Annotated in this window: 116 protein-coding genes, 4 tRNA genes, 1 pseudogene and 1 riboswitch (2 of these 122 cut by a window edge); of the genes and pseudogenes, 96 read left to right on the top strand and 25 right to left on the bottom strand. The window is 72.2% G+C overall.

The genetic code is table 11. From position 1 onward, the window contains the following. A protein-coding gene (locus ACQP26_RS27100; protein ID WP_269703980.1) for an MFS transporter crosses the window boundary here: on the bottom strand, window positions 1–600 show its 5' portion. The gene continues 591 nt to the left of window position 1, outside the view; 600 of the gene's 1,191 nt are visible here — the first part of the coding sequence; its start codon is at window positions 598–600; the stop codon falls past the left edge of the window. Continuing rightward, window positions 597–1,442, bottom strand: coding sequence for a DUF6065 family protein (locus ACQP26_RS27095; protein ID WP_281579726.1), 846 nt, complete (start codon window positions 1,440–1,442; stop codon window positions 597–599). The genes ACQP26_RS27100 and ACQP26_RS27095 overlap by 4 nt, the downstream gene beginning before the upstream one ends. A 193-nt stretch (window positions 1,443–1,635) precedes the next feature. Here ACQP26_RS27095 and ACQP26_RS27090 point away from each other — a divergent pair, with 193 nt between their 5' ends. Then, window positions 1,636–2,895, top strand: a complete 1,260-nt coding sequence (locus ACQP26_RS27090) for an MFS transporter (protein ID WP_433494315.1) — start codon at window positions 1,636–1,638, stop codon at window positions 2,893–2,895. A 4-nt stretch (window positions 2,896–2,899) separates the two neighbouring features. On the opposite strand, the gene ACQP26_RS27085 is transcribed toward ACQP26_RS27090, so the two are convergent. From ACQP26_RS27085 to ACQP26_RS27070, 4 genes are all read right to left on the bottom strand, one after another. Further along, window positions 2,900–3,415: a hypothetical protein gene (locus ACQP26_RS27085; protein WP_433494314.1), complete on the bottom strand. Its 516-nt coding sequence runs from the start codon at window positions 3,413–3,415 to the stop codon at window positions 2,900–2,902. Further along, window positions 3,396–3,902 carry a SigE family RNA polymerase sigma factor gene (locus tag ACQP26_RS27080; RefSeq protein WP_269703984.1) on the bottom strand — a complete coding sequence of 169 codons (507 nt, stop codon included), beginning with the start codon at window positions 3,900–3,902 and terminating at the stop codon, window positions 3,396–3,398. The genes ACQP26_RS27085 and ACQP26_RS27080 overlap by 20 nt, the downstream gene beginning before the upstream one ends. A gap of 63 nt (window positions 3,903–3,965) precedes the next feature. After that, window positions 3,966–5,393, bottom strand: a complete 1,428-nt coding sequence (locus ACQP26_RS27075) for an MFS transporter (RefSeq protein ID WP_433494313.1) — start codon at window positions 5,391–5,393, stop codon at window positions 3,966–3,968. A gap of 177 nt (window positions 5,394–5,570) precedes the next feature. Beyond that, a complete protein-coding gene (locus ACQP26_RS27070) occupies window positions 5,571–6,065 on the bottom strand; it encodes a YajQ family cyclic di-GMP-binding protein (protein ID WP_013473720.1) in 495 nt (164 codons plus the stop codon). Between the two features lie 147 nt (window positions 6,066–6,212). On the opposite strand from ACQP26_RS27070, the gene ACQP26_RS27065 reads away from it, so the two are divergent. From ACQP26_RS27065 to truA, 59 genes are all read left to right on the top strand, one after another. Beyond that, window positions 6,213–6,296: transfer RNA gene (locus tag ACQP26_RS27065), tRNA-Tyr, on the top strand. 260 nt (window positions 6,297–6,556) lie between these two features. After that, window positions 6,557–6,730, top strand: a complete 174-nt coding sequence (locus ACQP26_RS27060) for a hypothetical protein (RefSeq protein ID WP_433494312.1) — start codon at window positions 6,557–6,559, stop codon at window positions 6,728–6,730. Window positions 6,731–6,781: 51 nt separating this feature from the next. Then, window positions 6,782–7,255, top strand: a complete 474-nt coding sequence (locus tag ACQP26_RS27055; protein ID WP_433494311.1) for a S1 RNA-binding domain-containing protein — start codon at window positions 6,782–6,784, stop codon at window positions 7,253–7,255. Window positions 7,256–8,089: 834 nt separating this feature from the next. Further along, the gene (locus tag ACQP26_RS27050) at window positions 8,090–10,618 is read left to right on the top strand and encodes a putative bifunctional diguanylate cyclase/phosphodiesterase (protein ID WP_269703989.1); all 2,529 of its coding nucleotides are present in this window, start codon (window positions 8,090–8,092) and stop codon (window positions 10,616–10,618) included. Window positions 10,619–10,713: 95 nt separating this feature from the next. After that, window positions 10,714–10,786 (top strand) — tRNA-Thr (locus tag ACQP26_RS27045). Window positions 10,787–10,811: 25 nt separating this feature from the next. Beyond that, window positions 10,812–10,884: transfer RNA gene (locus ACQP26_RS27040), tRNA-Met, on the top strand. A gap of 129 nt (window positions 10,885–11,013) precedes the next feature. Beyond that, a complete protein-coding gene (rpmG, locus tag ACQP26_RS27035; protein ID WP_013288652.1) occupies window positions 11,014–11,181 on the top strand; it encodes a 50S ribosomal protein L33 in 168 nt (55 codons plus the stop codon). A gap of 119 nt (window positions 11,182–11,300) precedes the next feature. Next, the gene (locus tag ACQP26_RS27030; RefSeq protein ID WP_281579730.1) at window positions 11,301–11,747 is read left to right on the top strand and encodes a MaoC family dehydratase N-terminal domain-containing protein; all 447 of its coding nucleotides are present in this window, start codon (window positions 11,301–11,303) and stop codon (window positions 11,745–11,747) included. 4 nt (window positions 11,748–11,751) lie between these two features. Next, window positions 11,752–12,144, top strand: a complete 393-nt coding sequence (locus tag ACQP26_RS27025; RefSeq protein ID WP_269703991.1) for a MaoC family dehydratase — start codon at window positions 11,752–11,754, stop codon at window positions 12,142–12,144. Between the two features lie 127 nt (window positions 12,145–12,271). Beyond that, window positions 12,272–12,344 (top strand) — tRNA-Trp (locus ACQP26_RS27020). A 214-nt stretch (window positions 12,345–12,558) separates the two neighbouring features. Continuing rightward, complete coding sequence (secE, locus tag ACQP26_RS27015; protein ID WP_269703992.1) at window positions 12,559–12,966, top strand: preprotein translocase subunit SecE; 408 nt, start codon at window positions 12,559–12,561, stop codon at window positions 12,964–12,966. Window positions 12,967–13,001: 35 nt separating this feature from the next. Further along, a complete protein-coding gene (gene nusG / locus ACQP26_RS27010) occupies window positions 13,002–13,724 on the top strand; it encodes a transcription termination/antitermination protein NusG (RefSeq protein WP_194801430.1) in 723 nt (240 codons plus the stop codon). A 187-nt stretch (window positions 13,725–13,911) separates the two neighbouring features. Beyond that, window positions 13,912–14,343: a 50S ribosomal protein L11 gene (rplK, locus tag ACQP26_RS27005; protein ID WP_013288647.1), complete on the top strand. Its 432-nt coding sequence runs from the start codon at window positions 13,912–13,914 to the stop codon at window positions 14,341–14,343. An 83-nt stretch (window positions 14,344–14,426) separates the two neighbouring features. Further along, window positions 14,427–15,143 carry a 50S ribosomal protein L1 gene (gene rplA, locus ACQP26_RS27000; protein WP_269703993.1) on the top strand — a complete coding sequence of 239 codons (717 nt, stop codon included), beginning with the start codon at window positions 14,427–14,429 and terminating at the stop codon, window positions 15,141–15,143. A gap of 82 nt (window positions 15,144–15,225) precedes the next feature. After that, entirely contained in the window at window positions 15,226–16,101 is an 876-nt protein-coding gene (locus ACQP26_RS26995; protein WP_433494310.1) for an ABC transporter ATP-binding protein, read from the top strand. Further along, the gene (locus ACQP26_RS26990) at window positions 16,098–16,787 is read left to right on the top strand and encodes a hypothetical protein (protein WP_433494309.1); all 690 of its coding nucleotides are present in this window, start codon (window positions 16,098–16,100) and stop codon (window positions 16,785–16,787) included. Before ACQP26_RS26995 ends, ACQP26_RS26990 begins: the two co-directional genes overlap by 4 nt. A 316-nt stretch (window positions 16,788–17,103) precedes the next feature. Then, window positions 17,104–17,652 (top strand): 50S ribosomal protein L10, encoded by a 549-nt coding sequence (gene rplJ / locus ACQP26_RS26985; protein WP_269703996.1) that lies wholly within the window; start codon window positions 17,104–17,106, stop codon window positions 17,650–17,652. Between the two features lie 54 nt (window positions 17,653–17,706). Further along, the gene (gene rplL / locus ACQP26_RS26980; protein ID WP_269703998.1) at window positions 17,707–18,096 is read left to right on the top strand and encodes a 50S ribosomal protein L7/L12; all 390 of its coding nucleotides are present in this window, start codon (window positions 17,707–17,709) and stop codon (window positions 18,094–18,096) included. Between the two features lie 574 nt (window positions 18,097–18,670). Next, complete coding sequence (locus ACQP26_RS26975) at window positions 18,671–22,102, top strand: DNA-directed RNA polymerase subunit beta (RefSeq protein WP_073828954.1); 3,432 nt, start codon at window positions 18,671–18,673, stop codon at window positions 22,100–22,102. Between the two features lie 80 nt (window positions 22,103–22,182). Then, on the top strand, window positions 22,183–26,070 hold the full coding sequence (locus ACQP26_RS26970; protein WP_269704000.1) for a DNA-directed RNA polymerase subunit beta': 3,888 nt from the start codon (window positions 22,183–22,185) through the stop codon (window positions 26,068–26,070). A 96-nt stretch (window positions 26,071–26,166) separates the two neighbouring features. Beyond that, window positions 26,167–26,535, top strand: coding sequence for a hypothetical protein (locus ACQP26_RS26965; protein WP_269704001.1), 369 nt, complete (start codon window positions 26,167–26,169; stop codon window positions 26,533–26,535). A gap of 347 nt (window positions 26,536–26,882) precedes the next feature. Further along, a complete protein-coding gene (locus ACQP26_RS26960) occupies window positions 26,883–27,254 on the top strand; it encodes a hypothetical protein (RefSeq protein WP_269706991.1) in 372 nt (123 codons plus the stop codon). Between the two features lie 502 nt (window positions 27,255–27,756). Then, window positions 27,757–28,131, top strand: a complete 375-nt coding sequence (gene rpsL, locus ACQP26_RS26955) for a 30S ribosomal protein S12 (RefSeq protein WP_007465318.1) — start codon at window positions 27,757–27,759, stop codon at window positions 28,129–28,131. Between the two features lies 1 nt (window position 28,132). Continuing rightward, the gene (rpsG, locus tag ACQP26_RS26950; protein WP_013288637.1) at window positions 28,133–28,603 is read left to right on the top strand and encodes a 30S ribosomal protein S7; all 471 of its coding nucleotides are present in this window, start codon (window positions 28,133–28,135) and stop codon (window positions 28,601–28,603) included. A gap of 75 nt (window positions 28,604–28,678) precedes the next feature. Beyond that, on the top strand, window positions 28,679–30,775 hold the full coding sequence (fusA, locus tag ACQP26_RS26945) for an elongation factor G (protein ID WP_269704002.1): 2,097 nt from the start codon (window positions 28,679–28,681) through the stop codon (window positions 30,773–30,775). A gap of 222 nt (window positions 30,776–30,997) precedes the next feature. Then, window positions 30,998–32,191 (top strand): elongation factor Tu, encoded by a 1,194-nt coding sequence (gene tuf / locus ACQP26_RS26940; RefSeq protein ID WP_269704003.1) that lies wholly within the window; start codon window positions 30,998–31,000, stop codon window positions 32,189–32,191. A gap of 356 nt (window positions 32,192–32,547) precedes the next feature. Next, entirely contained in the window at window positions 32,548–32,856 is a 309-nt protein-coding gene (rpsJ, locus tag ACQP26_RS26935; RefSeq protein ID WP_007073037.1) for a 30S ribosomal protein S10, read from the top strand. Window positions 32,857–32,867: 11 nt separating this feature from the next. Then, complete coding sequence (gene rplC / locus ACQP26_RS26930) at window positions 32,868–33,533, top strand: 50S ribosomal protein L3 (protein ID WP_073828947.1); 666 nt, start codon at window positions 32,868–32,870, stop codon at window positions 33,531–33,533. Next, window positions 33,530–34,195 carry a 50S ribosomal protein L4 gene (gene rplD / locus ACQP26_RS26925; protein WP_174536579.1) on the top strand — a complete coding sequence of 222 codons (666 nt, stop codon included), beginning with the start codon at window positions 33,530–33,532 and terminating at the stop codon, window positions 34,193–34,195. Before rplC ends, rplD begins: the two co-directional genes overlap by 4 nt. After that, window positions 34,192–34,494 carry a 50S ribosomal protein L23 gene (gene rplW, locus ACQP26_RS26920; RefSeq protein WP_013288632.1) on the top strand — a complete coding sequence of 101 codons (303 nt, stop codon included), beginning with the start codon at window positions 34,192–34,194 and terminating at the stop codon, window positions 34,492–34,494. The genes rplD and rplW overlap by 4 nt, the downstream gene beginning before the upstream one ends. Window positions 34,495–34,506: 12 nt before the next feature. Continuing rightward, complete coding sequence (gene rplB, locus ACQP26_RS26915) at window positions 34,507–35,346, top strand: 50S ribosomal protein L2 (protein WP_013288631.1); 840 nt, start codon at window positions 34,507–34,509, stop codon at window positions 35,344–35,346. Window positions 35,347–35,358: 12 nt separating this feature from the next. Next, on the top strand, window positions 35,359–35,640 hold the full coding sequence (gene rpsS / locus ACQP26_RS26910) for a 30S ribosomal protein S19 (RefSeq protein ID WP_007073032.1): 282 nt from the start codon (window positions 35,359–35,361) through the stop codon (window positions 35,638–35,640). 40 nt (window positions 35,641–35,680) lie between these two features. Continuing rightward, window positions 35,681–36,130, top strand: coding sequence for a 50S ribosomal protein L22 (gene rplV / locus ACQP26_RS26905; protein ID WP_018784552.1), 450 nt, complete (start codon window positions 35,681–35,683; stop codon window positions 36,128–36,130). Beyond that, complete coding sequence (gene rpsC / locus ACQP26_RS26900) at window positions 36,130–37,002, top strand: 30S ribosomal protein S3 (protein WP_194801424.1); 873 nt, start codon at window positions 36,130–36,132, stop codon at window positions 37,000–37,002. Before rplV ends, rpsC begins: the two co-directional genes overlap by 1 nt. Before the next feature lie 3 nt (window positions 37,003–37,005). Then, on the top strand, window positions 37,006–37,431 hold the full coding sequence (gene rplP / locus ACQP26_RS26895) for a 50S ribosomal protein L16 (RefSeq protein ID WP_007465292.1): 426 nt from the start codon (window positions 37,006–37,008) through the stop codon (window positions 37,429–37,431). Beyond that, window positions 37,431–37,667: a 50S ribosomal protein L29 gene (gene rpmC / locus ACQP26_RS26890; RefSeq protein ID WP_013288628.1), complete on the top strand. Its 237-nt coding sequence runs from the start codon at window positions 37,431–37,433 to the stop codon at window positions 37,665–37,667. The genes rplP and rpmC overlap by 1 nt, the downstream gene beginning before the upstream one ends. After that, window positions 37,664–37,939, top strand: a complete 276-nt coding sequence (gene rpsQ, locus ACQP26_RS26885; RefSeq protein ID WP_013288627.1) for a 30S ribosomal protein S17 — start codon at window positions 37,664–37,666, stop codon at window positions 37,937–37,939. The genes rpmC and rpsQ overlap by 4 nt, the downstream gene beginning before the upstream one ends. 98 nt (window positions 37,940–38,037) lie before the next feature. After that, the gene (gene rplN, locus ACQP26_RS26880) at window positions 38,038–38,406 is read left to right on the top strand and encodes a 50S ribosomal protein L14 (protein ID WP_007073026.1); all 369 of its coding nucleotides are present in this window, start codon (window positions 38,038–38,040) and stop codon (window positions 38,404–38,406) included. Further along, window positions 38,403–38,723, top strand: a complete 321-nt coding sequence (rplX, locus tag ACQP26_RS26875; protein ID WP_013288626.1) for a 50S ribosomal protein L24 — start codon at window positions 38,403–38,405, stop codon at window positions 38,721–38,723. Before rplN ends, rplX begins: the two co-directional genes overlap by 4 nt. Further along, a complete protein-coding gene (rplE, locus tag ACQP26_RS26870; protein ID WP_018784556.1) occupies window positions 38,723–39,292 on the top strand; it encodes a 50S ribosomal protein L5 in 570 nt (189 codons plus the stop codon). The genes rplX and rplE overlap by 1 nt, the downstream gene beginning before the upstream one ends. Before the next feature lies 1 nt (window position 39,293). Further along, the gene (locus tag ACQP26_RS26865; protein WP_007073023.1) at window positions 39,294–39,479 is read left to right on the top strand and encodes a type Z 30S ribosomal protein S14; all 186 of its coding nucleotides are present in this window, start codon (window positions 39,294–39,296) and stop codon (window positions 39,477–39,479) included. 98 nt (window positions 39,480–39,577) lie between these two features. After that, window positions 39,578–39,985 (top strand): 30S ribosomal protein S8, encoded by a 408-nt coding sequence (gene rpsH, locus ACQP26_RS26860; RefSeq protein ID WP_013288624.1) that lies wholly within the window; start codon window positions 39,578–39,580, stop codon window positions 39,983–39,985. Window positions 39,986–40,001: 16 nt separating this feature from the next. Beyond that, a complete protein-coding gene (gene rplF / locus ACQP26_RS26855; RefSeq protein WP_018784558.1) occupies window positions 40,002–40,544 on the top strand; it encodes a 50S ribosomal protein L6 in 543 nt (180 codons plus the stop codon). Next, window positions 40,541–40,930, top strand: coding sequence for a 50S ribosomal protein L18 (gene rplR, locus ACQP26_RS26850; protein WP_030501605.1), 390 nt, complete (start codon window positions 40,541–40,543; stop codon window positions 40,928–40,930). Before rplF ends, rplR begins: the two co-directional genes overlap by 4 nt. Before the next feature lie 33 nt (window positions 40,931–40,963). Further along, entirely contained in the window at window positions 40,964–41,578 is a 615-nt protein-coding gene (gene rpsE, locus ACQP26_RS26845) for a 30S ribosomal protein S5 (RefSeq protein ID WP_013288621.1), read from the top strand. Continuing rightward, entirely contained in the window at window positions 41,578–41,760 is a 183-nt protein-coding gene (gene rpmD / locus ACQP26_RS26840) for a 50S ribosomal protein L30 (protein WP_013473693.1), read from the top strand. Before rpsE ends, rpmD begins: the two co-directional genes overlap by 1 nt. Then, window positions 41,760–42,203, top strand: a complete 444-nt coding sequence (gene rplO, locus ACQP26_RS26835; RefSeq protein ID WP_018784561.1) for a 50S ribosomal protein L15 — start codon at window positions 41,760–41,762, stop codon at window positions 42,201–42,203. The genes rpmD and rplO overlap by 1 nt, the downstream gene beginning before the upstream one ends. 239 nt (window positions 42,204–42,442) lie before the next feature. Then, window positions 42,443–43,771, top strand: coding sequence for a preprotein translocase subunit SecY (gene secY, locus ACQP26_RS26830; RefSeq protein WP_073828939.1), 1,329 nt, complete (start codon window positions 42,443–42,445; stop codon window positions 43,769–43,771). Continuing rightward, on the top strand, window positions 43,772–44,425 hold the full coding sequence (locus tag ACQP26_RS26825) for an adenylate kinase (protein WP_269704004.1): 654 nt from the start codon (window positions 43,772–43,774) through the stop codon (window positions 44,423–44,425). A 96-nt stretch (window positions 44,426–44,521) separates the two neighbouring features. Next, window positions 44,522–45,376 carry a type I methionyl aminopeptidase gene (gene map / locus ACQP26_RS26820; protein ID WP_269704005.1) on the top strand — a complete coding sequence of 285 codons (855 nt, stop codon included), beginning with the start codon at window positions 44,522–44,524 and terminating at the stop codon, window positions 45,374–45,376. An 89-nt stretch (window positions 45,377–45,465) separates the two neighbouring features. Then, entirely contained in the window at window positions 45,466–45,990 is a 525-nt protein-coding gene (locus ACQP26_RS26815) for a DUF1707 SHOCT-like domain-containing protein (protein ID WP_269706992.1), read from the top strand. A 232-nt stretch (window positions 45,991–46,222) separates the two neighbouring features. Then, window positions 46,223–46,444 carry a translation initiation factor IF-1 gene (infA, locus tag ACQP26_RS26810; RefSeq protein WP_007073013.1) on the top strand — a complete coding sequence of 74 codons (222 nt, stop codon included), beginning with the start codon at window positions 46,223–46,225 and terminating at the stop codon, window positions 46,442–46,444. Window positions 46,445–46,536: 92 nt separating this feature from the next. Then, window positions 46,537–46,650, top strand: a complete 114-nt coding sequence (rpmJ, locus tag ACQP26_RS26805) for a 50S ribosomal protein L36 (protein ID WP_012184307.1) — start codon at window positions 46,537–46,539, stop codon at window positions 46,648–46,650. A 208-nt stretch (window positions 46,651–46,858) separates the two neighbouring features. Next, a complete protein-coding gene (gene rpsM / locus ACQP26_RS26800; RefSeq protein ID WP_013288614.1) occupies window positions 46,859–47,239 on the top strand; it encodes a 30S ribosomal protein S13 in 381 nt (126 codons plus the stop codon). 18 nt (window positions 47,240–47,257) lie between these two features. After that, window positions 47,258–47,665 carry a 30S ribosomal protein S11 gene (gene rpsK, locus ACQP26_RS26795; protein WP_013288613.1) on the top strand — a complete coding sequence of 136 codons (408 nt, stop codon included), beginning with the start codon at window positions 47,258–47,260 and terminating at the stop codon, window positions 47,663–47,665. A gap of 14 nt (window positions 47,666–47,679) precedes the next feature. Continuing rightward, the gene (gene rpsD, locus ACQP26_RS26790) at window positions 47,680–48,306 is read left to right on the top strand and encodes a 30S ribosomal protein S4 (RefSeq protein WP_018784565.1); all 627 of its coding nucleotides are present in this window, start codon (window positions 47,680–47,682) and stop codon (window positions 48,304–48,306) included. Window positions 48,307–48,401: 95 nt separating this feature from the next. Continuing rightward, on the top strand, window positions 48,402–49,424 hold the full coding sequence (locus ACQP26_RS26785) for a DNA-directed RNA polymerase subunit alpha (RefSeq protein ID WP_007073009.1): 1,023 nt from the start codon (window positions 48,402–48,404) through the stop codon (window positions 49,422–49,424). 34 nt (window positions 49,425–49,458) lie between these two features. Then, window positions 49,459–50,019, top strand: a complete 561-nt coding sequence (gene rplQ, locus ACQP26_RS26780; RefSeq protein ID WP_269704006.1) for a 50S ribosomal protein L17 — start codon at window positions 49,459–49,461, stop codon at window positions 50,017–50,019. Between the two features lie 70 nt (window positions 50,020–50,089). Next, window positions 50,090–50,923 (top strand): tRNA pseudouridine(38-40) synthase TruA, encoded by an 834-nt coding sequence (gene truA, locus ACQP26_RS26775; protein ID WP_433494308.1) that lies wholly within the window; start codon window positions 50,090–50,092, stop codon window positions 50,921–50,923. A 7-nt stretch (window positions 50,924–50,930) separates the two neighbouring features. On the opposite strand, the gene ACQP26_RS26770 is transcribed toward truA, so the two are convergent. Further along, entirely contained in the window at window positions 50,931–52,139 is a 1,209-nt protein-coding gene (locus tag ACQP26_RS26770) for a hypothetical protein (RefSeq protein WP_433494307.1), read from the bottom strand. A gap of 125 nt (window positions 52,140–52,264) precedes the next feature. On the opposite strand from ACQP26_RS26770, the gene ACQP26_RS26765 reads away from it, so the two are divergent. Genes ACQP26_RS26765 through ACQP26_RS26750 form a run of 4 tightly spaced genes read left to right on the top strand, consistent with a single transcriptional unit; the run spans window position 52,265 to window position 56,378 of the window. Continuing rightward, window positions 52,265–52,870: a class I SAM-dependent methyltransferase gene (locus ACQP26_RS26765; RefSeq protein WP_433494306.1), complete on the top strand. Its 606-nt coding sequence runs from the start codon at window positions 52,265–52,267 to the stop codon at window positions 52,868–52,870. Between the two features lie 41 nt (window positions 52,871–52,911). After that, a complete protein-coding gene (locus ACQP26_RS26760) occupies window positions 52,912–54,591 on the top strand; it encodes an ABC-F family ATP-binding cassette domain-containing protein (RefSeq protein WP_433494305.1) in 1,680 nt (559 codons plus the stop codon). Continuing rightward, complete coding sequence (locus ACQP26_RS26755; RefSeq protein ID WP_433494304.1) at window positions 54,588–55,394, top strand: nucleotidyltransferase family protein; 807 nt, start codon at window positions 54,588–54,590, stop codon at window positions 55,392–55,394. Before ACQP26_RS26760 ends, ACQP26_RS26755 begins: the two co-directional genes overlap by 4 nt. A gap of 21 nt (window positions 55,395–55,415) precedes the next feature. Beyond that, window positions 55,416–56,378 (top strand): aldo/keto reductase, encoded by a 963-nt coding sequence (locus tag ACQP26_RS26750; RefSeq protein ID WP_433494303.1) that lies wholly within the window; start codon window positions 55,416–55,418, stop codon window positions 56,376–56,378. Between the two features lie 1,026 nt (window positions 56,379–57,404). Here the strand turns inward: ACQP26_RS26750 and ACQP26_RS26745 are convergent. Continuing rightward, window positions 57,405–58,316 carry a DUF559 domain-containing protein gene (locus tag ACQP26_RS26745; RefSeq protein ID WP_433494302.1) on the bottom strand — a complete coding sequence of 304 codons (912 nt, stop codon included), beginning with the start codon at window positions 58,314–58,316 and terminating at the stop codon, window positions 57,405–57,407. 118 nt (window positions 58,317–58,434) lie between these two features. Continuing rightward, window positions 58,435–58,546: riboswitch (TPP riboswitch) on the top strand. Here ACQP26_RS26745 and thiE point away from each other — a divergent pair. The 7 genes from thiE to thiC all read left to right on the top strand — a co-directional run bounded on the left by thiE (window position 58,541) and on the right by thiC (window position 64,457). Beyond that, window positions 58,541–59,167, top strand: coding sequence for a thiamine phosphate synthase (gene thiE, locus ACQP26_RS26740; RefSeq protein ID WP_433494301.1), 627 nt, complete (start codon window positions 58,541–58,543; stop codon window positions 59,165–59,167). (Overlaps the previous riboswitch by 6 nt.) After that, window positions 59,161–60,291, top strand: coding sequence for a glycine oxidase ThiO (thiO, locus tag ACQP26_RS26735; protein WP_433494300.1), 1,131 nt, complete (start codon window positions 59,161–59,163; stop codon window positions 60,289–60,291). The genes thiE and thiO overlap by 7 nt, the downstream gene beginning before the upstream one ends. Beyond that, window positions 60,282–60,482: a sulfur carrier protein ThiS gene (gene thiS / locus ACQP26_RS26730; protein WP_281579740.1), complete on the top strand. Its 201-nt coding sequence runs from the start codon at window positions 60,282–60,284 to the stop codon at window positions 60,480–60,482. The genes thiO and thiS overlap by 10 nt, the downstream gene beginning before the upstream one ends. A 4-nt stretch (window positions 60,483–60,486) precedes the next feature. Continuing rightward, the gene (locus ACQP26_RS26725; RefSeq protein ID WP_433494299.1) at window positions 60,487–61,260 is read left to right on the top strand and encodes a thiazole synthase; all 774 of its coding nucleotides are present in this window, start codon (window positions 60,487–60,489) and stop codon (window positions 61,258–61,260) included. A gap of 62 nt (window positions 61,261–61,322) precedes the next feature. Beyond that, window positions 61,323–61,988 carry a thiamine phosphate synthase gene (locus tag ACQP26_RS26720; protein WP_433496206.1) on the top strand — a complete coding sequence of 222 codons (666 nt, stop codon included), beginning with the start codon at window positions 61,323–61,325 and terminating at the stop codon, window positions 61,986–61,988. 79 nt (window positions 61,989–62,067) lie between these two features. After that, the gene (thiD, locus tag ACQP26_RS26715; protein WP_433494298.1) at window positions 62,068–62,856 is read left to right on the top strand and encodes a bifunctional hydroxymethylpyrimidine kinase/phosphomethylpyrimidine kinase; all 789 of its coding nucleotides are present in this window, start codon (window positions 62,068–62,070) and stop codon (window positions 62,854–62,856) included. A gap of 17 nt (window positions 62,857–62,873) precedes the next feature. After that, entirely contained in the window at window positions 62,874–64,457 is a 1,584-nt protein-coding gene (gene thiC, locus ACQP26_RS26710; RefSeq protein ID WP_433494297.1) for a phosphomethylpyrimidine synthase ThiC, read from the top strand. A gap of 42 nt (window positions 64,458–64,499) precedes the next feature. On the opposite strand, the gene ACQP26_RS26705 is transcribed toward thiC, so the two are convergent. The 4 genes from ACQP26_RS26705 to ACQP26_RS26690 all read right to left on the bottom strand — a co-directional run bounded on the left by ACQP26_RS26705 (window position 64,500) and on the right by ACQP26_RS26690 (window position 69,274). Continuing rightward, window positions 64,500–67,160, bottom strand: coding sequence for a hypothetical protein (locus tag ACQP26_RS26705; protein WP_433494296.1), 2,661 nt, complete (start codon window positions 67,158–67,160; stop codon window positions 64,500–64,502). 74 nt (window positions 67,161–67,234) lie between these two features. Next, window positions 67,235–67,543 carry a cupin gene (locus ACQP26_RS26700; RefSeq protein ID WP_269704024.1) on the bottom strand — a complete coding sequence of 103 codons (309 nt, stop codon included), beginning with the start codon at window positions 67,541–67,543 and terminating at the stop codon, window positions 67,235–67,237. After that, window positions 67,540–68,490, bottom strand: a complete 951-nt coding sequence (locus ACQP26_RS26695) for an LLM class F420-dependent oxidoreductase (RefSeq protein ID WP_433494295.1) — start codon at window positions 68,488–68,490, stop codon at window positions 67,540–67,542. The genes ACQP26_RS26700 and ACQP26_RS26695 overlap by 4 nt, the downstream gene beginning before the upstream one ends. 1 nt (window position 68,491) lies before the next feature. Then, a complete protein-coding gene (locus ACQP26_RS26690) occupies window positions 68,492–69,274 on the bottom strand; it encodes an ABC transporter ATP-binding protein (RefSeq protein WP_269704026.1) in 783 nt (260 codons plus the stop codon). 288 nt (window positions 69,275–69,562) lie between these two features. On the opposite strand from ACQP26_RS26690, the gene ACQP26_RS26685 reads away from it, so the two are divergent. Both ACQP26_RS26685 and ACQP26_RS26680 read left to right on the top strand, forming a co-directional pair. Next, window positions 69,563–70,591 carry an ABC transporter substrate-binding protein gene (locus ACQP26_RS26685; RefSeq protein WP_269704027.1) on the top strand — a complete coding sequence of 343 codons (1,029 nt, stop codon included), beginning with the start codon at window positions 69,563–69,565 and terminating at the stop codon, window positions 70,589–70,591. Between the two features lie 103 nt (window positions 70,592–70,694). After that, on the top strand, window positions 70,695–71,525 hold the full coding sequence (locus ACQP26_RS26680; protein WP_433494294.1) for an ABC transporter permease: 831 nt from the start codon (window positions 70,695–70,697) through the stop codon (window positions 71,523–71,525). 161 nt (window positions 71,526–71,686) lie between these two features. Here the strand turns inward: ACQP26_RS26680 and ACQP26_RS26675 are convergent, their stop codons facing one another. Beyond that, entirely contained in the window at window positions 71,687–72,868 is a 1,182-nt protein-coding gene (locus ACQP26_RS26675) for an ABC transporter substrate-binding protein (RefSeq protein WP_269704028.1), read from the bottom strand. Between the two features lie 447 nt (window positions 72,869–73,315). Between ACQP26_RS26675 and ACQP26_RS26670 the strand changes: the two are divergent. The 4 genes and pseudogenes from ACQP26_RS26670 (at window position 73,316) to ACQP26_RS26655 (ending at window position 77,767) form a co-directional block, all read left to right on the top strand. After that, window positions 73,316–76,341 (top strand): annotated as a pseudogene (locus ACQP26_RS26670) (sensor histidine kinase). After that, window positions 76,338–76,745 (top strand): roadblock/LC7 domain-containing protein, encoded by a 408-nt coding sequence (locus ACQP26_RS26665; RefSeq protein WP_013288588.1) that lies wholly within the window; start codon window positions 76,338–76,340, stop codon window positions 76,743–76,745. Before ACQP26_RS26670 ends, ACQP26_RS26665 begins: the two are co-directional and overlap by 4 nt. A gap of 61 nt (window positions 76,746–76,806) precedes the next feature. After that, the gene (locus ACQP26_RS26660) at window positions 76,807–77,169 is read left to right on the top strand and encodes a DUF742 domain-containing protein (RefSeq protein ID WP_030501578.1); all 363 of its coding nucleotides are present in this window, start codon (window positions 76,807–76,809) and stop codon (window positions 77,167–77,169) included. After that, complete coding sequence (locus ACQP26_RS26655) at window positions 77,150–77,767, top strand: GTP-binding protein (protein WP_269704030.1); 618 nt, start codon at window positions 77,150–77,152, stop codon at window positions 77,765–77,767. The genes ACQP26_RS26660 and ACQP26_RS26655 overlap by 20 nt, the downstream gene beginning before the upstream one ends. 11 nt (window positions 77,768–77,778) lie before the next feature. Here ACQP26_RS26655 and ACQP26_RS26650 read toward each other — a convergent pair whose 3' ends face one another. From ACQP26_RS26650 to ACQP26_RS26630, 5 genes are all read right to left on the bottom strand, one after another. Continuing rightward, entirely contained in the window at window positions 77,779–78,867 is a 1,089-nt protein-coding gene (locus ACQP26_RS26650) for a uroporphyrinogen-III synthase (protein WP_269704031.1), read from the bottom strand. Continuing rightward, on the bottom strand, window positions 78,867–79,214 hold the full coding sequence (nirD, locus tag ACQP26_RS26645; RefSeq protein ID WP_269704032.1) for a nitrite reductase small subunit NirD: 348 nt from the start codon (window positions 79,212–79,214) through the stop codon (window positions 78,867–78,869). Before nirD ends, ACQP26_RS26650 begins: the two co-directional genes overlap by 1 nt. Further along, window positions 79,211–81,739, bottom strand: a complete 2,529-nt coding sequence (nirB, locus tag ACQP26_RS26640; RefSeq protein WP_433494293.1) for a nitrite reductase large subunit NirB — start codon at window positions 81,737–81,739, stop codon at window positions 79,211–79,213. The genes nirD and nirB overlap by 4 nt, the downstream gene beginning before the upstream one ends. Window positions 81,740–81,815: 76 nt before the next feature. Further along, window positions 81,816–83,288, bottom strand: coding sequence for an FAD-dependent oxidoreductase (locus tag ACQP26_RS26635; protein WP_433494292.1), 1,473 nt, complete (start codon window positions 83,286–83,288; stop codon window positions 81,816–81,818). After that, window positions 83,285–85,306 (bottom strand): molybdopterin oxidoreductase family protein, encoded by a 2,022-nt coding sequence (locus tag ACQP26_RS26630; protein ID WP_433496205.1) that lies wholly within the window; start codon window positions 85,304–85,306, stop codon window positions 83,285–83,287. The genes ACQP26_RS26635 and ACQP26_RS26630 overlap by 4 nt, the downstream gene beginning before the upstream one ends. A gap of 236 nt (window positions 85,307–85,542) precedes the next feature. Between ACQP26_RS26630 and ACQP26_RS26625 the strand changes: the two genes are divergently transcribed. The 7 genes from ACQP26_RS26625 (at window position 85,543) to glmM (ending at window position 90,952) form a co-directional block, all read left to right on the top strand. Then, entirely contained in the window at window positions 85,543–86,238 is a 696-nt protein-coding gene (locus ACQP26_RS26625) for a class I SAM-dependent methyltransferase (RefSeq protein ID WP_433494291.1), read from the top strand. A gap of 72 nt (window positions 86,239–86,310) precedes the next feature. After that, window positions 86,311–86,568, top strand: a complete 258-nt coding sequence (locus tag ACQP26_RS26620; RefSeq protein ID WP_181726592.1) for a DUF6364 family protein — start codon at window positions 86,311–86,313, stop codon at window positions 86,566–86,568. Beyond that, window positions 86,558–86,851, top strand: coding sequence for a type II toxin-antitoxin system PemK/MazF family toxin (locus ACQP26_RS26615; RefSeq protein ID WP_187693959.1), 294 nt, complete (start codon window positions 86,558–86,560; stop codon window positions 86,849–86,851). Before ACQP26_RS26620 ends, ACQP26_RS26615 begins: the two co-directional genes overlap by 11 nt. A gap of 122 nt (window positions 86,852–86,973) precedes the next feature. Then, entirely contained in the window at window positions 86,974–88,341 is a 1,368-nt protein-coding gene (locus tag ACQP26_RS26610; protein ID WP_433494290.1) for an MFS transporter, read from the top strand. 209 nt (window positions 88,342–88,550) lie between these two features. Continuing rightward, window positions 88,551–88,994: a 50S ribosomal protein L13 gene (gene rplM, locus ACQP26_RS26605; RefSeq protein WP_013288574.1), complete on the top strand. Its 444-nt coding sequence runs from the start codon at window positions 88,551–88,553 to the stop codon at window positions 88,992–88,994. A 20-nt stretch (window positions 88,995–89,014) separates the two neighbouring features. Beyond that, window positions 89,015–89,479 carry a 30S ribosomal protein S9 gene (gene rpsI, locus ACQP26_RS26600; protein ID WP_018784602.1) on the top strand — a complete coding sequence of 155 codons (465 nt, stop codon included), beginning with the start codon at window positions 89,015–89,017 and terminating at the stop codon, window positions 89,477–89,479. A gap of 117 nt (window positions 89,480–89,596) precedes the next feature. Beyond that, the gene (gene glmM / locus ACQP26_RS26595) at window positions 89,597–90,952 is read left to right on the top strand and encodes a phosphoglucosamine mutase (protein WP_073828911.1); all 1,356 of its coding nucleotides are present in this window, start codon (window positions 89,597–89,599) and stop codon (window positions 90,950–90,952) included. A 56-nt stretch (window positions 90,953–91,008) separates the two neighbouring features. Here glmM and ACQP26_RS26590 read toward each other — a convergent pair whose 3' ends face one another. Genes ACQP26_RS26590 through ACQP26_RS26580 form a run of 3 tightly spaced genes read right to left on the bottom strand, consistent with a single transcriptional unit; the run spans window position 91,009 to window position 94,302 of the window. Then, window positions 91,009–92,115 (bottom strand): threonine aldolase family protein, encoded by a 1,107-nt coding sequence (locus ACQP26_RS26590; protein ID WP_433494289.1) that lies wholly within the window; start codon window positions 92,113–92,115, stop codon window positions 91,009–91,011. Then, window positions 92,112–93,299 (bottom strand): pyridoxal phosphate-dependent aminotransferase, encoded by a 1,188-nt coding sequence (locus ACQP26_RS26585; RefSeq protein ID WP_281579750.1) that lies wholly within the window; start codon window positions 93,297–93,299, stop codon window positions 92,112–92,114. Before ACQP26_RS26585 ends, ACQP26_RS26590 begins: the two co-directional genes overlap by 4 nt. Before the next feature lie 31 nt (window positions 93,300–93,330). Then, a complete protein-coding gene (locus ACQP26_RS26580; protein WP_433494288.1) occupies window positions 93,331–94,302 on the bottom strand; it encodes an MmpS family transport accessory protein in 972 nt (323 codons plus the stop codon). Window positions 94,303–94,576: 274 nt separating this feature from the next. Between ACQP26_RS26580 and glmS the strand changes: the two genes are divergently transcribed. Further along, window positions 94,577–96,490, top strand: a complete 1,914-nt coding sequence (glmS, locus tag ACQP26_RS26575) for a glutamine--fructose-6-phosphate transaminase (isomerizing) (protein ID WP_269704041.1) — start codon at window positions 94,577–94,579, stop codon at window positions 96,488–96,490. Window positions 96,491–96,555: 65 nt separating this feature from the next. Here glmS and ACQP26_RS26570 read toward each other — a convergent pair whose 3' ends face one another. Both ACQP26_RS26570 and ACQP26_RS26565 read right to left on the bottom strand, forming a co-directional pair. Continuing rightward, window positions 96,556–98,178, bottom strand: a complete 1,623-nt coding sequence (locus ACQP26_RS26570; RefSeq protein ID WP_433494287.1) for an alpha/beta hydrolase — start codon at window positions 98,176–98,178, stop codon at window positions 96,556–96,558. Continuing rightward, a complete protein-coding gene (locus tag ACQP26_RS26565; RefSeq protein ID WP_433494286.1) occupies window positions 98,175–98,477 on the bottom strand; it encodes a type VII secretion target in 303 nt (100 codons plus the stop codon). The genes ACQP26_RS26570 and ACQP26_RS26565 overlap by 4 nt, the downstream gene beginning before the upstream one ends. A 217-nt stretch (window positions 98,478–98,694) precedes the next feature. On the opposite strand from ACQP26_RS26565, the gene ACQP26_RS26560 reads away from it, so the two are divergent. The 4 genes from ACQP26_RS26560 (at window position 98,695) to tsaE (ending at window position 102,928) form a co-directional block, all read left to right on the top strand. Then, window positions 98,695–100,164, top strand: a complete 1,470-nt coding sequence (locus ACQP26_RS26560) for an NAD(P)H-hydrate dehydratase (RefSeq protein WP_433494285.1) — start codon at window positions 98,695–98,697, stop codon at window positions 100,162–100,164. Window positions 100,165–100,248: 84 nt separating this feature from the next. Beyond that, on the top strand, window positions 100,249–101,367 hold the full coding sequence (alr, locus tag ACQP26_RS26555; protein WP_433494284.1) for an alanine racemase: 1,119 nt from the start codon (window positions 100,249–100,251) through the stop codon (window positions 101,365–101,367). Next, window positions 101,364–102,449, top strand: a complete 1,086-nt coding sequence (locus ACQP26_RS26550; RefSeq protein ID WP_433494283.1) for an alpha/beta fold hydrolase — start codon at window positions 101,364–101,366, stop codon at window positions 102,447–102,449. Before alr ends, ACQP26_RS26550 begins: the two co-directional genes overlap by 4 nt. Continuing rightward, complete coding sequence (gene tsaE / locus ACQP26_RS26545) at window positions 102,446–102,928, top strand: tRNA (adenosine(37)-N6)-threonylcarbamoyltransferase complex ATPase subunit type 1 TsaE (RefSeq protein ID WP_433494282.1); 483 nt, start codon at window positions 102,446–102,448, stop codon at window positions 102,926–102,928. The genes ACQP26_RS26550 and tsaE overlap by 4 nt, the downstream gene beginning before the upstream one ends. Window position 102,929: 1 nt before the next feature. On the opposite strand, the gene ACQP26_RS26540 is transcribed toward tsaE, so the two are convergent. Then, on the bottom strand, window positions 102,930–104,312 hold the full coding sequence (locus ACQP26_RS26540) for a lipase family protein (RefSeq protein ID WP_433494281.1): 1,383 nt from the start codon (window positions 104,310–104,312) through the stop codon (window positions 102,930–102,932). Between the two features lie 182 nt (window positions 104,313–104,494). Here ACQP26_RS26540 and ung point away from each other — a divergent pair, with 182 nt between their 5' ends. Further along, window positions 104,495–105,193: a uracil-DNA glycosylase gene (ung, locus tag ACQP26_RS26535; RefSeq protein ID WP_194801536.1), complete on the top strand. Its 699-nt coding sequence runs from the start codon at window positions 104,495–104,497 to the stop codon at window positions 105,191–105,193. Here the strand turns inward: ung and ACQP26_RS26530 are convergent. Beyond that, window positions 105,182–105,910 carry a helix-turn-helix domain-containing protein gene (locus ACQP26_RS26530; RefSeq protein WP_433494280.1) on the bottom strand — a complete coding sequence of 243 codons (729 nt, stop codon included), beginning with the start codon at window positions 105,908–105,910 and terminating at the stop codon, window positions 105,182–105,184. The genes ung and ACQP26_RS26530 overlap by 12 nt on opposite strands. Window positions 105,911–106,081: 171 nt before the next feature. On the opposite strand from ACQP26_RS26530, the gene tsaB reads away from it, so the two are divergent. The 6 genes from tsaB to ACQP26_RS26500 form a co-directional block, all read left to right on the top strand. After that, a complete protein-coding gene (gene tsaB, locus ACQP26_RS26525; RefSeq protein WP_433494279.1) occupies window positions 106,082–106,759 on the top strand; it encodes a tRNA (adenosine(37)-N6)-threonylcarbamoyltransferase complex dimerization subunit type 1 TsaB in 678 nt (225 codons plus the stop codon). Further along, on the top strand, window positions 106,756–107,199 hold the full coding sequence (gene rimI, locus ACQP26_RS26520; protein WP_433494278.1) for a ribosomal protein S18-alanine N-acetyltransferase: 444 nt from the start codon (window positions 106,756–106,758) through the stop codon (window positions 107,197–107,199). Before tsaB ends, rimI begins: the two co-directional genes overlap by 4 nt. Window positions 107,200–107,204: 5 nt before the next feature. Continuing rightward, complete coding sequence (tsaD, locus tag ACQP26_RS26515; RefSeq protein WP_433494277.1) at window positions 107,205–108,251, top strand: tRNA (adenosine(37)-N6)-threonylcarbamoyltransferase complex transferase subunit TsaD; 1,047 nt, start codon at window positions 107,205–107,207, stop codon at window positions 108,249–108,251. Between the two features lie 17 nt (window positions 108,252–108,268). Next, the gene (locus tag ACQP26_RS26510; protein WP_269704054.1) at window positions 108,269–108,523 is read left to right on the top strand and encodes a hypothetical protein; all 255 of its coding nucleotides are present in this window, start codon (window positions 108,269–108,271) and stop codon (window positions 108,521–108,523) included. 70 nt (window positions 108,524–108,593) lie between these two features. After that, entirely contained in the window at window positions 108,594–110,300 is a 1,707-nt protein-coding gene (locus tag ACQP26_RS26505) for an ABC transporter ATP-binding protein (protein ID WP_433494276.1), read from the top strand. After that, a protein-coding gene (locus tag ACQP26_RS26500) for an ABC transporter ATP-binding protein (protein ID WP_433494275.1) crosses the window boundary here: on the top strand, window positions 110,297–111,561 show its 5' portion. It continues 496 nt past the right edge of the window; 1,265 of the gene's 1,761 nt are visible here — the first part of the coding sequence; it begins with the start codon at window positions 110,297–110,299; the stop codon falls past the right edge of the window. Before ACQP26_RS26505 ends, ACQP26_RS26500 begins: the two co-directional genes overlap by 4 nt.

Genomic DNA, 111,561 nt, shown 5'->3' with positions numbered 1-111,561 from the left:
CCGGTGCTCCTGCCGGCGCACCGGCAGGCCGGCGAGAACCACCGCCGCGAGCAGGAACGAGACCAGGTCGATCACGAGCGCCAACCGGGGGCCGAGCGCCACCGTCACGGCGGCCCCGGCGAGCAGACCGACGACCTGGCCGCTCTGGTTGGCGAAGGCGGAGAGTCCGAACAGCGGCAGCCGCAAGGACGGCTCCACCGCCTCGGCCGTGATCGCCACATGCACGCTCGCGTACGCGGCCCGGATCGCGCCGAGCAGCCCGGCCGCCACGATCGCCGGCACCGGCTCGGGCACCGCAGCCGGTACGGCGATGAGCGCCGCACCGGCCAGCGAGAGCCCGACCAGCATGGTGCGCCGGGCCGGTACGTCCAGCCAGCCGCTGAACACCGTCGCGACGAGCAGGGCGGGCACCGTGCGGGCGGCGTACACGGCCGCCGGACCGAGGACCGAGTCGGTCTGGTCGTACGCGAGCAGCAGCAGGGCCGCCAGCCCGACGAAGTCACCCAGCTCGGAGACGCCCCGGGCGACGAGCAGCCGGGCCGCGACCGGATGCCGGAACAGTGCCCGGTAGCCGGGGGCGGGCGTCGTGGTGTCGGTCATCGATCCGACGGGTCCGTCTCCTCGACGCCGACCGGTTCGTAGTCGGCCCGCTCACGTCGCCGGCGGGCCTGCTCCCGCCGGTAGCTGCCGCGGATCTGCGGATCCTGCCGCCGGCGGCGCAGCGCCACGAGGTCCTCCCACAGGTCGTCCGGCCACTCCGCGATGCCCTGCCCGGTGACGAGTTCGGCCTGCCGCGCCGCCGCGAGCGTCGAACGGTGCACCGGCTGGACGCACATCAGGGGAATGTTCCGGTAGAGCCGGACCACATGGCCCGGCTCGGTCAGGCGCAGGATGGTCGGCAGGAACGACGTGTACCAGTCGGTCTCCACCACGCCCTCGTAGAGCTGGAGCCCGCGCTGCGCCGGCCAGTTCGGCACCCCGCGCGCCAGCAGGCACCAGCCGGGGGAGGTGCGGGCCACCACCCCGGTCACCATCTCGATCGTGTGCGGAGCGCGCGGGTCGGCGTCGATGAAGGGCATGGTGCCGCCGTAGCGGTCGAAGATGTCCAGGCCGTCCCGGAACCGCTCCGGCAGGTCCGCCAGCTGCGCCGGCGCCTGCGGCAACGTGCCGTCGTACCCGCCGGCCAGCGACCGCCAGCCGGCCGGCTCGTTCTCCTGGAGCAGACTCCACTCGGTGTCGTGGCCGTCCCAGCGCAGCGCCACGTCCGCGGGCGGATAGACGTACCACCCGAGACCGGAGCCGGCAGCCACCGGTGGGCACTGCTGGACCGCACGCACCGGCAGTGAACCTCGGAGGGTGGCGGACGCGGGCTCGGCGGGCCGGGCGTCGCCGTAGAGCGAGTAGATCTCGACCCGTAGCGGCGCGACAGCCATGCCGCTCATCCGACCTCCGATCATGGCGGCGGCCGACCCGCCGTAGGCATGGACTCCGTTCGATCACCGAACCTACTCGTTTCCGACGGGTAAGGCAGCCCCGCACCGGCAGGCCGATGTGACCGACTCGACCACCGTCCCCCGCAGTAGGGGCGTTAGGGTCGAAGGCTGACTCACTCGTTACTTCCCGGAGGTGCACACCGTGGCCGCACTGCGCCAGTACCAGGGCGTCTGGCGGATCCCCGGCGCGCCGATGCTGCTGGTCCTCGGCATCATCGGCCGGCTCGGGATCGGCATGACCCCGCTGGCGCTGCTGCTCGTCGTCGAGCAGGTCACCGGCCGGTACTCCCTGGCCGCCGTCGCCGGCGGCATCTACGCGCTCTCCGGTGCCGCGCTCAGCCCCGTCGCCGGCCGGATCGCCGACCGGGTCGGACCCGCCCCCGTCCTACTGGCCACCGCGCTCGCCCACCCGCTAGCCCTGATCGGGCTGCTCGTCGCCACCCGCTCCGACAGCGGCAACCTCGGGCTGATCTACCTGGCCGCGGGCGTCGCCGGCGCCACGTACCCGCCGCTCACCGCCGCGATCCGGGGCGCGTGGAACGACCTCACCGCTCCCGCCACCGGCCGGGCGCACCTGCGCAACACCGCGCTCGCCGCCGAGACCACCCTCTTCGAGGTCGTGTTCGTGATCGGCCCGCTGCTGGTGGCCGCCTTCGTGCTGTTCGCCGACGCCTCCGCCGCGCTCGTCGGCGCCGCGGTGGTCACGCTGGTCGGCACCGGCACGGTCGCGCTCGGCCGGGTCATGCGCGGCTGGCGCCCGCACGCCCGCGAGCACCACGCCCGGGGCCTCGGCCCGCTGCGGCTCGGCGGCTTCCCCGCGCTGCTGCTCTGCGTGGCGAGCCTCGGCATCGCGTTCGGCGCCTCCGGTGTCATCGTCCCGGCCTTCGCCGGCAACTCCGGCGCCGCCGACCCGGAGAGCCTCGCCGGTGTGCTGCTCGCCGTCTGGGGCATCGGCAGCGCCATCGGTGGTTTCTGGTTCGGCGTACGCAAGCCCGCCGCCAACATGACCCGCCAGTTCGCCTGGCTGCTCGGCACCGTCGCCGCCAGCTTCGCCGTCTTCGCGGTGATGCCCGGCCCGGCCGCGCTCGGTGTCGCGCTGGTGCTCGGCGGCGCGGCCATCGCCCCCGCGCTCACCCTGGAGAACACGCTCGTCGGGCGGATCACCCCGGCCGGCATGCTGAACGAGGCGTACACCTGGGTGGTGACCATGTCGGTGGCGGCGAGCGCCGCCGGCGGGTCGATCGCCGGCCTGATCATCGACCACGCCGGCGGCGTCTCCTGGGCGTTCGTCTTCGCCGGGGTGGCGGTCGCCGTCGGGGCCGCGGTCGCCGCGCTGCCGGGCGGCCCGATCACCCGGGCCGAGGCCACAGCGGTACGCGCCGAGCAGTCGCTCGTCGCCTGACCGCTCACCCGCCGACGGTCACCACCCGCTCCACCCCGGGCAGCTTCTCCACGGCGGCCCGGATCGGCGCCGGGTCCTCGCCGTCCGCCAGCAGCACCGACAGGACGACCCGTCCGTCGGCGTTCGGCCGGGTGGCGGCAGTGGTGCCGCGGCAGCGCAGCCCGGTGTCCCCGCGCGCCTGCCCGATCCGGTAGTCGACCTCGTCGAGCTGCGGCGCGGCGGCGCCGGGCCGGAAGACGACGTCCAGCCGTACCGGAGGGTCGGCCTGGCACGCGGTCGACGCCGCGGCGGACGGGGTGGCCGTGCCGCTCGCGGCCGGCCTCGGCGCCGCGGGTCCGGACAGCGTCGCCATGGTCGCGGCGCCGCCGGTGACGGTCACCGCGGCCACCCCCGCCAGGACCGCGGCCCGGCGCCGGCTCCGGGCGCGCCCCCGTGCGCGCACCTCGGCCGCCGAGCGCAGCCGCAGCCCGGTCATGTCCTGCTCCAACTCCCGCAGGGCCTCACCAATGCGTGCCGACATCGACTTCCTCCTTGTCGTCGGTCAGTAGGACGGCGAGCGCGGCACGGCCCCGCGACAGGTACGACTTGACCGTCCCCTCCGGCATCCCGGTGGTCCGGGCGATCTCCGCCACCGGCAGGTCGTGGAGGTGGTGCAGGACGACGACCAGCCGCTGTGCGTCGGGCAGCCGGCGTAACGCCGTCAGCAACGCGACCCGGTCCGGGTTGGGCCCGGGATCCGGCGCCTGCCGGCCCAGCCGGGCCCGCGCGGCGAACCAGCGCCGCAGGCCGCGCCACCGGTTCGCGGTCAGTCGCCAGGCCACCGTCCGGACCCAGCCCTCCGGATCGTCGTACGCCCCGACTGTCGACCACCGCTGCCAGGCCCGCGCGTACGCCTCCTGCGTCACGTCCTGGGCCTCGGCCAGGTCGCCGCAGAGGGCGTAGACGTGGTGCACGACCCGCCGCGCGGTCGCCGTGTAGAAGGCGTCGAAGTCCTCGGGGCCGTCCATGCCCACCTCCCGTGTCCGCTCACCACACGACACCCCGATACGGGTCCGGCGGTTGCACGCGGATCAGGTCGCTCCGGGTCGTACCCGATCCGGCGCGTCCACCCGGGCGGGCGGGTCGTGCGGTCCGGGCTGGTCGTGCGGGCCCGCCGACCCGGATCGCTCTGTGTTCCGCGCTCCAGGGCTGGGGCGTGCGGCGGCCAGCGCGGCGACCAGACCCAGCGCGAGGATCGTCACCGCGCACGCCAGGAGCGTGGGACGTGCCCCGAGCAGCGCGGTCGCCGGACCGCCGAGCATCGTGCCCAGCGGCACCGCCAGCACGCTGACCGCCCCGTTTGCCGACAGCACGCGGGGGAGGTCCACGGTGCCGGCGCGGCGCTGGAACAACGCCGTCGCGGTCGGCTGGTAGGGCGCCCAGACCAGGCCGGCGAGCGCGAACGCGGGCAGCGACAGGACGACCGGCGCGCCCAGGCCGAGCGGGAGCAGCGCGGCGCCGAACAGCGCGACGATGCCGGCGAGCGTGGTCCGCAGCGGCCATCCGCGCAGGTGGCCGGTGAGCAGCCCGCCGAGCAGCGAGCCGACGCCGAACGCGGTGTAGTAGGCCGCGAGCGTCCCGGCGGAGGCGCGCAGGTCGTCGGTGACGTGCACCGGCATGGCCACGTAGAACGGTCCGAAGAGGAAGAAGAACGCGAAGGTCAGCGACAGCAGGCCGAGCAGCGACCGGTCCCGCGCGATGATCCGGAATCCCGACGTACGCGACGGTCCGGCCGTCGGGTTCTCGCGGCGGTCTCCGCCCTCGCGTTCTCCGTCCTCGTGGTCGTCTCCGGCGCGGCGGTCTCCGGCGTGGTGGCAGACGGCGCCTTCACGGCGGACGGCGCCCTCATTGCGGACCGCCGGCGCGACGAGGCGGTAGCTTGCGGCCAGCACGGCGAAGCTGGCGGCGTCGATCGCGATCACCCACACCGCGCCCACCCAGGCGATGAGCAGGCCGGCCAGCGGCGGACCGACGATCGTCGCGGCCTGGCCGAAGACCCCGAGCAGCGCGTTCGCGGCCAGGTGGTGCCGCTGCGGCAGCAGCTCGGCCACGAGCGTGAACCGGCCGGCCGACCCCCACGGGTGCAGCAGCGAGGACACCGCGAGCAGGGCGACGTAGAGACCGACGTCCAGCACGCCGGCGAGGTGGGCGACGGGGATCGCCCCCAACGCGGCGGCCCGCACGGTCGCGTCCCAGCCGGCGAGTTGCGCTCCGCTCCGTCCACCCAGCCACCGGCCGAGCAGCACCGTGCCGGCCGCACCCGGCAGCGTGTACGCGGCCACCGCGAACGCGGTCCAGGTGCCGCGCTGCCCGTCGGGTGCGAGTTGCAGGGCCAGCCAGGTCACCGCGACAAGGGCGAGCCCGTCACCGATAGCGGAGGTCGCGAGCCCGGGCAGCAGCCGGCGCAGCACCGGTTGGCCGAACACCGGGCGATAGGGGCGGAGCATCGCGGGGGTCATGGCTCCCACCCGACCGCACGCCCGGCCCGTACCCCAAGGAAGTTGCCTGACGGCAGAAGGACCCGCAGCTGCTCGAGGCGGAGATGCAGGCGCGCGTTTCGGTCCCTGCCGGATGCCTGATGCCCGCACCGTGGCAGGTGACCGGCTCGGTCACCTGCCACGGTGCGGTCGTCGTGCCTACCGGTAGTTGGTGAACTGGAGCGCCAGCCCGAAGTCCTCGCCCTTGAGCAGCGCGATGACGGCCTGGAGATCGTCCTTCTTCTTACCGGTGACGCGGAGCTGGTCGCCCTGGATCTGCGCCTGCACGCCCTTCGGGCCCTCGTCGCGGATCTTCTTGCTGATCGCCTTGGCCTTGTCCGAGTCGATGCCCTGCACCACCTTGGCGTCGATCTTGAAGATCTTGCCCGACTGCCGGGGCTCGCCGGCGTCCAGCGACTTCAGCGAGATGTTCCGCTTGACCAGCTTCTCCTTGAAGACGTCCAGGGCGGCCCGGACCCGCTCCTCGGTCTCCGCCTGGAGGCTGATCGCCTCCTCGCCCGACCAGGAGATCTCCGCGCCGGTGCCGCGGAAGTCGAACCGCGTCGAGAGCTCCTTCTCCGACTGGCGGACGGCGTTGTCGACCTCCTGCCGGTCGACCTTGCTCACGATGTCGAACGACGGGTTCGCTGCCATGCTCATGCTCCTGCTGTCCGGCGGTCTGTCCTGGTCCGTCCCGCGCTGACCAGCGTGGGACCTCCTGACGGTACCCGGTTGCGGCGGTGCCGGGGTCAACCGCTATCCTTGCTTCCGCTGCCGCGTTGCGACGCGGTGGGGTGCCCTGGCGGGTTGCCCGAGCGGCCAATGGGAGCGGACTGTAAATCCGTCGCGAAAGCTACAGAGGTTCGAATCCTCTACCCGCCACCAGGTGCAGATGCGGCCCTTGACCAGCAGTAATGCTGATCGAGGGCCGTTGTCGTTTGTCTGGCCTGGTTCGGCTGAGTCCAGCCGTCGACGACTGGTTGTGGGCAGGTCGATCTTGCAGGCTGAGGGCTCTTCGGCGTTGGTGAACGCTTGGGGTTCGTGGCCTGAAGGACCAGGGGCCAGGAGCCGTGCGTGTAGCGCCGGGGGCAAGCCGGTTCCGGGGTTGGACTGCGGCAGTCGGAAGCCCTGACCGTCGATGAGGCATGACCGGCTCGGATTCCGTACCGCCTGGCGGTGATCGTGTCGCCGGCGTCCCACCGACCGAGGTCACCCGGCGCCTGGGCCACGGTGTCGCCGTCCTGCTTCGCGTCTACGCCAACTGCATCGACGGAGGAGACGACACGATGAACGACAAGATCGGTGATGCGCTCGGGTGACGGGGGTTGGAGTTTATGAGGCGGAGGGACGACGACAGCGTGCGACTGAGCATGGAAACGCTTGAGCGTGGACAGGTGGCCACAGGTGTGGTGGTCGAGATCAAGAACTTCGGGGTCTTCGTGGACATCGGCGGTGTCATCGGCATCGTGAACTGCCCGGAGCTGACCTGGAAGCACTTCGATCACCTGACCGATGTCGTGGGCCTGGGGGACCGGCTCAACGTGATGGTGCTGGACGTCGACCTCGACCGCGAGCGGGTGTCGTTGTCGCTCAAGGCGTTGCAGCCCGACCCGATGGCTGAGTTCGCGCGGGTGCATCTCGGAGCCGTCCTGCGCGGTGAGGTGACCCGTATCGTGCCGTTCGGTGTCTTCGTCGCAGTGGGGGATGGCATCCAAGGGCTGGTTCACGAGTCCGCCCTCGACGGCATCCCTGAAGTCGGTGACGAACTGTCGGTGAAGGTCGTCGACATCAACCTTGTCCACCGGCGGGTCCGGCTCCTGCCGAGCGGGCAGGAACCGTCGTGAAACCTCGGGCACCGAGGCGGGGGCGTCTGCCGTGGGCGTGGGCAGACGGTGGGCGATCGAGCGTCAGCGGGCGGACTGTCATTGAGAGACACCAGCTCACGCGGCTTGCTCCACGCAAGATCCCGGACGCCCTGTAGACCCAGATCGCCGACCTCGGTGTCGAGCGGTTACTCGCGCGGAGACGGATCCGCCGGGCACCGGGGATCCCTGACTGATGATTGACTCGGTTCGCGTGACGTGAAACCTTGTCTCAGGCATCGATGATGGTAGAGGCTGTCCCGGGAGTGGGCGGCCGAGGCGGGCGAGTTCGTCCGCGACGGCCGCGAGAGAGCGGCGTCGAGTCCTGATGGGGGAATCAGGCGATACGTGAGGTATACGACTGAAGTCGCTGTGCGCGCCTTCCGTGGCGGCCTCAGGGCTGATCGTGACCTCGTACTGGGCCGGAGGGCCGGGGGCGGGATGACGAACGGATGATTCCTCTGTTCAGCGCCCCCGGGTGCCGCGCGCACGCCTTTTGTGCGTGCGCGCCGTGTGGCACGATCGTGGAACCTCCAGCATCTCTGAAATTCTCTCGACGGGAGCAATCATGTCTGGTCGAAGGTTGGGCCGGCTGCTTGGCTCGCTTCTCGTGCTCGCCGCGCTCGTGGGCGCCGCCGGCGGTGTCGACTTCGGTATCGATACAGGGGTGCGCACTGCGGACTTCGTGTGGCAGTGACGGGGTAACCGGGTTTCCCGGCCCGCACGCATTCGGCTCGGTCGGTCGGCGCGCCTCGTGCCGGCTGACCGAGAGGTCGCTTCGGTGACGAGGCGACGCGTCCAACCCGGAGGAGCGGGATGACCGGTCGCGACCCGTCCCGGCGGCGTTCGTCGGAGGACGCCTGGATCATCACGGCTCCGTTGGCGTTGATCGCGGTCGCCTGCACGGTGGTGACCGGTCTGGTCGCCGACGACCCGATCGGCAAGTGGCCGCAGGCGGCACTTCTGCTCGTCCTGATGATCCTGGCCGGCCTGCCGCTGCTGAGTCTGGTCGTCCGTCGGCAGTCCGTCGGCGTCACGCTCACCGAGCTGCCCCTCGTGCTGGCGCTGTTCTTCCTGCCCCCGCTGACCGTGGTGCTCATCTACACGCTCGCCACGCTCGTGACGCACATCCGGCACCGGTTCTCGGCGCCGAAGGTCTGGTTCAACGTCGCCCGGGCCGCAGCCGGCACCTCCCTCGCGGTGCTGCTCCTCCAGGCGATGCCGCCGATGACCACGGTGGGCCCGCGCACCTGGCTCAGCATCTTTGCGGCCGTCAGCGCGGTCATGCTGGTCAGCATCGCGAGCGTGATGGCGGTGCACGTCCTGCTGCACGGATGGCAGACCGGGCGGGGCGTGATCCGCAGCGCGGGGACCGCGTTGCTCACCGCGGCGATCAACGTGTCCGTCGGCCTCATCGTGCTGATCCTGGTCCGCAGCACCTGGTGGTCCCTGCTCCTGCTCGCCGTGCTCGGCACGGGGCTGGCGTTCGTCTACCGCTCGTACGCGCTGTTCTTCCGCCAGCACCGCACGCTCACCGACCTGTACGAGCTGACCCGCGCGGTAGTGGAGAGCGGCCAGAGCGGGACGCTCGCCGACGCCCTGCTGGGCCGGGCGCGAGCGTTGATGCAGGCCGAGTACGCCACGCTGTGGCTGCCGGCGCAGGGCCGGCACCCGGAGACGCTCCTCACCGCCCGGGTCGACGACTCCGGTCTGCTGGACGTGGCGCCGACGCCGAACCGGCTGCGGGAGAAGGTGCGGGACAGCCGGCGGACGGTGGCGGTCGGCCACGGCGTCACGACCGACGGCGAGTTCCGGGCCGAGCTGGCGGAGCGCCGGGTCAAGGACGCGGTGGTCGTGCCGCTGCGATCAGGTCCGGTGGTGATCGGCACCCTTGAGGTGGCGAACCGCCTGGGCGACGGCAACCACTTCACCTCCGCCGACATCGCGCTCCTGGAGACGGTGGCGGCGCACGCCGCGGTCGCTCTGGAGAACTCGCGCCTGGTGGACCGGCTGCGGCACGACGCCGACCACGACGCGCTGACGAAGCTGCCCAACCGGCGGCGGCTGACCGCCGCGGTGGCCGAGGCGGTGAAGATCGGCGCGCCGGGTGAGGTGGTCGCGTTGCTGCTCTTCGACGTCGACCGGCTCCGCCAGGTCAACGAGTCGCTGGGCCACGCCGCCGGGGACAAGGTGCTCGTCGAGGTGGCCGAGCGGCTGCGCGCCTGCGCGCCCTCCTCGGCGCTCGTCGGCCGGGCCGGTGGTGACGAGTTCCTGGTGACGCTCCGGTTGGAGAGCACCGAGGCGGCCCTGGAACTGGCGGCCCAGCTCCGGGAGCAGATCCGCGACGAGATGGTCTTCGACGCGCTCACCGTGGACGTGGACACGGTGGTCGGCGTGGCCGTCCACCCGGATCACGGCAGCGACGCGGTGGCGCTGCTGCAACGCGTCGACCTGGCCGCCACCGCGGCCAAGTCGGTGCCGGGCAGCGTGCAGCTCTACAGCCCCGCGCTGGAGTCGCGGTCGCTGCGCCGGCTCGGTCTCGCCGGCGACCTGCAACGGGCGCTGGACGACGGCGAGCTGGAGGTCTACTTCCAGCCCAAGGTGACGCTGCGGGACCGGCGCCTGGTGGGCGTGGAGGGCCTGGCCCGATGGGAGCACCCGGCGCACGGCACCGTCGCGCCGGACGACTTCGTCGCGGTGGCCGAGCACACCGGCCAGCTCGGCCGGCTTACCGAGTTCGTGCTCCGGGAGAGCCTGCGGCGCAGCCGCGACTGGAGCCACGGCGAACAGCCGCTGTCCGTCGCGGTCAACCTCGCCGCGCGTACGCTCACCGACCAGCACTTCCCGGCACTGGTACGCGATCTGCTGGCCGAGTACGGCGTACCGCCGCAGCGGTTGACCCTGGAGGTCACCGAGGCGGGCGTCCTGGACGGCACCGAACGTCCCATCCCCACCCTGCGCAGCCTCCGTGACCTCGGTGTCCGCCTCTCGGTGGACGACTTCGGCACCGGTAACTCGTCCCTGGCGCAACTGCGCCGGCTGCCGGTGCACGAGGTGAAGGTGGACCGGTCGTTCGTGCAGGGCATGGCGACCGATCCGGGCGACCTGGCGATCGTCAACGCGGTGGTGACGCTCTCCCAGCAGTTCGGCCTGGCCGTGGTGGCGGAGGGTGTGGAGAGCGAGCTGACGCTGGAGCTGCTCCAGGACATCGGCTGTGAGATCGGCCAGGGCTTCCTGTTCAGCCGCCCTCTGCCGTACGAAAGGCTGGAGGCCTGGTTCGGTGCCCAGGTCGACCCGGAGACGGTCGTCGCGGGGGAGCTGCCGCGCCTGCGAGTGGTGCCCTGACCAGGGCGGACACGCACCTGGGGGATCCGATTTCACCTCCGCGACGCGGTCGTGTACTGTTTCCCCTGCGCGACACCCCCGGGGTGATCGGGCAGGCCCCCTTAGCTCAGTCGGCAGAGCGTCTCCATGGTAAGGAGAAGGTCTACGGTTCGATTCCGTAAGGGGGCTCAGAGGGTCCGGCTGGACCCGCCACGGCGGTGTAGCTCAGATGGCAGAGCAAGCGGCTCATAATCGCTGTGTCGCCGGTTCAAGTCCGGCCACCGCTACTCTCGTCCTCCGGGCCCAGCCCGGTGGCCGGTGGGATGGGCGCCACAGGCGCCCACTTTGCATGTCCGCGTCGTCAGCGCGTACGCTGACACGCCGTAGTTATCCGTGAGCGAGGAAGGCACTCCGCCGTGGCGAAGGCGACCGATGTCCGGCCGAAGATCACTTTGGCGTGTGTGGAGTGCAAGGAGCGCAACTACATCACGCGCAAGAACCGTCGTAACGACCCGGACCGCATCGAGCTGAAGAAGTTCTGCCCCCGGGACGGCAAGCACACCGTCCACCGCGAGACCCGCTGATCGCGGCCGGCGCAGCCGGCTCGCAGCAGCTTCTCGAACGCCGATCCACCTGACGGGTGGCCTCCGGGCCGCCCGACCGGGCGGATCGGCGTTCGTGTTCTGCGTGTAGGTTCGGCGGCATGTCCCTGGACCCGTCCTTCGTCGGCCGGACGTACCCGCCGACCGCCCCCTACCACGTGGGCCGAGAAAAGATCCGCGAGTTCGCCACCGCCGTCGGCGCGACCGATCCGGCCCACCACGACCCGGAGGCGGCCCGGGCGCTCGGCCACCCCGACGTGGTGGCGCCGCCGACGTTCCCGGTGGTCGTCACGATGGCGGCGAACCGGCAGATCGTCGAGGACCCGGCGCTCGGCGTCGACTACAGCCGCGTGGTGCACGGCGACCAGCGGTTCGCGTACACCCGGCCGGTGGTGGCCGGGGACGAGCTGGTGTGTGTGAACACCATCGAGGAGGTCACCACCCGGGGCGGGCACGGTTTCCTGACCACCCGCACGGATGTGAGCACCGTGGACGGTGAACCGGTGGTCGCCGTCTGGTCCAAGATCGTCGTACGCGGGGAGGCCTGAGGACATGGAGCTGCCCACCCAGACGTACCGGGTGACCCGCGCGGACCTGGTCCGCTACGCGGGCGCCTCGGGCGACTTCAACCGGATCCACTGGAACGACCGCACCGCCACCGCCGTCGGGCTGCCGGGCGTCATCGCCCACGGCATGTTCACCATGGCCCTGGTCGGCCGCGCGGTGGCCGGCTGGGCCGGCGCGCCGGACGCGGTGGTCGACTTCGGCGTCCGGTTCACCCGCCCAGTGGTCGTCCCGGACACCGACGAGGGCACCGAGATCGAGGTGTCGGCGGTGGTCAAGGAGGTCACCGATGCGGGCCTGACCAGGCTCGACATCACCGCCACCTGCCAGGGTGAGAAGGTGCTGTCACAGGCTCGGGCACTGATCCGTACGACGCGCTGAGGGTCCGCCCGACGCGCGAGGGGCGGACCGGTTGGGAAAGTCGCACGACTACCCGTACACTGGTCCGCCGTGGGGCAAGTGACCCCCGCTCGGCACAGCGTGTCCGGGTGGAGGTGAGTTGCCGCACAGGGGTGTAGCTCAATTGGCAGAGCAGCGGTCTCCAAAACCGCAGGCTGCAGGTTCAAGTCCTGTCACCCCTGCGCCTCAGGCCTGACCGTTCCGTGGGTCGCGCCACCCTCACCGGTGGCGTCCGGCCCGTGGTGGTGGCACCGGTGGGGTGGTTCCGAGGCGTTCGGGCCCTCCCGGCCGGTCCGCCGGCCGCGGCCCGTCGCGGGACGGTTGGTCCGGCCGGCGTGACCAACACGCCGCGCACGCCGCCCGGCGTGCGACCCCATATCCCGCACGGAGGGCGAAGTGGCCAAGAGCAAGCGCCGCGGCGAGGACGACGGCGACGAGCGTCTGAACGACGACGCGACCGTCGACGGCGTGGCCGACGACGACGTGGCCGACGACGACGCCACCGACGCGGACGAGCCGGTCGCCCGGGGTGGCACCGCGACCCGTAAGCGGGCGCAGGCCGAGCCGGCCGAGGGCCGGAAGACCCGTAAGGACACCGAGCGGATCGGGCTGTTCGCCCGCATCGCGCGGTTCTTCCGCGAGGTCGTGGCAGAGCTGCGTAAGGTCATCTGGCCGACCCGCAAGGAGCTGCTGACCTACACGGCCGTGGTGGTCACCTTCGTCGCGGTGATGCTGGCGATCGTGGCCGGCCTGGACTACGGCTTCGCCAAGGCGGTGCTGTGGGTCTTCGGCGAGTCCAGCTGACCTGCGGACAGCGATACTGACGGAAGTGAGCGAGCGTGCCTGAGTACGACGAGACCGCCGGAACCCCGGACGATCAGTCCACGGTGGCGACGGCGGCCAACAACGAGTCGGTCGAGGCCGCCAGCGAGCCGGAGTTCCCGACCACCGAGCCGGCCCCGGACGAGGACTTCGACCCGGTCGCCGAGCTGCGCCAGAAGCTGCGCTACGCGCCCGGCGACTGGTACGTGGTGCACTCGTACGCCGGCTACGAGAACAAGGTCAAGACCAACCTCGAGACCCGGATCACCTCCCTCGACATGGAGGACTTCATCTACCAGGTCGAGGTGCCGACCCGGGAAGAGGTCGAGGTCAAGAACGGCAAGCGGTCGCAGATCCAGGCGAAGGTCTTCCCGGGCTACATCCTGGTCCGGATGGAGCTGACCGCCGAGTCCTACTCCTGCGTCCGGAACACCCCGGGTGTCACCGGCTTCGTGGGCGCGACAGACCGGGCCGACCGGCCGGCGCCGCTGAGCCTCGACGAGGTGCTCAAGTGGCTGGCCCCGGCGGTCGAGACCGAGCAGAAGAAGGCCAAGCCCGAGGTCAAGGTCCTCGACTTCGAGGTCGGCGACTCGGTCACCGTCACCGACGGCGCGTTCGCGTCGCTGCCGGCGACGATCAGCGAGATCAACGCCGACCAGCAGAAGCTCAAGGTGCTGGTGTCGATCTTCGGCCGGGAGACGCCGGTCGAGCTGAACTTCAACCAGGTCGCCAAGATCTGACGTACGTCGGCACCGGCGGCCCACCCTTTCCGGGGTGGCCGCCGGTGCGCCGTTCCGCCATCCGCCGACCTCGGCGCGGGGGGTGGCCGACGGCTGCGCTACCCTAGAACGTCGGCTGTCCGCACCGTGCTGACCGTGCGCGCCCGCGGACCGGCGAGAATCCCAGTTCCAAGCCCCAGGAAGAGACATGCCTCCGAAGAAGAAGCTCGTCAAGACGTTCACGCTTCAGCTGCCGGCGGGCCAGGCCACCCCGGCGCCGCCGGTCGGCCCCGCGCTCGGCCAGCACGGCGTGAACATCATGGAGTTCTGCAAGTCCTACAACGCGCAGACCGAGTCCCAGCGGGGCGACATCGTCCCCGCCGAGATCAGCGTCTACGAGGACCGCACGTTCACCTTCGTGCTGAAGACCCCGCCCGCCGCCCGGCTGCTGATCAAGGCCGCCGGTGTGCAGAAGGGCTCGGGCGTCCCGCACAAGGAGAAGGTCGGCTCGGTCACCCGCGCCCAGCTGCGTGAGATCGCCGAGAAGAAGATGGCTGACCTCAACGCCAACGACATCGACCAGGCCGAGAAGATCATCGCCGGCACCGCCCGGTCGATGGGCCTGACCGTCGCCGACTGATCTCGGCACCCGCTCCACCCGATCTGTTCGTGGGAGGGCCGCGAGTGACGCGTGCCCGCCAGAGACCACAGGAGTCACCAGAAATGCAGCGCAGCAAGAGCTACCGCAAGGCCGCGGACGTCATCGACCGGTCGAAGCTCTACACCCCGGTCGAGGCCGTCAAGCTGGCCAAGGAGACCACCAACGTCAAGTTCGACGCCACGGTCGAGGTCGCCATGCGCCTCGGCGTCGACCCCCGCAAGGCGGACCAGATGGTCCGCGGCACGGTCAACCTGCCGCACGGCACCGGTAAGACCGCCCGCGTGATCGTCTTCGCCGCCGGCGCGAAGGCCGAGGAGGCCGTCGCCGCGGGTGCGGACGAGGTGGGCACCGACGAGCTCGTCGCCCGTATCCAGGGCGGTTGGCTGGACTTCGACGCGGCGATCGCCACGCCCGACCAGATGGCCAAGATCGGCCGGATCGCGCGGATCCTGGGCCCGCGCGGTCTGATGCCGAACCCGAAGACGGGCACCGTGACGATGGACGTCACCAAGGCCGTCGCGGACATCAAGGGCGGCAAGATCACCTTCCGGGTGGACAAGCACTCCAACCTGCACCTGATCATCGGCAAGGCCTCCTTCTCGGAGACCCAGCTGGTGGACAACTACGCCGCGGTGCTGGACGAGGTGCTGCGGGCCAAGCCGTCCGCGGCCAAGGGCACCTACCTCAAGAAGGTCACCCTCACCACCACCATGGGCCCGGGCGTCCCGGTCGACCCGAAGGTCGTGAAGAACTTCCAGGAGGCCTCGGCCGAGGGCTGAGCACGCGTACTCCCGATCGGGGCCCCGCCACCACGCTGTGGCGGGGCCCCGTTCGTGCGTCCGGTGTGGCACTCTCGGGCTCATGCGGCTCGACGGCGTCTGGCTCCGCTACCACAGGCACGGCCCGTGGGTGCTGCGGCAGGTCGACGTCGCGATCGGCCCGGGTGAGGCGGCTGTGGTGCTCGGCCGCAACGGTTCCGGCAAGTCCACGTTGCTCCAGCTCGCAGCCGGGGTGCTGCGCCCGAGCCGGGGCCGGGTCGCCGACCGCCCGCCGGTCGTCGGCTGGGTGCCGGAGCGCTTCCCCGCCGACCAGCCGTTCACCGTCGGGGCCTACCTGTCCGGGATGGGCCGCGTCGCCGGCCTGTCCGGCCCCGCCGCCGACCGGGCGGTGCGCCACTGGGTGGAGCGACTGGGCCTGACCCGCTTCCACGACGTGCGCCTGCCTCGGCTGTCGAAGGGCACCGCGCAGAAGGTCGGCCTGGCGCAGGCGCTGCTGCGCCCGCCCGGCCTGCTGGTGCTCGACGAGCCCTGGGAGGGCCTGGACGCCACCGCCCGCGAGTCGGTCCCCGAGATCATCGGCGAGGTGCTCGCCGACGGCGGCGCCGTGCTGGTCAGCGACCACCGGGGTGAGACGGTCCGGCTCCCGGGCGCCCGGCACCTGTCGGTCACCGACGGCACGGTGACCGAGGAGGCGTCGTCGGGCGGCGCGGCCGTCGCCGTGGTCGAGCTGGCGGTGCCGGCCGCCGCGCTGGCCGCCACCGTCGCCCGCCTCCGCACCGACGGCCACCAGATCCTTCGGGTACGCGAACACGCCGTCCCGCCTCCGGCCACGCACCCGGTGCCGGCCTCCGCCGGCCCGTCGAGCACCGGCGGGCCGGGCGGCGCGTCCGCCGCTGGTTCCCCGGACCGGGCCGGGGAGTCCGGCCGACCCGGGCCGGCGCCGGAGGTGGCCCGGTGATCGCGTTGGTCCGGCTGCGGCTGACCGGCTTCGTGCGTACCGGCCGGGCGCTGGCACCGGTCCTGGCCGGCCTGCTCGTCCTCGGCGTGCTCTACGGCGGTGGCCGGGCCCGGCCGGCGGAGGCCTACGGCGTCTCCGCCGTGGTGCTGTTCCCGGTGCTGGCCTGGCAGACGAAGATCCTGCTGGACGTGGAACCCGACGTGCAGCGCCGGATGGCCCGGGTGGTGGTCGGGCCGGCCCGGGAACGGGCGGCCGGGCTGCTCGCGGCAATGGTGGCGGGGCTCGCCGTGGTGCTCGTCGCGCTGGTGCTGCCGTGGCCGCTCGGTGGGGTGAGCGCCGCCGCCGGGCCGGGGGAGCGGCCGGTCCTCGTCGGGGTGGCGCTCGGGCTCTGGGCACACCTGCTCGCTCTGCCGGCGGCGGTGGCGCTCGGCGCGCTGGCGAGCCGGGCCGTGACCCGCAGCGCCGGCTACGGGGTGGCCGTGCTGGTCACCGGCGCGGTCGGGGTCGTGGTGCTCGGGCTCTCCGGCTCGATCGCGCCGTGGCTGGTCCCGCCGGTGATGGCGACCGCGCGGGCGGTTACCGGGCCGGTCGCGGCCGGCGCCGGTGTGCTCCTCACCGGCTGGGCGGTGGCCTGGACGGCGGTGGCGCTGAGCGGCTACGCCTGGGCGCGTCGCACCCGGGCGTGAGCCGGGGTGACCGGGAGCACGTCGGGCGATTTGGTGCTGCGGCGCGCGTCGCGTAACCTGGTGCGGTAGTTCCACCCAAAGACCGCTGGTCACCGTGCTCCGGCACGGTCGAAGGTCCCGCGACGACGGGCGACCCGCGCAGGGCGGTAAGCGAAACTCGGTGTCACGCACGGTCCGCCGACTGTGCTCGTGTCCCCGGCCCTCGCCCCGTGCGCCCTGCGCCGGGGCTTTTTCGTTGTCGTGACGCCTCCGCCGCCGTCGTCGAGCCCTGGCTCGCCGCCGGCGTACCAGCTCCGAGTAACGAGAGAGGAGGGACATGGCGGACAAGCCGATCCGGGCCGACAAGGCCACGGCCGTCGCCGAGCTGACCGAGAGCTTCCGCAACGCGGGAGCGACCGTGCTGACCGAGTACCGCGGGCTCACGGTCTCCCAGCTCACCCAGCTGCGGCGCTCGCTCGGCAAGGAGACCAGCTACACGGTCGCGAAGAACACGCTTGCCAAGCGTGCCGCGTCCGATGCGGGCATCTCCGGCCTCGACGAGCTGTTCTCCGGTCCTACCGCGCTGACTTTCGTTTCGGGCGACGTCGTCGAGGCGGCGAAGGGGCTTCGCGACTTCGCGAAGGCCAACCCGAAGCTCGTCATCAAGGGCGGTGTCTTCGAGGGCAAGGCCATTTCCGCGGCCGAGGTCACGAAGCTCGCCGACCTGGAGTCCCGTGAGGTGCTGCTGGCCAAGCTGGCCGGCGCCATGAAGGGCAACCTGAGCAAGGCCGCGGCCCTGTTCCAGGCTCCGCTCTCCAAGGCCGCCCGCGCGGCGGCCGCCCTGGCGGACAAGAAGCGCGAGCAGGAGGGCGCCGAGGCGGCCTGAGGCCCTCCCGGCGCACCACGTTCTTAGTTTTCATTGCGAGAAAGGACGCCAGACATGGCGAAGCTCAGCACCGACGAGCTGCTCGACGCGTTCAAGGAGATGACGCTGATCGAGCTCTCCGAGTTCGTGAAGCAGTTCGAGGAGACCTTCGAGGTCACCGCCGCCGCTCCGGTCGCCGTGGCCGCGGGTGCCCCGGCCGCCGGCGGTGCCGCCGCCCCGGCCGAGGAGGAGAAGGACGAGTTCGACGTCATCCTCGAGGCTGACGGTGGCAAGAAGATCCAGGTCATCAAGGTCGTGCGCGAGCTGACCGGCCTGGGCCTCAAGGAGGCCAAGGACCTGGTCGAGGCCGCGCCGAAGGCCGTCCTGGAGAAGGCCAACAAGGAGACCGCCGAGAAGGCCAAGGCCAAGCTCGAGGGTGAGGGCGCCAAGGTCACCATGAAGTGACCTTGCTCCACCTGACGCGCGTCCGGCTCACGTGAGCCGGGGCACACCGCGTCGCGGCGGGCGGTGATCCGGGAGACCGGGTCACCGCCCGCCGTGTTGGTGTCCCCGCCGGCGGGACGGCGTGAGCAGGGCGTACAGCGGCCTCTCATCGGCCGGTCAGCGACGTCTGTCGGTAGCCCGTCGGTGGGAAAGACACCCCGAGCGGTAACCGGGCCTTGACGCGGCACCGGCCTGCCAGGCACGCTGAACATCAGCAAGACCTTCCGCGCTTGCAACGGCCGCCTCTCGGGTAAGGGCAACGGCAGCACCACGCCGCGGCTCCCGAGCGGACCGGCAGGAGCGTCGCGTTCCGAGCGGCCCGGTCGACCCGGTTTTCCGAGGTCCCAGGGCTTGTTCCGCGACGACCTGCGGGGTGGGCTGGACAGCGGTTAGCCTCTCGGCTACACTGCTAGTTTGCGCTGCCTTCCGACTTGACCCCTGCTCGGAAATGTCCGATTGTGGATATTTCTGGTGGGGTCATTGGAGTGCACGCGTACCAGCCGTTCTGCAGCACCGGTCCTCGGAAGGACGCATCTTGGCAGCTTCCCGCCCTGCGAAGACCAGTCGTACGTCGAGCGCATTCGCGCCCCGCCGAGTTTCTTTCGGTCGGATCACCGAACACCTCGAGGTCCCCAACCTCCTCGCCATCCAGAACGAGTCCTTCGACTGGCTCGTCGGCAACGAGGCTTGGCAGGGCCGGTCGGCGGACGACCCGCACGCACGCTCGGGTCTCGCGGAGATCCTCGACGAGATCAGTCCCATTGAGGACTTCTCCGGCACCATGTCGCTCTCCTTCTCGGCTCCGCGCTTCGACGAGGTCAAGGCCTCGATCGAGGAGTGCAAGGAGAAGGACCTGACCTACTGCGCGCCGCTGTTCGTGACCGCGGAGTTCACCAACAACACCACTGGCGAGATCAAGAGCCAGACGGTGTTCATGGGTGACTTCCCGATGATGACGCCGAAGGGCACCTTCATCATCAACGGCACCGAGCGCGTCGTGGTCAGCCAGCTCGTCCGCTCGCCGGGCGTGTACTTCGACAAGCAGCCGGACAAGACCTCCGACCGCGACCTCTCCAGCGTCAAGGTCATCCCGAGCCGGGGTGCCTGGCTGGAGTTCGACATCGACAAGCGCGACACGGTCGGCGTTCGCATCGACCGCAAGCGCCGCCAGGCCGTCACCGTCCTGCTCAAGGCCATCGGGTGGTCCGCCGAGCGCATCCGTGAGAAGTTCGGCTGGTCCGAGCTCATGATGACCACGCTCGAGAAGGACCACATCGCCGGCCAGGACGAGGCCCTGCTCGACATCTACCGGAAGCTCCGCCCTGGCGAGCCGCCGACCCGTGAGAACGCCCAGACCCTGCTCGACAACCTCTTCTTCAACCCGAAGCGGTACGACGTCGCCAAGGTCGGGCGCTACAAGTTCAACAAGAAGCTCGAGCTGGACGTGCCGATCACCACCGGCACGCTCACCGAGGACGACATCGTCGCCACCGTGGAGTACCTCTGCCGGCTGCACGCCGGTGAGGAGGGCTACGAGGCCGACGACATCGACCACTTCGGCAACCGTCGCCTGCGTACCGTGGGCGAGCTGATCCAGAACCAGGTCCGGGTGGGTCTCTCCCGGATGGAGCGGGTCGTCCGCGAGCGGATGACCACCCAGGACGTCGAGGCGATCACGCCGCAGACCCTGATCAACATCCGCCCGGTGGTGGCGGCGATCAAGGAGTTCTTCGGTACGTCGCAGCTGTCCCAGTTCATGGACCAGACCAACCCGCTGGCGGGTCTGACCCACCGGCGCCGGCTGAGCGCGCTCGGCCCGGGTGGTCTGTCCCGTGAGCGGGCCGGCTTCGAGGTCCGGGACGTGCACCCGTCCCACTACGGCCGGATGTGCCCGATCGAGACGCCGGAAGGCCCGAACATCGGCCTGATCGGCGCGCTGTCCACGTTCGCCCGGGTCAACCCGTTCGGCTTCATCGAGACGCCGTACCGGAAGGTCATCGACGGCCGGGTCACCGACCAGATCGACTACCTGACCGCGGACGAGGAGGACCGGTTCGTCAAGGCGCAGGCCAACGCCCCGCTGAAGTCGGACGGCACCTTCGCCGAGGACCGCGTCCTGGTCCGCCGTAAGGGCGGCGAGACCGAGGACGTCCCGCCGGGCGCCGTGGACTACATGGACGTGTCGCCGCGGCAGATGACCTCGGTCGCCACCGCGATGATCCCGTTCCTCGAGCACGACGACGCGAACCGCGCGCTCATGGGCGCGAACATGCAGCGTCAGGCGGTGCCGCTGGTCAAGGCCGAGGCCCCGCTGGTCGGTACGGGCATGGAGTACCGCGCCGCGGTGGACGCCGGTGACGTGGTCGTCGCCGAGGTCGGCGGTGTGGTCGAGGACCTGTGCGCGGACTACATCACCGTTCACCAGGACGACGGCCACCGCCGTACGTACCTGCTGCACAAGTTCCGCCGCTCCAACGCCGGCTCCTGCGTCAACCAGAAGCCGGTCGTCTTCGAGGGCGACCGTGTCGAGGCCGGCCAGGTCATCGCCGACGGTCCGTGCACCGACGAGGGCGAGATGGCGCTCGGGCGCAACCTGCTCGTGGCGTTCATGTGCTGGGAGGGCCACAACTACGAGGACGCGATCATCCTGTCGCAGCGCCTCGTGCAGCAGGACGTGCTCACCTCGATCCACATCGAGGAGCACGAGGTCGACGCCCGGGACACCAAGCTGGGCCCGGAGGAGATCACCCGCGACATCCCGAACGTCAGCGAGGAGATGCTCGCCGACCTCGACGAGCGCGGCATCATCCGGATCGGCGCCGAGGTCGTCCCCGGCGACATCCTGGTCGGCAAGGTCACGCCGAAGGGCGAGACCGAGCTGACCCCCGAGGAGCGGCTGCTCCGCGCGATCTTCGGTGAGAAGGCGCGCGAGGTTCGTGACACCTCGCTGAAGGTGCCGCACGGCGAGACCGGCACGGTCATCGGTGTGCGTACCTTCTCCCGCGAGGACGGCGACGAGCTGCCCCCGGGCGTCAACGAGCTGGTGCGGGTCTACGTGGCCCAGAAGCGCAAGATCCAGGACGGTGACAAGCTCGCGGGCCGCCACGGCAACAAGGGCGTCATCTCCAAGATCCTGCCGATCGAGGACATGCCGTTCCTGGAGGACGGCACCCCGGTCGACATCGTGCTGAACCCGCTCGGTGTGCCGTCCCGGATGAACATCGGCCAGGTCCTGGAGACCCACCTCGGGTGGGTGGCCAAGACCGGCTGGAGCGTGGACGGCGACGACGAGGAGTGGAAGCGTCAGCTCCGTTCGATCGAGGCGCACGAGTCCGAGCCGGACACCAACGTGGCCACTCCGGTCTTCGACGGTGCCCGCGAGGAGGAGATCTCCGGTCTGCTCGCGTCGACCCTGCCCAACCGGGACGGCAAGCAGCTGATCGGTCGCACGGGTAAGGCGCAGCTGTTCGACGGTCGCTCCGGCGAGCCGCTGCCGGACCCGATCGCGGTCGGCTACGTCTACATCCTGAAGCTCAACCACCTGGTCGACGACAAGATCCACGCCCGGTCGACCGGCCCGTACTCGATGATCACGCAGCAGCCGCTGGGTGGTAAGGCGCAGTTCGGTGGCCAGCGCTTCGGTGAGATGGAGTGCTGGGCCATGCAGGCGTACGGCGCCGCCTACGCCCTGCAGGAGCTGCTGACCATCAAGTCCGACGACGTCCTGGGCCGGGTCAAGGTCTACGAGGCGATCGTCAAGGGCGAGAACATCCCCGAGCCGGGCATCCCGGAGTCGTTCAAGGTGCTGCTCAAGGAGCTGCAGTCGCTGTGCCTCAACGTCGAGGTGCTCTCCAGCGACGGTGTGGCCCTGGAGATGCGCGAGACCGACGACGAGGTGTTCCGGGCGGCGGAGGAGCTGGGCATCGACCTGTCCCGGCGCGAGCCGAGCTCGGTCGAAGAGGTCTGAGGTGGTGATCCGGGGCAGGGTCACCCTGCCCCGGATCCCACTCGTTAGCTAGCAGTACAGACGACGACATAGGGGACATAGTGCTCGACGTCAACTTCTTCGACGAGCTGCGCATCGGCCTCGCCACCGCTGACGACATCCGTCAGTGGTCCCACGGCGAGGTCAAGAAGCCCGAGACCATCAACTACCGCACCCTCAAGCCGGAGAAGGACGGGCTCTTCTGCGAGAAGATCTTCGGTCCGCAGCGGGACTGGGAGTGCTACTGCGGTAAGTACAAGCGGGTCCGCTTCAAGGGCATCATCTGCGAGCGCTGCGGCGTCGAGGTGACCCGCTCCAAGGTTCGCCGGGAGCGGATGGGTCACATCGAGCTGGCCGCTCCGGTGACCCACATCTGGTACTTCAAGGGCGTGCCGAGCCGGCTGGGCTACCTGCTGGACCTCGCCCCGAAGGACCTCGAGAAGATCATCTACTTCGCCTCGTACGTCGTGACGAGCGTGGACGCCGAAGCGCGTCACCGCGACCTCTCGACCATCGAGAACGAGATCCTGGCCGAGAAGCGGCAGGCCGAGAACAGCCGCGACTCGGAGATCGAGAAGCGGGCCGCCAAGCTGGAGGCCGACCTGGCCGAGCTGGAGGCCGAGGGCGCGAAGGCGGACGTCCGGCGCAAGGTCAAGGAGGGCGGAGAGCGCGAGATGCGCCAGATCCGCGACCGGGCCCAGCGCGAGATCGACCGCCTCGACGAGGTCCTCGACACCTTCCGCAAGCTGGAGCCGAAGCAGCTGGTCACCGACGAGCTGCTCTACCGCGAGCTGCGCGACCGCTTCGGTGAGTACTTCACCGGCAGCATGGGCGCCGAGGCGATCAAGGCCCTGGTCCAGAACATGGACCTGGAGGCCGAGGCCGAGAACCTCCGCGAGACCATCCGCTCCGGCAAGGGCCAGCGGAAGATCCGGGCGCTCAAGCGGCTGAAGGTCGTCGCGGCGTTCCAGAACACCCGCAACTCGCCGCTCGGCATGGTGCTGGACTGCGTCCCGGTCATCCCGCCGGACCTGCGCCCGATGGTGCAGCTCGACGGTGGCCGCTTCGCGACCTCCGACCTGAACGACCTGTACCGGCGTGTGATCAACCGGAACAACCGCCTCAAGCGGCTGATCGACCTCGGCGCGCCCGAGATCATCGTCAACAACGAGAAGCGGATGCTCCAGGAGGCCGTCGACGCGCTGTTCGACAACGGCCGTCGCGGTCGTCCGGTCACCGGCCCGGGTAACCGGCCGCTGAAGTCGCTGTCCGACATGCTCAAGGGCAAGCAGGGCCGGTTCCGCCAGAATCTGCTGGGCAAGCGCGTCGACTACTCCGGCCGTTCGGTCATCGTGGTCGGCCCGAAGCTCAAGCTGCACCAGTGCGGCCTGCCCAAGCAGATGGCGCTGGAGCTGTTCAAGCCGTTCGTGATGAAGCGGCTGGTCGACCTCAACCACGCGCAGAACATCAAGTCCGCCAAGCGGATGGTCGAGCGGCAGCGGCCGGTCGTGTGGGACGTGCTGGAAGAGGTAATCGGCGAGCACCCGGTTCTGCTGAACCGCGCGCCGACCCTGCACCGTCTGGGCATCCAGGCCTTCGAGCCGCAGCTGGTCGAGGGCAAGGCCATCCAGATCCACCCGCTGGTCTGCACCGCGTTCAACGCCGACTTCGACGGTGACCAGATGGCGGTCCACGTGCCGCTGTCCGCCGAGGCCCAGGCCGAGGCGCGGATCCTGATGCTGTCGTCGAACAACATCCTCAAGCCGGCCGACGGCAAGCCGGTCACCATGCCCACCCAGGACATGGTCATCGGTCTCTACCACCTGACCCACCTCACTCCGGGCGGCAAGGGCGAGGGCCGGGTGTTCAGCTCGGACGCCGAGGCGCGGATGGCGTACGACAACGGCGAGCTGCACCTGCAGGCTCCGGTCCGGATCCGGCTGCGTGACGTGGTCGGTGTGGACAACGGCGCCGGCGCCGAGCCCTGGACCCCCGCCGAGGGCTGGACCGAGGGCGAGCCGGTGACGGTGGAGACCACGCTGGGCCGGGTCCTGTTCAACGAGACGCTGCCCCCGGGCTACCGCTTCGTGAACTACGAGATCCGCAAGGGCCAGCTCTCCGCGATCGTCAACGACCTCGCCGAGCGGTTCCCGAAGGTGGCCCTGGCGGCCACCCTGGACGGGCTCAAGGAGGCCGGCTTCCACTGGGCCACCTGGTCCGGCGTCACCATCGGCATGGAGGACGTCATCGCTCCGCCGCGCAAGCGGGAGATCCTGGAGCGGTACGAGAAGGAAGCCGACCGGATCGACAAGCAGTACCAGCGTGGTCTGATGACCGCCGAGGAGCGTCGCGGCGAGCTCATCGAGATCTGGACCAAGGCGACCAACGAGGTCGCCAAGGAGATGGACACCGCGCTGCCGCAGGAGAACCCGCTGTGGAAGATGATCAACTCGGGTGCCCGCGGTAACCTGCTCCAGCTCCGGCAGATCGCGGCGATCCGTGGTCTGGTGGCCAACCCGAAGGGCGAGATCATCCCGCGGCCGATCAAGGCCTCGTACCGGGAGGGTCTGTCCGTGCTGGAGTACTTCATCTCCACGCACGGTGCCCGCAAGGGTCTCGCGGACACCGCCCTGCGTACCGCCGACTCGGGTTACCTGACCCGGCGTCTGGTGGACGTCTCGCAGGACGTCATCATCCGCGAGGAGGACTGCGGCACCGACCGTGCCATCCCGATGCAGATCGGCGAGCGGATCGACGGCAAGCTGGTCGTGCACGAGCACGCCGAGACCAGCGTGCACGCCCGGACGCTGGCCGACGACATCAAGGGGCCGGACGGCACCGTGGTGGCCCACCGCGGCCAGGACGTCAACTCCATCCTGGTCGACGCGATCGTCGCCGCCGGGACCGAGACGGTGCGGGTGCGCAGCGTGCTCACCTGCGAGTCGAAGCTGGGCGTCTGCGGTGCGTGCTACGGCCGCTCGCTGCCGACCGGCAAGACCGTGGACGTCGGCGAGGCGGTCGGCATCATCGCCGCCCAGTCGATCGGTGAGCCGGGTACGCAGCTGACGATGCGTACCTTCCACACCGGTGGTGTCGCGGGTGAGGACATCACCCAGGGTCTGCCCCGTGTCCAGGAGATCTTCGAGGCCCGGGTGCCGAAGGGTAAGGCGCCCATCGCCGACACCCCGGGTCGCATCCGGATCGAGGACGGCGAGCGGTCCCGCAAGATCGTGGTCATCCCGGACGACGGCAGCGACGAGATCGTCTACGACAAGATCTCGAAGCGGGTCCGGCTCCGGGCGCACGACGGCGACCACGTCGAGGTCGGCGAGAAGCTCACCGAGGGCACCATCGACCCGCACGAGCTGCTGCGCATCCTCGGCCCGCGCGCGGTCCAGGTCCACCTGACCCAGGAGGTCCAGGAGGTCTACCGCTCGCAGGGTGTGCTCATCCACGACAAGCACATCGAGATCATCATCCGCCAGATGCTCAAGCGGGTGACGGTGATCGACTCCGGCTCGACCGAGTTCCTGCCGGGTGTGCTGGTCGACCGGGCGCTGTTCGAGTCGGAGAACCGCCGGCTCGTCGGCGAGGGTGGCGAGCCCGCCGCCGGTCGCCCGGTGCTGATGGGTATCACCAAGGCCTCGCTGGCCACTGACTCCTGGCTGTCGGCGGCCTCCTTCCAGGAGACCACCCGGGTGCTGACGGACGCGGCGATCCACGCCCGCAGCGACTCGCTGATCGGCCTCAAGGAGAACGTGATCATCGGTAAGCTCATCCCGGCCGGTACGGGCATCAGCAAGTACCGCAACGTCCGGGTCGAGCCGACCGAGGAGGCGAAGGCCAAGGTCTACTCGATGACCGGCTACCCGGAGACCGACTACGGCTTCGGGCCGGCCAGCGGCCAGGCGGTTCCGCTGGACGACTTCGACTTCGGGTCGTACCGCTAAGCAGTAGGGAACGACGAGGCCCCCGGCATCCGCCGGGGGCCTCGTCGCGTCCGGAGTGCCGGGACCGGGGGAGCGGATCCGGGGCATGATGGAGGCATGACGACCGTGCCCGGGCAGGCGCCCGTCGTGCCGCAGGCGTACCGCCATCCGCACGACCCGGAGCCGGTCCGCTCCACCAAGGCCCGTGCCGTCTTCGCGCTCGGCCTGATCGGCGCGCTCACCGGTCTGTTCCTCGGCGGGGCGGTGCCGGCCACGATCGCGCTCGTGCTGGCCCGGCAGGCCCGCCGCGAGGCGTACGCGTCGGGTGGATATCTCACCGGCGCGGACTGGCTGCGCCGCGGCGAGCAGCTGGCGCGGACCGGACTGGTGCTGACGGCGACCGCGCTGGTCGCGGCGGTGGTGATCGGCGTGGTACGGCACGCGGACGCCTCGTTCGGCCACGACTTCGCGCCGAACTTCGACTGACCCGGTGGGGGAGCGGGCCCGCGCCCGCACACCCCGCGGTGATCGGCGACGGTAGCCTGGCCGGTGTCCGCCACGCGGCGGGCGCGTGTGGACAGGAGGACCCCGTGACGGAACCGGCCGCGCCGGGAGGCGAACCGCCCCGCCCCGGGCCGTACCCGCCGGGTCCCGCGTCCGCGCCGGTGCTTCACCCGGCGTACGGGGCGTACCCGGGGAATCCGCCCGCCCACGGCGGCGGATGGCCGGCACCGGGGAGCGCGCCCGGCCACGGCGGCTGGGGTCCGCACGGCGGGCCGGGGCTCCCGCCGCCGCCGGCCGAGGCGCCGCGGCCGCCGAGGCGGGTCGACGCGGTGCCGGGTACGCCGTTCGGCGTGGTCCACCTCGACGTGCCGCCGGTCACCTCGGGTCTGGCCATCGGGTCGCTCGTCGCCGGCATCGCCGCGATCGGGGTGTCGCTGCTGGTGGTGTGCGTCGGTCTGGCCGCCCGGAACTACGGCGGCGCCTGGGCGGCGGGCGCGTTCACGGTGCTCGGCGCGCTGATCGGCATCGGCGCGGTGGTGGCCGGGCTGCTGGCCCGGCGGCAGATCCGGCGGCAGGCGCCGCCACCGGCGGTCCGGTTCACCGGTGCCCGCCTGGCCGTGGCGGGCATCTCCTGCGGCGCGGCCGGCCTGCTGTTCGGCCTGATCGGGCTCGCCCTGGCCCTCGTGGTGCAGATCACGTGACGGCACCGCTGCGACGTCTGTGGCCGGTGACCTGGCTTGGGGTGTTTGTCCGGGTGCCCGAACGCCGGGCGGTCTCGGGGCCGCCGGGTCGCACGGCGGACGAGCCGGTACACTTGTCACTGTAGGTGCCCATCGTTGGCGCATCGGCGACCCGGAGACCGGGCGGCGGACCGCGGAGCGGTCCCTCCCCGACCCATCCGTTTTGACCGGCGCGGCTGTGGTAGGTACTCTTTCCCCTTGTGCCCGGGCCCGCCCGGGCAATGCGTGCGTGCGCTGGAACCGGTAAGCCGGTGATCGCGCGGTCGCACCACCAAGACCAGAACATCCGGTACGACGCGTCAGCGGCCGGCACCGGAACCGTGACTCGGGCGACACGCCCGACCGCGGGTGCTGGGGTGCCGTCAGGCGGCCCTGGTTGGAATGTAAGAGAGCCGCCCATCCGGGACGGCTGGAGCAGACGGCGCGGTCGCCTCGCAGCGGCCGAAGGGAGCGGAGAAACCCGGTGCCCACCATTCAGCAGTTGGTCCGAAAGGGCCGTCAGGCCAAGACGACCAAGACCAAGACCCCGGCGCTCAAGGGGTCTCCCCAGCGGCGCGGCGTGTGCACCCGCGTGTACACCACCACCCCGAAGAAGCCGAACTCGGCGCTGCGCAAGGTCGCTCGTGTCAAGCTCAGCAGCCAGATCGAGGTGACCGCCTACATCCCGGGCGTCGGCCACAACCTGCAGGAGCACTCGATCGTGCTCGTCCGCGGCGGTCGTGTGAAGGACCTGCCGGGCGTGCGGTACAAGATCGTGCGCGGCTCGCTGGACACCCAGGGTGTCCGCAACCGCAAGCAGGCTCGCAGCCGTTACGGCGCGAAGAAGGAGAAGAGCTGACATGCCGCGTAAGGGACCCGCTCCGCGGAAGCCGCTGGTCGCTGACCCGGTGTACAACTCGCCGCTGGTCACCCAGCTGGTGAACAAGATCCTGCTGCGCGGCAAGCGTCAGCTCGCCGAGCGCATCGTGTACGCCGCCCTGGAGGGCTGCCGCGAGAAGTCCGGCACCGACCCCGTCGTCACGCTCAAGCGCGCGATGGACAACGTCAAGCCGACCCTCGAGGTGCGCAGCCGCCGTGTCGGTGGCGCCACCTACCAGGTTCCGGTCGAGGTCCGGCCGTCCCGCGCGACCACCCTCGGTCTGCGCTGGCTGGTGACCTACTCCCGCGCCCGGCGCGAGAAGACCATGGTCGAGCGGCTGATGAACGAGCTGCTGGACGCGAGCAACGGCCTCGGTGCCGCCGTCAAGCGGCGCGAGGACACGCACAAGATGGCCGAGTCGAACAAGGCCTTCGCGCACTACCGCTGGTAACACCTGAGGTTCCGGCGCCCGCCGGCGCCGGAACCGCCACCAGTTGTGTCGAGACGACGATAAGTAGGGATTGAAGTGGCCGCCGCAGACGCGCTCGCCAACGTACGCAACATCGGCATCATGGCCCACATCGATGCCGGTAAGACCACTACCACCGAGCGAATCCTGTTCTACACCGGCATCACGTACAAGATCGGTGAGGTCCACGAGGGCGCCGCCGTCATGGACTGGATGGAGCAGGAGCAGGAGCGCGGTATCACCATCACTTCCGCCGCCACCAAGTGCGAGTGGAAGGGCCACACGATCCAGATCATCGACACGCCCGGCCACGTCGACTTCACGGTCGAGGTGGAGCGGTCGCTGCGCGTGCTGGACGGTGCGGTCGCGGTCTACGACGGCGTGGCCGGCGTGGAGCCCCAGACGGAGAACGTCTGGCGGCAGGCGGACAAGTACAACGTCCCCCGGATGTGCTTCGTCAACAAGCTCGACCGGACCGGCGCCGACTTCTTCCGCTGCGTGCAGATGATGATCGACCGGCTCAACGCCACCCCGCTGGTCCTCCAGATCCCGATCGGCGCCGAGTCCGACTTCATCGGCGTGGTCGACCTGGTCGAGATGCGCGCGCTCACCTGGCGCGGCGAGACCCAGAAGGGTGAGGACTACGCGGTCGAGGAGATCCCGGCCGACCTCGCCGACTCCGCCGCGGAGTGGCGCGAGAAGCTGATGGAGACCCTCGCCGACGTCGACGACTCGGTGATGGAGAAGTACCTCGAGGGCGAGGAGATCTCGGCCGACGAGATCAAGGCCGCCATCCGCCGGGCCACCATCGCCGGCAAGGCCAACCCGGTCCTCACCGGTACCGCCTTCAAGAACAAGGGCATCCAGCCGATGCTGGACGCGGTCGTCGCGTACCTGCCCTCGCCGCTGGACATCCCGGCGATCGAGGGTACGGCCACCGACGGCGAGACCCCGCTGCAGCGGAAGCCCTCGGTCTCCGAGCCGTTCTCCGGCCTGGCCTTCAAGATCCAGACCGACAAGCACCTCGGCAAGCTGACGTACGTCCGGATCTACTCCGGCACGCTCGAGTCCGGTTCTCAGGTGATCAACTCCACCAAGGACCGCAAGGAGCGGATCGGCAAGATCTACCAGATGCACGCCAACAAGCGGGAGGAGCGCAGCTCCGCCCAGGCCGGCGACATCATCGCGGTGCAGGGTCTGAAGCAGACCACCACCGGTGACACCCTGTGCGACCCGGCGAACCCGGTCATCCTGGAGTCGATGACCTTCCCGGAGCCGGTCATCGAGGTGGCCATCGAGCCGAAGACCAAGGCCGACCAGGAGAAGCTCAGCACCGCCATCCAGCGGCTGGCCGAGGAGGACCCGACCTTCCGCGTCAAGCTGGACGACCAGACCGGTCAGACGGTCATCTCCGGCATGGGCGAGCTGCACCTGGACATCCTGGTCGACCGGATGCGCCGCGAGTTCAACGTCGAGGCGAACATCGGTAAGCCGCAGGTGGCGTACCGCGAGACCATCCGCCGCAAGGTGGAGAAGGTCGAGTACACCCACAAGAAGCAGACCGGTGGTTCCGGCCAGTACGCCCGCGTGATCATCAGCGTGGAGCCGCTGCCGCTCGGTAACGACGCACCGACCTACGAGTTCGCCAACGCCGTGACCGGTGGCCGCATCCCCCGGGAGTTCATCCCCTCGGTGGACGCGGGTGCGCAGGACGCCATGCAGTACGGCATCCTCGCCGGCTTCCCCCTGGTGGGCGTCAAGCTCACCCTGGTGGACGGCCAGTACCACGAGGTCGACTCGTCGGAAATGGCGTTCAAGATCGCCGGCTCGATGGCGATGAAGGAGGCGGCCCGCAAGGCCGACCCCGCTCTCCTTGAGCCGATGATGGCCGTTGAAGTCACCACTCCGGAGGAGAACATGGGTGACGTCATCGGCGACCTCAACTCCCGGCGTGGCATCATCCAGGCGATGGAGGAGCGCAGCGGCGCTCGCGTCGTCCGGGCCCTGGTGCCGCTGTCGGAGATGTTCGGCTACGTCGGCGACCTGCGGTCGAAGACCCAGGGCCGGGCTAGCTACAGCATGCAGTTCGACTCCTACGCCGAGGTTCCGGCCTCGGTGGCCAAGGAGATCATCGCCAAGTCGACGGGTGAGTGACACTCACCCTCGGCTGATCCGATGACGCGAGGGCGGTCGCGGGAGGGTTCTCCCGCCCGCGGCCACCTCGATCGGATTGCGTGAGACCGGGCCTGTAGGCTTCATCGCCGCAGAACCCACAAAAGCTCTCCGGCCTTCCGGCCGGAAAGGCTGTCGACAGAGTCCTAAGCGCCGCACGGCGCGCCGGGCGAACGAACCAAGAAAGTCCACAGGAGGACACCAGTGGCGAAGGCGAAGTTCGAGCGGACTAAGCCGCACGTCAACATCGGCACCATTGGTCACATCGACCACGGTAAGACGACGCTGACGGCGGCCATCACCAAGGTCCTGCACGACCAGTACCCGGACCTGAACCCGTACACGCCGTTCGACGAGATCGACAAGGCGCCGGAGGAGAAGGCCCGCGGCATCACGATCTCCATCGCGCACGTCGAGTACCAGACCGAGGCGCGTCACTACGCGCACGTCGACTGCCCCGGTCACGCCGACTACATCAAGAACATGATCACCGGTGCCGCGCAGATGGACGGCGCGATCCTGGTGGTGGCGGCGACCGACGGCCCGATGCCGCAGACCCGCGAGCACGTGCTGCTGGCCCGTCAGGTCGGTGTGCCGTACATCGTCGTGGCGCTCAACAAGAGCGACATGGTCGACGACGAGGAGCTCCTGGAGCTCGTCGAGCTCGAGGTCCGTGAGCTGCTCTCCTCGCAGGAGTACCCGGGTGACGACCTGCCGGTCGTCCGGGTCTCGGCGCTGAAGGCCCTCGAGGGCGACCCGGAGTGGACCGGGAAGCTCATGGACCTGATGAACGCCGTGGACACCGCGATCCCGCAGCCGGAGCGCGAGACCGAGAAGCCGTTCCTCATGCCCATCGAGGACGTCTTCACCATCACCGGTCGCGGCACCGTGGTCACCGGTCGCGCCGAGCGCGGCATCCTCAAGCCGAACGAGGAGGTGGAGATCGTCGGCATCCGCGAGAAGTCGATGAAGACCACCTGCACCGGCATCGAGATGTTCCGCAAGCTGCTCGACGAGGCCCGCGCGGGCGAGAACGTCGGTCTGCTGCTGCGCGGCATCAAGCGCGAGGACGTCGAGCGCGGCATGGTCGTCATCAAGCCGGGCACCACGACCCCGCACACGGAGTTCGAGGCGACGGTCTACATCCTCTCCAAGGAGGAGGGCGGCCGGCACACCCCGTTCTTCCAGAACTACCGCCCGCAGTTCTACTTCCGGACCACGGACGTCACCGGCGTCGTCACGCTGCCCGAGGGCACCGAGATGGTCATGCCGGGCGACAACACCTCGATGACGGTGAAGCTGATCCAGCCCATCGCCATGGAGGAGAACCTGAAGTTCGCGATCCGCGAGGGTGGTCGTACGGTCGGCGCGGGTCGCGTCACCAAGATCATCAAGTGAGCTGGGTAACCCCGATTAGCGTCGCCGCCGGTCGTGCGGCATACTAGTCAGGTTGCGTAACGACAGTCGGTCGCCTGCGTCCGGTTAACGCTGGACCTCCGGGAGTCAGACTGTCTCGCGTAGGGTGGTTGATCGCCATCGGCGGTCAACCACCCTCGCGCGGCGTCCAGGTCGCGGTTCCCCGCGATCGGCGCCATGACCCACCGCGTGGTCAGAGAATCGCTCCGGAGTCCCGGGGCGGAGCCTGGCCCACGGGCGCGACACGCCCGACCGCGGGGGTCGGCGGAAGTGGGCCTGTGCCAGCCGGCACAGGCGCCCGCAACACAGCGGCATCGAGAGAAGGAACAGAAGCCACCATGGCGGGACAGAAGATCCGCATCCGGCTCAAGGCCTATGACCACGAGGTCGTCGACTCCTCGGCTCGGAAGATCGTCGAGACGGTGACGCGTACCGGGGCGCAGGTCGCTGGCCCGGTGCCGCTGCCCACGGAGATCAACCGTTTCTGCGTCATCCGCTCGCCGCACAAGTACAAGGACTCGCGCGAGCACTTCGAGATGCGTACGCACAAGCGTCTGATCGACATCATCGACCCGACCCCGAAGACGGTCGACTCGCTCATGCGCCTCGACCTGCCGGCTGGCGTCGACATCGAGATCAAGCTGTAGGGACCGGACAAATGGACAGGCAAGTCAAGGGGATCCTGGGCGCCAAGCTCGGCATGACCCAGGTCTGGGACAACAACAAGGTTGTGCCCGTGACCGTGGTTCAGGCCGGCCCGTGCGTCGTGAGCCAGGTTCGTAGCGCCGACAAGGACGGCTACTCCGCGGTCCAGCTGGCGTACGGGGTCATCGACCCGCGCAAGGTCAAGAAGCCGGTCGCCGGGCACTACGCCAAGGCGGACGTCGCGCCGCGCCGGCACATCGTCGAGCTGCGCACCTCCGACGCCGCGGACTACGCGCCGGGCCAGGAGGTCACGGTCGAGGAGTTCCCGGCCGGCGCCGTGATCGACGTGACCGGCAAGACCAAGGGCAAGGGCTACGCCGGCCCGATGAAGCGGCACGGCTTCCACGGTCTGCGTGCCAGCCACGGTGTCGAGCGCAAGCACCGCTCGCCCGGCTCGATCGGCGCCTGCGCGACCCCGGGTCGCGTCTTCAAGGGCACCCGGATGGCGGGCCGGATGGGTGGCGTGCGCTACACCGTCCAGAACCTGACCGTCCAGGCGGTCGACACCGAGAACAACCTCCTGCTCGTCCGCGGCGCCATTCCCGGCCCGAAGGGCGCGCTGGTCCTGGTCCGTACCGCGGCCAAGGCGAAGGTGAAGAAGGGCGGTGCGGCCAAGTGACCACCGTTGACGTGATCAACGTCGAAGGCGCCAAGAGCGGCTCCGTGGAGCTGCCGGCCGACATCTTCGACGCGCAGGCCAACATCGCCCTGATGCACCAGGTCGTGGTGGCCCAGCTCGCGGCGGCCCGCCAGGGCACGCACAAGACGAAGACCCGCGGCGAGGTCTCCGGTGGAGGCAAGAAGCCGTACAAGCAGAAGGGCACCGGTCGTGCCCGTCAGGGCTCGACCCGCGCGCCGCAGTTCGCCGGCGGTGGCGTGGTCCACGGCCCGCAGCCGCGCGACTACAGCCAGCGCACCCCCAAGAAGATGAAGGCTGCCGCTCTGCGTGGCGCCCTCTCGGACCGGGCCCGCGCCGGCCAGGTGCACGTCGTCGAGGCGTTCGTCTCCGGCGAGAAGCCGTCCACCAAGGCGGCCCTCGCCACGCTGACCAAGCTGACCCAGGCCCGTCGGGTCCTGGTCGTGCTGAGCAGCACCGACGAGCTGAACTGGGTGTCGCTGCGGAACCTGCGCAACGCGCGGGACAGCCGGGTGCACCTGATCGAGGCCGGCCAGCTCAACACCTACGACGTGCTGGTGGCCGACGACGTGGTCTTCACCAAGGAGGCCCTGGACGAGTTCCTGGGCGTTCCCGCCGAGACCACCGAGGAGGATGGCAAGTGAGCACGATCGCCGATCCGCGTGACGTCATCGTCGCGCCGGTCGTCTCGGAGAAGAGCTACAGCGAGCTGAACCGCAACTGGTACACCTTCCTGGTGCACCCGGACGCCAACAAGACCGAGATCAAGATCGCTATCCAGCAGATCTTCAACGTCCGCGTCCTGACGGTCAACACGCTCAACCGCGAGGGCAAGCGCAAGCGGACCCGTACCGGGTTCGGCAAGCGCAAGGACACCAAGCGCGCGATGGTGAAGCTGGCTGACGGTGACCGTATCGAGGCCTTCGGCGGCCCGGTCAGCTGAGGGGTGTAGACAATGGCTATCCGTAAGTACAAGCCGACGACGCCGGGCCGGCGTGGCTCGAGCGTTGCCGACTTCGCCGAGATCACCCGGTCGACGCCGGAGAAGTCGCTGCTGGCTCCGCTGCCGAAGAAGGGCGGACGCAACGCCCACGGCCGGATCACCACGCGGCACCACGGTGGCGGTCACAAGCGCCAGTACCGTCTGATCGACTTCAAGCGGGTCGACAAGGACGGCGTGCCGGCGAAGGTCGCCCACATCGAGTACGACCCGAACCGCACCGCGCGCATCGCGCTGCTGCACTACGCCGACGGCGAGAAGCGCTACATCATCGCGCCGAAGGACCTGAAGCAGGGCGACCGCGTCGAGTCCGGTCCGGGCGCCGACATCAAGCCGGGCAACAACCTGCCGCTGCGCAACATCCCGGTCGGTACCACCATCCACAACGTGGAGCTGCGTCCGGGCGGCGGGGCCAAGCTGGCCCGCTCGGCCGGCGTCGGCATCCAGCTGCTCGGCCGTGAGGGCGCGTACGCGACCCTCCGCATGCCGTCCGGTGAGATCCGGCGCGTGGACGTGCGCTGCCGCGCCAGCATCGGCGAGATCGGCAACGCCGACCAGTCGAACATCAACTGGGGTAAGGCCGGCCGTATGCGGTGGAAGGGCAAGCGCCCGACCGTCCGTGGTGTCGCGATGAACCCGGTCGACCACCCGCACGGTGGTGGTGAGGGTAAGACCTCCGGTGGTCGCCACCCGGTCAACCCGCAGGGTAAGCCCGAGGGCCGCACCCGTCGTAAGGGCCAGCCGAGCGACCGGCTGATCGTCCGCCGCCGCTACGCCACGCGTAAGCGCGGCTGAGGGAGATAAGACATGCCTCGCAGCCTGAAGAAGGGCCCGTTCGTCGACGACCACCTGCTCAAGAAGGTGGAGACGCAGAACGACAAGGGCTCGAAGAACGTCATCAAGACCTGGTCGCGCCGCTCGACGATCATCCCGGAGATGCTGGGTCACACGATCGCCGTGCACGACGGACGTAAGCACGTCCCGGTCTTCGTGACCGAGGCCATGGTCGGGCACAAGCTCGGCGAGTTCGCGCTGACCCGCACGTTCAAGGGTCACGAGAAGGACGACCGGAAGAGCCGCCGGCGCTGACGCCGCGGGCATACGGATAGAGGAACAAGGGGTTACAGCGATGCCAGGAAAGGGCGACGCTCCGGTGCTTCCGGGCGCGCGGGCGGTTGCGCGGCACGTGCGCATCTCGCCGATGAAGGCGCGCCGGGTGGTCAACCTCGTCCGCGGCCTGCCCGCGAAGGAGGCGCTCACGGTGCTGCAGTTCGCGCCGCAGGCTGCGAGCGAGCAGGTGTACAAGGTGCTCGCGAGCGCGATCGCCAACGCGGAGAACAACGAGCGGCTGGACCCCGACGCGCTGCTCGTCAGCGAGGCGTTCGTCGACGAGGGCCCGACCATGAAGCGGTTCCGGCCGCGGGCGCAGGGCCGGGCGTACCGGATCCGCAAGCGCACGTGCCACATCACCGTGGCGGTCGAGGCGGTGGCGCCGGCCGCGCCGAAGAAGTCGGCGAAGAAGGCCGCTCCGGCCAAGCCGGCCGCTGAGGAGCAGAGCACGACGGAGGGTGCCGAGTAATGGGTCAGAAGGTTCACCCGACCGGGTTCCGGCTCGGCATCTCGACCGACTGGAAGTCCCGCTGGTTCGCGGACAAGCTCTACAAGGACTACATCGGCGAGGACGTCAAGATCCGCCGCATGATGTCCAAGGGCCTCGAGCGCGCCGGCATCTCCAAGGTCGACATCGAGCGCACCCGGGACCGGGTCCGCGTCGACATCCACACCGCCCGGCCGGGCATCGTCATCGGCCGTAAGGGTGCGGAGGCCGACCGGATCCGCGGCGAGCTGGAGAAGCTCACCGGCAAGCAGGTCCAGCTGAACATCATCGAGGTGAAGAACCCCGAGTCGGACGCGCAGCTGGTCGCCCAGGGCGTCGCCGAGCAGCTGTCCAGCCGGGTCAGCTTCCGTCGGGCCATGCGCAAGGCGATGCAGTCCGCCATGAAGAACCCCGCCTGCAAGGGCATCCGGGTTCAGGTCTCGGGCCGTCTGGGCGGCGCCGAGATGAGCCGGACCGAGTTCTACCGCGAGGGCCGGGTTCCGCTGCACACGCTGCGGGCCAACATCGAGTACGGCTTCTTCGAGGCCCGTACCACCTTCGGCCGGATCGGCGTGAAGGTCTGGATCTACAAGGGCGACGCCGTCCCGGGCCGCGAGGCCCCGGCCGAGGCCGCCCCGTCGCGCGGCCCGCGCCGTGACCGTGGCGACCGGCCGGACCGGCCGCGCCGTGGCCGCTCGGGCTCGTCCGGTACGACCGCCGGTGGCACCGAGGCCGGCCGCGCTGCCGCGACGACCATCGCGCAGCAGGCGGAGACGCCGGCCGGTGAGCCCGTCGACAGCAGCGCTGTCGCCGCAGCCGCGACCCAGCCGGCAGAACAGCAGCAGGAGGGCTGACAGATGCTGATGCCGCGCAAGCCCCCGAAGGGCTTCCGCAAGCCGCACCACCCGGACCGCAGTGGCGCGTCCAAGGGTGGTAACCGGGTGGTGTTCGGCGAGTTCGGGATCCAGGCTCTCGAGCCGGCGTACGTGACCAACCGCCAGATCGAGTCGGCGCGTATCGCGATGACCCGCCACATCAAGCGTGGCGGCAAGGTCTGGATCACGATCTTCCCGGACCAGGCCCTCACCAAGAAGCCGGCCGAGACCCGGATGGGTTCCGGTAAGGGTTCGCCCGAGTGGTGGGTCGCCAACGTGAAGCCGGGGCGGGTTCTCTTCGAGATGTCCTTCCCCAACGAGCAGATCGCGCGAGAGGCGATGCGTCGCGCGATCCACAAGCTCCCGATGAAGTGCCGCATTGTTACGCGCGAAGTGGGTGAATCCTGATGGCAGCGGGCGTCAAGCCCTCCGAGCTGCGTGAGCTCTCCGAGGAGGAGCTGGTCACGAAGTTGCGCGAGGCTAAGGCGGAGCTGTTCAACCTCCGCGTGCAGGCCGCAACCGGGCAGCTGGACAACAACCGGCGGCTGCAGGTCATCCGTCGGGAGATCGCCCGGATCTACACGATCATGCGTGAGCGTGAGCTGGGTCTCTCGGCCGCGCCGACTGAGGTGACTGCATCATGAGTGAGAACACCACCGCCCCCGCGCGGTCCCGCCGCAAGGTTCGCGAGGGCCTCGTGGTCAGCGACAAGATGGACAAGACCGTCGTGGTCGAGGTCGAGGACCGCGTCAAGCACGCGCTCTACGGCAAGATCATGCGCCGTACGAGCAAGCTGAAGGTGCACGACGAGCAGAACTCGGCCGGCATCGGCGACCGGGTCCTGATCATGGAGACCCGGCCGCTGTCCGCCACCAAGCGCTGGCGGCTCGTGGAGATCCTCGAGAAGGCCAAGTAGCGAAGGCTCGAGCTCGGCCGGGTCTCGGTCGGGCGCAGGTTCCGCCAGGCTCCGGCCGCCCCGAGCGGCCGGAGAACCGGCAGACATAGGAGATAGACGTGATTCAGCAGGAGTCGCGACTGCGCGTCGCCGACAACACGGGTGCCCGGGAGATCCTGTGCATCCGGGTGCTCGGCGGCTCCGGTCGGCGCTACGCGAGCATCGGCGACGTCATCGTGGCGACCGTCAAGGACGCGATCCCCGGTGCCGGTGTGAAGAAGGGCGACGTCGTCAAGGCCGTCGTCGTTCGGACCGCCAAGGAGAAGCGGCGGCCGGACGGGTCGTACATCCGCTTCGACGAGAACGCCGCCGTCATCATCAAGGACGGTGGGGACCCGCGCGGTACCCGCATCTTCGGCCCGGTGGGCCGGGAGCTGCGGGACAAGCGGTTCATGAAGATCATCTCTCTCGCGCCGGAGGTGTTGTGACCGTGAAGGTCAAGAAGGGCGACACGGTCGTCGTCATCGCCGGCAAGGACAAGGGTGCCAAGGGCAAGGTCATCGCGGCCTACCCGCGGCAGGACAAGGTCCTGGTCGAGGGCGTGAACCGGGTCAAGAAGCACACCCGTATCAGCACCACCCAGCGTGGCGCCAAGACCGGTGGCATCGTCACCCAGGAGGCCCCGATCCACGTCTCGAACGTGATGGTCCTGGACTCCGACGGCAAGCCGACCCGCGTCGGCTACCGGATCGACGACAACGGCCAGAAGGTCCGCATCGCGCGTAGCACCGGTAAGGACCTCTGATGACCACGGCTACCGAAACCAAGACCCTGCCGCGCCTCAAGGAGCGGTACCGCAACGAGGTGGTGGCCGAGCTGCAGAAGCAGTTCGAGTTCGCCAACCCGATGCAGGTGCCGCGGCTGGTCAAGATCGTCGTCAACATGGGTGTCGGCGAGGCCGCTCGCGACGCCAAGCTGATTGACGGGGCCGTTCGCGACCTGGCCACGATCACCGGCCAGAAGCCGCAGGTTCGGCGGGCCACCAAGTCCATCGCGCAGTTCAAGCTCCGCGAGGGCATGCCGATCGGCGCGAAGGTCACCCTCCGCGGCGACCGGATGTGGGAGTTCCTGGACCGGCTGCTCTCGATCGCGCTGCCGCGTATCCGTGACTTCCGCGGCCTGGACGGGCGCAAGCTCGACGGGCACGGCAACTACACGTTCGGTCTGACCGAGCAGTCGGTGTTCCACGAGATCGACCAGGACAAGATCGATCGCCAGCGGGGCATGGACATCACGGTGGTCACGACCGCCACGACCGACGACGAGGGCCGGGCGCTGCTCAAGCTCCTGGGCTTCCCGTTCAAGGAGAACTGAGATGGCCAAGAAGGCGCTGATCCTCAAGGCGGCCGCGAAGCCGAAGTTCTCGGTTCGCGCGTACACCCGCTGCCAGCGGTGCGGGCGTCCGAAGGCGGTCTACCGCAAGTTCGGTCTCTGCCGGGTGTGCATCCGGGAGATGGCCCACCGCGGTGAGCTGCCCGGCGTGTCCAAGGCTTCCTGGTAATAGCCCGGCGCGCTCCGGCGCGTCAGCTGAACTGTCTCTTCGCCGTAGGCCCCGGGCCTGGCCCGGGGAACCCCGGCGAGAAAGGTTGACGAGTTTTCATGACGATGACCGACCCGATCGCAGACATGCTCACGCGTCTGCGTAACGCCAACCAGGCGTACCACGACCGGGTGACGATGCCGTACTCGAAGATCAAGGCGAACATCGCCGAGGTCCTCAAGGCCGAGGGTTACATCGCCACCTGGTCGGTCGAGGAGCCCGAGGAGGGCGCCGTCGGCAAGCGACTGGTCGTCGAGCTGAAGTACGGCCAGAACCGCGAGCGGAGCCTGGCCGGCATCAAGCGCGTGTCCAAGCCCGGTCTCCGGGTGTACGCCAAGTCGGACGGGCTCCCGCGGGTGCTCGGCGGGCTGGGCGTGGCGATCATTTCGACGTCCCAGGGGCTGCTCACCGACCGGCAGGCCCGCAAGCGGAGCGTTGGCGGGGAAGTCCTCGCCTTCGTCTGGTAACGGGAGACAGGTAGAAATGTCGCGTATTGGACGTAAGTCGATCCCGGTGCCTGCCGGCGTCGACATCACGATCGACGGCCGGACCGTCAAGGTCAAGGGCCCCAAGGGCGAACTGAGCCACGTGCTGGCCGAGCCGATCACGGCGGAGCGGGGCGAGGACGGCGAGCTGCACGTCAACCGGCCCAACGACGAGCGCAAGGCCAAGGAGCTGCACGGCCTGAGCCGTACGCTGGTGGCCAACATGATCGTCGGTGTGACCGAGGGCTACCGCAAGAGCCTGGAGATCGCCGGTACCGGTTACCGCGTGACCGCCAAGGGCAAGGACCTGGAGTTCGCGCTCGGGTTCTCGCACCCGGTCCTCGTGCCGGCGCCGGACGGCATCACCTTCACGGTCGAGAAGCCGACGCTGTTCCACGTGGCCGGCATCGACAAGCAGCAGGTCGGTGAGGTCGCCGCCAACATCCGGAAGATCCGTCCGCCGGAGCCCTACAAGGGCAAGGGCGTGAAGTACCAGGGCGAGGTCATCCGCCGCAAGGCTGGAAAGGCAGGTAAGAAGTGAGCGCCACGCTGCTCAAGCGCCGCCGCGGCGTCGCCGCCAAGCGTGCCGTCGGGCGTGCGCGTCGGCACTTCCGGGTCCGCAAGAACGTCAGCGGAACCGCCGAGCGTCCCCGCCTCGTCGTCACCCGCTCCCTGCGGCACATGGTGGCCCAGGTCGTGGACGACACCAAGGGTCACACCCTGGCGTCGGCCTCGACCATGGACGCCTCGCTGCGCGGCGCCGAGGGCGACAAGAGCGCCCTGGCCGGCAAGGTCGGCGCCCTGCTCGCCGAGCGTGCCAAGGCCGCCGGCGTCTCGAAGGTCGTCTTCGACCGCGGTGGCAACCGGTACGCGGGGCGTGTCGCCGCGCTTGCCGACGCCGCCCGCGAAGCCGGGCTCGAGTTCTAGAAACCCCGTCACGAGAGAGAAGGAAGGCTGCTGATGCCAGGTCAACAGCGCCGTGGCGGCGGGTCCGGTGGCAACGAGGGTGGTCGCCGCGACAACCGCCGTGAGGGCGGCCGCGGAAACGCGCCCGTCGAGAAGACCCCGCACCTCGAGCGGGTCGTCGCGATCAACCGCGTCGCCAAGGTCGTGAAGGGTGGTCGTCGCTTCAGCTTCACCGCCCTCGTGATCGTGGGCGACGGCGACGGCACCGTCGGTGTGGGCTACGGAAAGGCCAAGGAGGTGCCCGCGGCGATCGCCAAGGGTGTCGAGGAGGCCAAGAAGCACTTCTTCAAGGTGCCGCGGATCGGTCAGTCGATCCCGCACCCGGTCACGGGCGAGGACGCCGCCGGTGTGGTGCTGCTCAAGCCGGCCTCCGCCGGTACGGGTGTCATCGCCGGTGGTCCGGTGCGTGCCGTGCTGGAGTGCGCGGGCATCCACGACGTGCTCTCCAAGAGCCTCGGCTCGTCCAACCCGATCAACATCGTGCACGCCACGGTGGCGGCCCTGAAGGGGCTCGAGTCCCCGGAGCAGGTCGCGGCCCGTCGTGGTCTGCCGGTCGAGGACGTCGCGCCGGCCGCCATGCTGGCGTCGCGGGCGGGGGTGGCGTCCTGATGGCACGCCTGAAGGTCACCCAGGTCCGGTCCGAGATCGGGACCAAGAAGAACCAGCGTGACTCGCTGCGTTCGCTCGGTCTCAAGCGGATCAACGACGTGGTGGTCAAGGAGGACCGGCCGGAGATCCGCGGCATGATCTTCACGGTCAACCACCTCGTGAAGGTCGAGGAGGTCGAGTAATGACGATCAAGGTGCACCACCTGCGTCCGGCTCCGGGTGCCAAGACCGACAAGACCCGCGTGGGTCGCGGTGAGGGCTCGAAGGGCAAGACCGCCGGTCGCGGTACCAAGGGTTCCAAGGCCCGCAAGAACATCTCGCCGGCGTTCGAGGGTGGGCAGATGCCCATCCACATGCGCCTGCCGAAGATGAAGGGCTTCAAGAACAAGTTCAAGGTCGTGTTCCAGGTGGTCAACCTGGACCGGCTGGCCGAGCTGTTCCCGAACGGTGGCCAGGTCGGCCCGGTCGAGCTGGTCGAGGCCGGCGCGGTCCGCAAGGGTCACCCGGTCAAGGTGCTCGGCACCGGCGACCTCGGCGGCGTGTCCCTCCAGGTGTCGGCGCACGCTTTCAGCGCGTCGGCCAAGGAGAAGATCACCGCTGCCGGTGGCTCGGTCACCGAGCTGTAAGACGATGTTCATGGCGCCCGCTCAGTTGTTCGCGACTGGGCGGGCGCCATGGTCTACCGGCGACGTGTGCGCCGGGTAACATCGGATTCGGTTTATGTAGCCGGGCACATCTGCCCGGACCGGGACCGGGCTGTTAGAGTCCGTTCCCAGCCATGGATTCCGGACACTCCGTCCGGCACCACACCCCGCCCCGCCAGGGACTCGTTCACCGGCGGCCCGCGTCGCGCAGGAGGAAGAAGTTGCTGTCCGCCTTTCTCAGTGCGTTCCGTACGCCTGACCTGCGCAAGAAGCTGCTGTTCACAGTAGGCATCATCGCGGTCTACCGGCTGGGCGCCACGCTGCCCAGCCCGGGCGTCTCGTACGGCAACGTGCAGAAGTGCCTCGACACGATCCAGGGTGGCAGCACCGGTGTGCTCAACCTGCTGGATCTCTTCTCCGGTGGCGCGCTGCTCCAGCTCTCGGTCTTCGCGCTGGGCATCATGCCCTACATCACCGCGTCGATCATCCTGCAGCTGCTGACGGTGGTGATCCCGCGCCTGGAGCAGCTCCGCAAGGAGGGCCAGGCCGGGCAGGCCAAGATCACGCAGTACACCCGCTACCTGACGCTGGGCCTGGGTGTCCTCCAGGCCTCGGCGTTCGTGGCGCTCGCCCGCTCCGGGCAGCTGTTCAACAACCAGTGCGACCAGTTCCCGATCGTGCCCCAGGGCACCGGCATCCCGGACTGGCTGACGCTGACCATCCTGGTCATGACCATGACCGCCGGCACCGGCGTCGTGATGTGGCTCGGCGAGCTGATCACCGACCGGGGCGTCGGCAACGGCATGTCCGTGCTGATCTTCACCTCGATCGCGGCCCGCCTCCCCAGCGAGGGCTGGAAGATCAAGACCACCAAGGGCTGGGGGATGTTCCTCCTCGTCATCGCCCTGGTGCTGGTGGTCATCACCGCTGTCACGTTCATCGAGCAGGCGCAGCGCCGCATCCCGGTGCAGTACGCCAAGCGCATGATCGGCCGGCGGATGTACGGCGGCACCTCGACCTACATCCCGCTGAAGGTGAACCAGGCCGGCGTCATCCCGGTCATCTTCGCCTCGTCGCTGCTCTACCTGCCGCAGCTCGCGCTCCAGTTCTTCGATCAGAACGACCCGGGCAAGGTCCAGGCGTGGATCCAGAACCACATCGTGAAGGCGAGCGCGCCGGAGCACATCGCGATCTACTTCCTGCTGATCATCTTCTTCACGTACTTCTACGTGTCGATCACGTTCAACCCGACCGAGGTCGCGGACAACATGAAGAAGTACGGCGGCTTCGTGCCGGGCATCCGCCCCGGCAAGCCGACCGCCGAGTACCTCGACTTCATCCTCAGCCGGATCACCCTGCCGGGTGCGCTCTACCTGGGCATCGTCGCGATCCTGCCGAACTTCTTCTTCATCTGGCTGGACAACCAGCAGTTCCAGAACTTCCCGTTCGGCGGCACCGCTGTGCTGATCATGGTCGGCGTCGGTCTGGAGACCGTGAAGCAGATCGAAAGCCAACTCATGCAGCGGAACTACGAAGGGTTCCTGCGGTAGATGCGACTCGTTCTGGTTGGCCCGCCGGGCGCGGGCAAGGGCACACAGGCGGAGTTCATCGCCGCGCACCTCTCGGTGCCGAAGATCTCGACCGGTGACATCTTCCGGGCGAACGTCTCCCAGGGCACGCCCCTGGGAGTCGAGGCCAAGCGGTACATGGACGCCGGCAAGCTGGTCCCGGACGAGGTCACCATCAACATGGTGCGCGACCGGCTCGCCGAGCCGGACGCGAGCGAGGGCTTCCTGCTCGACGGCTTCCCGCGGACCACTCCGCAGGCCGCCGCGCTGGACAAGCTCCTCGCCGACCTCGGCACCGCGCTGGACCTGGTCCTGGAGTTGGTCGTCGACGACGACGAGGTGATCCGGCGGCTGTCCGGCCGGCGCACCTGCCGGGGCTGCGGCAAGATCTGGCACGTCGAGTTCGACGCGACCAGCCGGGACGGCATCTGCGACCGCTGCGGCGCGGAGCTGTTCCAGCGGGACGACGACAAGCCGGAGACCATCGCCGCCCGGCTGCGGGAGTACGCCGAGAAGACCGCGCCGCTGGTCGACTACTACGGCGCCCAGGGCAAGCTGGTGGGCATCGACGCGACCGGCCCGGTGGAGGACGTCACCGTCCGCGCCATCGACGCGCTGCGCTCGTACGGCGGCTGAGGTCCCACCGCCAACCGGCGGATAGAGTGCGAACAGCGGGGTACGTGCGACGTGCCCCGCTGCTCCGCGTACGCGCGACGAAAGGTAAACACCACCATGCGCCGTCCCCAGCTGGACATCCAGCTGAAGACCCCCGAGCAGATCGAGTTGATGCGGGCCGCCGGTCTGGTCGTCGCCCGTGCCCTGCGCCGGATGCGCGAGGCGGTGGCGCCCGGGGTGTCGACGGCCGACCTGGACGCGATCGCCGAGTCGACCATCCGCGAGGCCGGCGCCGTGCCGTCGTTCAAGGGCTACCACGGCTTCCCGGCGTCGATCTGCTCCTCGGTCAACCAGCAGGTGGTGCACGCCATCCCGTCGCCCGAGCAGGTGCTGCGCGAGGGCGACCTGATCTCGATCGACTGCGGCGCGGTGCTGGACGGCTGGCACGGCGACGCGGCGGTCACGGTGCCGGTCGGCGAGGTCGACCCGGCGCTGCTGAGGATGACAGCGGTGGCCGAGGACGCCATGTGGGCCGGGATCGCCGCCGCGGCGCGTGGGGCGGCCTCCGGCAGGGGCCGGCTGACCGACATCTCCCACGCGGTCGAGACCGCGGTCCGTAAGGGCGGCCGGTACGGCATCGTCGACGGCTACGGCGGCCACGGCATCGGCACCGAGATGCACCAGGACCCGCACGTGCTCAATCACGGGCGTCCCGGCAAGGGGCCGCGCCTGGTGCCGGGTCTGGCGCTCGCCATCGAGCCGATGATCACGATGGGCTCGCCGCGTACGGTCGAGCTGGCCGACGGCTGGACCGTGGTGACCCGGGACGGGTCGATGGCGGTGCACGTGGAGCACTCGATGGCGCTGCTCGAGGACGGCGTGTGGGTGCTGACCGCGGAGGACGGCGGACGGGCCCGCCTGGGCGATCTGGTGACCGCGCGGCAGACGCCGGTCGACTCCCCGGCCGCCTGATCGCCGGTCCCGGCCGCGGATGAGCGCCGCACACCGTGCCGTCTTGGCGATCGGGTGCCATGCTGGTTCCCATGGATGAGCGCAACCGGATGCGGGCGGCCGACGCGGACCGGGAGGCCACCGCGGAGCGACTTCGGACGGCGCTGGCCGAGGGACGGCTCGACCTGGGCGAGTACGACGATCGGCTCCGCCAGGCGTACGGGGCCAAGACCTACGGCGAGCTGGACGAACTGCTGACCGACCTGCCCGGCACCGCGCCGGCCGAGCGTTCCCTGCCGGCTCCGCGCGCGACCGGGGAGAGCGGCGTGGCCGCCCGGGAGCGGTCGGGCTTGAGCGCGCGTAACGCCTGGCTGCTGGGGGTCTGGGGGCCCTGGCTGAAGGTGGCCCTGATCCTCACCGCCGTCTGGTTCGTCTCCCAGCTCGGTGAGGGCGAGTTCGAGCTCGACGACTACTGGCCGATCTGGGTGCTCGGGCCGTGGGGCGCCGTGGTGCTCTACCAGACCATGCAGGGGCTGGCCCACGGTGCGCCGGAGAAGGACGCCGAGCGGCGGCGGCGCAAGCAGGTCGAGCGGGAGACCCGCCGGCAGGCGAAGCGGGAGCTGCCGGAGACGTGATCTGCGTCATATCCGTGCCGTCCGGGTGACCGCCGGGCCGGTCGGTTTGGCGAGCGCGCGCGGGTCGGCGTACACTTTCAGATCGGCGCACAGCGTCCACTCCGCCATGCCCACCCAGCGCTTCGGTGGGAGTCGGAGCCGCGGCTGGCGCGGGTTTCCTGATCTTGGTCAGTTCTCCCGTGTAAGACGTTGTGGGCCGTCCGGAGCAACCGACGTCAGGACAGCGGAGTACATGCCGAAAAAAGACGGAGCAATCGAGATCGAGGGTCGGGTCATCGAGCCCCTGCCGAACGCCATGTTCCGGGTGGAGCTCGCGAACGGCCACAAGGTGCTCGCTCACATCAGCGGCAAGATGCGGCAGCACTACATCCGCATCCTGCCGGAGGACCGGGTCGTCGTCGAACTCTCGCCGTACGACCTGACCCGCGGGCGCATCGTCTACCGCTACAAGTAATCCTGACGGCGGCCGGGACGTTCCCGTGTCCGTCTTCGACGTCCGGATCGCGCACCGTCGCGGCTCCGGGCCAGATGGGAAGTAAGGCAACCGTGAAGGTCAAGCCGAGCGTCAAGAGGATCTGCAACAAGTGCCGGGTGATCCGTCGGCACGGCCGGGTCATGGTCATCTGCACCGACCCGCGCCACAAGCAGCGCCAGGGCTGACGCCCCACACATCACCAACTCGTCCCAGCCGCGGTCGGTGCGCCTCGCGTACCCCCTCGTGGTTGACCCCCGGTCGGAGGCCGGGGCCCGCTCGGGCAGCGACCCGTCCCGGTCGCCGGCGTTCGTCGCCGGAAGGACAGGGCCGGTCGCGTAGCGGGGTGGGACGGGTCCACACCTCCGCCACACATCACGAGGAGTACGCCCGCACATGGCACGTCTAGTCGGCGTGGATCTCCCCCGCGAGAAGCGGATGGAGATCGCGCTCACCTACATCTTCGGGGTCGGTCGCACCCGCGCCCTGGAGACGCTCGCCGCGACCGGCATCTCGCCGGACAAGCGCGTTCGGGACCTCACGGACGAGGAGCTCGTCGAGCTCCGGAACCACATCGAGGGCAACTACAAGGTTGAAGGCGACCTGCGCCGCGAGGTCGCCGCTGACATCCGCCGCAAGGTCGAGATCGGCTGCTACGCCGGTATCCGGCACCGTCGCGGTCTGCCCGTGCGTGGCCAGCGCACCAAGACCAACGCGCGGACCCGGAAGGGCCCGAAGCGGACCGTGGCCGGCAAGAAGAAGCCCGGCAAGAAGTAACTAGGAGCGCACAGACTTATGCCACCGAAGGCTCGTGCCGGAGCCGCCGTCAAGAAGGTCCGGCGCAAGGAACGCAAGAACGTCGCCCACGGGCAGGCGCACATCAAGAGCACCTTCAACAACACCATCGTGTCCATCACGGACCCGACCGGTGCGGTCATCTCCTGGGCCTCCTCCGGCCAGGTCGGCTTCAAGGGCTCCCGCAAGTCGACTCCGTTCGCCGCGCAGCTCGCCGCCGAGGCCGCCGCGCGCCGCGCGATGGAGCACGGCATGCGCAAGGTCGACGTGTTCGTCAAGGGCCCCGGCTCCGGCCGGGAGACCGCCATCCGTTCGCTGCAGGCCGTCGGCCTCGAGGTCGGGCAGATCTCCGACGTCACGCCGCAGCCGCACAACGGGTGCCGTCCGCCGAAGCGTCGCCGGGTCTGAGAGGTTAGAGAGAGATGGCTCGTTACACCGGTGCTGACTGCCGCCGTTGCCGGCGGGAGAAGATGAAGCTGTTCCTCAAGGGCAGCAAGTGCGATGGTCCGAAGTGCCCGTTCGAGTCCCGGCCGTTCCCGCCCGGGCAGCACGGCCGCGGCCGCACGAAGGAGACGGAGTACCTGCTCCAGCTCCGTGAGAAGCAGAAGGCCCGTCGTGTCTACGGCGTGCTGGAGAAGCAGTTCCGCGGCTACTACGAAGAGGCCGTGAGCAAGGAGGCCAAGACCGGCGAGGTCCTGCTGCAGATCCTCGAGTCGCGGCTGGACAACGTGGTCTACCGGGCCGGCTACGCCAAGTCCCGGGACATGGCCCGTCAGCTGGTCAAGCACGGCCACTTCACGGTGAACGGCAAGAAGGTCGACATCCCGTCGTACCGCGTCAAGGAGCACGACATCGTCGAGGTGCGTGCCAAGAGCAAGGAGCTCACCCCGTTCCTCGTGGCGCAGGGTGAGGCCGGCTCGCGGACCGTTCCGGCGTGGCTGGAGGCGATTCCGAGCCAGCTGAAGATCCTCGTGCACTCGCTCCCGGCCCGCCAGGTGATCGACACCCAGGTCCAGGAGCAGCTGATCGTCGAGCTCTACTCCAAGTAAGGGCTCGTTGCGGTGGCCCGTCCTCCGGGGCGGGCCACCGGAACAGTTGTGTCGTGGGCGTCAAATAGCGGGCGCCCCGGAAGAGAAGAGAAAAGATGCTCATCAGCCAGCGACCGTCTCTCTCCGAAGAGTCGATCAACGAGACCCGCTCCCGGTTCACCATCGAGCCGCTGGAGCCCGGCTTCGGCTACACGCTGGGCAACTCCCTGCGGCGTACGCTGCTGTCCTCCATTCCCGGTGCGGCGGTCACCTCGATCAAGATCGACGGTGTCCTGCACGAGTTCACCACGATCCCCGGGGTCAAGGAGGACGTGGTCGAGCTCGTCATGAACATCAAGGAGCTGTGCGTCAGCTCCGAGCACGACGAGCCGGTCAGCATGTACCTGCGCAAGCAGGGCCCGGGCGACGTGACCGCCGGTGACATCCAGCCCCCGGCCGGTGTCTCGGTGCACAACCCGGACCTGAAGCTCGCCACCCTCAACGGCAAGGGCCGGCTCGACATGGAGCTGACCGTCGAGCGGGGTCGCGGCTACGTCACGGCGGCGCAGAACAAGCAGGCGGGCGCCGAGATCGGCCGGATCCCGGTCGACTCGATCTACTCGCCGGTGCTCAAGGTGACGTACCGGGTCGAGGCGACCCGTGTCGAGCAGCGGACCGACTTCGACCGGCTGATCATCGACGTCGAGACCAAGCCGTCGATGGGCCCGCGTACCGCGCTGGCCTCGGCCGGCTCGACGCTGGTGGAGCTGTTCGGGCTCGCCCGTGAGCTGGACGAGACCGCTGAGGGCATCGACATCGGCCCGTCGCCGCAGGACGCCCAGCTGGCGGCGGACCTGGCCCTGCCGATCGAGGAGCTGGACCTGACCGTCCGCTCCTACAACTGCCTCAAGCGCGAGGGCATCAACTCCGTTGGTGAGCTCATCGGGCGTACCGAGGCCGACCTTCTCGACATCCGCAACTTCGGCCAGAAGTCGATCGACGAGGTCAAGATGAAGCTCGCCGGGATGGGCCTGGGGCTGAAGGACTCGGCTCCGAACTTCGACCCGGCGCACGTCGTGGACGCCTTCGGTGAGGCGGACTACGACACCGATGACTACCGCGAGACCGAGCAGCTCTAGTCCGCGCTGCCGCCACACCTGAGGAGCACCAAGCATGCCCACGCCCACCAAGGGCCCCCGCCTCGGCGGCAGCCCCGCGCACGAGCGGCTGATGCTGGCCAACCTGGCCACCGCGCTGTTCCAGCACGGCAAGATCCAGACCACCGAGACGAAGGCCCGGCGGCTGCGTCCGCTGGCCGAGCAGCTCATCACCAAGGCCAAGCGCGGCGACCTCGCCGCGCGTCGCCGGGTGCTGGGCGTCGTCAAGGACAAGGACGTGGTCTACGCCCTGTTCGACCAGATCGCGCCCCGGTACGCCAACCGCAACGGTGGCTACACCCGGATCGTGAAGACCGGCCCGCGCAAGGGTGACGCCGCTCCGATGGCGATCATCGAGCTGGTGGAGGAGCTTCAGGTCGCCGAGCCGAAGGCGAACAAGAAGACCGCCGCCCGCAAGGCCGCGCAGCAGGACAAGGTCGAGGCCCTGGCCCCGGCCGAGGAGAAGCCGCGCTCCAGCGAGGGCGACCAGGACGCCGAGGCCCCGGTCTCCGCGTCGGGTGACACCGCCGCCGCCCGTGAGGACAGCGACGAGGCCACCGAGAACGACAAGGCCTGAGATCAGGCTCGACCGGGCCCGGCATCCCTTCGGGGGTGCCGGGCCCGTCGCCGTCGACAGGAGGTACGAGGTGGACGAGCGAACCCGGCTGCGGCTGGACGTCTCGTACGACGGCACCGACTTCTCCGGGTGGGCCCCCCAGCCGACCCGGCGCACCGTGGCGGGTGTGCTCATGCAGACGCTGGACCTGGTGCTCGGCGCGGGCACGGTGACCGGCCTGACAGTGGCCGGGCGTACCGACGCCGGTGTGCACGCCACTGGGCAGGTCTGCCACCTCGACCTGCCGGCTCCGGTGTGGCGGGAGCACGAGGGGCGGTTGCTGCGGCGGCTGGCCCGGCTGCTGCCGCCGGACGTGCGGGTACGCGCGATGACCGAGGTGCCGGCCGACTTCGACGCCCGGTTCTCGGCCACGTTCCGGCGCTACGAGTACCGGGTCACCGACGCACCGTGGGGCGCCGAGCCGCTGCGTCGCGGGGACACCCTGGCCTGGCCGAAGCCGCTGGACCTGGCGGCACTCAACGCCTCCGCCGCCGGGCTGGTGGGCGAGCACGACTTCGCCGCGTACTGCCGGCGCAAGGAGAACGCGACCACGCTGCGCGAGGTGACCCGGCTGGACTGGCGGCGCGACCCGGACGGAATCCTGGTCGCCACCGTGCAGGCCGACGCGTTCTGCCAGAACATGGTGCGCAGCCTGGTCGGGGCGATGCTGGTGGCGGGCGACGGGCGGCGGCCGGTCCAGTGGCCGGCCGGCCTGCTGAGCCGGCGTGAGCGCTCCAGCGAGGTCACAGTGGCACCCGCGCACGGCCTGGCCCTGGTCGAGGTGGGCTACCCGGCCGATCCGGCCGAGTACGCCCGCCGCGCCGATCTGACCCGCCGGTTGCGGGTGCCGGTGGCCGAGGGCTGAGCCGGGCTCAGTCGGTGCCCCGCTGACCGGCGCTGTCCCCGGCCGAGTCCGCGTCGGGCTGACCGGCCGTTCCGGCGGCCGCGCGACGGTCCAGCACGCTCCGGTTGAGGTGCAGCTCGACCAGGTCGTACATGATCTCGCGGGCGGTCGCGTCGTCGCTCCCAATGCGTTCCCCGTCGGCGCGGGTGACCAGGCAGAAGGCGACGTAGTGTCCGCGTACCTGCCAGGCGACCCGGGCCGCGGCCCGCTCCACCGCCTCGGTGTCGTCGCCCGCCGCCATGCCGCGGAACCGTCCCTGGCGCTGGTCGAGCAGCGGCCGGATGCGGTCGCGTACCCGCTGGGCGGTGGCCACGTCGGTGAGGTTGAACAGACCGGCGGTGACCAGGTGGTCGCCGTCGGGGGAGCGCAGCGTGCCCCGCACGACCTGGTTGCAGCCGAGCCGGACCAGCAGGTCGGCGATCTCGCCGGTGGCCGCGACCTGGCACTTCGTGCTGGCCTGGGTCTTCAGCACCCGGTAGGCGGGCTTCCCGTCGGTGAGCACCAGGTCCTTGGTGGGGAAGACCTCCTTGGCGGTGAGCGCCGCCTGGTCGGTGTCCCGGGAGTCCAGGTCGGTGGCGCCGGACGGGGTGCTCGACTCGCTCGGCTGCGGGGTCGGCTGGCCGGCCGGCGGCGTGGCGGTGCGTTCGTCGAGCAGGGCCGCGACGGCGAGCCCGGTGAGCGAGAGCAGCAGAAGTACGGCGGCGCCGCCCACGAGCGTCTGCCAGAACCGGCCGCCGCCGCGGCGCTCGGCGCGCCGGGTCCGGGGCAGCTCGGAGACGTCGGCGGCGCGGGCCGTCGGGCTGGCCGGGATCGGGACCGTCGGCCGGTTCGTCGCCGCCGGTACCGGTGCCGGCATGGGCGGCGCGGGCTGCGGCACCGGTGAGGGCTCGCGTGGTGGCGCGGGCCGCCCGGGTGTCGGCGCCGGGGCCGGTGGTGCCGGAACGGGGGCGCGGGCGTCGTCCGCCGTGGCCTGCCCGTCGGGGTCGGCCTGCTCGGGTGCGCCGGCCGGGGGCAGCGCCGCTTGCGGGCGCGGCGGCGGGGGCAGCGACGGCGTGGGGAAGCGGGAGCGTGACGGGCCCGCGGGCGGGGGCGTCGTGGCTGCGGGCCCGTTCGGGGCCGACCCGGGCTTCGGGTACTCCAGGAAGGTGTCCTCATCGGACTCGTACCGGTACACCATGTGGCATAGAGTAGGACTGATTGTCCCTTTCAGGGGTAATATCGGGAAATTCTGGCGGAGTGGCGTCCGGCTCCGCCCGCGACACCGTCGCCGGAACCGCTGCGGCCCGGTGCGAGAATGCCTGCGTGACCGGCGACCACTACTTCACCGCTGAGCCCTCGACCCCGGCCCGCCCGCGCGAGGTCGAGTTCACAGTCGCCGGACGCGACTACACGCTCGCCTCGGCCGGCGGCGTCTTCTCCGCCGACCGGCTCGACCCGGGCACCGCCGTGCTGCTGCGCAAGGCCGACCTGCCGGCCGCCGACGTCACCGGCGCGCTGCTCGACATCGGCTGCGGCTTCGGCCCGATCACCTGCGTCCTGGCCACCGTCGCGCCGAAGGCCCGCGTCTGGGCCGTGGACGTCAACGAGCGCGCCCGCGCCCTCACCACCGCCAACGCGGCAAGGGTCGGCGCCGCCGACCGGGTCCGCGCCGTCGCGCCCGACGACCTGCCGGACGACGTCACCTTCACCCAGATCTGGTCCAACCCGCCGATCCACATCGGCAAGGCGGAACTGCATGGCCTGCTGCTGCGCTGGCTGCCCCGCCTCGCCCCGGACGGCGTGGCATGGCTCGTCGTCGCCCGGCACCTCGGCGGCGACTCGCTGCACCGCTGGCTGGTCGAGCAGGGCTGGCCCGTCGAGCGGCACGCCAGCCAGAAGGGCTACCGGGTGCTGCGGGTCACCCGGTAATCCGGTGTCGTCCACCGACCCGGCTCGGGCAGGATGCCCGCGTGGGATACGTGGACGTGGCAGGAGTCGGGCACATCCTCCCGGACGGGCGTGAGCTGTTCAGCGACGTGTCGTTCCGGGTCGGAGAGGGTGCCAAGGTGGCGCTGGTCGGCCCGAACGGCGCCGGAAAGACCACACTGCTGCGGATGGTCGCCGGCGACCTGCCGGTGAAGACCGGCGCGATCGCCCGCTCCGGTGGGCTGGGCGTGATGCGGCAGTTCATCGGCATGATCGGAGACGAGTCCACGCTCGCCGACCTCGCCCTGTCGCTGGCGCCGCCGGCGCTGCGCGACGCCGGGCGGCGGCTCGCCGAGACCGAGGCGGCCATGCGGGCGGCCGAGGTCCGCGGCAAGTACAGCTCCGCCGCCGCCAAGACCCAGCTCGCGTACGCCGAGGCGCTCGCCGCCTGGGGCGAAACCGGCGGGTACGACGCGGAGGTCCTCTTCGACACCGTCGCCACCATCGTGCTCGACCTGCCCTGGGACAGCGCCCGGGAACGGCCGGTGCGCACACTGTCCGGCGGCCAGCAGAAGCGTTTCGCACTGGAACTGCTGCTGCGCGGCCCGGACGAGGTGCTGCTGCTCGACGAGCCGGACAACTTCCTCGACGTACCGGGCAAGCGCTGGCTGGAGGCGCGGCTGCGCGAGTCGGGCAAGTCCGTGCTGTACGTCTCGCACGACCGGGAACTGCTGGCGCAGACCGCCGACCGGGTCGTCGCGGTGGAGGGCGGCAGCGCCTGGGTGCACCCGGGCGGCTTCGCGAGCTGGCACGAAGCCCGGGTGGCCCGCCACGCCCGCCTCGACGAGCTGCGCAAACGCTGGGACGAGGAGCACCAGAAGCTGCGTGAGCTGATGCTGATGTACAAGCAGAAGGCCGCGTACAACGACGGGATGGCCTCCCGCTACCAGGCCGCGCAGACCCGGTTGCGCAAGTTCGAGGAGGCCGGGCCGCCGCCCGTACCCCCGAAGGACCAGGACATCCGGATGCGTCTGACCGGCGGGCGGACCGGCAAGCGCGCGGTCATCGCCGAGCAGCTGGAGCTCGACGGCCTGACGTATCCGTTCGACCTGGAACTCTGGTACGGCGACCGGGTCGCGGTGCTCGGCGCGAACGGCACCGGCAAGTCGCACTTCCTGCGCCTGCTGGCGCGGGGCGGCACCGACCCGGAGCCGGGCAACACCCCCGTCGACGGTACCGGCGCGCTCGCACCGGTCGCCCACGGCGGCGTGGTCCGGCTCGGCGCGCGCGTGCGACCCGGGCACTTCTCGCAGACCCACGACCGGCCGGAACTGATGGCCAAGACACTCGTCGAGGTGCTGTGGCGCGGCGACGACCACCGCGCCGGCATGGACCGGCACGCGGCCATGGCGGCGCTGTCCCGGTACGAGCTGGCCGGTCAGGGCGACCAGCGGTTCGGCACGCTCTCCGGCGGGCAGCAGGCCCGGTTCCTGGTGCTGCTGCTGGAGCTGTCCGGGGCGACGCTGCTGCTGCTCGACGAGCCCACCGACAACCTCGACCTGGCCTCCGCCGAGGCGCTGGAAGCCGGGCTGACCGCGTTCGAGGGGACTGTGGTCGCGGTGACCCACGACAGGTGGTTCACCCGTACCTTCGACCGGTTCGTGTTGTTCCGCGGCGACGGCGACGTGGTGGAGACGCCGGAGCCGGTCTGGGACGTCGGGTGATCGACCGGGACCTGGCCGACCGGCTGTGCGCGGTGGACGGCGTGGTCGCGGTGGCGCTCGGCGGCAGCCGCGCCCGCGGCGACCACCGGCCCGACTCCGACTGGGACCTGGGCCTCTACTACCGGGGTACGCCGGACCTGGCCGGGCTGCGCGCGGTGGCCGCCTCGATCGCCGACGGGCCGGTGGACCTCACCGTCCCGGGCGGCTGGGGACCGTGGGTCGACGGGGGCGGCTGGCTGCGCGTCGGCGGGGTCGCGGTGGACTGGATCTACCGCGACCTGGACCGCGTGCACCGGGTCTGGGCGGACTGCCGGGCCGGCCGCTACACGGTCGAGGTGCAGGCCGGGCACCCGCTCGGCTTCTACTCGCACGCGTACGCCGGGGAGGTGGCGCTCGGACGGGTGCTCGGCGACCCGACCGGCGAGCTGACCGCGCTGCGGGCCGAGACCGTCGACTACCCGCCCGCGCTCGGCGCCGCGCTGGTCGCGGCCGGCTGGGAGACCGGGCTGCTGCTCGACGGCGCCGCGAAGGGCGCGGCCGGGGGCGACGCCGGCTACGTGGCCGGCTGCCTGTTCCGGGTGGTCGGGGTGCTGGTCCACGCGCTGCACGGCCGCGCCGGACGATGGCTTGTCAACGAGAAGGGCATGATCGCCTCCGCCGGGCGCCTGCCGGGTACGCCGCCGCACTTCGCCGAGCGGGCGCAGGCACTGCTGGGCGCGGTGGGGCGTACCCCGTCCGAGCTGGCGGCGACGATCGCCACTGCCCGGACGCTGGCCGCCGAGGTGCTCCCGCTGCCCGGGTGACCCCCGGGCAGCGGGCATAGGGTGGATCTCGTGAGTGAGATGACCTATCGCCGGCTGGGCGACTCCGGGCTCGTGGTGTCCGTGGTCGGTATCGGCTGCAACAACTTCGGCCGCAAACTCGACCTCGACGGCACCCGCGCGGTGGTGGACGCCGCGCTCGACGCCGGGATCAACTTCTTCGACACCGCCGACATCTACGGCGAGCCGCAGGGCGCCTCCGAGGAACTGCTCGGCCAGGCGCTCAAGGGGCGCCGCGACGACGTGGTGGTGGCCACCAAGTTCGGCATGGACATGCACGGCGCGAACGGGCCCGACCACGGCGCCCGGGGCGCCCGCCGCTACATCGCCCGCGCCGTCGAGGCGTCGCTGCGCCGGCTCGGCACCGACCACATCGACCTGTACCAGATGCACGAGCCCGACCCGGGCACCCCGATCGACGAGACGCTCGCCGCGCTGGACGACCTGGTGACCGCCGGCAAGGTGCGCTACCTGGGCAACTCCAACTTCGCCGGGTGGCAGATCGCCGACGCCGACTGGACCGCGTCGTCGCAGGGCCGTACCCGGTTCATCTCCGCGCAGAACCACTACTCGCTGGTGGAGCGCGGGGTGGAGGACGAGGTGATCCCGGCCTGCGAGCGGTTCGGCCTCGGCATGCTGCCGTTCTTCCCGCTCGCCAACGGGCTGCTCACCGGCAAGTACAAGCGTGGCGAGGCACCCCCGGAGGGCAGCCGCCTCGCCGGTGGCGGCCGGTACGCCGAGCGGCTGGCCGCCGCGCGCTGGGACGTCATCGAGGCGATCGAGGCGTACGCGGCAGAGCGCGGGATCAGCATGCTCCAGGTGGCCATCGGCGGCCTGGCGGCCCGTCCCGCCGTGACGTCCGTGATCGCCGGCGCGACCACTGCCGAGCAGGTGAAGGCGAACGCCGAAGCGGGGACGTGGCAGCCCAGCGACGATGACCTGGACGCCTTGGACGCCATCCTCTGACCGTCCCCGCCGGTGCCGACGCGCCCGCCCGCGCGTCGGGTCCGCCCGTGCGCCCGAGCGTTGGGTCCGCTCGCGCTCGGGCCCCGCCCGTGCGTCCGGTCCGCGCGTTGGGTCCGCTCGCGCTCGGGTCCGTCCGCCCGTGCGTCCGGTCCGTGCGTTGGGCCCGCCCGCGCTTAGGTCCGCCCGTGTGCCCGCGCGTTGGGTCCGCCCGCGCTTAGGTCCGCCCGTGCGCTCGCGTTCGGTCCGCCCGCGCGTCGGATCCCGCCCGTGCATCCTGTCCGCGCGTTGGTCCGCTCGCGCTTGGGTCCCGCCCGTGCGTCCCGCCCGTGCGTCGGGCCTGCCCGTGCGTGGGGCCAGCTCGCTCGATCGGCCCGTCCGCGCGGCCCGTCCGCGCGTGGTGTCCGTCCGCGCCTTCGGTCCACAGGTGTTCGGTCCGCCCGCCATCGCAGGTGCGCCCGCTCGTCGGCGTGCAACCGTCGGGGCTTGCTCCGCGCGGCGGGGTGCGCCCACCGGGCCCCGCCCGCGCGCGGAGGCACCCATGGCGTTCCACTCGCAGGCAGCGCTCACGATGGCTGGAACGGTATGGGTGTCAAAAGGGCCTTGAGACACCCATGGCGTTCCACTCGTCGCCAGATTCAGTCGCGAGTGGAACGCCATAGGTGTCTGCGGCGGCCTCCTGACGCCCGTGGTGTCTCGGGCGGCCCGGCTCGGCTCGGCTCGGCTCGGCTCGGCCCGGCCCGGCCCGGCTCGGCCCAGCCCGGCTCGGCCCGGCTCGGCTCGGCTCGGCCCGGCTCGGCTCGGCTCGGCCCAGCCTGGCTCGGCTCGGGCCAGGTCAGGCACCACGGGTCAGGCGCCGGGTGGCGGTGGCCGGGCCGGCGCGCGGCGGGGCGAGACTCGTAGCTGCGGGCTGCGGGCTGCGGGCTGCGGGCTGCGGGCTGCGGGCGCGGCGGGGGTGCGGACCAGAGGCGTGGCAGGGTGCGGCGGGCGCGGGCGCGGGCGCGGGCGCGGCGGGCGGCGGGGTGCGGGTCAGTGGTTTGCTGCGGTGGCGCGACGTTCGGCCAGGGCCTGGCGTACCAGGGCGACTGTGGCGGCGGGACGGCGTAGCACGTCGTCGGCGGTGAACCGGAGCACGACCCACCCGGCCGCGCGGAGCGCGTTCAGTCGCGCCACGTCCCGCCGGAAGTGAGCCCGTTCCCGGTGGTGGTCGCCGTCGTACTCGACCGCGAGGCGGAGAGCCGGCCAGGCCAGGTCCACCCGGGCCACGAAGCGTCCGCCGGCGCGCACCTCGTGCTGGGCGGTGAGCGGGCCGAGACCGGCGTCGAGGAGGAGCAGCCGCAGTCGCGTCTCCATCGGAGACTCGCTCAACGGCTCGGCCATCGCCAGTACCTCGCGCAGCAGCGGAGCGCCCGGCCAGCCCGACCGGTCGGCGGCGTAGGCCCGCAGTGCGGGCAGCTTCACGACCCGGCGACGCAGCAGCGCGTCGACGGCGACCAGCGCCTCGGCGAGTGAGCCCTGCCGGCCCAGGTCGAACGCGGTACGCAGCGGGGTGGTGACCGGCAGCCCGCCGAAGAAGGTGCGGTCCCGCTCCGGCAGGGGCGACCGGACCACCCGCAACCGTGGGTGCGGTCGTAGTCGAGCAGCGGTCGGCAGCAGCACGGTGACCGGCGCGTCGCGGGGGAGCACGTCCGCGCCGAACAACCAGGCGGCGCTGCTTCCTGCCAGCACGGCAACCGGCGGCAGGCGCAACGCCACCGCCTCGCACCACATCCGGTGGTCGTCGGCGCGGTGTCCGTCCCGATGCACGTACACGTCCGGGAGCAGGCGGATCCACGTCGGCCCGCGCAGCATCGTCCAGGTGAGCAGCCCTTCGGACACGGCGCGGCCGCCCCGGAACGGCAGGGTCGCCAGGCGGCGCGGGACACGGGCGGGAACGGACATCCCAGCAGCGTGTCGTGACGAGACGGTCACCCACTGCCCCGATCCGGCGGACGGCTGGTTCCTGGGAAAAACCTCTCCCGGGCTTCCGTACGGGCGGGAGGCGTCGTACGGTAGGCCGCAAGTGACCCACGGGAGCCCGGTGCGGACCGGGCTGAGAGGGGGGCTGGGAGCCCCCGACCGTCGAACCTGATCCGGGTAATGCCGGCGCAGGGAGGAGCGTTGCCGTGCTGTCCCTGGGACGACTGCATCTCATCACCGACACCCGGCCGGGGCGTGACCCGCTCGCCGTGCTGCGCGCCGCCCTGCCGGTAGCCGGCGCCGACCTCGTCGTGCAGGTGCGCGTGGAGGACGACGCGACCGACCGGGAGGCGTACGAGCTGGCCCGGCTGGTGGTCGACGCCTGCCGGGCGTATGGGGCGCGGTGCCTGGTCAACGACCGGTTGCACGTGGCGCTCGCGGTGGGCGCGGCCGGGGGCCATGTCGGCGCGGACGACCTGCCGGTGCCCGCCGCGCGCCGGGTGCTCGGCCCGGACGCGGTGCTCGGCGCGACCGCCCGCGAGCCGGTGACCGCCCGTGCCGCAGTGGACGCCGGGGCCACCTACCTGGGCGTGGGCCCGTGCCATGTCACCACCACCAAGTCCGGCCTGCCGGAACCGATCGGCCCCGAGGGGATACGCGCGGTGGCGACGGCGGTGTCCGTGCCGGTGATCGCGATCGGCGGGGTGACCGCCGCGACCGTGCCGGCGTTGCGGGCGGCCGGTGCGTACGGGGTGGCGGTGGTCGGCGCGCTCAGCGCTGCTGCCGATCCGGCGCACGCCACCGCCGAGCTGATGCGGGCGCTGACGTGTTAACAAGGGACCCTTGCTCTACCGGAGGCGTTAACAGGGGGCCCTTCCTTACCGAGGTGGCGGTGGTGGGGGGCGGGCCGATCGGGTGGGCGATCGCGTGGCGGTGCGCGCAGCGCGGACTGCGCGTGGTGGTGCACGACGACCGGCCCGGGTCGGGCGCGTCGTCGGTGGCCGCCGGGATGCTGTCGCCGGTCGCCGAGGCGTACTTCGGTGAGCACGAACTCACCGCGCTTCTCGTCGAGTCCGCCGCCCGCTGGCCCGGCTTCGCCGCCGAGCTGACCGAGGCGAGCGGCGTCGACATCGGCTACTCCACCGAGGGCACGCTCGTCGTCGGGCTCACCGCCGACGACCTGGCCGAGGCGAAACGGCTGTGGTCGTACCAGCAGGGGTTGGGACTGCCGATCACGCCGTTGCGCCCCTCGGAGCTGCGCGGCCGCGAACCGGCGCTGGCGCCGCGCGTGCGCGGCGGCGCTGTCGCGCCCGGCGACCATCAGGTCGACCCGCGGCGGCTGGTCGCCGCGCTGCGCACGGCCGCCGAACGCGCCGGTGTGGAGCTGCGTCCGGCCCGCGTCGGCGCGTTGTCCGAGGTGGACGCGCGGGTCACTGTGGTCGCGGCGGGCTGCGGCGCGGCGGCGCTGACCGGCCTGCCGGTCCGGCCGGTCAAGGGCCAGGTGCTGCGGCTCCGCGCACCCGGTGACGGTCCGCCGGGCTTCCGGCACGTGATCCGGGGGTACGCGGACAGCGAGTCGGTCTACCTGGTGCCCCGGGACAGCGGTGAGGTCGTGGTCGGGGCGACGGTCGAGGAGCGCGCGGACACCGCTGTCACCGCCGGTGGCGTGCTGACGCTGCTGCGCGCCGCCGCGGAGCTGGTGCCGGAACTGGTCGAGTACGAGCTCGTGGAGGCCGTCGCGGGGCTGCGCCCCGGTACGCCGGACAACGCGCCGATCATCGGGCCGCTGCCGGGGCGGCCGGGCGTGGCCGCGGCGACCGGGCACCACCGGCACGGCATCGTGCTCACCCCGGTCACCGCCGACCTGGTCACCGAGCTGATCGTCACCGGCGAGCCGGATTCCGCGCTCGCCCCCTTCACCCCGGATCGCTTCGGGAAGGAGCGCACGTGGAACTGATCGTCAACGGCACGGGCCGGACGCTGCCCGACGGCGTCACCGTCGCCGAGGTGGTCCGCACCGTCACCGACCGGGAGCGCGGGCTCGCGGTGGCGGTGAACGGCGAGGTGGTGCCGCGCGGCGGCTGGCCGGAGAGCGTGCTGCGCGACGGCGACCGGGTCGAGGTCCTCAGCGCCACCCAGGGCGGGTGAGCAGGTGTCCACGTTGGAGATCGGCGGGGTCACGTTCGGCTCGCGGCTCGTCCTCGGTACCGGTGGCGCGGCCAACCTGCACGTGCTGGAGCAGGCGATCCGGGCGTCCGGCACCGAGCTGGTGACGCTGGCGCTGCGTCGGGTGGACACCACACCCGGCGGGTCGGGTGGCCTGCTCGACCTGGTGGAGCGGTGCGGCGTACGGCTGCTGCCGAACACGGCCGGCTGCCGGACCGCTGTGGAGGCGGTGAAGACGGCGCACCTGGCGCGGGAGGCGTTCGACACCGACTGGGTGAAGCTGGAGGTGATCGGTGACGAGCGCACGCTCCTTCCCGACGGGGTGGAGCTGCTGCGCGCCGCCGAGGATCTGGTGGCGGACGGGTTCACAGTGCTGCCGTACACGTCGGACGATCCGGTGCTGGCGCGGCGGCTGGCCGACGTGGGCTGCGCGGCGGTGATGCCGGCCGGGTCGCCGATCGGTTCCGGGCTGGGCATCGGCAACCCGCATCACATCCGGCTGATCCGGCAGGCCGTCGACGTGCCGGTGGTGCTCGACGCGGGCATCGGCACCGCCTCGGATGCGGCGCTCGCGATGGAGCTGGGCTGCGACGCGGTGCTGCTGGCGAGCGCCGTGACCCGGGCCGCCGACCCGGTGGCGATGGCCACGGCGATGCGCTACGCGGTCGAGGCCGGGCGTCTGGCGTACGGCGCGGGCCGCATCGCCCGCCGCTTCCACGCCCTCGCGTCCACCCCGGATGAGGGACGGCCCGACCTGTGACCGCCTCACGCCTAGCGGATCTTGGTACGGATGCGCCCTTCGAGGGGCGGCCGCGTACCAAGATCCAGGGCGGGCCGAGCGGCATCGTGCTGCTGACCGATCGGCGGGTCGCTCGACGGGCGCTCGTCGACGTGGTGGCGCGGGCCGTGGGTGGGGGAGTGCGGTGGGTGGTGCTGCGGGAGAAGGACCTGCCGCGCGCCGAGCGCCTCGCGCTCGCCGCCGACCTGCGCGCGATCCTCGCCGACGCGGGCGGCACGCTGATCGTGGCCGGACCCGATCCGCTCGACGGGGACGCGGTGCACCTGCCCGCCGCCGGCCCGTACCCGCCGCCCGCCGTCGGACTCGTCGGCCGCTCCTGTCACGACACCGCCGAGCTGGCCCGCCTCACCACCGAGCACTACGCAACAGTGTCCCCGGTCTACGAGACAAAGACAAAGCCCGGCTACGGCCCGGCGTTGCGACCGGACGGATTGAGTGAGCTGGCGAAAGCCAGCCCGGTTCCGGTGCTCGCCCTGGGCGGCATCGAAACCCCGGCCCAGATCCACGCATGCATAGAGGCAGGCGCAACAGGAGTAGCGGTGCTGGGCGCCATCATGCGCGCGAAGGACCCGAGAGAAACCGCCACCACGCTGGGCAGAGCCTTCCAGGAGGCGGCCACCCGCTTGACGCGCACCCACCCCGCGCGATCCGACGAAGGCCCGCACGAGAAGGGCTGCGGCCGACCGTGACCACGCAGGGATCAAGCCTGACCGCCCGGAGTGGGCACGGTCGGCCGCAGCCCCCTACCGCAACAAACGGAGAAGACCAGTGACGCCGAAAACAGTTCTCACCGTCGCAGGATCCGACTCCGGAGCAGGAGCGGGCATCCAGGCCGACCTCAAGACGTTCGCCGCGCTCGGGGCGTACGGCACGACAGTCCTCACCGCCGTCACCGCGCAGAGCACCAGGGGCGTGGACGCCGTCCTGCCGCTGCCCCCACAGACGGTGCGCGACCAGATGGACAGCGTGCTCGGCGACTTCGACGTGCGCGCCGTGAAGAGCGGCATGCTCGGCACCCCCGCCGTCGCCGACGCGGTGGCCGAGGCGGCCCGGGCCGGGCGGCTGCCGCACCTGGTCGTCGACCCGGTGCTGGTCGCCACGAGCGGGCACCGGCTCGGCGTGGTGGAGGCGGTCGAGCGGCTGCTGCCGTACGCGGAGGTGGCGACGCCGAACTGCGCGGAGGCCGCGGCCCTCACCGGAGGCCCGGTGGGCACGGTCGAGGAAATGGTCGCGGCGGCCGAGGCGCTCGCGGCGCGCGGACCGGCGTTCGTGGTGGTGACCGGCGGCGACGTGGACGCCGACGGCGAGTCGGTGGACGTGCTCGCCGGCGGCGGAACGACGCGGCTGCTGCGCGCGCCCCGGGTGGACACCCGGCACAACCACGGCACCGGCTGTTCGTTCTCGGCCGCCGTCGCGGTCCGGCTCGCCGCGGGCGACGCGGTGCCGGTCGCGGTGGCGGCCGCCAAGGAGTACGTCACCCGCGCGCTGACCGGCGCGCGGACCTGGGAGCTGGGCGCGGGACGCGGCCCGCTGGACCACTTCGGCTGGTCCGCATGAGCGACAGGGAGGCTGGCATGCAGGCACGTCGCAAGGTGTACGTGGAAGGCTCACGCCCGGACATCCGGGTGCCGTTCGCCGAGGTGACGCTGACCGGGGACAACCCACCGGTACGGCTCTACGACACCTCCGGTCCCGGCTCCGACCCGGAGGTGGGGCTACCCGCACTGCGCGGGCCGTGGATCGCCGAGCGCGGCGACGTGGCTCCGGTGCGCGGTGCCGGCACGCCGCTGGCCGGAACCCGTCCGACCCAGCTCGCGTACGCCCGGGCCGGGATCGTCACGCCGGAGATGGAGTTCGTGGCGATCCGGGAGTCGGTGTCGCCGGAGTTCGTGCGGGACGAGATCGCGGCCGGCCGGGCCGTGCTGCCGCTGAACGTGAACCACCCGGAGTGCGAGCCGGCCATCATCGGCAAGGCGTTCCTGGTGAAGGTCAACGCCAACATCGGCACCTCGGCTGTCACCTCGTCGGTGGGCGAGGAGGTGGAGAAGCTGACCTGGGCGACCCGGTGGGGCGCGGACACCGTGATGGACCTGTCCACCGGCAAGCGCATCCACGAGACCCGCGAGGCGATCGTGCGGAACGCGCCGGTGCCGATCGGCACGGTGCCGATCTACCAGGCGCTGGAGAAGGTCGGCGGCGACCCGGTGAAGCTGAGCTGGGAGGTGTTCCGCGAGACCGTGATCGAGCAGGCGGAGCAGGGCGTCGACTACATGACCGTGCACGCCGGGGTGCTGCTGCCGTACGTGCCGCTGGCAGTGGACCGGGTGACGGGCATCGTGTCCCGGGGCGGCTCGATCATGGCGGCCTGGTGCCTGGCGCACCACGAGGAGAACTTCCTCTACACGAACTTTCGGGAGCTGTGTTCGCTGCTCGCGAAGTACGACGTGACGTTCTCCCTCGGCGACGGCCTGCGCCCCGGCTCCATCGCCGACGCCAACGACGAGGCGCAGTTCGCCGAGCTGCGCACGCTCGGCGAGCTGACGAAGGTCGCCTGGGAGTACGACGTCCAGGTGATGATCGAGGGCCCCGGGCACGTGCCGATGCACAAGATCAAGGAGAACGTGGACCTCCAGCAGGAGTGGTGCCACGAAGCGCCGTTCTACACGCTCGGGCCGCTGACCACCGACGTCGCGCCCGCGTACGACCACATCACCTCCGCGATCGGCGCGGCGATGATCGGCATGTTCGGCACCGCGATGCTCTGCTACGTCACCCCGAAGGAGCACCTCGGGCTGCCCGACCGCGACGACGTGAAGGCGGGCGTGATCGCGTACAAGATCGCGGCGCACGCGGCCGACCTGGCCAAGGGGCACCCGGGCGCGCAGGCGTGGGACGACGCGCTGTCGAAGGCCCGGTTCGAGTTCCGCTGGGAAGACCAGTTCAACCTGGCGCTCGACCCGGAGACCGCGCGGGCGTACCACGACGCGACACTGCCCGCCGAGCCCGCGAAGACCGCGCACTTCTGCTCGATGTGCGGGCCGAAGTTCTGCTCCATGAAGATCACGCAGGAGCTGAAGGACTACGCGGCGCGAGGCATGCGCGGCAAGTCGGAGGAGTTCGTCGCCTCCGGCTCTCGGGTCTACCTGCCGCTGGCGTGAGCTCGGTCGGGGCGGGCCGATCCGGTCCGCCCCGACCGTCCGTCAGTCCCGGTGGTGCCGCCCGGTACGCAGCGAGCGGGCGTCGTCGGCGTTGTCGTCCGAGGCGAGACCGGCGACCCAGTCCACGTACTCGTCGTCGGCAGCGGTGGTCGGCTCGGCCGTACGTTCGGCCGGCTCCGGGTCGCTCTTGGCCCCCCGGTTGCGGCGGAACAGACCGCGCAGCGGCTTCGACTTCCCGGCGGGCGCGTCGGCGTCGTCCGGCTCGGCGTGCCGGCCGCGCCGGGAGTCCGGGTCGCTCGTCGTCTCCGGCGCCGTGGCGTCCGGCAGCGCGGTGACGGCCTCGGCCGGTACGGCGGTCACCGCCTCGGGACGGGCGATCGGGCCTGCATCCGGCCGGGCGACCGGTCCGGCGGGACGGGCGTTCGTGGCGAGCGCGTCCCAACCGGCGCTCGCGCCCGGCTCGGGGAGGCCCCGGTGGCGGGGACGCGGCGCCGGCTCGGCCGGGACACTCGTCTCCGCGCCGTCCCGGGCCGGTGCGTCCGGTCCGGCGGTGGCGCGGTGCGGGCGGCCCGCCGGGGTGATCGGCCAGGCCGGGCGTACCTCGCCGGGCGCCGCGTCCTCGAACATCGGGAACCGGGGCCGGGTCGACGGGGCCGGCGCCGGGTCGTCGAAGAAGAAATTGCGTCCGGTACGCGCAGCCGGGTCGACGTCCCCGGTCGGGGAGCCGGTACGGGAAGCCGGGCTGCCGAGGGAACCGTCCGGCGTGCCGGGGTCCGTGCGGTCCGGTGCCGAGGTGGCGCTCGTGTCGTCCCGGGCCGGGTCGGCGGCCTGCGGGATCGGGGCGGTGTCCGTGGCCGGGCGGGCCCGACGGATGGCGGCCGTCGGCGTGGCGTCGGTTTCGCCGCTCGGTGTCGTGTCGGCCGGGCCGGCGGCGCGGGGGGCCTTCGGAGCGCGGGTACGCCGAGGGCGGGTGGCGCGGCCCGTCGCGCTGGTGTCCCCGGCGGCTTCGACCCGGGGCGTGGCGGGGGCGTCGCTGTCCGCGTCGGCCGGGACCGGCCCGGCGAGGGCGCCGCTGTCCGTACGCGGGCCGGGAACGTGGCTGTCGGCGGTGCCGCCGGTGGCCGGTGAGGTGTCCGTGCCGGCGCTCGGGGAGGTGTCGTCCCCTGGGCGGGGTGTGGTGCCGTCGGCGGGTGGCGTCGATTCGTCGGCCGTCCCGCTGGACCGGCCGGCGCGGGTACGGCGCGGCCGGGTCACCCGGGGCGCAGTCGCCGTCGTTTCCGGTTCCGGGGTGGCGTCGTCCGTGCCGGCCGCCGAACCGGTGCCGGAGACGGCCTCGCTGTCTGCCGGGATGCCCGTCGCCTGCCCGGACGTTCCAGGGGCGGAACCGGCAACGGCCCGGTCGGGGGTGCCTGCGCGGTCCGTGGTGACCGCCTCGCCGGTGCTGCCCGCATTGGCCGTGCCGCTTTCCGGACCCGGGGCCGGCTCGGGGCGGCCCGCGGCGAGGACGTCGATGGCCGAGGTCCGGCGGCCCGGGGGCAGCAGACCCGGCATGGGCTGGCCGTGGCTCGTGTCGGCGACGGCCGGGCGGTCGTCCCCCGGCCGTTTCGCAACGGTCGGCTGATCGCCGGCGGGCAGATCCGCGAGGGCCGGCCGGGCGGCGGCGGGAAGGTCGGTACCGGCCGGAGCCGCCGCGGCCGAACCGCCGGGCTCCGGCCAGTTCCAGTGCGCCGGTGCCGCGGCACCGCTCGTCACCGGAGGCTCGGGCGGGGCGGCCGGGACGCCCGGAGCGGACGAGTGCGGCAGCGGGGCGAGGATGTCGGTCGCCTCGACGGCGTCGGGGTCACCGGTGGCGGTGACCGGGCGGGGCAGCATCGTGGTGGCGGTCGAGCCGAGCGCACCGGCGATCACGGCGATCAGCGCGCCGTAGTAGGGCGCGACCTGGTAGCGGTCGGTCGCCGAGCCGGGACCGGCGGTCAGATAGGCGAACGCGACGAGCACCGGGCCGGCCGCCCCGGCCGCGCCGCCGACCAGAGGCGGCCACTCGGCCCGGCGGGCGAGCACCCCGACCGCGCCGCCGGCCAGCAGGGCGAGGACCGGCAGCAGCAGCATGGACAGGCGCTGCGCCGCCTCCGGATCCAGCCAGGAGGGTTCGAGGACGCCGAGCCGCACCGTGGCCAGCGGGCGGCTGGAGACGATCGTGGGCGCGACGGAGAGCAGCGCCAGCAGCCAGACGAGCCCGGCGGTGATCGCCACTCCCCAGCCGAACGGCGGCTTGAGCAGGACGGCGATCGCGGCGCCCGCGCCGACCACAGCGCCGAGGGCGGCGCAGATGCCGACGGCCCAGACCGGGTCGACGGACCCGCCCAGCTCGGCCGCGCGGGCCGGTTGCATGCACAGCGGGGCGACCACCATCGCGCCCAGCGCACTGACGCCGGCGATGGAGAGCAGTTCGGTGGTGCCGCCGGGACTGTCGTCGCGGCGGGCGAAGCGCTCGGTGAGGACGGCTCCGGCGACCGTGGCGACCGCGGCGAACCAACCCACCCAGACGAGCTGGGCGGGCCACCGGTTGACCGAGACGTCCACGAACGCGCCGTCGAGGCGTACGACTCCGAAGCCGTACGCGATGCCCAACTGGCCGGCCCCGGCCAGCACGCTCACCCCGAGCGCCGTGAGCAGCAGCCTGCCCCACGTCCGAAAGGCCATGTCGGGCACGTTACGGCCCGGTGCCCCCGATCGCCACCTTGCCGCCGCGCGGCGCGGCGAACCTGCCGGTGTGGCTACTTCAGCTCGACCAGGCGAGCGAGGTAGGTGGTGTCGCCGACGTTCGTCAGCATGTGCACCGCGCCCGGGTCGCGGTAGACCACGCCGCCGGTCGGCTCGTCGGCGTCGATGGTGGTGCCGTCGATCGTCTGCACCACGTTCTTCGCGCCCTGGATCGCCACCACCAGGTACGGGTGGTCGTGGCGGTGCAGCGGCTGCCGCTCACCCGGCTCCAGCCGGATGTGCCAGACGCGTACCCGGTCGTTCTCGTACACGATCTCCTGGCCCACCGGGCCGAGTTCGAGGTCGGCGGAGATGTCGGTCATCGCGGTCCGTCCAGTCGGGGGAGCACCTCGGCGGCGATGAGCTCCAGGTGGTCGAGGTCGTCGAAGTCGATCAGGCGCAGGTGGACCCGGGTGGCCCCGATCGCGGCGAACTCGCCGATCCGGTCGACCAGCTGGGCGGGGGAGCCGACCACCGGGTCCTCCGGCGGTAGTGCGCTCGTGACGTGCAGCGGCGCGGCCCGGCGCTGCGCCTCGGCGTCGGTGCGTCCGATCGCCACCACGATGCCGGCGGAGAGCGTCAGCGGGGCCCGGCCGGAGGCGTCCCGGCCGGTGCGGTCGCACGCCTCCCGGACCCGCTCGTACGCGGCGGCGGTCTCGGCCACGCTCTTGAACGGCATGTTGAACTCGTCGGCGTAGCGGGCGGCCAGCTCGGGGGTGCGCTTCGGTCCCCGGCCTCCGACGATCACCGGCGGGCCGGGCTGCTGCACCGGCTTGGGCAACGCCGGGGCGTCGACCAGCCGGTAGTGCTCACCGGTGAAGCTGTACGTCTCGTCCGCCGGCGTGCGCCACAGCCCGGTGACGATCTCCAGCTGCTCGGCGAGCCGGTCGAAGCGCTCGGCGACCGGCGGGAACGGGATGCCGTACGCGGTGTGCTCGCGCTCGTACCAGCCGGCGCCGATGCCCAGCTCGACCCGCCCGCCGCTCATCCGGTCGACCTGGGCGACCATGACGGCGAGCGGCCCGGGGAGCCGGAACGTGGCGGACGTGACGAGCGTGCCCAGCCGGATCCGGGAGGTCTCCCGGGCCAGCGCGGCGAGCGTCAGCCAGGCGTCGGTGGGGCCGGGCAGCGCCGGCTCGTCCCCCATGGCCCGGTAGTGGTCGGCCCGGAGGAAGCCCTCGAAGCCGGTCTCCTCGACCAGCCGGGCGAACCGGAGCTGGTCGTCGTAGTCCGCGCCGCGGTGGGGTTCGGTGAACACCGAGACCCGCATGTCACCGTCCTCCCACGGGTACGCCCGGGGCGTCCCGCTCCATCAGCAGTTCGTGCAGCTCGGCGCTGATCCGCGCGACGTCTTCCAGGTGTTCGTGCCGGCCCAGCGTGCGGGGCCGGGGGACGTTCACCTCGACGATCTCGCGGATGCGCCCGGGGCGCGGGCTGAGCACGACGACCCGGTCGGCGAGCAGGACCGCCTCGTCGATCGAGTGGGTGACGAAGACGATCGTCGCCTTCGTCTCCATGTGCACACGCTGGAGTTCGCCGGAGAGTTCCTCGCGGGTGAGCGCGTCGAGCGCGGAGAACGGCTCGTCCATGAGCATCACCCGGGGCGAGCCGATCAGCGACCGGCACAGCGACACGCGTTGCTGCATGCCGCCGGAGAGTTCGTGCGGGAGGCGCTTCTCGAAGCCGCCCAGTCCGGCCATCTCCAGCAGCTGGCGGGCCCGGTCACGGTGCTCGGCGCGGCGCCAGCCGAAGATCTCCACCGGCAGCAGCACGTTGTCCAGCACCGAGCGCCAGGGCAGCAGCGCCGGCCGCTGGAACAGCATCGCCACGTCGCGGCGGGGCTTGGTGATCGGCGTACCGTCCACGGTGATCTCACCGCCGGTGACCGGGAGCAGACCGGCGATCATGCGCAGCAGCGTCGACTTGCCGCAGCCGGAGCGGCCGAGAACGGCGACGAACTCGCCTTCGGCGACGTCGAGGTCGATGCCGCGCAGCGCCTCCACCCGCCCCGAGCGGCCGTCGAAGGTGCGGGACACCCCGGACAGTCGGATCATCTCCCGCCGCCTCCCTTCCACGTCGTCTCGAACGCGAGCCGGGCTAGCGTAGCCGGGGGGTGTGCTTATAGCACCGTCCGGGGTGGACGTCAGTCCGCTTTCCGTCACGCAACTTCGTTTCCGTTCCGCAACCGGGACGGCGGCGGCACGTCATCGGCCTTCTCGTACGCTGTTGCGCGCGAAGAGTCCCCTCACGACGGTCCAGTCGGCCGAACCCACCTGCCGACCCCGTCGGACCCACGACCCGACCGGCGAAGAAGTCCTGGTCGGAAAGGACATGGTGCACTGATGAGAAGGCTGACCCGTACGGTCGCCGCCGCGGCTATGGCCACCGCCCTCGCCCTGGTGGGCGGCTGCAGCAGCGACTCGGACAAGTCCGAGAGCGGCGGCGGCAACGGCGCGGCGCTGGAGAAGGTGACGTACCTCACTTCCTTCGCCAACTTCGGGCGTGACTCGTACGCCTGGGTGGCGAAGGACAAGGGCTTCTTCAAGGAGGCCGGTTTCGAGGTCGACATCAAGCCCGGTCAGGGCACCGGCTCCGTCATCCAGACCATCACCGGCGGCCAGGCCGACTTCGGCCCGATCGACCTGACCGGTGGCATCCTGCAGCTCGGCAACGGCCAGGCGAAGGACTTCGTGGCGGTGGCCGCGATCCAGCAGCGCACCATGGCCGCGATCGTCACGGTCGAGGGCAAGAACATCGCCACCCCGAAGGACCTCGAGGGCAAGAAGCTCGCCGACACCCCGACGTCCGTCGTGCGCAACCTCTTCCCGACGTACGCGCGACTCGCCGGCATCGACGGCAGCAAGGTCACCTGGGTCAACGGTGAGGCCCAGGGCCTGATCGGCATGCTCGGCTCGGGCACCGTGGACGGCATCGGCCAGTTCGTCGTCGGCCAGCCGACGGTGGAGACGGTGACCAAGAAGAAGCCGGTCGTCCTGCCGTACAGCAACGTGATGCAGGACCTCTACGGCAACGCGCTGATCACCTCCACCAAGATCGCCAAGGAGAAGCCGGAGATGGTGAAGAAGTTCACCGCCGCGCTGCTCAAGGGCCTGGAGTACTCCCTGGCGAACCCGGACGAGGCGGCGGAGATCCTGAAGAAGAACGTGCCGGCCACCGTCCCGGCCGCGGCCTCCGCCGAGCTGCAGCTGATGGCCGCCTACGTCCGGTCCAGCAACTCCGGCACCGCGATCGGCACGCTGGACAGTGGCCGGGTGGCCAAGAGCATCGCGCTGCTGCAGGGCGCCGGTGCGCTCAAGCAGAACCTCACCCCGGACCAGATCATCGACTTCAACCTCGCGCCGAAGGCCTGACCGGTCCGCTCGGGCCAACGGGGGTGCGACCCGCCGGACACCCCGGTGGGGCGCACCCCCTTCGCGTGCCGGTCGCCGCGACCGGCGCAGAGAGGAGGACACGTTGACACAGTCGACCGAGGCCCGGCCGGAGGCGCCGCCGCGTCCGGCGGTCCGGCGCGGGATCGCCGTACGCCCGGCGGCGGTCGGGCTGCCGGCGTTCGGCCTGGTGATCGCGGTGGCGGCCTGGTGGCTGGTCACCTCGGGCCTGAGCCTGGTGCACCCGGCCGCGCTGCCGCCGCCGCAGGCGGTGGGGAAGGCTCTCGCCGGCACCACCGAGGTGCTGCTGCCCGCGTTGGGCATCACCACCTGGATGACGGTGCTCGGCTTCCTGCTCTCGTCGGTCGCCGGGGTGCTGATCGGGATGGCACTGGCCGCCTCCCGCCGGGTCGAGCGGATGTTCGCGCCGCTGCTGGTGGCGGTGAACGCGGTCCCGAAGATCGCGTTCGGGCCGCTGCTGGTGGTAGCTGTGGGCTGGGGGCAGAAACCCATCCTGACCATGGTGTTCCTGCTCTGCTTCTTCCCGATCGTGCTCTCCACCGCGACGGGACTGACCACCACCCCGGCGGACCTGGCGGAGCTGGGCCGGTCGCTGAACGCCTCGTGGTGGCAGTCGTTCCGCAAGGTGCGCTTCCCGGCCGCGTTGCCGCAGATCTTCGTCGGGCTCAAGGTGGCCATGCCGCTCGCCGCGATCGGCGCGGTGATCGGGGAGTTCTACTCGGACCGGCCGGGCCTGGGTTACCAGATCCTGCAGTACAACGGCGTCGGCGACATCGCGACCGCCTGGGCGGCGATCGTGCTGGTGGCCCTGATGAGCATCCTGCTCTACGCCGCGCTGAGCCTGGTCGAGCGCCTGGCGCTGCCCTGGGTGAAGGCCACCACCTCAGCCCGCTGACACCCCGGGACGAAAGCCCCGACGTCGACCGAGAACCCAGAAGGACACCTCAACCCACTGATGGCGGCCGACCACGACAGTGTGGGCCCCGGCGCAACCGGCGGAGGGATCAAGCCTGACCGCCCGGAGCCGGTTGTGCCGGGGCCCACACCCCACGTTGACTAGCCGGCAAGCCGCCAACGACCACCACGAGCCACGAGCGTCGTCAACGCCTGCGGCATCAGCCCGGAGTGGTTGTCCGGCGTCATCCGGATCGGCCCGGACAGCCCGTCGAGCTGGGAGGTCTCCAGCACGTCGCGCAGCGCGTCCCGGTCGACCTTGCCGGGCTCGCCGCCGGCCCGTAGCTCGGCGTCGGCGATCAGCTGGACCGCGTCCGCGGCGAACGAGGAGAAGCCGTTGTAGCCGCCGAACCGGGCGGTGTAGTCCTGGAACCACTGCCGCCGCGCGGCCTTGGCCGGGGTGGTGGCGATCACGTCGTCGATCACCATGGTCTGGGTGAAGATCAGCGTGGCCTCGTCGGTGGAGCGGGCCGAGGGGCCCAGGAAGAGGTCGCCGGCGGCCGTGGCGTCGAAGAACAGCGACCCGCGGAACTTGCTCTGCCGGGCCGTGGTGGCGGCCAGCATCGCCTGCTCCGGCGTGGTCCACAGGACCAGTGCCTGCGGCTTGCGGGCGACCAGCTGGTTGATCTGCGTGCCGACCTCGGTGTCGGTGACCCGCACCGACTCGTTGGCGACCAGCTTCACGGAGGTCTTGCTCAGCTCGCGGCGCAGGGCGGCGAGCCCTTCCTGGCCGTAACCCTCGGCGCTGTGCAGCAGCGCCACCTTGCGGATCTCGCGCCGCTCCAGTTCCGCGGCGAGTGCGGCGGCGCTGTCGGTGGCGTTCGGGGCGAGCTTGAAGACATATCGGCGCTCGGCCACCGGCTCGGTGACGGCACTCGACGACGCCAGTGCGATCGTCGGAATGCGCTTCTCACCGATCGTGCGGGCCGCGCCGACGGCGCATTCGTTGCAGCCGCCCATGATGACGGCGCTCACCCGCGAGTCACCGCTGAAATCATTGATGTTCCGCAAGGATTCCGCAGCGTCCGAGCGGTTGTCCTTGACCCGCAGATCGATCTTCCGGCCGCCCAGTGCGCCGGACGCGTTCAACTGCTCGACCTTCAGTTGCAGAGCCCGTTGGTACACCTTGCCGACCGGCGCCGACGCGCCGGAGAGTTCCAGGTCGGCGGCGATCACGATGGGGCTTGTGTCCTGCGGGTCCCCGCCGATCCCGCAGCCGGTGAGCGTGGTGGCCAGCACGGCCGATGCGAGCGCCGCGATGCTCGCGGAGCGGATGGGGCTCAACTCAGTCCTCCAGGTGCGGCGCGGGCCGACGCCCGATCACCGCCGCTTGTCCGTCCTCAGTGGAGGAACGGGATTGGTGTGCCGTACGGTGTGCGCGAAGCCTGCAAAACCTTGCCAATGCCGGGGCCTGTGGTCAAGCGGGGATGTCGAGTGCTGTTTCGGGACAGCCATCCCACATGCTGGGGACACGGAACATTAACTGACAATTACTGCACAGAAGCGCGTGACCACTCTGGAGTGACATCCCCTGATCAGGGGGTTGGAGAAAAGAAGGTATTAGGTGATCGGATCACGGGTTGCGGTGACCACGACCGTTTCCTGCCTCACTGCGGCTTCCCAAACAGGATCTCGTCTGATGAAATCGCGGCCGTGCCGCGCGTGGCGCTGGCCGCTGCACCAGGCACGGGTCAGCGGGTCGCGCGTGGAAGAAACGACGGAGGCGATGTCGTGAGCACCGGACCTACGACCCTGCCCGGGAGCCCCAACGCCGAACAGCGGAACCGCCGCCGGCGCCTGCCCAGGCTGCGCGACGCGCGGATCCGCTCCAAGCTTGCCCTCATCCTGGTCGTTCCGGTGGCAGCTGTCATCGCGCTGGCAACTATCCGACTCATCTCGGTCGGTGAGGGCGCGTACGAGGCGGACCGGGTCCGGTCGCTGAGCGCGGTGTCCGTCGACATCTCGGCGCTCACCCAGGACCTGCACAAGGAGCGGATGGCGGCGGCGGTCTTCCTGGCCGACCCGAACCAGAAGCCGGACGCGTACAACCTGCGGGTGCGGCAGACCGACGAGCGCATCGCGGCGTACCAGGACGAGCGGGGCAAGCTCGGCGACCTGCCGGACGCGATCAGCAACCAGCTCAAGGTGATCGACGCCCACCTGTCCACGTTGAACGGCACCCGCCAGGAGGTGCTGGACCGGTTGCAGATGCCGGTGGCCGAGGCGAGTCTGCGCTACGGCATCGTGCTGGACGACCTGGTCGCGTACAGCGACGCGCTGGCCCAGCAGCCGGGCGCGGAGAGCCTGGCCGACGCCCGTCGCGCGGTGGCCGCGTTCGCCCACGCCAAGGCCGAGGTGGCCGAGGAGCAGGCGGTGGCCTTCACCGCCCTCGACGGCAACCGGATCGACGAGGAACAGTTCTCGTCCTTCGTGGCCACGCTCACCGGCCAGCAGGAGGCGCTGCTGACCTTCTCCCGGACCGCGACGCCGAGCCAGCGCGCCCTGGTGGAGCGCACCGTCTCCGGCGACGCCGTGCAGCTCGCCGACCGGGTCGCCAACGACATCTCCCGGTCCGTCGGGCGTCCCGGGCCGGTCACCCGCGACGAGGCGTCCGCCGCCATCGGCGCGGTCGACGACCTGATGCGGTGGGCCGAGATCCAGCTCCTGGACGAGATGCTCGCGGACGCCGACGAGGCCCGCGCCGACGTGATCCGGCAGGCGATCGTGGAGAGTCTGCTCGTGCTGCTCACGCTCGCCGTCGCGGTGACGCTCGCGGTGGTGCTGGCCCGCTCGCTCAACGACTCGCTGCGCCGGCTGCGTGAGGGCGCGCTCGCGGTCGCCAACCACGACCTGCCGGACGCGGTGAGCCGGCTGCAGAACGTCAACGCCATCGGCGACGGCGGCGTGGACGAGATCGTCCAGCAGGTCCGGGACCCGATCAAGCTGAGCAACCGCGACGAGGTCGGTCAGGTCGCGGTGGCCTTCAACGTGGTCCACCGCGAGGCGGTCCGGGTCGCGGCCGAGCAGGCCGCGCTGCGGACGAGCGTCTCGGCGATGTTCCTCAACCTGGCGCGCCGTTCGCAGAGCCTGGTCGACCGGATGATCGGCGAGCTGGACGCGATCGAGCGCTCCGAGGAGGACCCGAAGCGGCTGGCGCAGCTGTTCGAGCTGGACCACCTGGCCACCCGGATGCGCCGCAACGACGAGAACCTGCTGGTGCTGGCCGGCGCCGACTCGGCCGTACCGCGTCGTGACGACGCGCTCCTGGTCGACGTGCTCCGCGCCGCGCAGTCCGAGGTCGAGCTCTACAACCGGATCGAGTTCGGCACCGTCGACACCGACATCTCGGTCGCCGCGCACGCCGTCAACGATGTCGTCCGGCTGGTCGCCGAGCTGCTCGACAACGCCACCCGGTTCTCGCCGCCGAACACCACTGTGGTGGCCGACGGCCGCCGGATCCGCGACTACGTGCTGATCCAGGTCGAGGACCGGGGCCTCGGCCTCACCGACGACCAGCTCGACTCGCTCAACCGGCGTCTGGCCGCCCCGCCGACCGTCGACGTGGCCGCGTTCCGGCTGATGGGTCTGGCCGTGGTGAGCCGGCTCGCCTCCCGCTACGGCATCCGCGTCGAACTGCGCCGCAACGTCGAGGGCGGCACCGTCGCCCAGGTCACGCTGCCGAACTCGACGGTGGTGCTGCCGGCCAACCGGGGCCAGGCCCCGCTGACCCGGCCGCGTCAGCCGCTCGCCGTCGAGCAGTCGCCGCTCAGCCAGGTCGGCGCCGCCGACGCGCTGGCCGGAGCGGGCCGGGGCGCCGCCACCGCGACGCTCGCCGACGGGTGGCGGGGGCGACCACCGCCCCGCCGTCGCGGTGGCAGACGCCCGCCGAGACGCGCGACACCACGCCCGCCGTACAACTGGGTGGGGCGACCGGCGCGCTGCCCACCGGGGCGCCCGCGACCGCGCCGGCGCCGGTCTCCGGGGCGGGCTGGTCCGCCGGGGGACCGACGGTGGCGTACCCCGCACTCGACCCCCTGCCCAAGCGGACGCCGGGCGTCGATGCCGCGCAACCCGCGACCCAGGCCGCACCTCCGGCCTACCAGCCGCTCGCCGCGGCGCCGGCGGTGGACAGCACCCCGGCGACGCCCGTGGTGGCCCGGCCCGAGCAGCGGGCCGAGGCGCCGATATTCCGGGAGATGGAGGCGGTCTGGTTCCGTTCGCACGGAGAGGACGAGACCACCATCTTCACCCGGCCCACGTTCGACGAGCCGCCCGCACCGGCCCAGCCCGCCGTGGCGCCCCCCGCGGCGTCGGCACGTCCGAAGCTGCCCACCCGTACCCCCGGCGCCCAGGCGTCGGGACTGACCACCACGCCGCCGGCGTACAGCCCGCCGGAGGTGCCGTCCACGCCGCCGGCGGCCGCGACGCCGCCCCCGGCGCCACCCGCCGCCGCGCCCGCGCCCGCTCCGTCGATCGACCCGGAGGCCTGGCGTACGGCGGCCGACGAGGGCTGGTCGCGGGCCAGCCGTGCCGCGGAGCCCACCACCGGCGGCACCACCCGCTCCGGCCTGCCCAAGCGGGTGCCGCAGGCCCAGCTCGTGCCCGGCGGGATAGAGCCGAAGAGCGGCCGGGACCGCAGCCGGCGCACGCCGGACGAGGTACGCGGCCTGCTCTCCGCCTACCACCGTGGCGTCCAGCGGGGCCGTACGGCCGGCGCCGACCTGAACAGCACCTCGACCAAGGAGACGAACCGATGAACAGGCCGGCGGCCATGCAGGACATGGGGTGGCTTCTCACCAACTTCGCCGACAGCGTTGCGGGTATCGCGCACGTGGTGGCGGTGTCCGCGGACGGACTGCTGCTCGCCTCCTCCCGGGACCTGCCCGGGGACCGGGCCGACCAGCTCGCCGCGATCACCTCGGGTGTGGTGAGCCTGACCGAGGGCGCGGCGCGGATGTTCAGCGCCGGCGGGGTGTTGCAGACCGTGATCGAGATGGACAGTGGCTACCTGTTCCTGATGTCCATCAGCGACGGCTCGTCGATGGCCGTGCTCGCGGCACGCAGCTGCGACGTCGGCCAGGTGGGTTACGAGATGGCGCTGCTGGTGGAGCGGGTCGGCCAGGCGCTGGTCCCGCTGCCGAGAGACGCCGTCCGCTCCTGAACGGACCGGGGAGCTGAGGACCGGAGCCGGTGCGGCTCCGAACGAGGGGAGGTGATCGCGAATGGAACCGCGACGTGATCCACGTGGCGCGCTGGTACGGCCGTACGCGGTCACCCGGGGCCGCACCGAGCCGTTGCAGAACATCGCGCTCGAGGCGGTGCTGTCGAGCACGCCGACGCAGTCGGCCGAGGCGCGCTTCGCCGGGCACGACAAGTACCGCATCTCCTCGGTCTGTGAAGGCCGGGCGCAGTCGCTGGCGGAAATCGCCGCTTACACCCGGATGCCGCTGGGCGTCACCCGGGTGCTGGTCGCCGACATGGTGGCCGAGGGCCTGCTGACGCTACACACTGCCGCTCCCGCAACGGGTTTCGCGGCGCGAATGAACCTGCTTGGAAGGGTGCTAAGTGGACTTCGCGAACTATGACCCCGACGGGGTGAACCGCGGCCGGGAGATCATCTCCGCGAAGATCGTGATCGCGGGCGGCTTCGGCGTGGGCAAGACCACCCTGGTCGGGGCGATCTCCGAGATCCAGCCGCTGACCACCGAGGCGCTGATGACCGCGGCCGGCGTGGGCATCGACGACGCGTCGAAGGTACCGGGTAAGGAGACCACCACGGTCGCCATGGACTTCGGCCGTATCACCATGGCCGAGGACCTGATCCTCTATCTGTTCGGCACGCCCGGCCAGACCCGGTTCTGGTTCATGTGGGACGAGATCATCCGGGGTGCGGTGGGCGCGGCGGTGCTGGTGGACACCCGCCGGATCACCGACGCGTTCGCGCCGCTGGACTACTTCGAGAACCGCAAGCTGCCGTACGTCGTGGCGTTGAACCGCTTCGAAGACGCGCCGCACTACGAGCTGGAGGAGGTCCGGGAGGCGCTCGCCATCTCCCCGGACGTGCCGATGGTCCTGTGCGACGCCCGGCGGCGGGACTCGGTCAAGCAGGTGCTGGTCACGGTGGTCGAGCACGCGATGCTCCGCCTCCAGGCCGAGCACGGCTACGCGGCCTCGGTGGGCTGACCGCCTGCGGGTCAGTCGACCCGCAGGCGGTACCCCCGCTTGACCACCGTCTGCACCACGCGGGGCGCCTTCAGCCCGGCCCGCAGGCGGGCGACAGCCATCTCCACCGCGTGCTCGTCGGCGCCGCGCGGCAGCGTCCGCAGCAACGCGGTGCGGGACAGCACCTTCCCCGGCGACGCCGCGAGCGCCCGAAGCACCGCCATCGGCGCCGGCGCCAGCTGGCGCAGTTCCCCGTCCACCACCGCGGCGTGCCCGCGCAGCGTCAGCACGTGCCCGGCCGCCTTCACCGAGATCGTGCGCCGGGGCAGTTCCTCGACGATGGTGCGCACCAGCGCGCCCAGGCGGGCCCGGCTCGGCGCGCTCACCGGCACCCCGCGCCGGACCAGCGGCTCGGCGGTGACGGTGCCGACGCACCCGGCCAGCACGTCGCCGCGCAGCGCCTCCAGCACCGTCTCGGTGCGGTCCCCGGCCGCCCGCAGCAGCGCCTCGGCCGCCGGGGCCGACGTGAACGTGACCGCGTCGACGAGTCGCCCGGCCACCAGGTCGATGAGCCGGTGCAGCGGCGCCGGGTCGGCCGGCGGAGCCCACCGGTAGACCGGCACCTCGATCACCGTGGCGCCGGCGGCCACCAGCGCGTCGGCGCACTCGGGCTGCCGCTCGCCGTGCAGCTGCATCGCCACCACCTGGCCGGCCACCCCGCGCCGGACCAGGTGCTCGACCACCTCGTCGCAGCTCTCCGAATCCGGCGACCAGTGCTCGCGCAGCCCGGCGGCGCGGATCGCCCCGGTCGCCTTCGGGCCGCGGGACACCACGTACGCCCCGGCGAGCGTGGCGCGCAGCGGCTCGGCCAGCCCCCAGCCCTCGGCCGCCTCCAGCCAGCCCCGCATGCCGATGCCGGTGTTCGCCATCAGCACGTCCGGCGGGTGTTCCAGGCAGGCCCGGGTGGCCTCACGCAGGTCGGTGTCGTCGGCCAGCGGGACGATCCGCAGCGCCGGAGCGAGCACCACCCGCGCCCCACGCCGCTGGAGCAACGCGGCCAGTTCGTCGCGCCGCCGGTCGGCGGTGACCCCGATGGTGAAGCCGGCCAGCTCGTCCCGCATCATTCCTCCTGCCGTAACCGCACCTCGACCAGGCCGTCCCGGCAGCGCACCGGATGCCGGCGCAGCGTCACGCCGGGCAGGTCCAGGCACCGCCCGGTGGTGAGGTCGTAGACCTGCTTGTGCAGCGGTGAGGCGAGCGTGGGCACCCCGCCCCGGCTGCCCACCAGGCCGCGGGACATGACGTACGCGCCGCCGACCGGGTCGAGGTTGTCCACCGCGTACAGGCCGTTCGCGGTGCGGAAGACCGCTACCTGGACGCCGCCGACGAGCGCGGCCACGCCCCGGTCGGGGTCGAGCCGGTCCAGCGGGCAGACCGGTGTCCAGTCCAGCGTGACGACGGGGCTCATCGGCGCACCTCCGGCAGTCCCAGCACGACGGGCTGGCGGCGGTGTCCGCCGTCCGGGGGCGCGCCCCGGGCCGGCACCGGCTGGCCCCGCTCCTGGGTGAACGTGATGGACGGGTCGGGCACGTCGGGCGCGTTGACGAAGGAGGTGAAGCGGCGCAGTCGGTCCGGGTCCTCCAGCACGTCGCGCCACTCGTCGGAGTAGCTCGTGACGTGCCGGGCCATCGCCGCGTCGAGGTCGGCGCAGAGCCCGAGCGAGTCGTCCACGAGCACCGACCGGAGGTGGTCCAGGCCGCCGTCCATGGCCTCGATCCAGGCGGCGGTGCGCTGCAACCGGTCGGCGGTGCGGATGTAGTACATGAGGAACCTGTCGATCAGCGTGACCAGTTCCGCCGTGCTCAGGTCGGTGGCGAACAGGTCGGCGTGCCGGGGCCGGAAACCGCCGTTGCCGCCGACGTACAGGTTCCAGCCGCTCTCGGTGGCGATGATCCCGAAGTCCTTGCTCCGGGCCTCGGCGCACTCGCGGGCGCAGCCGGAGACCGCCGACTTGAGCTTGTGCGGCGCGCGCAGGCCCCGGTAGCGCAGCTCCAGCGCGACGGCGAGCCCGACCGAGTCCTGCACGCCGTAGCGGCACCAGGTGTCACCCACGCAGGACTTCACGGTGCGCAGCGCCTTGCCGTAGGCGTGACCCGACTCGAAGCCCGCGTCGACGAGCCGCCGCCAGATCTGCGGCAACTGGTCGACCCGCGCGCCGAACAGGTCGATCCGCTGCCCACCGGTGATCTTCGTGTAGAGCCGGAAGTCGCGTGCCACCTCGCCGATCGCGATCAGCTTCTCCGGGGTGATCTCGCCGCCGGGAATCCGGGGCACCACCGAGTAGCTGCCGTCGCGTTGCAGGTTGGCCAGGAAATGGTCGTTCGTGTCCTGGAGCGACGCCTGCTCGCCGTCGAGCACGTGCCCGGTGCCGAGCGAGGCCAGGATGGAGGCCACCACCGGCTTGCAGATGTCGCACCCGCCGCCGCGCCCGTGCTCGGCGACGAGCCGGGAGAACGTGCGGATGCCCCGCACCCGGATCAGGTCGAACAGCTCCTGCCGGCTGTGGTCGAAGTGCTCGCACAGCGCGGTGGACTGACGCACCCCGGCGGCGTCCAGCAACTGCTTCAGCATCGGCACGCACGAACCGCAGCTCGTACCGGCCCGGGTGCACGCCTTCAACGCCGGCACGTCGGTCGCCCCACCGGCGATCGCCGCGTCCAGGTCGGCCCGGGTCACCGCGTTGCACGAGCAGACCTGCGCGCCGGCGGGCAACGCGCCCGCACCGGCACCCGCGCCGCCGGCCGGCGCCAGCAACGCCAGCGGGGGACCGGGCAGCGGCCCGCCGACACTGGCCCGCAACGTCGGGTACGCGCTCGCGTCCCCGACCAGCACGCCACCGAGCAGCGTCCGCGCGTCGTCGGAGAGGACCAGCTTCGCGTACGAGCGGGTGGCCGGATCGGTGTACGTCACGTCGAGGCAGCCGGGGGTGACGCCGTGCGCGTCACCGAACGACGCCACGTCCACGCCGAGCAGCTTGAGTTTCGTGGCGGTGTCCGCGCCGGGGAACGTGGCCGCGCCGCCGAGCAGCCGGTCCGCCACCACCTCGGCGGTGGCGTACCCGGGCGCGACCAGACCGTGGCAGACCCCGTCCACCGCCGCGCACTCGCCGACCGCCCAGATCCGCTCGTCGGCCGTCCGGCAGGACGCGTCCACCAGCACCCCGCCGCGCGGGCCCAGCGGCAGCCCGGCCGCGCGGGCCAGCTCGTCACGCGGCCGTATCCCGGCCGCCACCACCACCAGCTCCGCGTCGAGGCTGCGGCCGTCGGCCAGGTCGAGCGCGGCCACCGAGCCGTCCGGCCCGGGACGCAGCGCCGTGGTGGCCACCCCGAGGTACGGCGTGACGCCCAGCTCCTCGACGTACCGCCGGAGCATCGCCCCGCCCGCCTCGTCCACCTGGACCGGCATCAGCCGGGGCGCGAACTCGACCACGCTCGTGGTGAGCCCGAGCAGCCGCAACGCGTTCGCCGCCTCCAGCCCGAGCAGCCCGCCGCCGATCACCGCGCCGGTACGGCAGCCCCGGGCGTGCTCCCGGATCGCGGCCAGGTCGTCCAGCGTCCGGTAGACGAAGACGCCTGGTAGATCGGTGCCGTCGACCGGCGGCACGAACGCGTACGAGCCGGTGGCGAGCACCAGCGCGTCGTACGGGTACGCACCGGCCGCCGTGGTCACCACCCGCCGGGCCCGGTCGACGCCGGTGGCCGGCTCGCCCAGCCGCAGGTCCACCCCGGGGTCGGGGGTGTGCACGGTCAGCTCGTCGGCGTCCACCCCGTCGAAGACGGCCGAGAGGCGCACCCGGTCGTACGCCGGACGCCGCTCCTCGGCCAGCACCGTGACCCGCCACCGCCCGTCGGTGTCCCGGGCTCGCAGCGCCTCGACGAAGCGCTGCCCCACCATGCCGTTCCCGACGACGACAAGCCTGCTTCGCTCGCTCATGACGCCACTCCGCTTCGCTGCGTGGCGCCATGAGGCACCTTCGCGCTGAGCCTGCTGATTCGCTCGCTTCGCTCGCTCATGACGCCACCTCCACCGTCTCGCGTACCTCGTCGGTTGTGGACGGATCCGCCTCGGCGAGCCACCCGGCGATGCCGGCCACCGCGTCCCGGCAGCTGCCGCAGCCGGTGGCGGCCCGGGTCGCCGCGGACAGCGCCGCCGCCGACCGGGCGCCCGCCCGCCAGCACGCCACCAGCTCGCCCTTGCTCACGTCGTTGCACCGGCACACCGTCGCGGCGTCCGGCATCAGCGCCGGTGACGCGGCCGGTCCGGCCGGTGCCTCGCCGAACGCCCGGCCGAGCAGCAGCGAACGCCGGTCCGCCGGCACCGGCGCACCCCTGTCGAACAGCTGCACCACGGTGCCGACCGCCGGGTTGTCGCCCAGCAGGATCGCGCCGGTCAGCCGCTCGTCCCGGATGCGCAGCCGGGCGTAGGTGCCCCGGGCCGGATCGGCGAAGGTCAGCTCCTCGACCGGGCCGCCCGGGTCGCCGGTGCCGTCCACGTCGCCCATCGCGGCCAGGTCGATGCCGGCCGCCTTGAGCCGGGTCACCGCCGGGCGGGGCCGGTAGCGGGCCAGCGGATCCGCTCCGGTCAGCACGTCGGCCACCACCCGGGCCTGTGCCCAGGCCGGCGCGACGAGCCCGGTCAGCGTCCCGTCGTGCTGGGCGCAGTCGCCGATCGCCGAGATCCGCCTGTCGCTCGTCCGCATCCGGTCGTCCACCACCACGCCCCGCTCGACGGCGAGCCCGGCCGTTGCGGCGAGCGCGGTGTCGGGGCGTACCCCGCAGCAGAGCACCAGCAGGTCGGCGTCGAGCGGTTCGGCGTCGCCCAGGTGCAGGCGGACGCCGGTGGCGTCCGCGCTCACGGCGGTGGCCGCCACCCCGAGCCGGGACCGGACGCCCAGGCCGGCGAGCGTGCCCGCGAGGACCGCGCCAGCCGGCGGGTCGAGCTGGCGTTCCATCAGGTGCCCGACCGGGTGGACCACTGTCACGTCCAGGCCCCGGGTGGCCAGCCCGCGGGCGGCCTCCAGGCCCAGCAGCCCGCCGCCGAGCACGATCAAGCGGCGCGCGCCCTCGGCGGCGGCGAGGATCCGCCGGCAGTCGCCGAGCGTGCGGAACGGGACGACCCGCTCGGGCAGCGGCACGAGGCCGGGCAGCGGCGGCACCACGGCCCGGCTGCCGGTGGCGAGCACCAGGTGGTCGTACCCGTGCCGGTCGCCGTCGGCGGTGACCACCTCCCGGGCGGCGCGGTCCACGGCGGTGACCGCCGCGGCGGTGCGGACCTGGACGCCCGGTCCGACGGTTTCGACAAGCTCCACGTCCGGCTCGCCGATGCGTCCGGCGAGCAGCGTGGAGAGCATGATCCGGTTGTACGCGCGGTGCGGCTCCGCCCCGAGCACGGTGATCCGCCGGTCCCCGCCGCGCGCGTGCAGCTCGGCGGCGAGCCGGGCGCCGGCCATCCCGTAGCCGACGACGACTATTCGCTCGTTCATGCCGGCTCCACCCGGACCGCGCAGATCTTGAACTCGGGCATCCCGGAGACCGGGTCGAGCGCGTCGTTGGTGACCGAGTTGGCGCGTTGCGCGCCGGGCCAGTGGAACGGCGCGAAGACGGTGTCCGGCCGGATCGCCGTACTGAGCCGGGCCGGCGCGCGCAGCTCACCCCGGCGGGAGACCACCCGCACCGGTGCCCCCTCGGCCACGCCGATCCGGGCCGCCAGGTCCGGGTGCAGCTCGACGAAGCCGCCCGGCGCGGCGCGGCGCAACGCGGCCACCCGCCGGGTCTGCGCGCCGGACTGGTACTGGGCGAGCACCCGGCCGGTGGTGAAGTGCAGCGGGTAGTCGGCGCACACCGGCTCGGCGGCCGGGCGGTGGGTCACGGCGTGGAACCGGGCCCGGCCGTCCGGGGTGGGGAAGCGGTCGGCGAACAGCCGGGGCGTGTCCGGGCCGTCCCGGTCCGGGCAGGGCCAGAACACGCCGGTGTCGGCGTCGATCCGGTCCCAGGTGATCCCGGCGTAGTCGGCCGGCCCGCCGGCCGAGGCCCGGCCCAGCTCCGCGAACACCTCGCGCGGGTCGGCCGGCAGCGGCGTCTCGCCCTCGGTCAGCCGTCCGGCGAGCGCGGCGAGGATCTCCAGTTCGGTACGGACGCCGGCGGGTGGCTCACGCAGCGCGCGGCGGCGCAACACCCGGCCCTCCAGATTGGTCATCGTGCCGTCCTCCTCGGCCCACTGGGCGACAGGCAGTACCACGTCGGCCAGCTCGGCCGTCTCGGAGCGGACGAAGTCCGCCACCACGAGCAGGTCCAGGGCGCGCAGCCGGGACTCGACCCGGGCGGCGCGGGGTGCGGACACGACCGGGTTGGAGCCGAACACCAGCAGCGCCCGCGCGCCGGACGGCGTACCGAGCGCGTCGAGGAGCTGGTACGCCGGCACCCCCGCCCCGGGCAGCGTGTCCGGGTCGACGCCCCACACTCCGGCGACGTGCGCGCGGGCCGCCGGGTCGTCGATGCGCCGGTAGCCGGGCAGCTGGTCGGCCTTCTGCCCGTGTTCCCGGCCGCCCTGCCCGTTGCCCTGCCCGGTAAGGCAGCCGTAACCGGAGCCGGGTCGGCCGGGCAGGCCCAGGGCGAGCGCCAGGTTGATGAGGGCGGTGACCGTGTCGACGCCCTTGGCGTGCTGCTCGGCGCCCCGGGCGGTGAGGATGATCGCGCGATCCACAGTGGCCAGGGCGCGTGCGGTCGCGTACAGGTCGGCCACCGGCACGCCGGAGAGCCGTTCCACCTCCGCCGGCCAGTAGCCGGCCACCGTCCGCCGGACCTCGTCGAAGCCGGTGGTCCGCTCCGCGACGTACGCCCGGTCCAGCCAGCCCTCGGTGAGCGCGATGTGCAGCAGCGCGTTCGCCACCGCGAGGTCGGTGCCGGGCAGCGGTTGCAGGTGCAGGTCGGCCTGGCGGGCGGTGGCGGTGGCGCGCGGGTCGACCACGATCAGCCGGCCGCCGCGTTCGCGCAGGTCGGTGACGTGCCGCATCAGCGGCGGCATGGTCTCGGCCGGGTTCGCGCCGACCAGCAGCAGCGTGTCCGCGCGGCCGAGGTCGGCGAGCGGGAACGGCAGCCCACGGTCGATGCCGAACGCCCGGTTTCCGGCCGCAGCGGCCGAGGACATGCACCAGCGCCCGTTGTAGTCGATGTGCCGGGTCCGCAGCGTCACCCGGGCGAAGCGGCCCAGCGCGTACGCCTTCTCGTTGGTGAGGCCGCCGCCGCCGAAGACCGCCACCGCGTCCGGGCCGTGCCGGTGCTGCACGTCCCGGACCCCGGCCGCGACCCGGTCGAGCGCCTCGTCCCAGGTGGCCGGGCGCAGGTCGGCACCGGGCCGGTCGCGCAGCAGCGGAGTGGTGAGCCGGTCCGGGTGGTCGAGCAGGTCGGCGGCGGTCCAGCCCTTCTGGCAGAGCCCGCCGCGGTTGGTGGGGAAGTCGCGCGCGCCGACCACGACACCGTCGCCGGTGGCGCGCAGCACCATCCCGCACTGCAAGGCGCAGTACGGGCAGTGCGTGGCGGCCTCGACGGAGCGTGGCTCCGTTCGCGTCGCCGTGCGTGCACCGTCTGTCATGTCGGAAAAGCGTGCCGTCGGGCGGTTTCCGGTCCGGGTCTGCTCTGTTTCGGTCCTGTCACGAGCGCTTCACACCGCACGCGCGTGACGAGACGTTCCGCAGGGCTTAGAATGTGGGACAGAAATCTCATATAACGGGAGGCAGAATGAGCGTGACGGACGCGTTCGACGCGGTGGCCGGCACCTACGACCAGGCCCGACGCCGCCTGGTGCCCTGCTTCGACGCCTTCTACGGCACCGCTGTCGAGGTGGCCGCACCGCCGCTGCGCGCCGCGCTCGCCGCCGGGCGTGCCCCCGAGGTGCTGGATCTGGGCGCCGGCACCGGCCTGCTGTCGCTCCTGCTGACCGCGGCCGTCCCGGGCGTGCGCCTGACACTGGTGGACGGCGCCCCCGGCATGCTCGCGGTGGCCGCCGGACACCTGCGGGAGCGTGGCGTGCCGCACCGCACCGTCCACGCCGACCTGGCCGACCCGCTGCCGGCCGGCCGGTACGACGCGGTGGTGTCCGCGCTGGCCATCCACCACCTCGACGACGAGGGCAAACGGGCGCTGTACCGGCGGGCCGCCGACGCGCTGGCGCCCGGCGGGGTGTTCGTCAACGCCGAGCAGGTCGCCGGGCCGACCCCGGCGCTGGACCGCCGCTACGACGAGGTGTGGACCGCGCGGATCACCGAGCTGGGTTCCGACGCCGAGGAGATCGCCGGCGCCCGGGAGCGGATGCGGCACGACCGGCCCGCCACGGTGGCCGACCAGTGCCGGTGGCTGACCGAGGCGGGCCTGGTGGACGTGGACTGCTTCTTCAAGGAGTGGCGTTTCGCGGTCTTCGGCGGGCGGCGTCCATGAGCCGCTGTCCGTTTCCGCGATCGGTGGGGACGAGGATGACTACTGGTCATACCGCTGGGTAGTCTTCCCGGCATGACCGCCAAGGTGACGCTGTCGTTCTCCGACGAGACCATCGAGGAGGCGCGCCGGTTCGCCAAGCGGGAAGGGCTCTCCCTCTCCGCCTGGATGGACCAGGCCGCCCGGGAGAAGGCGCTGCGCGAGGTCTTCACCGCGCACGCCGACGCGGTCGGCCGGGCCGGCCTCGACCTGGAATCCGCCGCCCTGGCCGACGCCCAGGAGGCCGCGCTCGTCGACGACGCCCTGTTCGGCGGGCGTCCGCGTGCTGCGTAGGGGCGAGGTCTGGCGCATCTCCGGCGCCCGGGAACGGTTCGGCCTGGTGATCAGCTCCGACGTCTACAACGCCACCGCGGTACCCATCGTGATCGTGGCCGAGGTGGTCGAGGAGTCGCTGCTGCGCGACTCGCCGCTCGCCGTGCCGATGGGCCCGTACGTGGTGATGCCCGACCGGATCTCCTCACCGATGAAGAAGTGGTTCGCCGAGTGCGTGGACGTGGCGGACACCGAGACCATGCAGCGGGTCGGCCGGGCACTGCGGATCCTCCAGGAGCTGTGACCGCCTCACCGACGCCGTCCGGCGGACGTGCGATCTCCGTTGCCGTGCCGACGCGTGCGGGGCACGCCCGGGAAACCACGGGCTGACAGCGTCGCCTCGTCATCGACGAGGAGGAGTGGCCCGTGAGCACGCTCGTTTCCGCACCCACGACGCCGCCTGCCGGCACGGCCGGACGGCTCACCGAATGGCGGCCGGAGGATCCGGCGTTCTGGGCCGCCGGCGGCGCCCGGATCGCCCGGCGCAACCTGTACGTCTCGATCTTCGCCGAGCACGTCGGCTTCTCCGTGTGGAGCCTCTGGTCGGTGACGGTGCTGTTCCTGGGCCCCGAGTACGGCATCGACCCGGCCGGGAAGTTCCTGCTCACCGCCGTGCCGGCGGCGCTGGGCGCGGTGCTGCGGCTGCCGTACACGCTGGCGGTGGCCCGGTTCGGCGGCCGGAACTGGACCATCGTGAGCGCGTTGCTGCTGCTGGTGCCGGCGGTGCCGATGGCGGTGCTGATCGAGCCCGGGGTGTCGTACGCCACGCTGATGGTGCTGGCCTGCCTGTCCGGCGTCGGCGGCGGCAACTTCGCCTCGTCGATGGCGAACATCAACCTGTTCTTCCCGGAGCGGCTCAAGGGCCGGGCGCTGGGGCTCAACGCCGGCGGCGGCAACCTGGGCGTACCGGCCGTGCAACTGGTGGGGCTGGCGGTGCTCGCGACCGCCGGTGCCGCGTACCCCCGGTTGGTGCCGGCGGTCTACCTGCCGCTGATCGTGCTGGCCGCGCTGGCCGCGGCGCGGTGGCTGGACAACGTGCCAGGGGCGCGCAACCAGCCCGGCGCGCTGCGCGCGGCGGCCCGCGACCCGCACACCTGGGTGATGTCGCTGCTCTACGTGGGCACGTTCGGCTCGTTCATCGGCTTCGGCTTCGCGTTCGGCCAGGTGCTCCAGCTCCAGTTCCACGACCGGTTCCCGACGCCCGTCGACGCGGCCTGGCTGACCTTCCTCGGCCCGCTGATCGGCTCGTTGATCCGGCCCGTCGGCGGTCAGCTCGCCGACCGGCTGGGCGGGGCCCGGGTGACGTTCTGGAACTTCGTGGCGATGGCCGCCGGTGCCGGGCTGGTGCTGTACGCGGCCCGGGAGCGGTCCTTCCCGCTCTACCTGGCCGGGTTCCTGGCGCTGTTCGTCTTCTCCGGGATCGGCAACGGCTCCACGTACAAGATGATCCCGGCGATCTTCCGGGCCCGGGCCGTCGCGGAGAGTGAGCTGACCGGCGACCCGGAGGCGGCGCAGCGGCGGGCCCGGCGCCTGTCCGGCGCGGTGATCGGCATCGCCGGGGCGGTCGGCGCCTCGGGCGGCGTGCTGGTGAACGTGGCGTTCCGGCAGTCGTTCCTGGCCTCCGGCACGGCCGACGCGGCCTACCTGGCCTTCATCGGCTGGTACGCGCTCTGTTTCCTGGTGACCTGGGTGGTCTACCTGCGTCCCGGGCCGCGTACGCTGGTCGGCGTGTGACCTGTGCCATGACGAACGCGCAGGCCACGCGCGGCGCGACCCCGTTTTGACCTGCCGCAGGGCGGCCGGGTATCGTTGCCTGCTGTTGTACGACATTCTTAGGCGTGCCGCATCAGGTACGCTTGGTCGTTCGTGCGCGCTGGTCCGGCTGGGAACTCCTGGTCACCTCGGCGCGCGACCCCAGACCGACGACGAGACAAGGTAGACCTGTGCGTACGTACAGCCCGAAGCCGGGTGAGATCGAGCGTCAGTGGCACGTCATCGACGCCTCTGATGTCGTGCTGGGCCGCCTGGCGACCCACGCCGCCACGCTCCTGCGTGGCAAGCACAAGCCGACTTTCGCGCCGCACGTCGACACGGGCGACTTCGTCGTCATCGTGAACGCGGGCAAGGTCGCGCTGACCGGCAACAAGCGCCAGACCAAGGTCGCTTACCGCCACTCCGGTTACCCGGGTGGTCTGAAGCGGGTCGGCTACGACGAGCTGCTGACCAAGCGGCCCGAGCGGGCCATCGAGCTGGCCGTGAAGGGCATGCTCCCGCACAACAAGCTGGGCCGTCAGCTTCTCAAGAAGCTGAAGGTCTACGCCGGTGCCGAGCACCCGCACACCGCGCAGCAGCCGGTGCCGTTCGAGATCAAGCAGATCGCGCAGTGAGCGCGGGCGAAGGAAGCAGCATGACCGACATCACCGCCACCGAGGTCGCCCCCGAGGCCACCGAGGCGCCGGCGCCCGTCGCGCGCGCGCCCCGTGGTGACCGCCCGATCCAGACCGTGGGTCGGCGCAAGGAAGCCATCGTCCGGGTTCGGATCGTTCCGGGCACCGGCAAGATCACCTGCAACGGCCGCGACCTCGAGGCCTACTTCCCGAGCAAGGTGCACCAGCAGCTCATCAAGGACCCGCTGGTCACCGCCGAGAAGCCCGAGGCGTTCGACGTGATCGCCAACCTGCGTGGCGGCGGCACCACCGGCCAGGCCGGCGCGCTGCGGCTCGCCATCGCCCGGGCGCTGATCGTCAGCGAGCCCGACGACCGCCCGGCCCTGAAGAAGGCCGGCTTCCTGACCCGTGACGCCCGGGTCAAGGAGAGCAAGAAGTACGGCCTCAAGAAGGCCCGCAAGGCTCCCCAGTACTCGAAGCGCTGATCACCACAAGCGTCTTGTACTTCTGACGGACGGCCGGTTCGCCTCCCCTTCCGGGAGGCGGACCGGCCGTTCCGCGTTTCTCTCCTCTCATCGGCAGTTCCACGGAGGTTGGCGGGTATGGGCCGGTTGTTCGGCACGGACGGCGTACGCGGGCGGGCGAACGCGGATCTCACCCCGGAGTTGGCGCTGGCGGTCGCGGTGGCCGCGGCCCACACGCTGGCCGAGACCGACAAGAGCCATCCGCCGCTCGCGGTGGTCGGCCGGGACACCCGGGCCAGCGGCGAGATGCTGGAGGCGGCGGTGGTCGCCGGGCTCACCAGCGCCGGCGCCAACGTGGTCCGGGTGGGCGTGCTGCCCACCCCGGCGGTGGCGTTCCTCACCGCCGAGATCAAGGCCGACCTGGGTGTGATGCTCTCCGCCTCGCACAACCCGATGCCGGACAACGGCATCAAGCTGTTCGCCGCCGGCGGGCACAAGCTGCCCGACGAGATCGAGATGCGGATCGAGGAGGCGGTGAAGGCGAACGCCACCACCGCCTGGAAGCGCCCGATCGGCGCCGGCGTGGGCCGGGTCAACGACCTCCTCGACGGCGCCGACCACTACGTGCAGCACCTGGTCGGCACCGTGCCGCACCGCCTCGACGGGATCAAGGTCGTGGTCGACTGCGCCAACGGCGCGGCGGCCGACGTCGCCCCGGTCGCCTACCGGGAGGCCGGCGCCGAGGTGATCGCCATCCACGCCGAGCCGGACGGGCTCAACATCAACGACGAGTGCGGCTCCAACCACATCGACGCGCTGCGCGCCGCCGTGGTCGAGCACGGCGCCCACCTCGGCATCGCCCACGACGGCGACGCCGACCGCTGCGTCGCGGTCACCGCCGACGGCGACGAGGTCGACGGCGACCAGGTCATGGCGATCCTCGCGCTGGCCATGCGGGACGCCGGCGAGCTGACCCAGGACACCCTGGTCGCCACCGTGATGAGCAACCTCGGTCTCCGCCTGGCCATGTCCGAGCACGGCATCCGGCTGGTCGAGACCAAGGTCGGCGACCGGTACGTGCTGGAGGAGCTGCGCGCCTCCGGCCTGGCGCTCGGTGGCGAGCAGAGCGGGCACATCGTGCTGCCCGCGTACGCGACCACCGGCGACGGCGTGCTGACCGGCCTGCACCTGATGGCGCGGATGGCCGCGACCGGCACCTCGCTGGCCGAGCTGGCCGCCGTGGTCACCAAGCTGCCCCAGGTGTTGATCAACGTGCCGGTCGGCGACCGTACCGTCGGCGCCGCCGCACCCGCCGTCCGGGCCGAGGTCGAGCGCGCCGAGGCGGAGCTGGGCGAGACCGGCCGGGTGCTGCTGCGCCCCTCCGGCACCGAGCCGCTGGTGCGGGTCATGGTCGAGGCGGCCACCGAGGACACCGCGCGCGAGGTCGCCGAGCGCATCGCCGAGCAGGTCCGCACCGCCAGCCCGGTCGCCTGACCGACCCGGGGCCGCCTGCTCCCGCCACCCGCCGGTCAGTTCGCCCGGACCGGCGGTCAGCCTGCCTGGACCCGGCGCAGGAAGCGGGCGGCCAGGTCCGCCACCGCGTCGGCGTCCAGCTCCTGGGCGGGCCCGGCCACCGTCACCTCGGCCAGCGCCAGCCCGGGCACCTCGGTGTCCCGCCAGCCGCCGACGAACCACGCGCGTTCCTCCTCGGCCAGCGCCAGGTTCGCCGCGTCCAGCACCGCCGCCGGATACGGCAGCCAGAACCGGAACTGGTGGGTGTGCGGTGGCGCCGGGTGGACCCGGGCGCCGGGCAGGGCGGCCAGCGCCTCGGCGACCACCTTCGCGTGCGCCACGTAGCCGGGGAGGAGGGGCAGCTCCCGGGTCAGCCCGGCGAGCGCGGCGAGCGCCGCCGGCCACTGCTGGAACAGCGTGCCGCCGTAGCGGTGCCGCCAGGCACGGGCGTACCGGATCAGCTCCGCGTCGCCGGCCAGCGCCGCCCCGGAGATGCCGCCCAGCGACTTGTAGAACGAGACGTACGTGCTGTCGGCCAGCGCCGCGATCTCGGCCGGCGAGTAGCCGAGGTGGACTGTGGACTCCCAGAGCCGGGCCCCGTCGAAGTGCACCCGGGCGCCGCGCGCGCGTGCCGCCGCGACGACGGCGACCAGTTCGTCCCAGGTCGGCAGCACGAACCCGGCGTCGCGCAGCGGCAACTCCAGGAACAGTGTGCCGATCGGCTCGTCGAGCGCCGCCACCTCGTCCGCCGTCGGGTTGCGCGGCGCACTCGTGGTGCGCACCGCGCGTACGCCGGTGAGCAGCGCGTACGCGTCCCGCTCGTGGGTCAGCGGGTGGCTGAGCGGGTGCAGGCCGACGCCGGCCCGGCCGGTCAGCTCCGCCCCGTGCCGCATCGCCACCTGCTGCGCCATCGTGCCCGACGGGAAGAACGCGGCGGCCTCCGCGCCGAGCAGCTCGGCGACCCGCAGCTCCAGCTCCGCGACCGGTCCGCCCTCGCCGTACAGGTCGGGCAGGTCGTCCCCGGCCGCCGCGCCGAGCGCGGCGAGCTGCTCCGGCACGGAGGCCGGGCGTACGCCGGACAGCATCGTGTCGCAGCCGCGCTGGGCGGCGAACCGGCGCTGCCGCTCGGCTTGCCCGTCGCTCATCCGTCCTCCCGGAGCCGGCGCAGCCGGGTCACCGCCTCGGCCAGCACCTCGGGTCGCTTGCAGAACGCGAACCGGACCAGCCGGCGGCCGGCCTCCACGTCGTCGTAGAACACCTGCGTGGGCACCGCCACCACGCCGCAGCGCTCCGGCAGCGCCCGGCAGAACTCCACCCCGTCCCGGCCGCCGAGCGGCGTGACGTCGGCGGTGACGAAGTAGGTGCCCTCCGGTGCGAGCACGCCGAACCCGGCGTCGGCGAGCCCGGCGGCGAGCTGGTCCCGCCGGCGCTGCATGTCGTCCCGGAAACCGGTGAAGTAGGCGTCCGGCAGCCCGAGCGCCACCGCCACCGCCGGTTGCAGCGGCCCGGCGTTGACGAACGTCAGGAACTGCTTCACCCGCAGCACGGCGGCCACCAGCGGCGCGGGCCCGCTCGCCCAGCCGACCTTCCAGCCGGTGCAGGAGAACGTCTTCCCGGCCGACGAGATGCGCAGCGTCCGCTCCCGCATGCCCGGCAGCGTGGCCAGCGGTACGTGCGGCGCGGCGGCGTCGGTGAACACCAGGTGCTCGTAGACCTCGTCGGTGACCGCGTACACGTCGTGTTCCCGGCACAGCTCGGCGACCACTGCCAGCTCGCCGGCGGTGAAGACCTTGCCGGTCGGGTTGTGCGGCGAGTTCAGCAGCACCATCCGGGTACGCGGCCCGAACGCGGCACGCAGCTCGTCCGGGTCGAACGCGTACCGGCCGTCGGCGCCGGGTCGCAGCGTCACCGGGCGGCGGACCGCACCGGCGAGCGCGATCGAGGCGGCGTACGAGTCGTAGTACGGCTCGAAACAGATCACCTCGTCGCCCGGCTCGCAGAGCGCGAGGATGCTCGCCGCTACTGCCTCGGTGGCGCCGGCCGTCACCACGATCTCGCCGTCCGGGTCGTACTCCAGGCCCCAGAACCGGCGCTGGTGCTCGGCGACGGCGGCCCGCAGCGCGGGTATCCCCGGGCCGGGCGGGTACTGGTTGTGCCCGGTGCGCAGCGCCTCGGCCGCGGCGGCGAGCATCTCCGGCGGGCCGTCGGTGTCCGGGAAGCCCTGCCCGAGGTTGACCGCGCCGGTGCGCACTGCGAGCGCGGACATCTCGGCGAAGACGGTGGTGCCGAACGGCCGCATCCGGGCCACCAGGGGATCGGTCGTCGTCACGGCGGCCAGCCTACGGCCCGCCGCCGACTGCTCACCAGCCGAAGCAGGTCGCGCCGTACTCGCCGGAGTCCGTGGAGACGACCTTGCCGTTGACGGTGATCCGGCAGGTCACGTCGCCGGACTCGACCGGGCTGGCGATGATCTGCACCCGCTCGCGGTCGTTCGCCGTGAAGCGCAGCCGCCAGGGGGTGTCCACGGCGCCGGGTTGGTGGAAGTTCGCGTCCGCGTCGTAGAACTGCACCTCCGCCTCACCGTTGGTGGCGGTCACCTCGTACAGCACGGTGAACCTGCCGGGCCCGCCGGACGGGGTGGTGACCGGCCTGGCCGGGGCACGGGTGGGCTCGTCGGCCCACCCGTCGGGCTCGCCGTACACCGGGCCGTCGTACCGCTCGCCGGAGGCCGACCCCTCGCCCACGGCCCGGCCGAGGAAGGACAGCCCGACGCAGCCGCACACGATGAGCGCGAGGACGGTGACGATGCCGATGACCAGGCCGGCCACCCAGCCGCCGCCGCTGCGGCGCGGCGGCATGCCCGGATACGCGTACGGCGGCGGGTAGGGCCCGGGCGGGTAGGGGCCGGTCTTGTAGGGCCCCGGTGGGTAGGGGCCGGGCGGGTAGGCCGGCTGTGCCGCGACGTCCGGGACGCCGGACGGGGACGGCCACCCGGGCGTACCGGGGACGTACGGGGCGGCGGAGGCGGGTGGGACCGCCGGGCGTGGCGCGGCGGCCGGGCCGGCCGGAGCGGCCCAGCCCGGTTCGCCCACCGGCGGTTCCGCACCGCCCGGTGGCGTGGCCGGACCGGTCCCGGCGGACGCGCTCTCCGGGCCGGGGGCCGCCCACGGGCTCGGAGCCGGCGGCGGCGACCAGGGCTCGGGCGGTGTCCACGGCTGCGGGGCGGCCAGCGGGTCCGGCGGCGTCCAGGTGGAGGGCTGCGGCGTGGCCGGCGCGGCGGTCGGGTCGGCCGGTCCGGAGACCGGCTCGGGGGCGGGGGTCGTCTCGGACATGGGCTCAGCTCACAGGGGTACGGCGCGGACGACCGCGGAACGGTGGGCCCGGGGGGGACGGCGCCCGGCCTCAATGTAGGCGGTGACGGCCAGCCGTGCGGTACCGGCCGGTGCTCCGCGTCCCGCGTCCCGAACCGGTAGGGACGGGTGGAACGGCCTGGATGGTGCTATGTCCGGTAATGACAACCCCGACGCTCGGTTCGCTCAAATTCAGTGATCGTTAACCGGACTTCCGAGCACGCACGATGAGCGAAACTCGGTTAGGCTGCGGACCATGTGTGGAATCGTGGGTTACGCCGGTGCGCGCCCGGCGCTCGGCATCGTGCTTGACGGACTGCGGCGTCTCGAATACCGCGGCTACGACTCGGCCGGTGTCGCCGTTGTCTGCGAGGACGAGCTGCTGACCGAGAAGAAGGCCGGCAAGCTCGCGAACCTGGAGAAGGTTCTCTCCGAGCGCGCGGCGGACAACCCCGAGGACTGCGCGGCCAGCCCGATCGGCATCGGCGACGGCACCACCGGCATCGGCCACACCCGGTGGGCCACGCACGGCGGCCCGACCGACCGCAACGCCCACCCGCACCTCTCCCCGGACGGCCGCGTCGCGGTGATCCACAACGGCATCATCGAGAACTTCGCGAAGCTCCGCGCCGAGCTGGAGGACGAGGGTGTCGAGTTCGCCAGCGACACCGACACCGAGTGCGCCGCGCACCTGATCGCCCGCGCGCTGGCCGACCTGCGCTCGGCCGGTGAGACCGACAGCCCGGCGCTCCTCGCCGCCGCCATGCGCGTGGTCTGCGGGCGCCTGGAGGGCGCGTTCACACTGCTCGCCGTCGATGCCGGCATCCCCGGCGCGGTGGTCGGCGCCCGGCGCAACTCGCCGCTTGTGGTCGGCCGGGGCGACGGCGAGAACTACCTGGCCAGCGACGTCGCCGCGTTCATCGAGCACACCCGGGACGCGGTCGAGCTGGGCCAGGACCAGATCGTCCTGATCACCCCGGACAGCATCGACATCACCGACTTCCACGGTCAGCCGGCGAGCGGCACGGACTTCCACATCGACTGGGACTCGTCGGCCGCCGAGAAGGGCGGCTACGACTGGTTCATGCTCAAGGAGATCGAGGAGCAGCCGCAGGCCATCGCCGACACGCTGCTGGGCCGGCTCACCGAGACCGGCGAGATCGCCCTCGACGAGGTCCGCCTCAGCGAGCAGGACCTGCGCGACGTCGACAAGATCTTCATCGTCGCCTGCGGCACCTCCTACCACGCCGGCCTGGTCGCCAAGTACGCCATCGAGCACTGGACCCGCATCCCCTGCGAGGTGGAACTGGCCAGCGAGTTCCGCTACCGCGACCCGGTGCTGGACCGCTCCACGCTGATCGTGGTGATCTCGCAGTCCGGCGAGACCATGGACACGCTGATGGCGCTGCGCCACGCCAAGGAGCAGAAGGCCCGCGTCCTGGCCATCTGCAACACCAACGGCTCGACCATCCCGCGTGAGTCCGACGCCGTGCTCTACACCCACGGCGGCCCGGAGATCGCTGTCGCCTCCACCAAGGCGTTCCTCACCCAGGTCGTCGCGTGCTACCTGATCGGCCTGCACCTGGCCCAGGTGCGCGGCATCAAGTTCGCCGACGAGGTGGGCGCGGTGGTGGCCCAGCTCCAGGAGATGCCGGGCAAGCTGCGTGAGCTGCTGGACCGGATCGAGCCGGTGCGCGAGCTGGGGCGCGAGTTGAAGTCCGAGCCGACGGTGCTGTTCATCGGCCGGCACGTGGGCTACCCGGTGGCGCTGGAGGGCGCGCTGAAGCTCAAGGAACTGGCGTACATGCACGCCGAGGGCTTCGCCGCCGGCGAGCTGAAGCACGGCCCGATCTCGCTGATCGACCAGGGCACGCCGGTGATCTGCATCGTGCCGTCGCCGGTCGGCCGGGGCATGCTGCACGACAAGGTCGTCTCCAACATCCAGGAGGTACGCGCCCGCGGCGCCCGCACGATCGTGATCGCCGAGGAGGGCGACCAGGCAGTGGTCCGCTACGCCGATCACCTGATCTATGTGCCGCGTACGCCGACGCTGCTGGCGCCGCTGGTGACCACGGTGCCGTTGCAGGTGCTGGCCGCCGAGATCGCCGCCGCGCGTGGGCACGATGTCGACCAGCCCCGGAACCTGGCCAAGTCGGTCACCGTCGAGTAGCCGATCTCGTCCACGGTCCCTCCACCCGCACGCCGGGTGGAGGGACCGCGCCGTCTCCGGCCTGCTCACCGGCCCAGCACGATCCGGGCCATGCCGTCCAGCGCCGGGTTGTCCGGATCCCAGTAGCCGGTGTGGCCGTGCGGAGCGCTCGGGAAGCGCCGCCCGCCGAAGCCCGGCGCGCTCGGGTCGGCGCCGAACCAGAGCCGCTCGCCGTGCGGGTCGAGCGCGGTGAGCGCCGGACCCAGCGGCGTACCCGCGAGCAGCGCACGGCGGGCCAGGTCGTCCGGTGGGCGGGCCAGCCGGATCACGTCGTCCGGCGCGGTCGACGACCAGACCTGGCCGGCCGGCATCCGCAGGTCGGCGGCGTGATCCACCCCGACTCCCGGTGAGCCGACGAAGACCAGCGCGTCCGCGCTCAATCCGTGGTCGCGGGCGGCGGCGCCGACCACGAGCGAGCCGTAGCTGTGCCCGAGCACCGTCTGCCGCGACGGTGGACCCTCGTGCGCGGCCCGCAGCCCGTCCTGGAACCGGTGCAGCGCCGGGCCGGCCTCCTCGGCCTGCCGGGTGCCGGCTGCCTCGGTGAGGAAGTCCGGCGCGTCGTAGTCCAGCCAGAGCACCGCCGCCGCCTCCTCGCCCGGCCCGAGCGCCGTGCACCGCTGCAACACCCGGGCCGCCCGGCCCAGCTCGGCCGGCGCGTCGGCGAGATCCGAGGTCATACCCGGGACGTAGGTGAGCACGGAGGCGGCGCGGTCCGGGTTGCCGAGCGCCACCACCGCCCGGCCGTCCCCGGCCGGATCGAGCCCCAGCAGGTACGCCCGGGGCGTCCCGCCCGCGGCCAGCCGCTCGGTGAGCCCGTCCAGCCCGCGCAGCGCCGCCTCGACAGCGGCGAGCCGGACCCGGCGGGACGCCTCCAACGGCCCGGCCGGAAGCGGGTGCAGCAGCGCGAGCCGCCGGACGAGCAACCGCTCCCGCCGGTCACCGAGCAGCAGCCGGTTCGCCTGGTCCCGGGCGGCGGCCGGAAGCCCGTCGAGGCGACCGATCCGGTCCGGTTCCCGCCCCACCAGCCAGCGCCGCTCGGCCGCGCTCAGGCCGGCCCACCAGCGGCTCACCTCGGCCGGCCCGGCGCCGGGCCCGGGCCGGTACGCGGGCGGCACGCTCACCCAGCCGCGTACCGCAGCGGTGGCCAGTTCCGACAGCCGGCCCGCCGCCTCCCGGTCGGCGGCGCCGGCGAGCGTCAGCGCGCCCCGGATCCCGGCCCGCGCGTGCACGACCGCCGGTCCGGCCTGCGCGATCGGCCGTGCCGGGTCGGGCCGGACCGCTCCGGTGCGGCCGACGAGCAGGCCGCCGGACTCGGCGCGGGCCACCTCGGCGCCGAGCCGGGCCTTGGCCGCGCCCAGCCGGGCACCGAACTCGGCGAGCACCTGGTCGACCTCGAGCAGGGCGGGGAGCACGTCGGTGAGGTCGGTCCGCAGGTCCCCGATCCGCCGCTGCGCCGCCGCCGAGGCCGCGCCCGACCATCCGGGCCGCAACGCGCCGATCCGGGCGGTGAGCGCGTCGGCGCGCTGCCGTACCGGCCCGGCGAGGTCTCGCCACCCCGTTCCGGCGGCCGGCCAGGCACCCGGATCGGCCCGCCAGAGTTGCGCGTAGCCGACCGGCACGTCGGCGGAGCCGGCCGGACCGCTGCTCACCGCAGCACCCCGGTGAGGCGGCGCGCGGCGCGTTCGTCGACCGCCTCGTAGCCGTCCGCGCCACGGCGCAACGCCTGAGCGGTGTCGGCCACCCGGGCGCCGAGCGCGCCGGACCAGCGCCGCACCGCCGCCTCCAGGTCGGCCAGCGCCGCACCGGATCGCCAGCCCTCCGGTGCCGCCACCAGCAACGACTCCGGCGCGGCGCCCGGCCCGCAAGCCAGCCGGTACGCGTCGTCGGCCAGCTCACGCGCCACCGTGCGCAGCAGCTCCGGGTCGACGTCGAACGGTCTCTCCACCACGTGACCTCCCTCGCCCGGCGCCACCGGCCGGCTCCGGACACCGGGACGCTAGGCGGCAGCCGACGGTGGCCGCCGACCCCTGTGGACAACGTGCCGGGTTGTCCACAGGGCTGGTTCGCCGGCCGGTCGGAGGCACGTACCGCCGGTAGGGTGAGGCCGTGATCGGGGGAGCCGCGGGCGGAAGCTGAGCCGGGCGTGACGAACGGAGCGGGGTGGCATGAGACGGGTGTGGCGGGTCGCCGACGTTCGCGCGGCGGAAGCGGGCCTGATGGCCACCCTGCCGCCCGGCACGCTGATGCAGCGGGCCGCGGCGGGGCTGGCCCGCCGCTGCGCGTTGCTGCTCGCCGACCGGGGCGGGGTCTACGGCGCGCGGGTTCTGGTGCTCGCCGGGTCCGGCGACAACGGCGGTGACGCCCTGTACGCGAGTGCGCACCTGGCCCGCCGGGGCGCGGCGGTGACCGCGCTGCTGCTCACGCCGGGCCGGGCGCACGCCGAAGGGCTGGCCGCCCTGCGCGCCGCCGGTGGGCGCGTGGCCGACCGGCCGCCCGCGACTGTCGACCTGGTGCTCGACGGCATCGTGGGCATCGGCGGCACCGGAGGGCTGCGCGAGACCGCCGAGCAGCTGGCCGCGAGCCTGACCGGGCAGCGCGGGCGCGACGGCACGCCCGCCACGGTGGTCGCTGTCGACGTGCCGAGCGGCGTCGCTGTCGACACCGGCCACGTCCCGCTCACCGACGCCGGGCGGCCCCGGGCGGTCCGCGCCGACGTGACCGTGGCGTTCGGCGCGCTCAAGCCCGCACTGGTCGTCGGTCCCGCCGCCGAGCTGGCCGGCGAGGTCGAGCTGGTCGACATCGGTCTGACGCCGTGGCTGCGCGGCACCCCGGCGCTCCAGGTGATCGAGCAGACGGACGTGGCCGACTGGTGGCCGGCCCTGGGCGCGTCGTCGGAGAAGTACACCCGGGGCGTAGTAGGCGTGGCCACCGGGTCGGCCACCTACCCCGGCGCCGCGGTCCTCTCCGTCGCCGGGGCGCTCGCCGGCCCCACCGGCCTGGTCCGGTACGCCGGGAGCGCCAAGGACGAGGTGCTGCACCAGCACCCGTCGGTGATCGCCACCGGCCGGGTCGCCGACGCGGGCCGGGTGCAGGCGTGGGTCTGCGGCTCCGGGCTCGGCACCGGCGAGGACTCCGCCGCCGAGCTGCGCGCGGTGCTGGCCGCGCCGGTGCCGGTGGTGCTCGACGCCGACGCGCTGACGCTGCTCGTCGACGGCAAGCTGGCCGACCGGCTGCGCGGCCGGGACGCGCCGATCGTGGTGACGCCGCACGACCGGGAGTACGCCCGGCTCTGCGGCGAGATGCCGGGGGAGGACCGGGTCGCCGCCGCTCTGCGGCTGGCCGCCTGGATGAACGCGGTGGTGCTGCTCAAGGGCGACCGCACGGTCATCGGCACGCCCGACGGCCGCGCGTACGTGAACCCGACCGGCACCCCGGTGCTCGCCACCGGTGGCACCGGCGACGTACTGGCCGGGCTGCTCGGTTCGCTGCTCGCCGCGGGGCTGGCCCCGGAGCGGGCGGCCGCCGCGGCGGCGTACCTGCACGGGCTGGCCGGCCGGGAGGCGGCGCGCGGCGGCCCGGTGACCGCGCCCGACGTGGCGGCGGCGTTGCGTCCGGTACTGGCCCGGCTGGGCTGATCCGGGCGGCGGCGCCCGGTGTCGGCGGGCACCGCCCGCACGGCTCACGGCGCTGATGATCACTGACGGAAGTAGGCTGAGGACATGTGGCAGTCGGAGGTGCGCGTCGACCTGGACGCGATCCGGGAGAACGTGACCCGGCTCAAGGCCGGCACCAGCGCCGAGCTGATGGCGGTGGTCAAGGGCGACGGCTACGGCCACGGCATGGTGCTCGCCGCCCGGGCGGCGCTCGACGCGGGGGCGGACCAGCTCGGCGTCTGCACGCTTGACGAGGCGCTGCGGCTGCGTGAGGCGGGCATCTCCGCGCCGGTGCTGGCCTGGCTGCTCGACCCCGGCCTGCCGCTGCACGACGGGATCACCGTCGGCGTCGACCTCGGCTGCGCCAGCCTCACCCAGCTCGACGAGATGATCGAGGCGAGCCGCCGGGCGGACCGCGCGGCCCGGCTGCACCTCAAGATCGACACGGGGCTGGCCCGGGGCGGCGCCACCGTCGCCGACTGGCCGGCGCTGCTGGAGGCCGCCGCGAAGGCCCAGGCGGACGGCCTGGTTGAGGTGGTCGGCGTGTGGAGCCACTTCGTGTACGCGGACTCGCCCGGCCACCCCACCACCGATCGCCAGCTCGCCGTGTTCCACGAAGGGCTGGAGATGGTGACGCGCGCCGGACTGCGTCCGCGCTACCGGCACCTGGCCAACTCGGCCGCCACGCTGACCCGGCCGGACACCCACTTCGACCTGGTCCGGCCCGGCATCGCCGTCTACGGCCTGTCGCCGGTCGCGGGCGAGCAGTTCGGTCTGCGTCCCGCCATGACCGCCCGCGCCCGGGTGATGCTCACCAAGCGTGTCGCGGCCGGCACCGGCGTCTCCTACGGGCACACCTACCTGACCGAGCAGGAGACGAACCTCGCCGTGGTGCCGCTCGGCTACGCCGACGGGGTGCCGCGGCACGCCTCCAACACCGGCCCGGTGCACCTCGCCGGCAAGCGCCGGACCATCTCCGGGCGCGTCTGCATGGACCAGTTCGTGGTCGACTGCGGCGACGACGAGGTGGCTGCCGGTGACGTGGTGACGCTGTTCGGCAGCGGCGCGGACGGCGAGCCCACCGCCGACGACTGGGCCGAGGCGGTCGGCACCATCAACTACGAGATCGTGACCCGCTTCGGCGGCGTGCGCGTGCCCCGCGTCTACGACGGTGAGCGCGCATGAGTGTCCGGTTGCCGCGACCGCGTACCGCCGCCGGCAAGGTCGCCGGGCTGGTCGGCGCCGCCGTCGGTGTGGCCGCCGCCGGGCTCGCGGCGGGCGTGGTCAGCGAGCGGGTGCTGGTCCGCCGGCTCAAGAACGACCCCACCGACAGGTACGCCGACGAGGTCTTCGGCGAGCAGCGCTACGACGAGGCGTACCGGTTGGAGATGCCGGACGGCACCGACATCCACGTGGAGGTGGTCGAGCCGACCCGGCCGGTGGCCGGGCACCCGACGGTGGTGCTGGTGCACGGGTTCTGCCTGGACATGGGCACGTTCCACTTCCAGCGCAAGCGGCTCGCCGAGCGCGGCGACTACCGGGTGGTCGCGTACGACCAGCCGGGCCACGGCAGCTCCGGCCGGCTGGAGAGCGGCGAGTACGACCTGACCGCGCTGGGCCACACGCTGCGCCGGGTGCTCGACGAGGTGGCACCGGAGGGTCCGCTGGTGCTGGTCGGGCACTCCATGGGCGGCATGACGATCATGGCGTTGGCCGAGTTGTATCCGGAGATGTTCGGTGACCGCGTGGTCGGCACCGTGCTGATGGCGACCTCCGGCGGGCTGGCGGCGGAGACCAAGCTGGTGGCGCCCGCGCTGCTCGGCCGCGTCGGCTCGCCGGTGCTCTACATGATGAGCAACGCCACCCGGTACGGCGGCACCGTGATCGACAGGGCGCGCCGGTCGACCTCGAACGTGGCCTGGCTGCTGACCCGCAAGTACGGCTTCGGCACGTCGAAGCCGAGCCCGGCCCTGGTGTCGTACGTCGAGATGATGAACTCGCGTACCTCGGCCGACACGGTCACCCGCTACCTGCGGACGATTGCCACCCACTCCCGGTTCCCGGCGCTTGCGGCGCTGGCCGGCACGCCGGTGCTGGTGATCGTGGGGGACAAGGACATGATCACGCCGGTGACGCACTCCGAGGAGATCGTCCGGCGGCTGCCGCACGCCGAGTTCGTGAAGATCAACGACAGCGGGCACGTGGTGATGCTGGAGCACGCCGACGAGGTGAACGCGGCGCTGGGGAGGTTCCTGGATTCGCTATGACAGTGGTCGTGGAGCTGAAGACCGTCGACGACACCCACGAGTTCGGGCGGCGGCTGGCAGGTGTGCTGCGGGCCGGCGACCTGCTGCTGCTCAGCGGCCCGCTCGGCGCCGGCAAGACCGCGCTGACCCAGGGCATCGGCGCCGGCCTCGGCGTACGCGGGGACGTCACGTCGCCCACCTTCGTCATCGCCCGGGTGCACCGGCCGGACCCGGCGCGGGGCGGCCGGGTGACGCTCGTGCACGCCGACGCGTACCGCCTGGGCGAGGCCGCCGACCCGCGCGCGGAGATCGACGACCTCGACCTGGACGCCTCGGTCGACGAGGCGGTCACTGTGGTGGAGTGGGGTGAGGGGATGGTCGAGCAGCTGGTCGACGCGCACCTGCGGGTACGCATCGACCGCCGCGACGACGACACCCGGGCGGTGATGCTGGAACCGGTCGGCGGCGACTGGGCCGCCCGGGTCGCCGGACTGTCCTGAGCTACGGCTGCAGAGGCATCGTCCAGCAGTTGGAGTAGGCGGTGCGCCCGGCGAGCCGGTCGGTCAGCCAGGCCACCGCGTCGCCCTGATCGGTGATGAGCGGCGCCAGGTGGTTGGTGAGGAGCTTGTCGCCGAGGTTGGGCAGGCTGACCGCCTGGTAGGTCACGTTGGCGCCCTTGCGGCACCAGTCGACCGCCAGCTGGCGGGCCTGCCGGTGGGGCACGATGTCGTCCTGGACGCCTGTCGCCACGCGGACCGGGCCGGTGGGCTTGAGCGTGCCGATGCGCTGCCGGTCGAGGACGGCCTGGGCCTCGGGCGAGGCGGCGATGACGGCGGTGAGGGACCGGCCGCCGGTGATCCACCTGCTGCTCTTGGTGAACGCGTACCGGAGGATCGCGTCACCGACGCACATGGTCGAGGTGTCGGCGAGCGCCGCCCGGCCGGCGTCGTTGATGTTCGCCTGGATGACGTCCCGCACCGCCGGGTCGGACTGGGCGAAGCCGTTGAGCGACCAGCCCAGCGCCCCGGCCAGCGCGCTGCCGTCGATGCCCGCGATGACCGCGGTCAGGTCGGCGGGCGGCGCGCCGACGTAGGTGCCTGCGAGCGGCACGTCCGGCGCGTACGTGGGCTGGAGTTCGGCCGCCGCGGCGCTGGCACCGCCGCCCTGGCTGTAGCCGTACAGGCCGACGCGGGACTGGGCGGTGACCGATGCTCCCGGCACCGCGCGGGCGGCGCGGGCCGCGTCGAGCAGGGCGCGGCCCTCGTCGAGGCGGTTGACGTACGTGTGCAGCCGGTCGGTCGCGCCCAGCCCGACGTAGTCGGTGACGACGACCGCGGCGCCGGTGGCGAGCAGGCGGTAGATGGCCAGGGCCTCGTAGCCGACGGACAGGGTGTCGCCGGTGAGGGTGAGCGGGTGTTGCAGGGCGTACGAGGGCGCGCACTGGTCGCCCTGCCCCATGGTGCCGGAGGCGACGGCGACCAGCGGGCGCGGTCCGGTGCCCCGCCCCGCCGCCGACGGTTCGATGTAGGCGCCGGTCACGCCGACGGCCCGGCCGTTGGAGTCGGTGGACCGGTACATCAGGCGGGTGGCGGTGCCGGGCATCGGGCGGCCGTCGAGCCCGGGGATGCTCAGGCCGAGCGGCAACGGCTCGGTACGGATCAGCGTGCCGTTGGTGGCGGGCAGGTCGGCGGGCGGGTGGTAGAAGGCGGGGATCGTCACGCCGCGGGAGACCACGGGCGTGGTGCTGTCGGCGGCCGCGGCCGCGCCGGAGGCGGCCAGGTAGGTGGCTGCGGCCGCGGCGACGGCCAGCATCCGGAGGCCGATCGTGCGGCGGGGGGAGAGGGCGGTGGAGGGCGTGCGGGGACGGGTGTTTCTCCTGCTCACGGGCACTCCTAGCGAGCATCGATGGTGGTGGATGCAAGCTAGCAGTGAGGATGTGGCGTAAGTAACTTGCCAGTAGGTTACGTCCCGGTAACTTTTCCCGTCCAGTGCCCGGCCCTGCCACCGCCGGGGAGTGTCGGTTGCGGCTGGTATGAAGATGGCGACCCGACGAGGAGAGGTTGCCGATGCCCGACGCCCCCACCCTGGACCTGCCGGCGCTGCTGCCGGAGGCCTGGCGTGCCGTGCTCACCCCCCACCTCGACCCGGCCCGCACCGCCGCGCTGGCCGAGTTCGTCACCAGGGAGTACGCGACCGCCACGGTCTTCCCGCCGCTGGAGGACCTCTTCTCCGCCTACCGGCTGTGCGGGCCGGCCGACACCCGGGTGCTGATCCTCGGGCAGGACCCGTACCACAAGGCGGGCCAGGCGCACGGGCTGAGCTTCAGCGTGCGCGAGGGGGTGGCGGTGCCGCCGTCGCTGCGCAACGTCTTCAAGGAGCTGGGCGAGGACCTGGGCGTGCCGAAGCCGCGCAGCGGCAACCTCGACGGCTGGGCCGCGCAGGGCGTCCTGCTGCTCAACTCGGTGCTGACGGTCCGGCAGGCCACGCCCGGCTCGCACGCGAACAAGGGCTGGGAGGAGTTCACCGACGCCACGATCCGGGCGCTCGACGCGCTCGACCAGCGCGTGGTCTTCCTGCTCTGGGGTGGCTACGCGCGCAAGAAGGCGGCGCTGGTGACCAACCCCCAGCACGTGGTGCTGGAGGCCGGGCATCCGAGCCCGATGAACCCGCGCGGTTTCCTCGGCAGCCGCCCGTTCAGCGCCGCGAACAAGGCGCTGGCCGACGCGGGGCTGCCCACCATCGACTGGGAGCGCTCAGCCGGCTGACCCGCCCGGCGCCTCGCCCGCCGCCTCGGCGAGGCGTCGACGATGGCGGCGCAGCAGTTCGGCCGTACGCCGGTCGGTCACCTCCACCTCGACCAGCGGCTCGACCGGGTACGTGCGGTCACCGAGGCGGACCTCGATGGGCTCGGGCAGTTCGTCGCACATCCGGGCCCGTAGTTCGCCGTAGCGGGTCAGCCAACGGTGCTCGCCCGGCTCCTCGGGCTCCGTGTGGATGCCGCCCCACTCTTGCCATCGGGCGTTCCAGCGCTGCGCGTGGATCCGATCGAGGAGCGCGCTGAACTGCGGCGAGTCCCGCCAGCGCACCGCGATCTCGACCGCGTCCACCGGCAGCGGCGCGCCCTGCAGCAGTGCCGCCATGCCGCCCGACAGCACGTACGGCAGGTCGCCCAACGCGCCCATGAGCCGGTCCAGCCGGAGATCTTCGATCCGCTCGGCAAGCACCGTCCCGGCCATCTCGTCCAGCGCGGCGTCGAGGTGGCTGTCCAGCGGCTCGATCTCGATCCGCAGTTGCCGGCCGAGCGCGGCGAGCAGGCGTTCCGCGGTGGTCAGACTCGGCAGCCGGTCGCCGCGTTCGATCCGGGCGATGGCGGCCTGACTGAGCCCGGACCGGGCGGCCAGCGCCTGCTGCGTGAGCCCTGCTTGTTCGCGCTCCCGCCGCAGAGTGCGGGCGACCTCTCGAACGAGGCGACTCTCCGTCATCCCCGGAGGATGGCAGTCCTCTCCCACGCGTTATGCCTGTGAGTCATAAATATGACCCAGAGGCATAAGGCGCTCCAGTCTTCTCCTCGGCTCGGACGCTACGCACCGTCACCGGGTTAGCGGCGAGGGCGTGCCGGAGACGGGGAGAGCGGACGGCTAGGCTGGCTTACCGTGCTCGTACTCGTGGTGGACTCCTCGACGCCCGCGGTGACCGCGGCCCTGGCCGAGGTCTCGGCGGACGGCGTCGCGGTTCGCGCGTCCCGGTGCACAGTCGACTCCCGCGCCCACGGCGAGCTGCTCGCACCGCAGGTCGACGCCGTGCTGGCGGACGTCGGCGCGCGTCCCGCCGACCTGGCCGCGATCGTCGCCGGCCTCGGCCCGGGCCCGTTCACCGGGCTGCGGGTCGGGCTGGTCACCGCCGCCACCATGGGTCAGGTGCTCGGCGTGCCCACGTACGGTGTCTGTTCGCTGGACGGGCTCGGCCACCCGGCGGCCGCCGGCGAGCCGGTGCTGGCGGCGAGCGACGCGCGGCGCCGGGAGATCTACTGGGCCGTCTACGACGGCGCGGGCCAGCGCCTGGTCGGCCCGGAGGTGGCGGCCCCGGCGGTGGTCGCGGAGCGGGCGCGCGACCTGGCGGTCACCGTCGCGGTCGGCGACGGCGCGCACCGGTACGCGGACGTGTTGGGGCTGCCGGTACGCGACGAGCCGCGCTACCCGGACCCGCTGGCGCTGGCCCGTCTCGCCGCGCCACGGATCCGCGCGGGTGCGCCCGGCGAGACGCTCACCCCGCTCTACCTGCGCCGCCCGGACGCGGTCGCGGCCACCGGCCACAAGCCGGTCCTGCCATGAGGCTGGGCCGGTTCCGCTGGTGGCACATCGACGAGGTGCTGCCCATCGAGGCGGACCTGTTCGGCGCCGAGCAGTGGTCGGCGGCGATGTTCTGGAACGAACTCGCCAACGGGCACTTCTACCTGGTCGCCACCGACGACGACGGCCCTGTGCTCGGCTACGCCGGGCTGGCCGTGTCCCCGCCCGACGAGGCGTGGGTGCAGAACGTCGCGGTCCGCCGGGACGCCCAGCGCCGGGGCATCGGCCGGCTGCTGCTGGAGGCGCTGCTCGCCGAGGCGGCCCGGCGCGGCGCCCGCAGCACGCTGCTGGAGGTCGCCGCCGACAACGCGCCGGCGCAACGGCTCTACGCCGGCTACGGCTTCGAGCCGATCGGCGTACGGCGCGGCTACTACCAACCGAGCAACACCGACGCGCTGGTCATGCAGCGCAACGAGGACTGACGCGCATGGCTGACGAACCCCTGATCCTCGGCATCGAGACCTCCTGCGACGAGACCGGCGTGGGCATCGTGCGCGGGCACACGCTGCTCGCCGACGCGCTCGCCTCCAGCGTCGAGGAGCACGCCCGGTTCGGTGGCGTGGTGCCCGAGGTGGCCAGCCGCGCCCACCTGGAGGCCATCGTGCCGACCATGGACCGGGCGCTGCGCGAAGCAGGCGTCACCATCGCCGACATCGACGCCATCGCCGTGACCTCCGGGCCGGGCCTGGCCGGCGCGTTGCTCGTCGGGGTCGCCGCCGCCAAGGGGTACGCGGTCGCGGCGGAGAAGCCGGTGTACGGGGTGAACCACCTGGCCGCGCACGTCGCTGTGGACACGCTCGAACACGGTCCGCTGCCCGAGCCCGCGATCGCGCTGCTGGTTTCCGGCGGGCACTCCTCGCTGCTGCGCGTCGACGACCTGGCCCGTGACGTGGTCCCGCTCGGCGCCACCATCGACGACGCGGCCGGCGAGGCGTTCGACAAGGTGGCCCGGCTGCTCGGGCTGCCGTTCCCCGGCGGTCCGCACATCGACCGTGAGGCGCGGGCCGGTGACCCGGCGGCGATCGCCTTCCCGCGCGGGCTGACCGCCGCGAAGGACCTGGCCGGGCACCGGTACGACTTCTCCTTCTCCGGCCTGAAGACGGCGGTGGCCCGCTGGGTGGAGGCGCGGCAGCGGGCCGGTGAGCCGGTGCCGGTCGCCGACGTGGCCGCGTCCTTCCAGGAGGCCGTCTGCGACGTGCTGGTCGGCAAGGCGATCGACGCCTGCCGCACCAGCGGCATCGACACGCTGGTGATCGGCGGCGGGGTGGCCGCCAACTCCCGGCTGCGGGCGATGGCCGAGCAGCGGGCCGGCAAGCACGGCATCCGGGTGCGTACGCCCCGGCCGAAGCTCTGCACGGACAACGGCGCGATGGTGGCCGCGCTCGGCTCCCATCTGGTGGCCGCGGGCGTCGCGCCGAGCCGGCTGGACCTGCCGGCCGACTCGGCGATGCCGCTGACAGTGGTCAGTGTGTGAGCGGGGAGGGTACCGACATGATCGTCCGGATGTGGGAGGCCAAGGCCGAGCCGTACGGCTTCGCCGACCTGATCACCTGGGTCTGCGAGACCGCGCTGCCCGAGTTCGAGCACGACCCGATGCACGTCTCCAGCGAGGTGTTCTCCTCCACCGACCACCGGCTCGTGGTCATCTCCAAGTGGCGGAACAATCCCCGGGAACTGCCCGAGCCGCCCGCGCGCCTGATCGCCCGCCCGCCGCACAGCTGGGACTTCGCCCAGGTCGACCGCTGACGCGAGGGTCGTCACGACGGCCGGAATTGGTTGGCGTCCGGGTCGCCCCGGCACCTAGCGTCGGTGGGCCATGCGCTTCTCACCGGCCGGCGATCCCGGCACCCCCGACGCGCGGTCGGCCACCCGGTACCTGGTGTGGCTCGCCGGGCGGCACCCCGTCATCTTCGGCGCCGGTCTCGCACTCGGCGTGATCTGGATGCTGGCCCAGGCCCTGGTGCCGGCCGTGCTCGGCCGCGCCGTGGAAGCCGGCCTGGCGCAACGCGACCCGGACGCGCTGGTGCGCTGGAGTCTGGCCCTGCTCGGGCTGGGCCTGGTACAGGCCGTCGCCGGGATCCTGCGTCACCGCTGCGCGGTGCACAACTGGCTCGGCGCCGCCTACCGCACCGTGCAGGTGACGGTGGACGCCACCAACCGGCTCGGCGCCGCGCTGCCCCGGCGGGTCGCGGCGGGCGAGGTGGTGAGCATCGGCACCGCCGATATCGAGCACATCGGCAGCGCCGTCGACATCACCGCCCGCGGCGCCGGCTCGGTGGTCGGCATCGTCACCGTCGCGGTGATCCTGCTCAACGCCTCCCAGCCGCTCGGCCTCGTCGTGGTGCTCGGGGTGCCGCTGCTGATGGCGCTCGTGGCGTTGCTGATCCGCCCGCTGCACCGGCAGCAGGCCGCGTACCGGGACTCGACCGGCCGGCTCACCGCCCGGGCCGCGGACATCGTCTCCGGCCTGCGCGTGCTGCGCGGAGTCGGCGGCGAGCCGGTGCTGTCCGAGGGCTACCGGCAACGGTCGCAGGCGCTGCGCGCGGACGGGCTGCGGGTGGCCCGGGTCGAGTCGCTGTTGCAGGCCGCGCAGATCCTGCTGCCCGGCGTCTTCGTGGTGCTGGTGACCTGGCTCGGCGCCCGGTTCGCGCTGCGCGGCGAGATCAGCGCCGGCGAGCTGGTCTCGTTCTACGGCTACACCGCGTTCCTGGTCAGTCCGCTGCGCAACCTCACCGAGGCGGCCGACAAGCTGACCCGGGGACACGTCGCGGCCCGCCGGGTGGTCCGGCTGCTGCGACTCGCGCCGGAGTTCACCGACCCGGCCAGCCCGGTGCCGGTGCCGGCCAGCCCGGGCGAGCTGGCGGACGTGCGTTCCGGACTGGTGCTGCGACCGGGCCGGCTCACCGCGCTGGCCAGCGCCGCCCCGCAGGACGCCGTCGAGATCGCCGACCGGCTGGGCCGGTACGCCGACGGGGACGTCACGCTGCACGGCGTACCGCTGCGGGACCTGGCGCTGGCGACGGTGCGGGAGCGGATCCTGGTGGCCGACAACGACGCGCAGCTGTTCAGCGGCGTGCTGCGCACGGAGCTCGACCCGCACGACCGGGCCCGGCCCGGCGCCGTGGAGGCGGCGCTGGCCGCGGCGAGCGCCACCGACATCGTCGAGGCGCTGCCCGGCGGCCTGGACGGCGAGGTCGCCGAACGCGGCCGGGAGTTCTCCGGCGGGCAGCGGCAACGGCTGCGGCTGGCCCGCGCGCTCGTCGCCGACCCGGAGACGTTGATCCTGGTCGAGCCGACCAGCGCGGTGGACGCGCACACCGAGGCGCGCATCGCCGAACGGCTCGGCCCGGCCCGCCGGGGCCGCACCACGCTGGTCTGCACCACCAGCCCGCTGGTGCTCGGCCACGCCGACCACGTGGTCTTCGTGGAGGACGGCAAGGTCGTCGCCGAGGGCCGGCACGAGGAACTGCTCGCCGCCGAGCCGCGCTACGCCGCCACGGTGAGCCGGGAGGAGGACCGATGAGCAACGCGCTGCCCGTCGCCGACGTCGCCCAGGTCCGCCGGTACGTGCGGGAGCTGATCCGCCGCCACCCGCGCGGCCTGGCCGCCGCGCTCGGCCTGCACGCGCTCGCCGCGGGCGCCGGGCTCGTCGCCCCGCGCCTGCTCGGTGACCTCGTGCAGGGGATCTCCCAGGGCATCGCCGCGACGACAGTGGACCGGGTCGTGGCGGCCATCGCCGCGTTCGTGGTGGTGCAGGCGGTGCTGGTCCGCTTCGCGCACCTGGCCTCGGCCCGGCTCGGTGAGCGGGTGCTCGCCGAGCTGCGGGAGGAGTTCGTCGACCGGGTGCTCGCGCTGCCGCTCGCCACTGTCGAGCGGGCCGGCACCGGAGACCTGCTCACGCGCACGTCGCGCGACGTCGCCGCGCTGTCCCGTACCGTCCGGTTCGCCGGACCGGAGACGCTGATCTCGGCGCTGACCGTGCTGCTGATCCTCGGCGCGCTGCTGCTGACCGGTCCGCTGCTGGCGCTGCCCAGCCTGCTGTCGGTGCCGGTGCTGTGGGCCGGCACGCGCTGGTACCTGCGCCGCGCGCCGCAGGGCTACCTGCGGGAGAACGCCGCCTACTCGGACATCACCGACGGGATCAGCGAGACCGTCGAAGGGGCGCGGACCACCGAGGCGCTGCGTCAGGCGGCCCGCCGCCGGGCTCGCGGCGACGCCGACATCCGCCGGTCGTACGCCGCCGAGCGCTACACGCTCCACCTGCGGACCGTGTTCTGGCCGGTGGCCGAGTTCGGCTATCTGGTGCCGATGGTGGCGACGCTGCTCATCGGCGGCTGGTTCCACCTGAAGGGCTGGGTCAGTCTCGGCCAGGTCACCGCCGCCACGCTCTACGCCCAGCAGCTCACCGACCCGATCGAGCGGCTGCTGGGCTGGCTCGACGAGTTCCAGGTCGGCGGCGCCTCGCTGGCCCGGCTGCTCGGGGTGGCCGCCGAGCCGGACGAGCGAGCCAGGGCATCCGCCACGCCGGACGAGCGCGCCGCCGCCCCGGGCGGTGCGGGCCGGCTCGCCGCGCACGACGTGCGGTACGCGTACCGCCCGGGACACGACGTGCTGCACGGCGTGACGCTGGAACCCCGGCCGGGGGAGCGGCTCGCGATGGTCGGCCCGTCCGGGGCGGGGAAGTCGACGCTGGGCCGGCTGCTGGCCGGCGTGCACGCACCGAGCGCCGGCACGGTGACGGTGGACGGGCGTCCACTCGCCGGAATGCCCCTGGCCGAGCTGCG

Source organism: Micromonospora sp. CA-248089, assembly GCF_050948515.1.
Taxonomy (GTDB): Bacteria; Actinomycetota; Actinomycetes; order Mycobacteriales; family Micromonosporaceae; genus Micromonospora.
Note: the sequence above shows the minus strand (reverse complement) of the source record. Positions and strands in the feature narration are given on the sequence as shown.

Excerpts from the sequence above, each read along its gene's own strand:
- rpsS (WP_007073032.1), top strand. The coding sequence starts at position 35,359 with ATGCCTCGCAGCCTGAAGAAGGGCCCGTTCGTCGACGACCACCTGCTC.
- ACQP26_RS26620 (WP_181726592.1), top strand. The coding sequence starts at position 86,311 with ATGACCGCCAAGGTGACGCTGTCGTTCTCCGACGAGACCATCGAGGAG.
- rpsJ (WP_007073037.1), top strand. The coding sequence starts at position 32,548 with ATGGCGGGACAGAAGATCCGCATCCGGCTCAAGGCCTATGACCACGAG.
- ACQP26_RS27095 (WP_281579726.1), bottom strand. The coding sequence starts at position 1,442 with ATGAGCGGCATGGCTGTCGCGCCGCTACGGGTCGAGATCTACTCGCTC.
- rpsG (WP_013288637.1), top strand. The coding sequence starts at position 28,133 with ATGCCGCGTAAGGGACCCGCTCCGCGGAAGCCGCTGGTCGCTGACCCG.
- rplF (WP_018784558.1), top strand. The coding sequence starts at position 40,002 with ATGTCGCGTATTGGACGTAAGTCGATCCCGGTGCCTGCCGGCGTCGAC.
- ACQP26_RS27070 (WP_013473720.1), bottom strand. The coding sequence starts at position 6,065 with ATGGCAGCGAACCCGTCGTTCGACATCGTGAGCAAGGTCGACCGGCAG.
- infA (WP_007073013.1), top strand. The coding sequence starts at position 46,223 with ATGCCGAAAAAAGACGGAGCAATCGAGATCGAGGGTCGGGTCATCGAG.
- ACQP26_RS26770 (WP_433494307.1), bottom strand. The coding sequence starts at position 52,139 with ATGGTGTACCGGTACGAGTCCGATGAGGACACCTTCCTGGAGTACCCG.
- glmS (WP_269704041.1), top strand. The coding sequence starts at position 94,577 with ATGTGTGGAATCGTGGGTTACGCCGGTGCGCGCCCGGCGCTCGGCATC.
- ACQP26_RS26825 (WP_269704004.1), top strand. The coding sequence starts at position 43,772 with ATGCGACTCGTTCTGGTTGGCCCGCCGGGCGCGGGCAAGGGCACACAG.
- thiC (WP_433494297.1), top strand. The coding sequence starts at position 62,874 with ATGCAGGCACGTCGCAAGGTGTACGTGGAAGGCTCACGCCCGGACATC.
- ACQP26_RS27085 (WP_433494314.1), bottom strand. The coding sequence starts at position 3,415 with ATGTCGGCACGCATTGGTGAGGCCCTGCGGGAGTTGGAGCAGGACATG.
- rpsI (WP_018784602.1), top strand. The coding sequence starts at position 89,015 with ATGACCGACATCACCGCCACCGAGGTCGCCCCCGAGGCCACCGAGGCG.
- rplP (WP_007465292.1), top strand. The coding sequence starts at position 37,006 with ATGCTGATGCCGCGCAAGCCCCCGAAGGGCTTCCGCAAGCCGCACCAC.
- ACQP26_RS26650 (WP_269704031.1), bottom strand. The coding sequence starts at position 78,867 with ATGCGGGACGAGCTGGCCGGCTTCACCATCGGGGTCACCGCCGACCGG.
- rpsQ (WP_013288627.1), top strand. The coding sequence starts at position 37,664 with ATGAGTGAGAACACCACCGCCCCCGCGCGGTCCCGCCGCAAGGTTCGC.
- ACQP26_RS27080 (WP_269703984.1), bottom strand. The coding sequence starts at position 3,902 with ATGGACGGCCCCGAGGACTTCGACGCCTTCTACACGGCGACCGCGCGG.
- rplV (WP_018784552.1), top strand. The coding sequence starts at position 35,681 with ATGCCAGGAAAGGGCGACGCTCCGGTGCTTCCGGGCGCGCGGGCGGTT.
- rpsD (WP_018784565.1), top strand. The coding sequence starts at position 47,680 with ATGGCTCGTTACACCGGTGCTGACTGCCGCCGTTGCCGGCGGGAGAAG.
- nirB (WP_433494293.1), bottom strand. The coding sequence starts at position 81,739 with ATGAGCGAGCGAAGCAGGCTTGTCGTCGTCGGGAACGGCATGGTGGGG.
- rplK (WP_013288647.1), top strand. The coding sequence starts at position 13,912 with ATGCCTCCGAAGAAGAAGCTCGTCAAGACGTTCACGCTTCAGCTGCCG.
- ACQP26_RS26550 (WP_433494283.1), top strand. The coding sequence starts at position 101,364 with ATGAGTGTCCGGTTGCCGCGACCGCGTACCGCCGCCGGCAAGGTCGCC.
- ACQP26_RS26995 (WP_433494310.1), top strand. The coding sequence starts at position 15,226 with ATGCGGCTCGACGGCGTCTGGCTCCGCTACCACAGGCACGGCCCGTGG.
- ACQP26_RS27050 (WP_269703989.1), top strand. The coding sequence starts at position 8,090 with ATGACCGGTCGCGACCCGTCCCGGCGGCGTTCGTCGGAGGACGCCTGG.
- ACQP26_RS26530 (WP_433494280.1), bottom strand. The coding sequence starts at position 105,910 with ATGACGGAGAGTCGCCTCGTTCGAGAGGTCGCCCGCACTCTGCGGCGG.
- ACQP26_RS26745 (WP_433494302.1), bottom strand. The coding sequence starts at position 58,316 with ATGTCCGTTCCCGCCCGTGTCCCGCGCCGCCTGGCGACCCTGCCGTTC.
- alr (WP_433494284.1), top strand. The coding sequence starts at position 100,249 with ATGTGGCAGTCGGAGGTGCGCGTCGACCTGGACGCGATCCGGGAGAAC.
- ACQP26_RS26965 (WP_269704001.1), top strand. The coding sequence starts at position 26,167 with ATGACGACCGTGCCCGGGCAGGCGCCCGTCGTGCCGCAGGCGTACCGC.
- ACQP26_RS26865 (WP_007073023.1), top strand. The coding sequence starts at position 39,294 with ATGGCCAAGAAGGCGCTGATCCTCAAGGCGGCCGCGAAGCCGAAGTTC.
- rplJ (WP_269703996.1), top strand. The coding sequence starts at position 17,104 with ATGGCGGACAAGCCGATCCGGGCCGACAAGGCCACGGCCGTCGCCGAG.
- ACQP26_RS27055 (WP_433494311.1), top strand. The coding sequence starts at position 6,782 with ATGGAAACGCTTGAGCGTGGACAGGTGGCCACAGGTGTGGTGGTCGAG.
- ACQP26_RS26510 (WP_269704054.1), top strand. The coding sequence starts at position 108,269 with ATGATCGTCCGGATGTGGGAGGCCAAGGCCGAGCCGTACGGCTTCGCC.
- glmM (WP_073828911.1), top strand. The coding sequence starts at position 89,597 with ATGGGCCGGTTGTTCGGCACGGACGGCGTACGCGGGCGGGCGAACGCG.
- tsaE (WP_433494282.1), top strand. The coding sequence starts at position 102,446 with ATGACAGTGGTCGTGGAGCTGAAGACCGTCGACGACACCCACGAGTTC.
- tsaD (WP_433494277.1), top strand. The coding sequence starts at position 107,205 with ATGGCTGACGAACCCCTGATCCTCGGCATCGAGACCTCCTGCGACGAG.
- rplC (WP_073828947.1), top strand. The coding sequence starts at position 32,868 with ATGGACAGGCAAGTCAAGGGGATCCTGGGCGCCAAGCTCGGCATGACC.
- rimI (WP_433494278.1), top strand. The coding sequence starts at position 106,756 with ATGAGGCTGGGCCGGTTCCGCTGGTGGCACATCGACGAGGTGCTGCCC.
- rpsK (WP_013288613.1), top strand. The coding sequence starts at position 47,258 with ATGCCACCGAAGGCTCGTGCCGGAGCCGCCGTCAAGAAGGTCCGGCGC.
- rpmD (WP_013473693.1), top strand. The coding sequence starts at position 41,578 with ATGGCACGCCTGAAGGTCACCCAGGTCCGGTCCGAGATCGGGACCAAG.
- ACQP26_RS27030 (WP_281579730.1), top strand. The coding sequence starts at position 11,301 with ATGTCCCTGGACCCGTCCTTCGTCGGCCGGACGTACCCGCCGACCGCC.
- ACQP26_RS26705 (WP_433494296.1), bottom strand. The coding sequence starts at position 67,160 with ATGGCCTTTCGGACGTGGGGCAGGCTGCTGCTCACGGCGCTCGGGGTG.
- ACQP26_RS26700 (WP_269704024.1), bottom strand. The coding sequence starts at position 67,543 with ATGACCGACATCTCCGCCGACCTCGAACTCGGCCCGGTGGGCCAGGAG.
- map (WP_269704005.1), top strand. The coding sequence starts at position 44,522 with ATGCGCCGTCCCCAGCTGGACATCCAGCTGAAGACCCCCGAGCAGATC.
- rplA (WP_269703993.1), top strand. The coding sequence starts at position 14,427 with ATGCAGCGCAGCAAGAGCTACCGCAAGGCCGCGGACGTCATCGACCGG.
- ACQP26_RS26635 (WP_433494292.1), bottom strand. The coding sequence starts at position 83,288 with ATGAACGAGCGAATAGTCGTCGTCGGCTACGGGATGGCCGGCGCCCGG.
- ACQP26_RS26625 (WP_433494291.1), top strand. The coding sequence starts at position 85,543 with ATGAGCGTGACGGACGCGTTCGACGCGGTGGCCGGCACCTACGACCAG.
- rplQ (WP_269704006.1), top strand. The coding sequence starts at position 49,459 with ATGCCCACGCCCACCAAGGGCCCCCGCCTCGGCGGCAGCCCCGCGCAC.
- ACQP26_RS26785 (WP_007073009.1), top strand. The coding sequence starts at position 48,402 with ATGCTCATCAGCCAGCGACCGTCTCTCTCCGAAGAGTCGATCAACGAG.
- rplE (WP_018784556.1), top strand. The coding sequence starts at position 38,723 with ATGACCACGGCTACCGAAACCAAGACCCTGCCGCGCCTCAAGGAGCGG.
- rplB (WP_013288631.1), top strand. The coding sequence starts at position 34,507 with ATGGCTATCCGTAAGTACAAGCCGACGACGCCGGGCCGGCGTGGCTCG.
- ACQP26_RS26505 (WP_433494276.1), top strand. The coding sequence starts at position 108,594 with ATGCGCTTCTCACCGGCCGGCGATCCCGGCACCCCCGACGCGCGGTCG.
- ACQP26_RS26590 (WP_433494289.1), bottom strand. The coding sequence starts at position 92,115 with ATGAGCGACGGGCAAGCCGAGCGGCAGCGCCGGTTCGCCGCCCAGCGC.
- rpsH (WP_013288624.1), top strand. The coding sequence starts at position 39,578 with ATGACGATGACCGACCCGATCGCAGACATGCTCACGCGTCTGCGTAAC.
- rpsE (WP_013288621.1), top strand. The coding sequence starts at position 40,964 with ATGCCAGGTCAACAGCGCCGTGGCGGCGGGTCCGGTGGCAACGAGGGT.
- ACQP26_RS26660 (WP_030501578.1), top strand. The coding sequence starts at position 76,807 with ATGGAACCGCGACGTGATCCACGTGGCGCGCTGGTACGGCCGTACGCG.
- ACQP26_RS26630 (WP_433496205.1), bottom strand. The coding sequence starts at position 85,306 with ATGGTGCTGCGCGCCACCGGCGACGGTGTCGTGGTCGGCGCGCGCGAC.
- ACQP26_RS27025 (WP_269703991.1), top strand. The coding sequence starts at position 11,752 with ATGGAGCTGCCCACCCAGACGTACCGGGTGACCCGCGCGGACCTGGTC.
- rpsC (WP_194801424.1), top strand. The coding sequence starts at position 36,130 with ATGGGTCAGAAGGTTCACCCGACCGGGTTCCGGCTCGGCATCTCGACC.
- rplL (WP_269703998.1), top strand. The coding sequence starts at position 17,707 with ATGGCGAAGCTCAGCACCGACGAGCTGCTCGACGCGTTCAAGGAGATG.
- ACQP26_RS26580 (WP_433494288.1), bottom strand. The coding sequence starts at position 94,302 with ATGTCCGAGACGACCCCCGCCCCCGAGCCGGTCTCCGGACCGGCCGAC.
- ung (WP_194801536.1), top strand. The coding sequence starts at position 104,495 with ATGCCCGACGCCCCCACCCTGGACCTGCCGGCGCTGCTGCCGGAGGCC.
- ACQP26_RS26815 (WP_269706992.1), top strand. The coding sequence starts at position 45,466 with ATGCGGGCGGCCGACGCGGACCGGGAGGCCACCGCGGAGCGACTTCGG.
- ACQP26_RS26665 (WP_013288588.1), top strand. The coding sequence starts at position 76,338 with ATGAACAGGCCGGCGGCCATGCAGGACATGGGGTGGCTTCTCACCAAC.
- ACQP26_RS26685 (WP_269704027.1), top strand. The coding sequence starts at position 69,563 with ATGAGAAGGCTGACCCGTACGGTCGCCGCCGCGGCTATGGCCACCGCC.
- ACQP26_RS26695 (WP_433494295.1), bottom strand. The coding sequence starts at position 68,490 with ATGCGGGTCTCGGTGTTCACCGAACCCCACCGCGGCGCGGACTACGAC.
- ACQP26_RS26560 (WP_433494285.1), top strand. The coding sequence starts at position 98,695 with ATGAGACGGGTGTGGCGGGTCGCCGACGTTCGCGCGGCGGAAGCGGGC.
- ACQP26_RS27060 (WP_433494312.1), top strand. The coding sequence starts at position 6,557 with ATGACCGGCTCGGATTCCGTACCGCCTGGCGGTGATCGTGTCGCCGGC.
- rplO (WP_018784561.1), top strand. The coding sequence starts at position 41,760 with ATGACGATCAAGGTGCACCACCTGCGTCCGGCTCCGGGTGCCAAGACC.
- rpsM (WP_013288614.1), top strand. The coding sequence starts at position 46,859 with ATGGCACGTCTAGTCGGCGTGGATCTCCCCCGCGAGAAGCGGATGGAG.
- rpmC (WP_013288628.1), top strand. The coding sequence starts at position 37,431 with ATGGCAGCGGGCGTCAAGCCCTCCGAGCTGCGTGAGCTCTCCGAGGAG.
- ACQP26_RS27075 (WP_433494313.1), bottom strand. The coding sequence starts at position 5,393 with ATGACCCCCGCGATGCTCCGCCCCTATCGCCCGGTGTTCGGCCAACCG.
- nirD (WP_269704032.1), bottom strand. The coding sequence starts at position 79,214 with ATGAGCCCCGTCGTCACGCTGGACTGGACACCGGTCTGCCCGCTGGAC.
- ACQP26_RS26690 (WP_269704026.1), bottom strand. The coding sequence starts at position 69,274 with ATGATCCGACTGTCCGGGGTGTCCCGCACCTTCGACGGCCGCTCGGGG.